The sequence below is a fragment of the Paraburkholderia sediminicola genome (genome assembly GCF_046026855.1).
Classification (GTDB): Bacteria; Pseudomonadota; Gammaproteobacteria; order Burkholderiales; family Burkholderiaceae; genus Paraburkholderia; species Paraburkholderia sediminicola_A.
This window is the reverse complement of record NZ_JAQQET010000018.1, coordinates 1-115,343: the sequence shown is the minus strand read 5'-3', so window position 1 is coordinate 115,343 and position 115,343 is coordinate 1. Positions and strand designations below refer to the sequence as shown.

The 115,343-nt window shown below is 60.3% G+C and carries 93 protein-coding genes and 2 pseudogenes; 26 read left to right on the top strand and 69 right to left on the bottom strand.

Features of this window, described 5'->3' with window-relative positions:
• Positions 1–33: 33 nt before the first annotated feature.
• From PQR40_RS20880 to PQR40_RS20860, 5 genes are all read right to left on the bottom strand, one after another.
• On the bottom strand, positions 34–819 hold the full coding sequence (locus tag PQR40_RS20880) for an ABC transporter ATP-binding protein (protein WP_408394277.1): 786 nt from the start codon (positions 817–819) through the stop codon (positions 34–36).
• A gap of 65 nt (positions 820–884) precedes the next feature.
• Positions 885–1,628 carry an ABC transporter permease gene (locus tag PQR40_RS20875; protein ID WP_408394279.1) on the bottom strand — a complete coding sequence of 248 codons (744 nt, stop codon included), beginning with the start codon at positions 1,626–1,628 and terminating at the stop codon, positions 885–887.
• A gap of 12 nt (positions 1,629–1,640) precedes the next feature.
• Entirely contained in the window at positions 1,641–2,261 is a 621-nt protein-coding gene (locus PQR40_RS20870; protein WP_408394281.1) for a VOC family protein, read from the bottom strand.
• 25 nt (positions 2,262–2,286) lie between these two features.
• Positions 2,287–3,318 carry an ABC transporter substrate-binding protein gene (locus PQR40_RS20865; protein WP_408339278.1) on the bottom strand — a complete coding sequence of 344 codons (1,032 nt, stop codon included), beginning with the start codon at positions 3,316–3,318 and terminating at the stop codon, positions 2,287–2,289.
• A gap of 57 nt (positions 3,319–3,375) precedes the next feature.
• Entirely contained in the window at positions 3,376–4,296 is a 921-nt protein-coding gene (locus PQR40_RS20860) for a fumarylacetoacetate hydrolase family protein (RefSeq protein WP_408232531.1), read from the bottom strand.
• Positions 4,297–4,504: 208 nt separating this feature from the next.
• On the opposite strand from PQR40_RS20860, the gene PQR40_RS20855 reads away from it, so the two are divergent.
• Positions 4,505–5,209, top strand: coding sequence for a GntR family transcriptional regulator (locus PQR40_RS20855; RefSeq protein ID WP_408339277.1), 705 nt, complete (start codon positions 4,505–4,507; stop codon positions 5,207–5,209).
• A gap of 107 nt (positions 5,210–5,316) precedes the next feature.
• Here PQR40_RS20855 and PQR40_RS20850 read toward each other — a convergent pair whose 3' ends face one another.
• Positions 5,317–6,264, bottom strand: coding sequence for a dihydrodipicolinate synthase family protein (locus tag PQR40_RS20850; RefSeq protein ID WP_408339275.1), 948 nt, complete (start codon positions 6,262–6,264; stop codon positions 5,317–5,319).
• A gap of 39 nt (positions 6,265–6,303) precedes the next feature.
• On the bottom strand, positions 6,304–7,260 hold the full coding sequence (locus PQR40_RS20845; protein ID WP_408509785.1) for an alpha/beta hydrolase: 957 nt from the start codon (positions 7,258–7,260) through the stop codon (positions 6,304–6,306).
• Positions 7,261–7,466: 206 nt separating this feature from the next.
• Here PQR40_RS20845 and PQR40_RS20840 point away from each other — a divergent pair, with 206 nt between their 5' ends.
• The 6 genes from PQR40_RS20840 (at position 7,467) to PQR40_RS20815 (ending at position 13,531) form a co-directional block, all read left to right on the top strand.
• On the top strand, positions 7,467–7,895 hold the full coding sequence (locus PQR40_RS20840; RefSeq protein WP_408232543.1) for a VOC family protein: 429 nt from the start codon (positions 7,467–7,469) through the stop codon (positions 7,893–7,895).
• Between the two features lie 20 nt (positions 7,896–7,915).
• The gene (locus tag PQR40_RS20835) at positions 7,916–8,860 is read left to right on the top strand and encodes a 2-hydroxyacid dehydrogenase (RefSeq protein WP_408509784.1); all 945 of its coding nucleotides are present in this window, start codon (positions 7,916–7,918) and stop codon (positions 8,858–8,860) included.
• A 135-nt stretch (positions 8,861–8,995) separates the two neighbouring features.
• A complete protein-coding gene (locus PQR40_RS20830) occupies positions 8,996–10,021 on the top strand; it encodes a porin (RefSeq protein WP_408232549.1) in 1,026 nt (341 codons plus the stop codon).
• Between the two features lie 204 nt (positions 10,022–10,225).
• The gene (locus tag PQR40_RS20825; protein ID WP_325045283.1) at positions 10,226–11,266 is read left to right on the top strand and encodes a porin; all 1,041 of its coding nucleotides are present in this window, start codon (positions 10,226–10,228) and stop codon (positions 11,264–11,266) included.
• Between the two features lie 19 nt (positions 11,267–11,285).
• Complete coding sequence (locus PQR40_RS20820) at positions 11,286–13,094, top strand: LVIVD repeat-containing protein (protein WP_408394287.1); 1,809 nt, start codon at positions 11,286–11,288, stop codon at positions 13,092–13,094.
• A 116-nt stretch (positions 13,095–13,210) separates the two neighbouring features.
• Positions 13,211–13,531, top strand: coding sequence for a c-type cytochrome (locus PQR40_RS20815; protein WP_408232710.1), 321 nt, complete (start codon positions 13,211–13,213; stop codon positions 13,529–13,531).
• On the opposite strand, the gene PQR40_RS20810 is transcribed toward PQR40_RS20815, so the two are convergent.
• The 12 genes from PQR40_RS20810 to PQR40_RS20755 all read right to left on the bottom strand — a co-directional run bounded on the left by PQR40_RS20810 (position 13,524) and on the right by PQR40_RS20755 (position 26,621).
• The gene (locus tag PQR40_RS20810) at positions 13,524–13,760 is read right to left on the bottom strand and encodes a hypothetical protein (protein WP_408509783.1); all 237 of its coding nucleotides are present in this window, start codon (positions 13,758–13,760) and stop codon (positions 13,524–13,526) included. The two genes, PQR40_RS20815 and PQR40_RS20810, sit on opposite strands and share 8 nt — an antisense overlap.
• An 861-nt stretch (positions 13,761–14,621) precedes the next feature.
• The gene (locus PQR40_RS20805) at positions 14,622–16,022 is read right to left on the bottom strand and encodes an amino acid permease (RefSeq protein ID WP_408394663.1); all 1,401 of its coding nucleotides are present in this window, start codon (positions 16,020–16,022) and stop codon (positions 14,622–14,624) included.
• 126 nt (positions 16,023–16,148) lie between these two features.
• Entirely contained in the window at positions 16,149–17,378 is a 1,230-nt protein-coding gene (kynU, locus tag PQR40_RS20800; protein WP_408394664.1) for a kynureninase, read from the bottom strand.
• Between the two features lie 66 nt (positions 17,379–17,444).
• Positions 17,445–18,467, bottom strand: a complete 1,023-nt coding sequence (locus PQR40_RS20795; RefSeq protein ID WP_408509782.1) for an amidohydrolase family protein — start codon at positions 18,465–18,467, stop codon at positions 17,445–17,447.
• Between the two features lie 15 nt (positions 18,468–18,482).
• Entirely contained in the window at positions 18,483–19,007 is a 525-nt protein-coding gene (locus PQR40_RS20790; RefSeq protein WP_408232564.1) for a 3-hydroxyanthranilate 3,4-dioxygenase, read from the bottom strand.
• A 32-nt stretch (positions 19,008–19,039) separates the two neighbouring features.
• Positions 19,040–19,471: a RidA family protein gene (locus tag PQR40_RS20785; RefSeq protein WP_408232567.1), complete on the bottom strand. Its 432-nt coding sequence runs from the start codon at positions 19,469–19,471 to the stop codon at positions 19,040–19,042.
• Positions 19,468–20,241 carry a 2-keto-4-pentenoate hydratase gene (locus PQR40_RS20780; RefSeq protein WP_408232570.1) on the bottom strand — a complete coding sequence of 258 codons (774 nt, stop codon included), beginning with the start codon at positions 20,239–20,241 and terminating at the stop codon, positions 19,468–19,470. Before PQR40_RS20780 ends, PQR40_RS20785 begins: the two co-directional genes overlap by 4 nt.
• On the bottom strand, positions 20,238–21,281 hold the full coding sequence (dmpG, locus tag PQR40_RS20775) for a 4-hydroxy-2-oxovalerate aldolase (RefSeq protein ID WP_408232573.1): 1,044 nt from the start codon (positions 21,279–21,281) through the stop codon (positions 20,238–20,240). The genes PQR40_RS20780 and dmpG overlap by 4 nt, the downstream gene beginning before the upstream one ends.
• Positions 21,282–21,294: 13 nt before the next feature.
• Complete coding sequence (locus tag PQR40_RS20770; RefSeq protein ID WP_408509781.1) at positions 21,295–22,239, bottom strand: acetaldehyde dehydrogenase (acetylating); 945 nt, start codon at positions 22,237–22,239, stop codon at positions 21,295–21,297.
• A gap of 11 nt (positions 22,240–22,250) precedes the next feature.
• On the bottom strand, positions 22,251–23,072 hold the full coding sequence (locus PQR40_RS20765; protein ID WP_408509780.1) for a 2-keto-4-pentenoate hydratase: 822 nt from the start codon (positions 23,070–23,072) through the stop codon (positions 22,251–22,253).
• Positions 23,069–24,559: a 2-hydroxymuconic semialdehyde dehydrogenase gene (locus PQR40_RS20760; protein ID WP_408232582.1), complete on the bottom strand. Its 1,491-nt coding sequence runs from the start codon at positions 24,557–24,559 to the stop codon at positions 23,069–23,071. The genes PQR40_RS20765 and PQR40_RS20760 overlap by 4 nt, the downstream gene beginning before the upstream one ends.
• Positions 24,560–25,643: 1,084 nt before the next feature.
• Positions 25,644–26,621: a LysR family transcriptional regulator gene (locus PQR40_RS20755; RefSeq protein ID WP_408509779.1), complete on the bottom strand. Its 978-nt coding sequence runs from the start codon at positions 26,619–26,621 to the stop codon at positions 25,644–25,646.
• A gap of 202 nt (positions 26,622–26,823) precedes the next feature.
• Here PQR40_RS20755 and PQR40_RS20750 point away from each other — a divergent pair, with 202 nt between their 5' ends.
• Entirely contained in the window at positions 26,824–26,985 is a 162-nt protein-coding gene (locus PQR40_RS20750) for a DUF1328 domain-containing protein (RefSeq protein ID WP_035551387.1), read from the top strand.
• Positions 26,986–27,195: 210 nt separating this feature from the next.
• Here the strand turns inward: PQR40_RS20750 and PQR40_RS20745 are convergent, their stop codons facing one another.
• On the bottom strand, positions 27,196–27,825 hold the full coding sequence (locus PQR40_RS20745) for a GNAT family N-acetyltransferase (protein WP_408509778.1): 630 nt from the start codon (positions 27,823–27,825) through the stop codon (positions 27,196–27,198).
• 151 nt (positions 27,826–27,976) lie between these two features.
• On the bottom strand, positions 27,977–28,900 hold the full coding sequence (locus PQR40_RS20740) for a LysR substrate-binding domain-containing protein (RefSeq protein WP_408509777.1): 924 nt from the start codon (positions 28,898–28,900) through the stop codon (positions 27,977–27,979).
• Positions 28,901–28,982: 82 nt separating this feature from the next.
• Between PQR40_RS20740 and PQR40_RS20735 the strand changes: the two genes are divergently transcribed.
• Positions 28,983–29,873, top strand: a complete 891-nt coding sequence (locus tag PQR40_RS20735; protein ID WP_408509776.1) for an EamA family transporter — start codon at positions 28,983–28,985, stop codon at positions 29,871–29,873.
• A gap of 29 nt (positions 29,874–29,902) precedes the next feature.
• On the opposite strand, the gene rfbC is transcribed toward PQR40_RS20735, so the two are convergent.
• Together rfbC and PQR40_RS20725 are read right to left on the bottom strand one after the other, a co-directional pair.
• Positions 29,903–30,454 carry a dTDP-4-dehydrorhamnose 3,5-epimerase gene (gene rfbC, locus PQR40_RS20730; protein ID WP_408509775.1) on the bottom strand — a complete coding sequence of 184 codons (552 nt, stop codon included), beginning with the start codon at positions 30,452–30,454 and terminating at the stop codon, positions 29,903–29,905.
• Positions 30,455–30,581: 127 nt separating this feature from the next.
• The gene (locus PQR40_RS20725; RefSeq protein ID WP_408232600.1) at positions 30,582–31,577 is read right to left on the bottom strand and encodes a GlxA family transcriptional regulator; all 996 of its coding nucleotides are present in this window, start codon (positions 31,575–31,577) and stop codon (positions 30,582–30,584) included.
• Between the two features lie 767 nt (positions 31,578–32,344).
• On the opposite strand from PQR40_RS20725, the gene PQR40_RS20720 reads away from it, so the two are divergent.
• The 6 genes from PQR40_RS20720 (at position 32,345) to PQR40_RS20695 (ending at position 40,896) form a co-directional block, all read left to right on the top strand.
• Complete coding sequence (locus PQR40_RS20720; protein WP_408232607.1) at positions 32,345–32,719, top strand: hypothetical protein; 375 nt, start codon at positions 32,345–32,347, stop codon at positions 32,717–32,719.
• A gap of 337 nt (positions 32,720–33,056) precedes the next feature.
• On the top strand, positions 33,057–33,980 hold the full coding sequence (locus PQR40_RS20715) for a LysR family transcriptional regulator (RefSeq protein WP_408392158.1): 924 nt from the start codon (positions 33,057–33,059) through the stop codon (positions 33,978–33,980).
• A 16-nt stretch (positions 33,981–33,996) separates the two neighbouring features.
• Entirely contained in the window at positions 33,997–34,671 is a 675-nt protein-coding gene (locus PQR40_RS20710; protein WP_408232613.1) for a response regulator transcription factor, read from the top strand.
• A gap of 250 nt (positions 34,672–34,921) precedes the next feature.
• Positions 34,922–38,215: an efflux RND transporter permease subunit gene (locus tag PQR40_RS20705; protein WP_408509774.1), complete on the top strand. Its 3,294-nt coding sequence runs from the start codon at positions 34,922–34,924 to the stop codon at positions 38,213–38,215.
• The gene (locus tag PQR40_RS20700) at positions 38,205–39,419 is read left to right on the top strand and encodes an efflux RND transporter periplasmic adaptor subunit (RefSeq protein WP_408509773.1); all 1,215 of its coding nucleotides are present in this window, start codon (positions 38,205–38,207) and stop codon (positions 39,417–39,419) included. The genes PQR40_RS20705 and PQR40_RS20700 overlap by 11 nt, the downstream gene beginning before the upstream one ends.
• Positions 39,412–40,896: an efflux transporter outer membrane subunit gene (locus PQR40_RS20695; RefSeq protein ID WP_408509772.1), complete on the top strand. Its 1,485-nt coding sequence runs from the start codon at positions 39,412–39,414 to the stop codon at positions 40,894–40,896. The genes PQR40_RS20700 and PQR40_RS20695 overlap by 8 nt, the downstream gene beginning before the upstream one ends.
• 199 nt (positions 40,897–41,095) lie before the next feature.
• On the opposite strand, the gene PQR40_RS20690 is transcribed toward PQR40_RS20695, so the two are convergent.
• Entirely contained in the window at positions 41,096–42,274 is a 1,179-nt protein-coding gene (locus PQR40_RS20690; protein ID WP_408509771.1) for a porin, read from the bottom strand.
• A gap of 326 nt (positions 42,275–42,600) precedes the next feature.
• Between PQR40_RS20690 and PQR40_RS20685 the strand changes: the two genes are divergently transcribed.
• Positions 42,601–42,876, top strand: a complete 276-nt coding sequence (locus tag PQR40_RS20685; protein WP_408232628.1) for a DUF4148 domain-containing protein — start codon at positions 42,601–42,603, stop codon at positions 42,874–42,876.
• Between the two features lies 1 nt (position 42,877).
• Positions 42,878–43,141 (top strand): DUF4148 domain-containing protein, encoded by a 264-nt coding sequence (locus PQR40_RS20680; protein WP_408232631.1) that lies wholly within the window; start codon positions 42,878–42,880, stop codon positions 43,139–43,141.
• Between the two features lie 250 nt (positions 43,142–43,391).
• Here PQR40_RS20680 and PQR40_RS20675 read toward each other — a convergent pair whose 3' ends face one another.
• From PQR40_RS20675 to PQR40_RS20660, 4 genes are all read right to left on the bottom strand, one after another.
• On the bottom strand, positions 43,392–44,495 hold the full coding sequence (locus PQR40_RS20675) for a porin (protein ID WP_408232634.1): 1,104 nt from the start codon (positions 44,493–44,495) through the stop codon (positions 43,392–43,394).
• Between the two features lie 995 nt (positions 44,496–45,490).
• Positions 45,491–46,201, bottom strand: a complete 711-nt coding sequence (locus tag PQR40_RS20670; protein ID WP_408232637.1) for a winged helix-turn-helix transcriptional regulator — start codon at positions 46,199–46,201, stop codon at positions 45,491–45,493.
• A gap of 35 nt (positions 46,202–46,236) precedes the next feature.
• Entirely contained in the window at positions 46,237–47,634 is a 1,398-nt protein-coding gene (locus PQR40_RS20665; RefSeq protein WP_408509770.1) for a HAMP domain-containing sensor histidine kinase, read from the bottom strand.
• Between the two features lie 13 nt (positions 47,635–47,647).
• Positions 47,648–48,325: a response regulator transcription factor gene (locus PQR40_RS20660; RefSeq protein WP_074286056.1), complete on the bottom strand. Its 678-nt coding sequence runs from the start codon at positions 48,323–48,325 to the stop codon at positions 47,648–47,650.
• 360 nt (positions 48,326–48,685) lie between these two features.
• Between PQR40_RS20660 and PQR40_RS20655 the strand changes: the two genes are divergently transcribed.
• A complete protein-coding gene (locus PQR40_RS20655; RefSeq protein ID WP_408232643.1) occupies positions 48,686–49,033 on the top strand; it encodes a DUF4148 domain-containing protein in 348 nt (115 codons plus the stop codon).
• A 57-nt stretch (positions 49,034–49,090) separates the two neighbouring features.
• Here the strand turns inward: PQR40_RS20655 and PQR40_RS20650 are convergent, their stop codons facing one another.
• From PQR40_RS20650 to PQR40_RS20550, 21 genes are all read right to left on the bottom strand, one after another.
• Positions 49,091–52,291, bottom strand: a complete 3,201-nt coding sequence (locus PQR40_RS20650) for a multidrug efflux RND transporter permease subunit (RefSeq protein ID WP_408509769.1) — start codon at positions 52,289–52,291, stop codon at positions 49,091–49,093.
• 12 nt (positions 52,292–52,303) lie between these two features.
• Positions 52,304–52,852 carry a GNAT family N-acetyltransferase gene (locus tag PQR40_RS20645; protein ID WP_408232649.1) on the bottom strand — a complete coding sequence of 183 codons (549 nt, stop codon included), beginning with the start codon at positions 52,850–52,852 and terminating at the stop codon, positions 52,304–52,306.
• 4 nt (positions 52,853–52,856) lie between these two features.
• Positions 52,857–53,438 (bottom strand): GNAT family N-acetyltransferase, encoded by a 582-nt coding sequence (locus tag PQR40_RS20640; RefSeq protein ID WP_408232652.1) that lies wholly within the window; start codon positions 53,436–53,438, stop codon positions 52,857–52,859.
• 4 nt (positions 53,439–53,442) lie between these two features.
• The gene (locus PQR40_RS20635) at positions 53,443–54,804 is read right to left on the bottom strand and encodes a TldD/PmbA family protein (RefSeq protein WP_408509802.1); all 1,362 of its coding nucleotides are present in this window, start codon (positions 54,802–54,804) and stop codon (positions 53,443–53,445) included.
• Positions 54,804–56,240 carry a TldD/PmbA family protein gene (locus PQR40_RS20630; RefSeq protein ID WP_408232655.1) on the bottom strand — a complete coding sequence of 479 codons (1,437 nt, stop codon included), beginning with the start codon at positions 56,238–56,240 and terminating at the stop codon, positions 54,804–54,806. The genes PQR40_RS20635 and PQR40_RS20630 overlap by 1 nt, the downstream gene beginning before the upstream one ends.
• Positions 56,233–57,894, bottom strand: coding sequence for an ABC transporter ATP-binding protein (locus tag PQR40_RS20625; protein ID WP_408232658.1), 1,662 nt, complete (start codon positions 57,892–57,894; stop codon positions 56,233–56,235). Before PQR40_RS20625 ends, PQR40_RS20630 begins: the two co-directional genes overlap by 8 nt.
• A complete protein-coding gene (locus PQR40_RS20620) occupies positions 57,891–59,006 on the bottom strand; it encodes an ABC transporter permease (protein WP_408232661.1) in 1,116 nt (371 codons plus the stop codon). Before PQR40_RS20620 ends, PQR40_RS20625 begins: the two co-directional genes overlap by 4 nt.
• Positions 58,960–60,012, bottom strand: coding sequence for a microcin C ABC transporter permease YejB (locus tag PQR40_RS20615; RefSeq protein WP_408232664.1), 1,053 nt, complete (start codon positions 60,010–60,012; stop codon positions 58,960–58,962). Before PQR40_RS20615 ends, PQR40_RS20620 begins: the two co-directional genes overlap by 47 nt.
• 8 nt (positions 60,013–60,020) lie before the next feature.
• The gene (locus PQR40_RS20610) at positions 60,021–61,976 is read right to left on the bottom strand and encodes an extracellular solute-binding protein (protein ID WP_408509801.1); all 1,956 of its coding nucleotides are present in this window, start codon (positions 61,974–61,976) and stop codon (positions 60,021–60,023) included.
• Positions 61,977–62,199: 223 nt separating this feature from the next.
• Positions 62,200–64,938, bottom strand: coding sequence for a TonB-dependent receptor (locus tag PQR40_RS20605; protein ID WP_408232667.1), 2,739 nt, complete (start codon positions 64,936–64,938; stop codon positions 62,200–62,202).
• A gap of 377 nt (positions 64,939–65,315) precedes the next feature.
• On the bottom strand, positions 65,316–65,891 hold the full coding sequence (gene relB, locus PQR40_RS20600) for a type II toxin-antitoxin system RelB family anti-toxin (protein WP_408232670.1): 576 nt from the start codon (positions 65,889–65,891) through the stop codon (positions 65,316–65,318).
• A 303-nt stretch (positions 65,892–66,194) separates the two neighbouring features.
• Positions 66,195–67,400, bottom strand: coding sequence for a tetratricopeptide repeat protein (locus PQR40_RS20595; protein ID WP_408509768.1), 1,206 nt, complete (start codon positions 67,398–67,400; stop codon positions 66,195–66,197).
• 9 nt (positions 67,401–67,409) lie between these two features.
• Positions 67,410–67,841: an ExbD/TolR family protein gene (locus PQR40_RS20590; RefSeq protein ID WP_408232675.1), complete on the bottom strand. Its 432-nt coding sequence runs from the start codon at positions 67,839–67,841 to the stop codon at positions 67,410–67,412.
• Positions 67,842–67,850: 9 nt separating this feature from the next.
• A complete protein-coding gene (locus PQR40_RS20585) occupies positions 67,851–68,273 on the bottom strand; it encodes an ExbD/TolR family protein (protein WP_074284788.1) in 423 nt (140 codons plus the stop codon).
• A gap of 12 nt (positions 68,274–68,285) precedes the next feature.
• Positions 68,286–69,191, bottom strand: a complete 906-nt coding sequence (locus tag PQR40_RS20580) for a MotA/TolQ/ExbB proton channel family protein (protein WP_408232678.1) — start codon at positions 69,189–69,191, stop codon at positions 68,286–68,288.
• Between the two features lie 76 nt (positions 69,192–69,267).
• Positions 69,268–69,930, bottom strand: a complete 663-nt coding sequence (locus PQR40_RS20575; RefSeq protein WP_408232719.1) for an energy transducer TonB — start codon at positions 69,928–69,930, stop codon at positions 69,268–69,270.
• Positions 69,931–70,944: 1,014 nt separating this feature from the next.
• Entirely contained in the window at positions 70,945–76,830 is a 5,886-nt protein-coding gene (gene uvrA, locus PQR40_RS20570; protein WP_408509767.1) for an excinuclease ABC subunit UvrA, read from the bottom strand.
• 333 nt (positions 76,831–77,163) lie between these two features.
• The gene (cuyB, locus tag PQR40_RS20565; protein ID WP_408509766.1) at positions 77,164–78,672 is read right to left on the bottom strand and encodes a cysteate racemase; all 1,509 of its coding nucleotides are present in this window, start codon (positions 78,670–78,672) and stop codon (positions 77,164–77,166) included.
• A gap of 218 nt (positions 78,673–78,890) precedes the next feature.
• Positions 78,891–80,204: an MFS transporter gene (locus tag PQR40_RS20560; RefSeq protein ID WP_408509765.1), complete on the bottom strand. Its 1,314-nt coding sequence runs from the start codon at positions 80,202–80,204 to the stop codon at positions 78,891–78,893.
• A gap of 76 nt (positions 80,205–80,280) precedes the next feature.
• The gene (locus tag PQR40_RS20555; protein WP_408509764.1) at positions 80,281–81,501 is read right to left on the bottom strand and encodes a CaiB/BaiF CoA transferase family protein; all 1,221 of its coding nucleotides are present in this window, start codon (positions 81,499–81,501) and stop codon (positions 80,281–80,283) included.
• Complete coding sequence (locus PQR40_RS20550; RefSeq protein WP_408509763.1) at positions 81,498–83,264, bottom strand: acyl-CoA dehydrogenase family protein; 1,767 nt, start codon at positions 83,262–83,264, stop codon at positions 81,498–81,500. Before PQR40_RS20550 ends, PQR40_RS20555 begins: the two co-directional genes overlap by 4 nt.
• A gap of 109 nt (positions 83,265–83,373) precedes the next feature.
• On the opposite strand from PQR40_RS20550, the gene PQR40_RS20545 reads away from it, so the two are divergent.
• Entirely contained in the window at positions 83,374–84,252 is an 879-nt protein-coding gene (locus tag PQR40_RS20545; protein ID WP_408232696.1) for a LysR family transcriptional regulator, read from the top strand.
• 802 nt (positions 84,253–85,054) lie between these two features.
• Here PQR40_RS20545 and PQR40_RS20540 read toward each other — a convergent pair.
• Complete coding sequence (locus tag PQR40_RS20540) at positions 85,055–85,360, bottom strand: single-stranded DNA-binding protein (protein ID WP_408234148.1); 306 nt, start codon at positions 85,358–85,360, stop codon at positions 85,055–85,057.
• A 228-nt stretch (positions 85,361–85,588) separates the two neighbouring features.
• Positions 85,589–86,497, bottom strand: a complete 909-nt coding sequence (locus PQR40_RS20535; protein ID WP_408234151.1) for a LysR family transcriptional regulator — start codon at positions 86,495–86,497, stop codon at positions 85,589–85,591.
• Between the two features lie 154 nt (positions 86,498–86,651).
• On the opposite strand from PQR40_RS20535, the gene PQR40_RS20530 reads away from it, so the two are divergent.
• The 3 genes from PQR40_RS20530 to PQR40_RS20520 all read left to right on the top strand — a co-directional run bounded on the left by PQR40_RS20530 (position 86,652) and on the right by PQR40_RS20520 (position 89,018).
• Positions 86,652–87,395: an SDR family oxidoreductase gene (locus tag PQR40_RS20530; protein ID WP_408234153.1), complete on the top strand. Its 744-nt coding sequence runs from the start codon at positions 86,652–86,654 to the stop codon at positions 87,393–87,395.
• A gap of 80 nt (positions 87,396–87,475) precedes the next feature.
• A complete protein-coding gene (locus PQR40_RS20525; RefSeq protein ID WP_408509762.1) occupies positions 87,476–88,372 on the top strand; it encodes an SDR family NAD(P)-dependent oxidoreductase in 897 nt (298 codons plus the stop codon).
• A gap of 202 nt (positions 88,373–88,574) precedes the next feature.
• Entirely contained in the window at positions 88,575–89,018 is a 444-nt protein-coding gene (locus tag PQR40_RS20520) for a cyclic nucleotide-binding domain-containing protein (protein WP_408509761.1), read from the top strand.
• Positions 89,019–89,069: 51 nt separating this feature from the next.
• Here the strand turns inward: PQR40_RS20520 and PQR40_RS20515 are convergent, their stop codons facing one another.
• Both PQR40_RS20515 and PQR40_RS20510 read right to left on the bottom strand, forming a co-directional pair.
• Positions 89,070–90,095, bottom strand: coding sequence for an aldo/keto reductase (locus PQR40_RS20515; protein ID WP_408234162.1), 1,026 nt, complete (start codon positions 90,093–90,095; stop codon positions 89,070–89,072).
• 184 nt (positions 90,096–90,279) lie between these two features.
• The gene (locus PQR40_RS20510) at positions 90,280–92,007 is read right to left on the bottom strand and encodes a tetratricopeptide repeat protein (protein WP_408509760.1); all 1,728 of its coding nucleotides are present in this window, start codon (positions 92,005–92,007) and stop codon (positions 90,280–90,282) included.
• A 14-nt stretch (positions 92,008–92,021) separates the two neighbouring features.
• Between PQR40_RS20510 and PQR40_RS20505 the strand changes: the two genes are divergently transcribed.
• Complete coding sequence (locus PQR40_RS20505) at positions 92,022–92,216, top strand: hypothetical protein (RefSeq protein WP_408509759.1); 195 nt, start codon at positions 92,022–92,024, stop codon at positions 92,214–92,216.
• A 61-nt stretch (positions 92,217–92,277) separates the two neighbouring features.
• Here PQR40_RS20505 and PQR40_RS20500 read toward each other — a convergent pair whose 3' ends face one another.
• Positions 92,278–92,829, bottom strand: a complete 552-nt coding sequence (locus PQR40_RS20500; RefSeq protein WP_408509758.1) for a DUF4142 domain-containing protein — start codon at positions 92,827–92,829, stop codon at positions 92,278–92,280.
• A 401-nt stretch (positions 92,830–93,230) separates the two neighbouring features.
• Here PQR40_RS20500 and PQR40_RS20495 point away from each other — a divergent pair, with 401 nt between their 5' ends.
• Positions 93,231–94,211 carry a chemotaxis protein gene (locus PQR40_RS20495; RefSeq protein WP_408509757.1) on the top strand — a complete coding sequence of 327 codons (981 nt, stop codon included), beginning with the start codon at positions 93,231–93,233 and terminating at the stop codon, positions 94,209–94,211.
• Positions 94,212–95,431: 1,220 nt separating this feature from the next.
• A complete protein-coding gene (locus PQR40_RS20490) occupies positions 95,432–96,211 on the top strand; it encodes a hypothetical protein (RefSeq protein WP_408509756.1) in 780 nt (259 codons plus the stop codon).
• A gap of 21 nt (positions 96,212–96,232) precedes the next feature.
• Here the strand turns inward: PQR40_RS20490 and PQR40_RS20485 are convergent, their stop codons facing one another.
• On the bottom strand, positions 96,233–97,330 hold the full coding sequence (locus tag PQR40_RS20485; RefSeq protein WP_408509755.1) for an asparaginase: 1,098 nt from the start codon (positions 97,328–97,330) through the stop codon (positions 96,233–96,235).
• A gap of 148 nt (positions 97,331–97,478) precedes the next feature.
• Entirely contained in the window at positions 97,479–98,399 is a 921-nt protein-coding gene (locus PQR40_RS20480) for a LysR family transcriptional regulator (protein WP_408509754.1), read from the bottom strand.
• Between the two features lie 124 nt (positions 98,400–98,523).
• On the opposite strand from PQR40_RS20480, the gene PQR40_RS20475 reads away from it, so the two are divergent.
• Positions 98,524–99,435 (top strand): DMT family transporter, encoded by a 912-nt coding sequence (locus PQR40_RS20475; RefSeq protein ID WP_408509753.1) that lies wholly within the window; start codon positions 98,524–98,526, stop codon positions 99,433–99,435.
• 45 nt (positions 99,436–99,480) lie between these two features.
• Here the strand turns inward: PQR40_RS20475 and PQR40_RS20470 are convergent, their stop codons facing one another.
• The 13 genes and pseudogenes from PQR40_RS20470 to tssI form a co-directional block, all read right to left on the bottom strand.
• Positions 99,481–100,728: a metal-dependent hydrolase family protein gene (locus tag PQR40_RS20470; protein ID WP_408509752.1), complete on the bottom strand. Its 1,248-nt coding sequence runs from the start codon at positions 100,726–100,728 to the stop codon at positions 99,481–99,483.
• A 60-nt stretch (positions 100,729–100,788) separates the two neighbouring features.
• Positions 100,789–102,096: an MFS transporter gene (locus PQR40_RS20465; protein ID WP_408234190.1), complete on the bottom strand. Its 1,308-nt coding sequence runs from the start codon at positions 102,094–102,096 to the stop codon at positions 100,789–100,791.
• Positions 102,097–102,298: 202 nt separating this feature from the next.
• Positions 102,299–103,267, bottom strand: a complete 969-nt coding sequence (locus PQR40_RS20460; protein ID WP_408509751.1) for a LysR substrate-binding domain-containing protein — start codon at positions 103,265–103,267, stop codon at positions 102,299–102,301.
• Between the two features lie 208 nt (positions 103,268–103,475).
• A complete protein-coding gene (locus tag PQR40_RS20455) occupies positions 103,476–104,738 on the bottom strand; it encodes an MFS transporter (protein WP_408509750.1) in 1,263 nt (420 codons plus the stop codon).
• Positions 104,739–104,852: 114 nt separating this feature from the next.
• Positions 104,853–105,164: pseudogene (locus PQR40_RS20450) on the bottom strand (P1 family peptidase); the annotation flags it as partial.
• A gap of 45 nt (positions 105,165–105,209) precedes the next feature.
• The gene (locus PQR40_RS20445; protein WP_408509749.1) at positions 105,210–106,520 is read right to left on the bottom strand and encodes an SEL1-like repeat protein; all 1,311 of its coding nucleotides are present in this window, start codon (positions 106,518–106,520) and stop codon (positions 105,210–105,212) included.
• Between the two features lie 2 nt (positions 106,521–106,522).
• Positions 106,523–108,550, bottom strand: coding sequence for a Tle5 family T6SS lipase effector (locus PQR40_RS20440; protein WP_408509748.1), 2,028 nt, complete (start codon positions 108,548–108,550; stop codon positions 106,523–106,525).
• Positions 108,547–109,365, bottom strand: a pseudogene (locus PQR40_RS20435) (DUF2345 domain-containing protein); the annotation flags it as partial. The pseudogene PQR40_RS20435 and the gene PQR40_RS20440, both read right to left, overlap by 4 nt.
• Positions 109,311–109,730 (bottom strand): hypothetical protein, encoded by a 420-nt coding sequence (locus tag PQR40_RS20430; RefSeq protein ID WP_408234211.1) that lies wholly within the window; start codon positions 109,728–109,730, stop codon positions 109,311–109,313. The pseudogene PQR40_RS20435 and the gene PQR40_RS20430, both read right to left, overlap by 55 nt.
• Positions 109,731–110,108: 378 nt before the next feature.
• Complete coding sequence (locus PQR40_RS20425) at positions 110,109–110,396, bottom strand: PAAR domain-containing protein (protein WP_408234214.1); 288 nt, start codon at positions 110,394–110,396, stop codon at positions 110,109–110,111.
• A 129-nt stretch (positions 110,397–110,525) separates the two neighbouring features.
• Positions 110,526–111,029 (bottom strand): hypothetical protein, encoded by a 504-nt coding sequence (locus PQR40_RS20420; RefSeq protein ID WP_408234217.1) that lies wholly within the window; start codon positions 111,027–111,029, stop codon positions 110,526–110,528.
• Positions 111,026–111,697, bottom strand: coding sequence for a hypothetical protein (locus PQR40_RS20415; RefSeq protein ID WP_408234220.1), 672 nt, complete (start codon positions 111,695–111,697; stop codon positions 111,026–111,028). Before PQR40_RS20415 ends, PQR40_RS20420 begins: the two co-directional genes overlap by 4 nt.
• Positions 111,694–114,381, bottom strand: a complete 2,688-nt coding sequence (gene tssI, locus PQR40_RS20410; RefSeq protein ID WP_408337047.1) for a type VI secretion system Vgr family protein — start codon at positions 114,379–114,381, stop codon at positions 111,694–111,696. The genes PQR40_RS20415 and tssI overlap by 4 nt, the downstream gene beginning before the upstream one ends.
• Positions 114,382–115,343: the final 962 nt, after the last annotated feature.

Genomic DNA, 115,343 nt, shown 5'->3' with positions numbered 1-115,343 from the left:
TTGTCTGTTTGCCTACGGCGTTGGTTGTTTAATTTAAAACACCCCCATCAGCCTGGAAAGCGCCGAAACATACTCCCCGTACAGGGGATTGCTCTTGACCTGATCAGGCTCCCGCGGCCGCGGCAAATCGATCTTCATATCGTGAACAACCCGTCCCGGCCGCTCGGACATCACCAATACCCGATCCGACAGGAACACTGCTTCATGAATGCTATGAGTAACCAGCAAAACCGTCAGCGTGCTCTGCTGCCAGATGCGTAAAAGCTCAACATTCAACCGATCCCGCGTCAGCGCATCCAGCGCCCCAAAGGGCTCATCCATCAACATCACGCGCGGCTCGAGCAACAGAATCTGCCCAATTGCGGCACGCTGCCTCATCCCACCCGACAATTCATGCGGGTACCGGTCGGCGAATGCCGTCAACCCCAAGGTCTCGAGCAACGCAGGAAGCCGCTGCTCAACCTGCGCCCTCGGCACACTCCTCAATTTCGCGCCTAATCGGATATTCGCCCCAACGGTCAGCCAGGGCAGCATATTGCTCGTCTGAAACACCACCCCGATATCCGGCACCGGCGCGGAAATGGGCTCGGCACCCAGCAAAATCCGGCCGCCATCGCATGACACAAGACCCGCCACCATCCGCAGCAAGGTGCTCTTGCCGCAACCGCTCGGCCCGAGAATCGAGACGAACTCGCCCTGGCGAATCTGCATCGAGACATCGTCGAGCGCGCTGAACGCCCCCGCCCCACCCCGCGCGGCGAAACGCTTGCCGACCTGCTCGACGGAAATCAGCGCGGGCGCCGCTTCGTCGCGATGCAAGGGGTGAACCTGTGCGCCGGTTGCCGCGGCGCGCTGCACGATACGCAACTTGTCGACCAGTGCCATCAGACCGTCACTCCTCTCCACCACACACCGCGCGAAACCAGTTCGACGGCCCAGTAAAACAGCATCGCCAGTACGGTCACCATCAGGATCGCCGCGAACGACAACGCGGTCTGCGCGTTCGATGTCGCGAACACGATCAGATGCCCCAGCCCCGACTCGGACCCGATGAATTCACCCACAATCGCGCCGATTACCGCCAATGGCATCGCGATCTTCAAACCGTCGATCAAAGCGGGCAACGCGGCGGGCAAACGCAAATGCCAGAAGGTCTTCGCCTGCGACGCACCGAGCGCCCGAAAATGCTCATCCAGATTACGCGGCACGCCGGCCAGGCCGCCCATCGTCGCAATCACAATCGGGAAGAAGGCGAACAGTACGGCCGCTGCCAGCTTCGAGGCAAAACCATAACCGAACCACACGATCAGCAACGGCGCGAGCGCGATCTTCGGCATGCTCTGCAACGCGGTGACGAGCGGAAACAGCGTGCGCCGCGCGATGCTCGACATGCTCGCCAGCAAACCGATCGCCAGACCGCCGATCAGTGCCAGCGTGAAACCGGCGAACACTTCCCAGGCGGTCGCCAAGGTATCGGACAGCAACTGCCCGCGCATTTCCCAACCGGCGGCGAACACCTGCGATAAGGGCGGCAGCACATATTCGCGCGTGCCCGTCCAACGCACGCCGAACTCCCAGATCAAGCCAATCACGATCCAGAACGAGACGGTTTCGATCAATCGCTTCATGAGGTTTCCGAATTATTCGTGATCGGACGGATTGGCTTTCGCTGAATCTTCGGCTGCAGGCTGCGCAGTTGCTTGCGCCGCTGCCTGAGCCGCTGCCTGAGCCGATTTCTGTGCTACCAGATGCGGCGGCGGTGGCACAACAAAGCGCTCGAAGCGGTACTGGTCGAACGATTCGATGGTGCGCTCCCACACCTGTGGTTCATGCGCGTCGCGTTCACCGATCTGCGTCATCTCGCAGTACACCTCGACGTTGTTGCCGTCCGGGTCCTTGAAGACCAGAAACAGGTTATTGCCCGGACCATGCCGGCCGATGCCACGGACGATCTCGACACCATGCTCCTGTAGCACCTTCACCGAACGCTCCATCTCTTCATAGCTGTCGATCAGATACGAAAAGTGCTCGAGGCCCGGTCGCGAGTAGCGCGGCAGGTCGTTGAAGTCGACGGAATCTTTCGGCAACTGCGCGAGCGCGAGATCGTGGTGATCGCTGCCGGCGCGCAGAAACACCATCTGGTCGCCGATCCAGTCCGACACCTTGAGGCCCAGCACGTCGGTATAAAACTGTGCGGACTTCTTGATGTCGCGCACCATCAGCACCATGTGTCCAAGCCGCTTCGGACGCAAACTGTTCATTACCTGTCTCCTGTGTCGAACGGGTTTATTCGACGAACTGATTCGTGTAGAGATCGGCCGGCTTCACTTTCGTGCCGGTGCCGAACGCACGCGACACGAACGCGGCGGTGGCATCCATGCGCGCGGGACGCAGCCAGCCGGTTTTGTGCTGCGCGGGATCGTCGGTGATCAGGCCGTTGGTTTCGACAATCTGTTGCAGCAGGATTGCCTTGTCGAGCACGGGATAAAGCGCCCCGATCGCGTCGGCGGCTTCTTGTGGATGCTCGCGCATCAGCGCATAACCACGATAGGTCGCCGCGACAAAACGTTTGACCACGTCGGGATGCTGAGCAACGAAGGTATCGGTAGTCACGATGCCGTTACCCATCATATCCAGACCAAAATCCCGGTAGTAAACCTTGCCGAGCTGCTGCCCCGCGCGCTTCGCCAACGCTGCCTGCACCGGCAGGCTCGCGCCTTCCCAGCACTCGGACAGGTCGATCCGCTTCTGCAACAGTGCGGTATTGATCACAGCCGGGTCGAGACGCACAGTCTTGATCGCATCGGGCGCCATGCCGTTCTGTTTGAGCCACGCGGGCATGATGTTCTGCACCGGCGAGGCACCGCCGCCGCCGAGCGTCATCCCCGACAAATCCTTCAGCGTACTCACCTTGAAGCCGGGCCGCTCGAGATAGCACATCGCCCCCGGCCAGCGCGTGTTGATCGCACCGACCATCACAGCATGCCCGCCATGCGCGCGGTTCAGCATCACGCTGACGGGGTCGCCGTAGCCGAATTCGAACAGACCCTCATCCACTTCATTGACGGTACGCTGACCGCCGTAACCGCGCATCACGCTGACGTCAAGTCCGGCCTCGCGGTAGTAGCCCTTCGCTTGCGCAAGCAGAATGCCGCCGGTGCTGCCCTGTGGCAGCCACGCCAGATTGACGCGCACCGCGTCGGCCGCGTGGGCGCTCGTAAAGAGCGCCGTGGCTGCCAACGCAACTGCACTCAACGCAGCCTGCTGCTTCAATGGCTGAACCAGCCGTCGTATCGCGCGCCGTACCCGCTGCAACATGTCGTGTTCCCCGTCTTTGAGTGGAGTGAGTGGATAGCGCCGCGAGCCTGATTGCGCTCAGCCGGCGACCAGCGGATTCTCGATCGAGCCGATCCCCTCGATCGAAGCGACCATCACATCACCCGCCTTCAGATAAATACCGCGCCCCATGCCGACGCCGGTCGGCGTGCCCGTCGCGATCAGATCGCCTGGCTGCAGCGTGAGAATCGTCGATAAATATTCGATCTGCTCGGCGATATTGAAAATCATCCCGGACGTATTGCCGTCCTGCATCATTTCGCCGTTCACCGCGAGGCGCATGCGCAGATTCTGCGGCTCGGCGATGCACGCACGCGGCACGAACCAGGGGCCGAGCGGACCAAAGGTATCGAAACTCTTGCCGCGAAACCAGTCGTGTTTGAACGGATAGTCGGTACGGCGGTTCAGGTCGCGCGCGCTGACGTCGTTGAGAATCGTGTAGCCGGCGATGTAGTCGTAAGCGTCTCCTTTAGCGATGTGGCGGCCGCTCCTGCCGATCACCACGGCCAGTTCAACCTCCCAATCGACCCGCTCCGCGTGCGGTGGAATGACTACGCTGGCGAGCGTCGGCACCACGCTTGTTTCCGCTTTCATGAACATGTACGGCGTGCTTTCCTCACGCGGCGCCAGTTCGGTGCCCATCTCCGCTGCGTGCTCGTAATAGTTCGATGCCGCCGCGAAAATGCGCCGCGGCTGGTACGGCACACACAGCGTGTGACCGGCGAGCGGCGCGACATCGAGCGTGCCCGCCTCGATCGCACGCGCCGCGGCTTCGAGCCGTTCGACGGTCGCCGCGCCGCCGGCCTCCCAACCGGAGATCAGCGAGCCGACATCGGCGAGCGGCGCCTGCGAAGCGGTTTGCTTCAGCGCTGCCTGTGCGTCGTACAGCTTGCCGCCGACCGCCAGGCCGGTAGCGGTGCGGCCATTCAATTCATAAGTTGCGATACCAAACCAGATCACGTGTTGCCTCGCTTTTTGTGTTTGTAGGGTGTGAGTTAGCGGCTGTCGAGGGTTCAATAATTCGTATACATTTAGACATATGTGTATTTCTACTAAAATTCTCGTATACACCAATCTGGCTATGAACACGTTCACGCGTACACTGCATGGGCCTGCAGAGGCCGGATATGCGCGGTGGCGATTGAGGCAGTTGGGCCGCTGGCGCATAATGGGGCCACTTGCTCACGGTTTCGCTCAACCCACCACCATGACGATGACGACGCTCTCCTCCAAGATCTACCGACTGCTGTGCGACGAGATCATCGACGGCACGCTCGAACCGGGCCAGAAGCTCGAAGAAGCCGCACTCGCCGAACGCTTCAACGCCTCGCGCACGCCGATCCGCGAAGCACTGCGCGAACTCGCCGCGCGCGGCATGGTCGAGCTGACCCCGCGCAAAGGCGTGGTGGTCGCGCAGTTCAGCATCGACGAACTGGCCGACATGCTCGAAGCGATGTGCGAACTCGAAGCGTTGTGCTGCCGTTTGAGCGCGCAACGTATGAGCCTCGTCGAGAAGAAGCAACTCGAAGAGCTCCAGACCGAAATGAACGCCGCGATCGCGCGCGGCGATGAAACGGAGTACTTCCAGCTCAATCGCGAATTCCACGAACTGATCTGCAAGGGTGCGCAAAGCAAATCGCTGGCGTCGATCATGTCCATACAACGGCAGCGCCTGGCGGGCTTTCGCGCCGCGCAGCCGGCTTCGCCTTCGCGCTTCGAATCGGCAACCGACGAGCATCGCGAGATCGTCTCCGCGATCCTCAACTCCGAACCGGAACGCGCGTACAACGCGATGCGCGACCACACGGCGCGGCTGTCGATCGTCGTGCTCGGCCGGCTCAAGCGGCAGCGCATTGAGCGCGAGAACGCCTGAGTCGTTGCGCGCGCTGCTTCGCAGCAGGCACGGAGATACCTGCTGCGGACGCGCTAGCTGGAACTGGAGCTGGTGCGATAGCCGCAGTCGCTGCGGTCGCTGCAGGCTCACGCGGCCACCGCCGCAAGCGATGCCGTCGAAGGCATCGAAAAATCCAATGCCTGAAGCTGCTGCAACAGCGCGCCGGACTGCGCCGGATTCATCGGCGTGAGTGGCGGCCGCATGCGGGTCCATTCGGGATCGTTCGCGAAGTGCGCGACGATGCTTTTCAAAGCGGGGATCATCGGTTGCGCTTGCACTGCCAGGCGAACGGTCGTGACCTTGCCTTCCCACGCTCTCCGTTCTTCCAGCGACGCCGCGTTCAGCAGGCTCGCAATCGCATGCGGCTGAATATTCGCCGTCGCCGAAATGCAGCCGGCCGCGCCGAGCGGCAGCGCTTTGCCGAGCAACGCCTCGGACGCCGGAAACACCGCGAAGCCGGGAAACTTTTCCAACATCGCCTGGGTATTGGCCCAATCCCCCGAACTGTCCTTGATGCCCACCACCGTTTGCGGATACGCCGCGATCAGCCGCTCGATCAGCGTGTGGGTAATCGGCACGCCGGTGAACTGCGGGATGTGATACAGCAGCACGCGTAGCTGATCCGAGCCGACTGCCTGAATCACATCGGAGTAGTACGCGAACAGGCCGTCGTCACTGACGCCCTGGTAGAAGAAAGGCGGCAGCATCAAGGCGCCCGCGCAACCGGCTCCGGCGGCGTGACGCGTCAGTGCGATCGCGTCAGGCAGCGCGCATGCGCCGGTGCCCGGTAGCATCTGCAAGGGGTCGATGCCGGCTTCGATGACCTGGTCCAGCAACCCGTGACGTTCTGCGAGACTGAGCGAGTTGGCTTCGCTATTCGTGCCGAACAGCGCGAGCCCGGCGCCCTGCCCGACCAGCCACTGACAGAACGCGACGAAGCGCGCTGCGTCCACGCCCAACCCGGCGCGGAACGGCGTAATGACCGGCGCGAATACGCGTGGCTTTTCAAAAGCAGACGGACGGCTAACAGACATACGGATCTCCTGATTGGCTAGACGGATAAACGCGGACGATCACGCGTTGAAAAAATCGAGCATCGCGTCGCCTAACAGCGTCTCGCCCGAATCGAAATGCGCGACTACCGATGTATGGTTGTGCCGCAGCATCTGCATGAAGCGCGGCGCGCGTTTAGCCACCGGTTCACCGGCGCGTTGACGCGCGTGCAGTACACGCTCAAAAAAAGCCGCACCGTAGGCGTCCAGATAAGGGTTTTCGTATTCGGCGACGACCACCATCAGAGGTGTGTCGAAGTGCGCCGCATGGGTCAATGGCGAACGCGCGGCGTAGCATGTTTCGTGCGCGCCGAAATAGGCGCGCACGCCTGCTGCGTTCGGGTTGTCGGGAAGCACGTCGGCGGCGAGCCGCGCGCTAATGAGTACGGCACCGGCGACTGTCGAAGCGCTCTCGCGCAACTCGGCAAAGAGTGGATCGCACAGGTACGTGGCGACATGTGCGCCACCCGCCGAATGTCCGACCAGAAAGATCCTCTGCGGATTACCACCGAATTCGGCGACATGTTTCAGCGCCCACGAAAAAGCGGCGGCGACATCGTCCGCACCTGCGGGATATGGCGCTTCAGGCGCGAGCCGGTACTCGACATTCAGCGCAACGCAGCCCTGCCGCGCAAACCAGCGCGACACGTTGTCGTAAATGAGTCCGTTGAAGCTCTTGCTGCCGCGCAGAAACGCGCCACCGTGGACAAACAGCACCACATCGGCATTGCCCTTCTTCCGTGTCGTTGAAGCGGCAAACACATCCAGACGCTGCCGCTCATGCTCGCCGTACGCAACATCGCGCGCCACCTCGAACGACTCCCCCGCATCCCGCGATGCAGCCACCAACGGCGAATACGCGTCGATCACCAGATCGCGGTGCGTATTGATATCGCGCCCCCACACTGGCCCGATCTGCGCAAAGCGCTGCCTGAGCGCGGCGGAAAGACTACCCAACGGTTCCTGCGAGGTGTGCATCGGTGGTCCTCAGACAGTGCGGCGAGTCGGCGCCAGGGGCGGCGACTGGTGTATGAGAACCATTCTGGTATATCAATTTGTTTTTGTGTATACATTTGTTATACGTAGTATACCTGGTGAAGTTGCGGACACACTTGATTCACAGTCACGACAACCCTCATTTCGCCGACAGGCGATTCATCGCCAGGACAACTCAAGGACATCTCATGGACAAGCTCCGCCACATCGCGCTTTCGGTCGACGATCCGGAAGCCGCCGCGCAATTCTTCGAGCAGGCATTCGGCATGCGCCGCGCGGGCAACGCGATGCGCGGCATCTATATGACGGACGGCACGATGAACGTGGCGCTCCTCAACTTCAAGGATGAAACCGTCCCCGGCTATGCGGGGCTGAAGGATGTGCGCGGCGTGATTCACTTCGGCATGTGGGTCGATAACGTCGAAGACACCGCGGCGCGCGTCGTCGCGGCGGGCGGCACGTATCTGACGGGACGCCACGAAAAAGATCCGAATGTGTTCTACGAGGTGAAGTACCGGATGCCCGACGGCACCGTATTCGACATCACCGAGAACGGCTGGAAAGGCGCGGTGAAAGAGGTCGCGCCTGCTGCGCAAGCCGCTGATCCGCAGCCATGAGTCCGGTCCTGAACACAAGCATGGGCCGCAGGCATGTGCTGGCGCTGATCGCTTTGCCCGACGCAACGCTCGACGCACTGCGGCGCGACTACACGCTTCACTATCATCCCGACGGTTGGGGCGATGCGTTGCCAGCCGGCGTTGATCCAGGGAACCTGTGCGCGGTGGTGACGAACGGCTCGACCGGGTTGTCCGACGCGCAGATGGCCGTGCTGCCCGCGCTCGAGATCGTCAGCGCATTCGGTGCGGGCTACGAGAACGTCGACGTGGACGCCGCAGTGCGACGCGGCATCGTCGTCACCCATGCGCCCGGTGCCAATGCGGCGACTGTCGCCGATCACGCCATCGGCTTGCTGCTCGCGCTCGCACGTGGCTACGCGCCGCTTACGGGGGCGGTACGCGCCGGTCGTTGGCGCGCCTCGCGTGCCGAGCGTCCGACGCTAACGGGCGCGCGCCTGGGGCTAATCGGAATGGGACGTATCGGCAGGCTGATTGCAGCGCGGGCGCAGGGCTTTGACATGACGCTCGGCTATCACGGGCGGCAACCGCGTGCCGATGCGCCAGGCCGTTACTACGCGGATCTGGTCGAGCTTGCCGCCGACAGCGACTTCCTCGTCATTGCCTGCAACGGTGGCCCGTCGACGAAACACCTGGTCGACCGCCAGGTGCTGCAAGCCTTGGGGCCATCCGGCTACGTGGTGAATGTCTCGCGCGGTTCGGTACTCGACACGCAGGCGCTGATCGACGCCCTGGCTCACGCCGCGATCGCCGGCGCAGGACTGGACGTAATCGAAGACGAACCCGAGGTGCCGCCAGCGCTGCTCGCTCGTCCCGAGGTGCTCATCACGCCGCACATCGCGGGCCGCTCCCCCGCTTCGTTGATTGCCCAGCGCGACGCCTTGCTCGCCAGTCTGTCCCAGCACTTCGCACAAGCGTCCGTCGAATTCGCGGTGCGCGCCGCCTGAAACGTGGCGGCGCAGCTTCGCGCCGCCACCTGCCGCTTCATTGCTGTCTCGTTGTCGCCTCGCTGATGTCCCGCTGATGTCCCGCCGTTGTCTCGCTGTTGTCTCGCTGTTCCCAACCGCACAAGAGGATCCGCCATGAACGTTCGATCGTTGGGCGCGCTCGCGCTCAGTTGCGCCGCCGCATGGGGACTCGCGTCCCATGCCGTCAAAGCGCAAACGTCTGTCACGCTGTATGGGCTCGTCGGGCTCGATGTCGCCAGCAGCAAACGCAGCAATGGGCCGCCCGCCGCGATAGCGGAACAGAGCCCGGGATTGACGGCGCCTTACTGGGGCATCCGTGTCAACGAGGATCTCGGCGCCGGCTATCGCGCAATCGCCGTGCTCGAGAGCTTCTTTCAGCCGACTAACGGCGGCGTCGGCCGCACCGCCGCCGATCCGTTCTGGGGACGCAATTCGTATGTCGGCATCGCCGGACCGTTCGGGCGTGTGACGCTTGGACGGCACACGAATCTGCTCTACCTCGCCGAGCAGGCGGTCAACCCGTTCCAGGCGTCGATCCTGTTTTCGCCGCTTGTGATGCAGACCTTCACTGCGCCGTACGGCGGTGCAATTGTGGGCGACACCGTCTGGAATAACGGCATCCAGTACACCAGCCCCAATCTGAACGGGCTGACTACCACTGCGGTGTATGCGCCGGGCGGCTTCGCAGGCTCGGACGGCACGTACAACGCCGCGTTATCGACACTCTATGCAGGTGGTTCACTCACCGCTGTCGCGACCGTACAACGCACACGCGTGGTCGCCGGTGTGGCGTCACCGACACAGAACGCGTACATCGTCGGCGCTGCCTATGATTTTTCGCTCTTCAAGCTCTATGCCGCAGTGCAAGGCCTGCGTACCGATTCGACCAACATCGGTGCGCATACCTACGAAGCCGGTCTCTCGGTGCCGTTGACCTCCCAGCTCACCGCGCTGGCGGAGTGGGCGTACACGCGCCGCAGCGCGCCGAAAAACACCGTCACCGCCCGCAATACGGGCTCCGTGGGGCTCGACTACTTCCTGTCGAAACGCACCGATCTGTACCTGGTGACCGTCTACGACAAGCTTTCTGGCTATGGCACCGCGATGACGTATGCCGCCGGAATCCGGCATCTGTTTTGAAGCGCGATGCCATCCGGGTCAACCCGCTATAACCAAACCGTTGTTTTGTATAAAAAAATAAAGCTCGGAATCCAAATTTTGCCGTGGGTATAATTTTTTACAGTTTGTGTATACACAAAAGGAAAAGGACGTAACCGCGGCTGTCGCGCGCGACGACAGCACTCTCTACCACACGAAAACAACAACGACCTGTTTGGAGATTGAATGAAAAAGAAGGCACTCGTGTCAGGCGCCGTCATGCTCGCATGCGCCGGGGCACACGCTCAGTCGAGCGTCTGGCTGTCGGGTTATGTCGACCTGAACATCGAACATCTGATTTCTTCCGGCTCCGGCGGAAACATGACCCGCATGTCGAGCGGCGGTCTGAACAACTCGCGCTTCAACTTGAGCGGTGTCGAAGATCTGGGCGGCGGCAACAAGGCGGTGTTCACCATCGAGCCGATGTTTTCCGCGAATACCGGCGTGCAGTCGACGCAGTTCCGGCAGTCGTTCGTGGGCCTGAAAGGCAACTGGGGCGAGGTGACGATGGGCCGCCAATTCACGCCGTCGTACTGGATTGCGGGCTACGCCGATCCGAGTTGGGCCGCCGACTTCAGTATGGTCAACAACATGGAATTCTTCTACGCGTCGTATCGCGTGGATAACGCGATCCAGTACAAGACGCCGACTTTCTACGGCTTCACCGGCCGGATCATGGCGACGACCGGCGTGGGCGACAGCACCCGTGCGGGGCGCTTTCTGAGCACCAGTATCGACTATCGGCACGGGCCGATTTTCCTCGGCGCCGTGAGCGAGTTGCAGTACACGCGGGATATCTTCAAGTCGTCGCAGATCCATTCGTCGCGCGATAACTATTTCGCTGCCGTCTATAAGTTCGGTGGCTTCGAGCCAACGCTGATCTATCACACGTACAACGGCTACTACGCGTATCCGCCGTACGTCGCGTTCAACTCGCAGGGTTGGGACGCACAGATCGGCGCGCGCTGGAACATCGACGGGCGCAACCGTCTGTATCTGAGCATCGTGCACCGCCACGACGACAACAACACCAGCATTTCCAGCGCCACCGGCGGTGTGATCGGCTACATCTACGGTTTGTCGAAACGGACCGACCTGTATGCGACTTTCGCTCACGTGAAGAGCCAGCACGATGTGCCGGTCGCCTACCCTGTGACGTTCCAGGAGTATCCGAACGGCGGACAGAATCCGAGCGGCTTCCAGTTCGGGATTCGTCACGCGTTCTAGTATAAAAAGGAGGAAGCCAATGCTTCGCAAACGTAATCTGAAATCGACTCTCGCAACAGGCGTCCTGTTGACCTTCGTGTCCGCGGCGGCTTGCGCGGCCGCGGAAGACGCTTCGGCTACAGCCGCATCGAATGCCGCGGCATCGGCCGACGCGGCGTCCGCGGCACAAGTGACGCCTGGCACACCGAATGTCAAGGATCCCTATCTCGCCCAGTGGCTGCGCCTCACTCCGGATCGCCGGCCTGTCCCGCTCAAACCGGGTGTCGACTACGGCATGGACCCGGCAACCGGCCAGTTCGTATGGCCGAAGGCCACCCCTGAAGTGCATCAGGGCAAGCACTTCCCCGGCGAAATGACCACCTGGGATAAGAAGAGCTATACCAGGGACGTCAAGGTTCTGGCCTTCTATCCCCTCGTCGATTCACCCTTCCACGCCTGGAACAATATTGCCGACTTCGACGGGCGTCGCTATCTCTACATCCACGACCGCGACTATTTGCGGATCATGGACGTTACCGACCCCGCCAACGGCAAGGTCGTGTTTTCGCAGGGCGGTACGTGGGGACCGAAGGGGCCGACCGAGAAGTTCGACCCGAACAATGTGCATGACTATCTCGGCGGCGCCACCATCGTGTGGAGCAAGAAGCTCGGCAAGCCGGTGCTCGTTGCCTCGTTCGAAATCGGCCGCTACGGCCTGATGACCGACAAGAGCGAGCAGCCTGACAAGGTCGAAGCACAGCGCCACTACAACTCGCTCAAGGGCTTCAAGGTCTTCGAAATGGACGGCCCGTTGCCGAGCCAATGGAAGCTGATCGCGACACGCACGACCGACTACAGGCACCCCGATGCGCCGATCGGTCAGCAGCAGGGTTCGGGCTCGCTCGATGCGCCTGAATATTACGGCGGCAAGTACATGATCCTGTCGGCTGCACCGGACGACAGCTACGGTTTGACCGAATACCCGAACTACCTGTATTCGCCGGGCTATCAGGTCTGGGACATGTCGGACCCTGCAGATCCGAAGTTCGTATCGCAGATCTCGGTGCCGGGGCAGAAACTCGGCAATGACGCCGACGAACAAGCTTATCTGACGAATCCGCGCGCGGGCAATCGCACCTCGTGGATGGGCTCGCGTATTCCAATCTTCCTGCCGAAGCCTTTGGAAGAAGGCGGCAAGATCGGCTTCGGCGCGATGGGTGGCTTGGGTCTTTATTCGTTCGACCTGTCCAACCCGGCCAGGCCGAAGGTGCTCGGCAATGTGAATACGGCACCGAGTTTCGCAGGCACCGAGTACGACAACGCCGACGTCAGCCAGTACGAACGCACGGGCTTCGTGCTGACGAGCGGTTATCCGATGAACCGCGATTGCTACGAGCCGTACAAGGACATTTTCGTCGTTGATGCCCGCGATCCATCGCATCTGAAGGTGGCGGGCAAGCTACCGCAGCCGACACCGCCTGAAGGCGCGCCGTTCATGAGTTTCTGCCAGCGTGGCGGCAACTTCGGTCCGAAGCGTTCGAATGCGATCGGTCAACCGGGCGGCTCGCGTCAGGGCGTGATTCCCTACTCGTTCTATAACGCGGGTGTGCAGATTTTCGACGTACGCAATCCGGAGAAGCCGACCATCGCCGGGTATTTCGTGCCCGCGCTGGCGGACGAGAGCGAGCTGCCGAGCTATACCCTCGGCAAGGGCGTGCTGGCGATTTATACCGAGTACGACCGCAATATCATTTGGGCTTTTACGGAGAATGGTGCTTATGCGTTGTCGACACCGTTGCTTGGGAAGCCTGTGATTGGCGCTCCGTCCAAGCCGTGGCCGCCGCGGTAACGCGCCTGGGTTTGTTCATTCTTCATGTTTGTCTCTGATTGTTGAGCGCTTTGCCCTGCCGGCGGTTTTCGCCGGTGGGGTTTTTTGTTTTTTACTGGGGTGAAATTGTGAGAGGGATGATTTTTGTTACTGTGCTGGCTGGGGGTTTGTGCGGGAGCTCTTTTGCCGCTGCGCCGGGTGGTGTTACTACAGGTGGCATTTCTGCTAGCGAGCAGACTTGTCGCGCTTGTCATTCGATCGATACGACGAAGGTAGGGCCTTCTTTCAGGGCTATCGCCGAGCGGTATCGGGGGGATTCGGATGCGGTCGCGAAGCTTGAGAAGAGTATGTTGGAAGGGAGTTCCGGGAAGTGGAATACCGGGGCGCAGATGCCGGCTAATGCGATTTCGGCCGCAGATGCGGAGCGGTTTTCGCATTGGATTTTGGGGCTTAAATGAGGGTTCTTTTTTTGCCTTTGGCGATGGTATTTTTTGGTGTGCCTGGGGTGAATGTATTTTTTTTGCTTTGGTTGCCTGCGCGGCGCTTGTTTGTCTGTTTGCCTGTGGCGTTGGCCTTTCCTTGATCTGGGTTGCCTGCTCGGCGCTTTCTTGTCTGCTCGCCTATGGCGTTGGCCTTTCCTTGAATTTTTAGTGGTTTATTAGCGTCGCCCCTGTGCGGGGCAGGCACCTACTTTTCTTTGCCCGCTGCAAAGAAAAGTAGGCAAAAGAAAGCAGCTCACACCGCTAGCTTATAAGCGGGTCCCCTGGCCTGGAGAGGGCAGTGGTGCATCTGGAATCCGTGCCCTCGTGCATTCAGCGTGAGTGACAAGGGGCTCATCAGCTCCCACTCCGCACTGCGTGCGTCGCGGATGGGTATGCATGGGAAACCAGAGGCTTCGTTTGGGCGCGGTGGGGACCATCGACGTCACTTCGCCTCGCCTTGGCAAGACGCCAAATACGCAAATACCGCAGTGCTCTCCAGGTATCGATGCTTCACTCCGACCGACCAGAAAGCCGTTCCGGCCGGAATTTTCATAGTTTGTACTTCGAATAAAGCATCAATGTTTTATTCGGAATACCGAAATACTGAAGTACCGAAGCACCGAAGCACCGAAGCACCGAAGCACCGAAGCGATAAGGCGAAGCGATAAGGCGAAGCGATAAGGCGAAGCGATAAGGCGAAGCGATAAGCACGATACCGGCTGAATCACTGCGGCGAATGAGGTGTGAATGCGAAAACACAGCGCGCGGGTTTATGAAGTGCGCGTCGGCGCGCGCAGCGCCGCCGGAAGTATGACGGCCTTGTCACTGACGCGGAGTGTGCGAGAACACAGATTCCAGATTCACCACTACCCCCTCCGAGCCAGGGGACCCGCTTAAGAGTTAGCGGTTTGAGCTGCTTTCTTTTGCCTACTTTTCTTTGCAGCAGGCAAAGAAAAGTAGGTGCCTGCCCCGCACAGGGGCGACGCTAATAATCCAATATCAATTCAAGGAAAGGCCAACGCCATAGGTGAGCAGACAAGAAAGCGCCGCGCAGGCAAAAAAAACATCACGCCAACCCAGTACGAACCGCCTCGACAACCTTCCCCCGATACCAAACAAAATAAACAACAAGCAACACAACAACAAACGGCACCCCAATCACCAGAGTCATCCGAAACTCTCTGGTAAACCACGTAGTGACCAAAGCACTCACCATCAACCCTGCGCCAAGCAGAGAAGTAACCGGAAACCCCCACATCCTGAACGCCAACGGCATCCCCTTATGCTTGTGGCGAAAAAAGAAGTGAGTAACAAAAATCATCAACCAGGTAAACATGGCACCAAACATGGAGACCGACATCATCAACACAAACGAAGCATCCGGATAAATCACGTTCAAAACAGTAGCCAACGCAATTCCAATCGTCGAAAGCCACAACGCAGCAACCGGGACCCCTTTCCGGTTCAAATCCCCCAGCCGCCGCGGCGCATACCCCGCACGGGAAAGACTAAACATCATCCGCGTAGTGATATACAACTGGCTATTCATCGCCGACAACGCCGCCACGAGAATCACAAAATTAATCACACCCGCGGCCCCCGGCACATGCGTCGCCGCCATCACCCGCACGAATGGACTCTCATCAGTACCCGCCGCATTCCACGGCACGATCGCCAGCATCAATGCCAACGTCAGCAAATAGAAGAACACCAACCGGAACATCGTCGCGCGAAACGCCTGCGTGATCGCCTTCTGCGGATCACGCGCCTCGCCCGCGGCCACCGCGATCATCTCAATGCTCAGATAGCTGAAGATCGACACGATCACCGCCACCCACATGCCCCAAACACCCTTCGGAAAGAAGCCGCCGTGCGACGTGTAATTGGCAAAACCAATCCCCGAGCTGGCGGGCGCGCCGAACACCACATAAGCGCCCAGTAAAATGAAACCGACAATCGCCACGATCTTCAGCATCGAAAAGACATACTCGACTGCGCCGAACACCTTCACGCTCACTGAGTTAATTCCGATCAACGCCGCAGAGAACCCGACAATCCAGTACCAGCCAGGCACGCCGGTAAACCAGTACTTCATATACACGGCAATCGCCGTCACCTCGGTGCCAACCGCAAACACAATCGACGACCAGTACGCATAGCGCACCAGAAATCCCGCCCACGGCGCAATATAGTGCTCGGCATAGGCACCGAACGATCCCGATGTTGGATGCGCGACGGTCATTTCGGCGAGGCATCCCATCAACAGCAGCGCAATCAGCGCGCCAATCGCATAACTCACCAGCACGCTCGGGCCGGCAAAACCAATGGCGAATCCGCTGCCGAGAAAAAGGCCCGTGCCGATCGCACCACCAATCGCGATCATCGATAGCTGCCCCGTCGATAACCCCCGGTGCAATCCCTTCTCGCGTTCGACAATCGTGTCGAAGCCTCGCTGCTCTTGCGTCATCTTTGTGTCTCCTCCTGGGATGCGGTCGCGTACATGGACGCGACCGCCGGTGCCGCGCTGTCGTATTACCTGTATTGCTCGAATCGCGGCGCTTAAATGCTTAAATGTTCAAGTATGTTGCGCGGGTCAGGTCACCGACTTGCGTGCTTTATATTCTTCGGTATTCCACGCATCGGTTGCGATGATGTCCTTGAGTTGAGCGATGGTGTCCCAGATATCCACGTATCGCACGTACAGCGGCGCAAAGCCAAAACGCAGAATGTCCGGTGCGCGGAAGTCGCCGATCACATTGCGCGCGATCAGCGCCTGCATGATCGCGTAGCCTTCCGCATGACCCAGCGATACCTGGCTGCCGCGTCGCTCAGCATCACGCGGCGAAGCGAGCGTGCAACCAAGGCCCTTCAGTTCCTGATCGGTCAGCTCGATAAACAGATTGCCGAGCGCCACGCTTTTATCACGAAGCACGTCGAGGTCGACGCCATCGAACGCTTCGAGCGCGCTCTCCAGTGCGATCACACCGAGTTGCGACGCGGTGCCAGTCAACATGCGATCAATGCCCGGATGCGGCGCATAGTCGTGCGTGAACTCGAACGGCTTCGAGTGGCCGTGCCACCCCGTCAACGGTTGACGCACGGCTTCGATGTGGCGCGACGCAACGAACACAAAAGCCGGCGCACCCGGACCACCGTTCAGATACTTGTAGCCGCAGCCCACCGCGAAGTCGGCGTCGCAGCGGTTCAGATTCACCGGCATCGCGCCCGCCGAGTGACACAGGTCCCACATGATCAGCGCGCCGGCTTCATGTGCCTGGCGCGTCACCGCTTCCATGTCGTAGCGCTTGCCGGTTTTGTAGTTGACGTGCGTGAGCGACACGATCGCCACGGTATCGTCGATCGCCGCGACGATGTCGTCCGGATCGACGCAACGCAGTTCACAACCCGTCATCTCAGCGACGCTCGAAGCGATATATACGTCAGTCGGAAAATTGGTTCGCTCAGCGAGGATCACCTTGCGGCCCGGACGCATGCGCGTGGCCGAAACCAGCACTTTGAACAGATTCACCGAGGTCGAATCGGCGACGATCACCTCGTCCTGCCCTGCGCCGATCAGTTTGGCAATCTTGTTGCCAGTACGCTGCGGCGCCGGATACCAGTCGGCGTCGTTCCATGAACGGATCAAACCGTGCGCCCATTCCTGTTTGAGCGCCCGTTCGATACGCGCGGGTACATTCGCGGGCATCGCGCCCAGCGAGTTTCCGTCGAGGTAAATCGTGTCGGCAGGCAAATCGAAGCGCGCGCGGCAGTGGGCCAACGTGTCGGCAGCGTCGAGCGCGGCGCAGTGTTCCCGGGTGATCATCTGGCTAATTTCCTGTGTGTTCTTATTGCAATTGCAAGCTCAATGGCGTGCGTTGCTTGAATCCGTTCAAACCGCGCGTGCGATCGTCGTAGGCAAATCGAAAAACCGTTGGGCGTTGGTGCCGAGAATCTTCGCCTTGGCCGTGTCGCTCAATTGCGGATGATCCGCGACCAGGTCGCCGATTTTCTGCTCGCCGAGCGGGAACGGATAGTCGGAGCCGAGCAACACATGGTCCTCGCCCATCGTCTCAACCAGCAGGCGCAAAGCACCCTGATCGAACACCGCGCTATCCACGTGAAAGCGTTCGAGATACGACACCGGCGGATTCGGACAATCCTCACGCACAATATCGCGCTGCTCCCACGCGTTCTGCACGCGGCCGAGCAAAAACGCAAAGCTGCCGCCGCCGTGCGCGAAGCACAGTTTCAGCGACTTCGGAATCCGCTCGAACGCCCCCGACAAAATCAGCGACACCATGCTCAACTGCGTTTCCGCCGGCATCGCGACGAGCCACGGCAGCATCCACTTCTTCATGCGGCCGTCGGTCATCATGTCCCACGGGTGCACGAGCACTGGAATGCCTTCGTTCGCGCAGTGCGTGAGAAACGTCACCAGGTGTTCGTCGTCGAGATCACGCGGGCCGAGGTGATTGCCGATCTGCACGCCGCGATGACCGGCCCGGTGCGCGCGTGTCGCCTCGCGGCAAGCGAGGTCGACGTCCTGCAGCGGCACTTGCGCGAGCGCCATCAACCGTTGCGGGGCGTGCGCGCAGAGTTCGAGTGCGCGGTCGTTCATCCGCGCGGCCCAGTCGTGCGCGGCGGTGGCGGCGTAACGATAGCCGAACATCACGGGTGTCGCGCACATCAACTGGATATCGACGCCGAGCGCATCCATTTCAGCAATACGCACCGCCGGATCCCACAGCGCGCGGTACACCGGACGAAAACTCTTCTCGCCGGTCATGATCATGCCGCGTTCGCCGTCCGCGTCGATCTTCAGCCACGGCGCGTGTTCCGCGTCCAGCCTTGCGGCTTCTTCCCGCACGATCGGCGGGAAGAAGTGGGAATGCATGTCGATTCGAAGTGTCATCGTGATTCTGTTTGTTTAGACGGTCTTGCCGGGGTGGACATGACCACAATGCGCGCAGCGGCGTTTTTCTTCTGAGGCATAGAAGGCGTTGAAAAGCGGTGGCAGATCGCTGACGATGCTTTTCAATTGCACCTCGACGCGATAGACGAGATGTCCGCAGTCATCGCAGTACCATTCGAAGCCGTCCACCACGCCTTGCGGGCGTTGCCGTTCGATCACGAGGCAGACGCTGCCCGCTTCCGGCCGTTGCGGCGAATGACGCACATGCGGCGGCAGCAGAAACACGTCCCCTTCTTTCAGGTCGACGCGTTCACGTTCGCCGTCGATCCATAGATGCAAATACGCATTGCCACGCAGCTGATAGAAGAATTCCTCGAGCGGGTCGTCGTGGTAATCGGTGCGATGGTTTGGGCCACCCACCACCGTGACGATGAAATCGCTGTCCTGCCACACCTGCTGATTGCCGACCGGCGGCTTGAGCAGATGCGCGTGGTCGTCGATCCAGCGCTGAAAATTGAACGGTTTGCCGTACGTGAGCATGGCTGTCTCTTTCTTTAGTTTTTTGCGCGTGTTTATTTTTTCGGTGCGTACGCAATCGCCTTCATCTCGATCAGCAGATGCGGATGAGGCAATTGATGCACGGCGACCGTCGTGCGCGTCGGACCCGTTTCGTCGAAGTACTCGCCGTACACGGCGTTATAGCCGCCGAAGTCGTTCATGTTGACGAGGAACGACGAGATCTCGACGAGGTTCGACAGGTCCGCGCCTTCACTCTGCAGGATATCGCGAATGTTCTCGATCACCACGCGCGTTTGCTCGCGAATGTCGAGTTGAACGGTGCCGAGGTCGTCGACGGAGGCGCCCGCAATCGTATTGTCCGGACGGCGCGAACTGGTGCCGGAGACGAACAGGAAGTCACCCGCTCGCGTTACGTGCGGAAAACGGCCGCGCGGTTTGGCTTTACCGGGCACGACGCGCCCTTGAATGGTCGGTTCGTTGGTCATGAGAGTCGATAGGTAGTAAATTCGGTGCTGCCAAGGCCGTTGACGACGCAATGCACGTGCGCGTCGACGGGCAATGGATAAGCGGCGGTGGCGGCGCCCGCCATGATCAGCGAACCAGCCGGCAATACGAGGCCGTTTTGCGAAATCAGGCGCGACGCTTGCACGATCGAGCGTAGCGGATCGCCGAGAATCGCCGCGGTCGAGCCGGCCTGCACGATACGGCCGTCAATACGCATCGTCACGCCCGCGTTGCGCAGACCGTCGAAGCGTGTGGTCCACGGGCCGATCACCAGCCCTGCCGATGAACAGTTATCGGCGACCACATCTTCGAGCGTGAACTTGAAATCGCGGTAGCGTGAGTCGATGATCTCCATCGCCGGGGCTACCGCTTCCAGATAGCGTGACGCTTCGAGCAGGGTTAGCGGCCGGTCGATCTCGCGGCTCGTCAGGAAGCAAACCTCCGGCTCGACGCGCGGGTGAATGAAGCGATTCAGCGCGACGCGGCCGCCGTCTTCATCGAGCATCGCGTCGGTCAACCAGCCCCAGATCAGGCTGTCGACACCCATCTGAATCATCTTCGCGCGGCTCGTAAAGCCCAGCTTCACGCCGACCATGCTCTCGCCGCGATGAATGCGCCGCTCAATCGACGCGCGTTGAATCCCATAAGCGTCATCCAGCGAAAACGGCGTGGACGTGGTGAGTTGCGCGATCGGCTCCGCATGGCGCGCGGCGCCGTCGATACGTTTCGCAATAGCGTCGATATCGATCACGCGGCCTCCTTCTGCGCAAGTTCACGTGCCTTGCGCATATCCAGCGCAACGTCGACGATCATGTCCTCCTGGCCGCCGACCATGCGGCGCTTGCCGAGTTCGACCATGATGTCGAACGCCGACAGGCCGTATTTCGCGGCGGCCGCTTCCGTGTGGCGCAGGAAGCTTGAGTACACGCCGGCATAGCCCAGCGCGAGCGTTTCGCGATCCACCCGCACCGGCCGCTCCTGCAACGGACGCACGATATCTTCGGCGGCATCGATCAGCTTCTTCACGTCGCAGCCGTGATTGAGCTTCATCCGGTCTACCGCGGCGATGAATACTTCGAGCGGCGCGTTGCCTGCGCCCGCTCCCATTCCGGTTAGCGATGCATCGATGCGATCGCAACCGTGTTCGAGCGCGATCACGGAATTCGCCACGCCCAGCGACAGATTGTGATGCGCGTGCATACCGGTTTGCGTCGCCGGATCCAGCACGGCCTTGAATGCATCGAAACGCTCGGCGACGTCACGCATATTCAACGCGCCGCCCGAATCCACCACGTACACACATTGCGCGCCGTAGCTTTCCATCAGTTTCGCCTGCTTCGCCAATGCGTCGGGCGTGGTCATATGCGACATCATCAGAAAGCCGACGGTATCCATGCCGAGTGAGCGCGCGTATTCAATGTGCTGCTTCGAGATGTCCGCTTCGGTGCAATGCGTGGCGATCCGGACGATGCGTGCGCCAGCGTCGTACGCCGCGCGGAGATCGTGGACGGTGCCGATGCCAGGCAGCAGCAGCGTCGCCACTTGCGCGCGTTTCACCGTACCGGCCACCGCTTCGATCCATTCAAGGTCGGTGTGTGCGCCGAAGCCGTAGTTGAAACTCGAACCCGAGAGACCATCGCCATGCGCGACTTCGATACTGTCGACGCCCGCGTCATCGAGTGCCTGTGCGATCGCAACCGCGTTCTCCAACGAGTACTGATGGCGGATTGCATGCATGCCGTCGCGCAGCGTCACATCCGACACATAGATTTTCTTGTTGCTATCGGTCATTACGTCGTTCCTTTCACGCTGCCACGCGGCTGGCCGCGATCTGCTCGGCCGCGGCCAGCGCCGCCGAAGTCATGATGTCGAGATTGCCCGCATACGAAGGCAGATAGTGCGCAGCGCCCTCCACTTCGAGGAATACGCTCACCTTCAGGCCCGCGCGGCGCTCGTTCGCGTGCAACGCGAGTGGGTTCGCCGCGGTGTAACGGTCAAACTGTACGGCCTGCTTCAGACGATAGCCGGGCACGTAACTCGCCACCGCCGCGACCATTGCATGAATCGAATTTTCGATTTCGCCGGTGTCGGCGTCTTCTTCGGTCAGGCAGTAGACGGTATCGCGCATCATCAGCGGCGGCTCGGCCGGATTGAGCACGATGATCGCCTTGCCGCGCGCCGCCCCGCCCACGGTTTCAATCGCCTTCGAGGTGGTCTCGGTGAACTCGTCGATATTGGCGCGCGTACCCGGCCCCGCCGAGCGGCTTGCAATCGATGCGACGATTTCGGCGTAACGCACCGGCGCCACGCGCGATACCGCATGAACGACTGGAATCGTCGCCTGGCCGCCGCATGTAACCATGTTCAGGTTCGGCGCGTCGAGATGCGCGAACAGATTCACCACCGGCACCACGAACGGCCCGATAGCGGCTGGCGTCAGATCGATCACGGTGATGCCGTGTTCGCGCAGCACGGCAGCATGGCGATGATGTGCGCCTGCCGAGGTCGCGTCGAATGCAATGCGAATGTCGCTGAAGTTCGGCATGGCCACGAGACCGTCGATCCCCTGCGCGGTGGTCGGCACGCCGAGCCGTTCGGCACGCGCCAGACCGTCCGAAGCCGGATCGATGCCGACCATCGCCCCCATCTCGAGGTGCTTTGCGTTACGCAGCACCTTGATCATCAGATCGGTGCCGATATTGCCGGAGCCGATGATGGCGACGGCCTGCTTTTTCTGTTTATCGTGCATGGCTTTCTCTGTCACGCTGCGGATTCCGTGTGGTGGGAAAAACTCGCGCTCACGGAGCCGAGACCTTCGATGTGGGCGGTGAAGACATCGCCGGCATTGACGCCGACCATTGGGCCGAGCGCGCCGGTCAGCACGATATCGCCCGCCTTCAGGGGCGCGCCGACACGTGTCATGATGTTGGCGAGCCATACCGCTGCGTAGAGCGGATTACCGAGGCAAGCGGCGCCAACGCCGACGCTCACCTGATCGCCACGCCGCTCCATCACCATGCCGCAGTTGATCGCGTCGAAGGCATCGAGTTTGACCGGGCGATTGCCGAGTACGAATAGACCGCTCGACGCGTTGTCGGCCACTGTATCCATCAAGCGGATATCCCAGTTGGCAATGCGGCTGCCGACGATCTCGATCGCGGGCAATGCGTAGGCGGTTGCGCCGATCAGGTCGGCAATCGTGTGCCGTTCGTGCGGCAGATCGCGTGCGAGCACCAGCGCGATCTCCGCTTCCACTTTGGGCTGCTGCGTGCGCGACATGGCGATCTCTTCGCCGTCCGCAATCGACATATCGTCGAACAGCATGCCGAAATCTGGCTGATCGACGCCGAGCTGGATCTGCACGGCTGCCGACGTCAGGCCGATTTTGCGGCCCACGAGGCGGCGACCGGTTGCCAGCTTCCGTTCAGTGTTCAGGCGCTGCACGGCATAAGCGGCTTCCAGCGCGTCGCCACCCAGGTCCGCGATCGCCGCACGCACTGGCGCGATGGGTGTGTTGCTCTGCTGCGCCTGCCAGATTGAGTCAGCAATCTGTTGCGCCGCCTTCAGGTCGATCTCGCTCATGCGATCCTCACGCAGACGTTGGTCAGTTCCGAATAGAAATCGAGCGAGTGACGCCCGCCTTCACGGCCGATGCCCGAAAGCTTGGCTCCGCCGAACGGTGTGCGCAGGTCGCGCACGAACCATGCATTGACCCAGACGATACCGGTTTCGATCTGCCGCGCCACGCGGTGGCCGCGCGAGAGTTGCGTCGTCCAGATGCTCGCCGCGAGTCCGTAGGCGCTGTCGTTGACGCGGACGATCACTTCGTCTTCGCTATCGAACGGCGCAATATGGCAGACAGGTCCGAAGATTTCCTCTTTGACGCAGCGCGCATCGTCGTTCAGTCCGGTCCAGATTGTCGGCATCACGAACGCGCCCTGATCGCGTTCGTCGCCGAATTGCGGGACATTGCCGCCAGTCACGACGGTTGCGCCCTCTTCGACTGCGAGCCGGAAATACGACAGCACCTTCTCGCGATGGCCACGCGAGATAAGCGGGCCCATCGTGGTTGCTGGATCGTGAGGCGCGCCGACTTGCAGCGCCTCGGTTTTTTCCTTCAATGCGGCGACGAAGCGCTCGAAGATCGGCCGCTCGACGTACACGCGCTCGCTGCACAGACAAACCTGCCCGGCATTCGTGAAGCTCGATTTCAACACGCCGGCGACGGCCGCGTCGAAATCCGCGTCGGCGAACACGACGGCTGCATTCTTGCCGCCGAGTTCGAACGATATCTCTTTCACGCCATCGGCGACGGTCTTCATAATCGTGCTGCCGGTACGCGATTCGCCGGTAAAAGTGATCGCGCTGATGTCCGGATGACGCGTGAGGAATTCACCGGCAGCGTTCGGCCCGTGACCGTGAATCAGATTGAACACGCCGGGCGGCAAGCCGATGTCGTGCATCACTTCGGCGAGCAGCGTGGCGGAACTGGGCGTTTCTTCCGAGGGTTTGGCGACGACGCAGTTGCCCATTGCCAGGGCTGGGGCAACTTTCCACGTGAACAGCAGCAACGGCAGGTTCCACGGCGAGATGATGCCGACCACGCCGAGCGGTTTGCGCGTGACGTAGTTGATCAGTTCGCTGCCATCGGCTGCATGCGTTTCGAAGAATTCGCTATTCGCGGTGCGGATGAGATCCGCAAAGGTGCGGAAGTTCGCGATGCCGCGAGCAATGTCGAGCTTGCGGGCTTGCTCGAGTGGGCGGCCGGTATCGGCCACTTCTGCCGCGACGAAATCTTCGAAGCGGGCTTCTATGCCGTCGGCGATTTTATGGAGCCAGTCCGCACGTTCAGCCGGTTTGGTATTGCGCCAGCCGGCGCGTTGGGCGGCGGCTGCTGCGCGGACGGCGGCGTCGACGGTTGCGGCGTCGGCTTCGCAGACTTGCGCGAGTTGTTTGCCGTCGACCGGGCTGATGTTTGGAAAGGTGGTTGCGGTCGCAATGAATTCGCCGTTGATGTAATGGCGAAGCAATGGTTGAGCGCGCTGCGCGGCGGCCGGGGTGAAGGTCACAACGTCTCCTGCTCGATTGAGGTGTTTGCAGGAGTCTAAAGGGGGGCCTCGCGAGGCGATAATCAAAGATTGGGTGGTGGGTATGCTAAAGGGGAATACCAAAGGGTTAGGGGTTTGCCTTGGGCGGCGGCAAGGGGGTGAGGGTTTTGCGTTAGTTGGTTGCCTGCGCGGCGCTTTCTTGTCTGGTTGCCTGTGGCATTGGCCTTTCCTTGATGCGTTTGCCTGCCCGGCGCTTGTTTTTCTGTGTTTTTATGGCGTTGGCCTTTCCTTGTTTTGTTATTGGATTATTAGCGTTGCCCCTGTGCGGGGCAGCACTTACTTTCTTTGCCGCCGCAAAGAAAGATAAGCAAAGAAAGCGGCTCACCCCGCTAATTTTTAAGCGAGTCCCCCGCACAGCCACGGTAGTGGTGCATCTGGAATCCGTGCCCTCGCGCTTTCGGCGTTAGTGACAAAGGGCTCGTCAACTCCCACTCCGCACTGCGTGCGTCGCGGATGGGTTTGCATGGGAAACCAAGGGCTTCGCTTCGGGCAGTGAGGGCCATCGGCTTCGCCTCGGCGGCGAGGAAGTTGTATGGAAAACCAAGGGCTTCGTTAAGACACGGTGGGAGCCGTCGGCTTCGCCTCGGCGACGACGGCGTTGCGTCAAAAACCAAGGGCTTCGTTATAGCGCAGCGGGGGCCGTTGGCTTCGCCTCGGCGACGACGAAGTTGCTTAAGAAGCCAAAATGGCTTCGTTTGCGGGGAACCATCGGTTTTGCCTCGGCGGCGTGAGCACGAAAACGTAGTGGTTGGTTGTATGAAGTGCGCGTCGGCGCGCGCAGCGCCGCCGGAAGTATGACTGCCTTGTCACTGACGCCGAATGTGCGGGAACACAGATTCCAGATGCACCACTACCGCGACTGCGCGGGGGACCCGCTTAAGAATTAGCGGGGTGAGCCGCTTTCTCTTGCTTACTTCTCTTTGCGGCGGCAAAGAGAAGTAAGTGCCCGCCCCGCACAGGGGCGACGCTAATACACCACTAAGAAAACAAGGAAAGGCCAACACCGTAGGCAATCAGACATAAAGCGCCGCGCGGGCAAAAAAAATCAAACCCCAACACCATCAGGCGCAGCAGCCACCCCCACAGCCTCCCGCAAACACTCCACAAAAGCCTGACAAGCAGCACTCTGCTCCTTATGCGACCGCACCGAAAACCCAACAGTGCCAAACGCGCCGCTTTCGGGCAAATCCAATATCCGCAACAACCCCGCATCTTCAAACTGCTGCGCGGCAACCCTCGGCATCAGCGCAATCCGTGGCGTATCGAGCAGCAAGCCGATATTCGTCAACAACGACAGCGACTCCACAATATCCGTAGGCAGTGGCAACCCCGCCGCGCGAAACAGATGCTCCGCGGAAAGCCGTGCCGGCGAATCAGGCGTCGGGAGGATCCAAGGCGAGCCGACCAGCTCCGACAAATGCGTCACACCAGCCGGAGCCGGCCCATAGCCTTTTCCGACCACCACGCACAGGGACTCGTCAAAAAGCGCCTCATGCGTCAACGGAAAAGCACTCGCAATTGGCAACTCGCGCTCCGGCAACCGCCCGACGACGATATCGAGATCCCCCGTCGCCAACGCCGGGAACAGATGCGCCGTCGTGCCCTCACGCACAGTCACGAGAACGTTCGGCGTGCGCGCTTTCAGCATGGCGATCGCGGTGGGCAGCAGCCGTGCCGATGCCGAGATGAGCGTGCCGACAATCACATGGCCACTGGTGCCAAGCCGAAAGTCGTTGAGCTCGTCAGTCATGTAGCGCAACTCCGCCATCAGCGATTTGACCCGTCGCCCGAGGAGCAATCCCAGATCCGTCGGCACGACACCCCGATTCGAGCGCGCGAACAGCGCGCCGTCGAAACACGACTCAAGTTCGTGGATGACCTTGGTGACGGCCGGCTGCGTCAAGCGCATCTCGTTGGCGGCGCGCACGACGGAACGCGTTTCCAGCACGCGTTCGAAGATCATCAGCTGATTGAGCTTCAGCTTGCGGATCAGGGAAATCTCGCTGAGTGGATTGTGTTGCATGGCGGGCGTGGGCGGAATCAATGATCCGCGATGGTAACAGCACAAAATCGGTAGACCGATTAGGGGCACCACCTGCTCTTCCAACCCTGGGCACACCTATTGCTGTATATCGCTCGCCGGCAACAACCCGTCGAAGCACGCAGTATCCGCAACGGGTAGCCGTTTTTAACTTCAATTCAGCAATCCATCGGTGGGAGGCCCCATGCTTCGATACGCTGTAATCTTCTTCATCATCGCGATCATTGCCGCGGTATTCGGCTTCGGCGGCATTGCCGCAGGCGCAACGGAAATCGCCAAAGTTCTGTTCTTCATCTTCGTGGTGATCTTCCTCGTCACCTTGCTGATGGGCGTGATGCGACGCTGACCACCGCATTGACCAAATAAGCGAAGAAACACCCGCCCCGGTGCGAGCACCGGCAACTATTGCAATACTTGCCACACCGTATTGCAACCGTTGCTGCCCGCGCCGGCGGTTTTAATGCAAGAGCCTACGCATCACACGCCCGCGCATCCCGAACGCCTTGCACCGCAGCACACAGGCAATGCCCTCAAGTACGCCAACCACGCAAACGCGTCATGCCGCGCGCGCAATTCTCGCCGGCACAGTCAACCTATGTGACCAGTTCGCGAGCGTACGCGTCGCCACCGGCGGCTTGCTCAAGATCGCGCTGTCGTAATGCTTGTCGTCGAACCGCACGAAATCGACGATGCGAAATCCCTGCCCTCGATAAAACGCAATCAGGTGAGCCGCCGGTTGCGGCGTATCGAGCGCGAGCTCCGCATAACCGCGCGTCGCGGCCCAATGGTCGGCAAAGGCAATCAATAACGTACCAATGCCACGCGCCTGCCACACCGGTTCGACGCCGAACTGGCGCAAGCTGGCGATATCGTCGCGCCGGTACAAGTCGCAAGGCGACTCGTGATCCGGTGCATACAGCGTCATCGTACCGACGATGCGCCCCTCGCAGACCGCCACGTAGCAATCGCCGCGCGTCGCGCGTGAACGCGTCGTCTCCACCGTTTGATCCACACATGTGCAATTCAGCCCCATCGCACCGAGCCGTGTGAAAGCCCGATGCAGCAGCGCGGTCAACGCAACGTATGAATCGCGCGATGGATCGAAGCGGCGCAATTCGATACGGCCCACGCCGTGACATACGTAGTCGATACGGACAGCTTGCTGCGTCGTTGCACGTCGCTTCACGTTGAACACCTCGCGCTATCAAGATGCACGAAGTGTAGATTTCGCGAGCAGGCGTCTCAAGAAAAAATGTCGTAAAAACTCACATGGGACGTGCATGCGCGCGTGCGCGCTGATGTACATGCCCGCAAGTTATCGGCAGATTGCCTGGGCACTAGCCAGCGGGTGCCATAAGCGGCTCGTTTTCCCGCAGGCCGAGATGCAATTCCTCGCACAGGAACGTCTGCAATGTCTGCACGGCGGCCGCCTGAGCGCCGGAGACCGCACGCATGAAAAGCCCGAAATCGGCTGTAGGCGCATCGGGCAATCCGTCGGCCTGACCGAGCACGCGCATCGACTCCGAACGGATATTGCCGTCGAGCAGCACCGAGACACCCAGCCCCGCTTCCACGGCCGACTGCACCGCCGGCAAACTGGTGCTGGTACATACAATGCGCCACGCAATCCCCGCGCGCCGCAGCGCCGTCAACACCTGCTGCTGCCACAGACACGCACCGCCGAACGCAACCACCGGCAACGCCGCGTCAACGTCGCGACTAAACCCGCGCGCGCCGACCCAGAAGAGCGGCTGCGTCCAGGTCAGCAGCGGCACCGAGTCGACCAGCGCGGGGTCCCCCACGACCACATCGAGGCCGCCATCCGAAAGCCGGTTCGACAGCGCCGCACTGGTATCGACGACGATCTCCAGCGCCACCTGCGGATAAGCGATCGAAAAGCGCCGCAACGCGCGCGGCAGCCGACCGACCGCGATGTCTTCCAGCATGCCGAGCCGCACCGTGCCGGACACCTGCCCCGCGCTCAACGCCCGCCGCGCATCGGCACCCGCGCCGAGGATCGTATGCGCGAAGGGCAGCAGCAGATGCCCCGCTTCGGTCAGTTGCACGCCACGCGGCGAGCGGTCGAGCAAACGCTGCCCCAGTTCTTCTTCGAGCCGGCGCAATTGCATACTCACCGCCGCCTGGGTGCGCGCGAGGCGCACCGCCGCCACGCCCACGGCGCCGGTCTCCGCAACGGTAACGAACGCACGCAGGAGACTGCTGTCGAGATCTCGGGTCATCACGTTTATTGAAGTGATCATAAGAAATATCAACTTATCTTAATACCGCTTGCACCGATAAGATAGCGTCCAACGAATCCCAAAGAGCGGCAACGAGGCCACCATGCAGGACACCACGATCAAACCGACGCTGAATTCCGCGCCAATCCCGGTAAAGCCCGCCAGCGCGGCGGCGGGTGCGGCGCTTCTGTGCGTGCTGTCGATGTCGAGCGTGCAGTTCGGCGCCGCGCTCTCCGCGCCGACGATGACAGCGTACGGTTCACTCAGCACCACCTGGTTGCGTCTCTGCTGGGCCGCCGCGGTGCTTGCGTTGCTGGTGCGCCCGCGGCTCTTCACCTACTCGCGCTCGCATTGGCTCGCGGCCGGTGCGTTGGGGGCGGCAATGGCCGGTATGACGCTGTGCTTTTTCGCGGCGGTTCAGCGGATTCCATTGGGGCTGGCCGTCGCAATCGATTTTCTCGGGCCGCTCGCGGTAGCGACTTTCGCGGTACGGCGCGCGCGAGCACTCCTGTGGCCCGCATTGGCGATTGCCGGTGTGCTACTGCTTTCGCATGATCGCGCGGGCTGGATCGGCGAACCACTTGGCGTGCTGCTCGCGTTCGGCGCCGCGCTCGGCTGGGGCAGCTATATCGTGCTGATGAAGAAAATCGGCACCGTGTTCGCCGGACTCGAAGGATTGTCGGTGTCACTGATTGCAGCCGCGCTGGTTGCCACGCCATTCGGTTTCGCGCAAAGCGGCATACACATCGCAGCAGGCCAGATCGCGGCATCCGCGGGCCTCGCATTGCTGGTTCCGTTGTTACCGTACGCGCTGGAGATGGTGGCGTTGCGGCACATGCCGGCTGCGTCGTTTGGGATCCTGATGAGTGTCGAACCCGCGATCGGCGCGTTGGCCGGTTTCACGGTGCTGCATCAACCGATGGGAGTCTTGCAGATAGCAGGCACCCTGCTGGTGGTCGCCGCGAGCGTGGGCGCCGTGGCGGCAACGCGCTGAACGGTGCTGAATCGCTGCGTGTGCCGCGCTCAGGCGAAGTTTTCCGCTTCGTAAAGACGCCGGCCCGCTGCGTCCTTGGCGCCGAGGATCGGCTCGATTTCGATCGGCCACGCGATGCCGATATCAGGATCGCACCACAAGATGCAGCGCTCGAGTTCGGGGAACCAGTATTCGGTGGTCTTCCAAAGGCACTCGGCGACATCGGAGAGCACGACGAAACCATGCGCGAAGCCCGGCGGCACCCATACCTGCCGATGATTGGCCGCGCTCAGATAGACGCCGCTCCACTTGCCGAAGTTCGGCGAATTGAGCCGCACGTCTACGGCGACGTCGAACACTTCCCCTACCACCACGCGCACGAGCCGGCCCTGCGGTCGCTGCACCTGATAGTGCAGCCCGCGCAACACGCCACGCACCGCCCGCAAATGACGGTCTTGCACGAAATTGAAACCATGCGAGACGTCGTCGGTAAACTCATCCGCACTGAAGCTCTCGAAGCAGAAGCCGAATTCGTCGCAAAACACCTCGGGCTCGATGAGTTTGACCTCCGGCAATACCGTCGCCATTACCTTGTTGCCCATGGCCACTGTGCTCGTAAGAAGCCTGTCCGGAGAAACCACGTTCGCCACTGCACGCACCGCTGCGTATGCCGCTGCGCATGCATCCATCCACGATGAGGTACGCCGTCTGCACGGCGCCCGCCCAAACTTACATTTCGGTCGCCACCCGGCTGCGTGCGCGGTATTCGGTCGGCGACAGCGCCATACGCTTACGGAATATCTTCGCGAGGCGATCGCCGTTGCCGGTACCGCTGCGGCGCGCGATCTTGTCCACCGGCAATTCGGTTTCAGTCAGGAAGTTGCAGGCGATGCGCAGCCTTACCTGCAGCAGATAGTCAGAAGGCGTGACGTGCATTTCATGCTTGAAGCGTCGCAAGAAATTTCGCTCGCTCATCGCCGCCACCTGGGCGGCGTCGGCAACCGATACAGAACGATCGCAATTCGCTTCCATCCAGCGCGCGGCTGCGCGGATTTTCTCGGCGACACTGAGTGTGCCGCCTTCAGCCGGCAGCGGCACCCAGGTGGCGGCCATGCCCGGCATGACCCGATCGGCAACGCTGCGCGCGAGCTCCGCGCCGAGATCGCGCTTGATGAACATCAGCGCACTGCGCGCACAGTCGTTACGATCATTGGCGGCGCTGCGCGCGGCATCGGTCGTGGCACTGTTCAGATAACGGTTCACCTGAAGGCCGTCATGCTCCGCGGGGCCCGCCGCCTCCAGCACGAGACGGCCCTCGCCGATCGTCTCGATCGCGCGAGTACGCGTTTGCACCAATCGCAGCCAGCCAAGCAGCCGTTCGTCGAGCGCGGCCTCATGTGCGCCGTAGCCGCCCGCAATGAACAGCACGTCGAAACCGCTGCCGTAACGTGTGTCGATACGATCGGTCCAGATTCGGGCCGACGAAGAACTCGCGACGCTGCCGCCGTCCATCGATAAAAACTGCACTTCATAAGGCGGCTCTTCACCGGCCCGCGAGCCGGAGAGTTCGTTGGCGGTCTGGAACATCTCGACCACCGTGCCAGGCCCGAGCAGCCAGAAGCCGTCGAACAGCAAGACGCCAATTCGCCGCGCTGCACTACGCACGTTTAGCGTCGGCGTATGTAACCAGGTGATCCTCGCAGTATCCAGGTGCATGTGCGGCATGATGTTCCCTCAGAACTGTCGTACGTTGCGGACCCCGCTATCCCTTCGGCCGGCCGATATGGTCGAATTTAATTACGGCGAATGAAAACTGCCGGCAATTTTTCTTAACGGATTATGCGTGATGTTAGCGTAATGCCTTGCTATAGTAAATTTTAAAAACAAATTGGTATTGCGAAAGCCCATGTATGAAGAACACCATTATCGTGCGTTTCATATGACTGTCCGCATATGCCCCCGCCTCGCGGTAGATCGTACCGGTCCGCCGTCCGCCAGAATGCCGAAGAACCTTATATCTGCTCGATTTCAGGCCTGCAACGACGGGGCATGAAACTGGCGCAGCCCAGCGGATTTGCGGTAGCGACCCACCGCGATCGCATCCAGAAGTGTTTCAAACCTGAACTCTAAACATCGCAAATAATGAACATCCAATCAGACCTTTATTCGCAAATCAGGAATTTATCGGCGGTGTGAATGTGGCAAACCGCACATTCAATGAAACATTCCGGATTAAGCATTTTGGCACGTGATTCCCAATCGACTAAAAACGTTTCTATATTGAAACATCTGGCCTCTTTTACATATGAATAAATGCGCCAGTCATCTGCCCCCAACAGCGCGAAAACATCGGACAAATCTGCGATATGGCGGAAATCGTGCCAGGCGGCTTCCTTAAACAAAGTTTCATCCCTGGATCGTGCTCTTTAAGACTTGCTTAAGAGAGGTCGCGCCATAATTTGCGCACCGTGAGAGCTGGAAGGAGCAGAGATATGTCGCGCCCCATGAGCATCGAAAGAGTCAACGAATATGGACAGAACGCCGTTCGCATCGCCATCGAGGACAGTGCGGTACTGCTCGAAGTGGCCGATCTGGACGCCGTGATCGAACACCTCAGCGCGCTGCGCGCCATGATGCGCCCGGAAGTGCCTAAAGAACCGTTGCGCACCCATCAGTACGTGATTGAAATCGATCCGTGCTGGCACACCGAGAAGCATCCACTGCATGACGGCGCCGTACTGTTCCTGCGGCATTCCGGCCTGGGCTGGGCCGGCTTCGCACTCCCCACCGAAAGCCTCGCCAGGTTGCATCACGCACTGACACAGCAACTGGAAGCATCGCTCGAAGTCCACGGCATGCTCAACTGAATCGACTGGATGACGAGCTCACGCAGCTTGTTGCGTTTCGCGTAGCACTGTATTTCAGATTGCGCCTGCATCTCGCTGTGCCTCGCATCTATACTTCTCCCGCCGCGTGATAGCGGTTACTTTCATTCAAGTCTCTTTCCGAAGCGCGGCGCAGTCCGCGCTCTTTTTTTGCGCATCGTTTAGGTTTGCTGATGGTCCACGAGCGAATCGAGATACAGGGTCGCCCATCCAGTTCATGAACATTGCACAAAATTAAAAAAGACTTAATCCACCTAGCCGTGCCGTTTTACCTGCGATCGCCGATGATGCATCCATCGTCCTTCTCTACTGTCCCAACATGAACCAGCTACAAGCGATGCGTGTCTTCACACGAGTGGTCGATCTCGCCAGCTTCAATCTTGCGGCGAGACAGTTAGGGATGTCGGCAGCGGCGGTCACGCGCAGCGTCGGCACACTGGAAGCACATCTGAATATGCGCTTACTGAACCGCACCACGCGCAGTCTTTCGCTGACCGATGTAGGCCGCGAGTATCTCGACGGTTGCCGCACAATCATCGAGAAGCTCGACGAGATGGAATCGAATCTGCTAGAGACAACGCGCGATCCGCAGGGCACGTTACGGATCGCTACGCCGATGACGTTCGCTACCGCCGGGTTGGGCGCATTGCTGGCCTCGTATCGCACGCTGCATCCACGCGTGGATTTCGACGTGACAACATTCGACACGCATATCGATCTCGTGGAAGGCGGTTTCGACGTGTGTTTCTCCGACGACAGGCGACTCGCCAATTCCACGCTGGTGAGCCGCACGCTGACCAGTGTCGATGAATTGACCGTCGCTTCCCCGACCTATCTGGCGCGTCACGGCATCCCTCGCGATCCGGCCGCGTTGAACCGCCATGGCCTGCTGACGGTCTCCGACGGTTCGTCGCGCACCTGGGAATTCGCGGACGACGACGGCATCTACCGCGTCAACACCGGCAGCGCGCTCACCGCAACGAGCAGCGCGATGGTGCGCGTGGCCGCACTCAATCATATGGGCATCGCCCTGCTGCCAATGCCGATCATTGCCGACGATCTCGCGCAAGGCGCGCTCGTACCGGTGCTCGAACAGTTCGAAATCAACGGCGGCCCTCGCCAGGTGTCGATTCTCTACTCCGGCCGCAATTACCTGTCGATGCGCGTGCGCAGTTTCATCGACTTCGCGGTCAGCCAGTATCGCGCGCCGGACCGCCCGGTCGCGCTGCGGGCGGTGGCCTGATCGGGGCGCGCGCATCATGCCCAAAATACTAACGATTGAAGATGACGAGTTGATCGCGCACGACATCGTTCGCACACTCAGCGCAAGCGGTTTCTCTGTCGACGTGGCCCGCACGGGCCGCGAAGGCATGGCGAAAGTGATGGCGGGCGACTATGACGTCGTCACACTCGACCGCATGCTGCCCGATCTCGACGGCCTGACCATCGTGGCGACAATGCGTGGTGTCGGCATGGAAACGCCGGTGCTCGTGATGAGCGCGATGTCCGATGTCGATCAGCGCATTCAGGGCTTGCGTGCCGGCGGCGACGACTATCTGACCAAGCCGTTCTCGTCCGAGGAAATGTTCGCACGCGTCGAGGTGTTGTTGCGCCGCCGGCCACGTCACGCCAAAGCTGAGACGATGTTGCGCAGCGGCGCGCTGGAGATCGATCTGGTGCGCCGCAGAGTCACCCACCGGCAGCGCGAACTCGATCTGCAACCCACCGAATTCCGCGTGCTCGAATTCATGATGCGGCACACCGGCCAGGTGCTCACGCGAACGATGATTTTCGAAGCCGTGTGGGGCTGCCGTTTCGATCCAGGTACCAACCTGATCGACGTACACGTAGGCCGTTTGCGCAAGAAGGTCGAGACGCCCGGCGAGCGTCCGTTGATTCGCACCATTCGAGGCTCAGGCTATCTGTTCGGCTGACGCCGTTCAACTCGCAGGTTTTCCAACGAAGCTTTAGCGCTGCATGCAGCGCTAAAGCCGTTGCAACGCGACTATCGGCGCAATCGCACGCACCCCCGCGGCTTCCTAAAACTAGTTTCATTTGTTTAGTCCGCGACTGTTAGGACCCGCTCTCCAGAATGCCGTTACCGGGCAACGCCATTGGTGCGAGCCCCAAAACCGCCACACGCCCGCGCAGATTCAATCGCGCCTCTGAACGGAGCAGCCTTCGATGTTAAAAATAGTCCGGTTAGCTTTGACCCGGCCCTACACGTTCATCGTGCTTGCGATGCTGATCCTGTTGATCGGCCCGCTTGCCGCGTTGCGCACGCCAACGGATATCTTTCCCGACATCCGCATTCCCGTGATCAGCGTGGTCTGGAATTACGCCGGCCTGCAACCGGACGATATGTCCGGACGCATCGTCACCTATTACGAGCGTACGCTCGGCACGACCGTCAACGACGTCGCGCATATCGAGTCGCAATCGTTTCGCGGCTACGGCATCGTGAAGATCTTTTTTCAGCCGACCGTCGACATCCGCACCGCGACCGCCCAGGTGACCTCGGTTTCGCAGACGGTGCTCAAGCAGATGCCGCCCGGCACCACGCCGCCGCAGATTCTTAACTACAACGCGTCCACAGTGCCGGTGCTGCAACTGGCATTGACCAGCAATACGCTCGACGAACAGAAACTCGCCGACTACGCGACCAACTTCATTCGCCCGCAGTTGCTGAGCGTGCCTGGCGTGGCGATTCCGACGCCGTATGGCGGCAAGACCCGTGAAGTGCAGATCGATCTCGATCCGCAAGCCTTGCAGGCAAAAAAACTCTCGGCCAACGATGTCGCCACCGCCCTCGCGCAGCAGAATCAGATCATTCCAGCGGGCACCGAAAAGATCGGCCGCTTCGAATACAACATCAAGCTGAACAACAGCCCGCTCGCACTCGACGAACTGAACGCGCTGCCGATCAAGACGGTGGATGGCGCCACGATCTATATCCGCGATGTGGCCCACGTACGCGATGGCTATCCGCCGCAAGGCAACGTGGTCCGCGTGGACGGTCATCGTGCAGTGCTGATGAGTATTCTGAAGAACGGCTCCGCCTCGACGCTCGACATCATCTCCGGTGTCAAGGCGCAATTGCCGCGCATTGAAGCGACGCTGCCGCCCGGATTGAAGCTCGTGACAATGGGCGATCAGTCGACCTTTGTGAAAGGCGCCGTCAGCGGCGTGGCGCGGGAAGGCGTGATCGCCGCCGCGCTCACCTCGCTGATGATTCTGCTGTTCCTCGGTAGCTGGCGCTCGACGCTGATCATCGCGGCATCGATTCCGCTTGCAGTGCTGGCGGCGATTGCGGGTCTCGCCGCCATGGGCGAAACGCTCAACGTGATGACGCTCGGCGGCCTTGCACTCGCGGTCGGGATTCTGGTCGACGACGCCACCGTCACGATCGAGAACATCAACTGGCATCTCGAACAAGGCAAGGACGTACGCAGTGCAATTCTGGACGGCGCGGCGCAGATCGTCGCGCCCGCGTTTGTGTCGTTGCTGTGCATCTGTATCGTCTTCGTGCCGATGCTGCTGCTCAACGGCATTGCGCGCTTCCTGTTCGTGCCGATGGCCGAAGCGGTGATCTTCGCGATGATCGCGTCGTTCATTCTGTCTCGCACATTCGTGCCGATGATGGCGCAATACCTATTGCGCCCGCATGCATCGGGCGGTCACGCCTCCGGCGAACTGGCTGCGGTGATGGACCCGCATGGCGGCCATTCGCACGCGGCACCGTCGCGCAATCCGCTGGTGCGCTTTCAGCGCGGCTTCGAGCATCGTTTCGAGCGCGTGCGCAGCGTGTACCGGATCGTGCTCGGCCTCGCCCTCACGCATCGCAAGCGTTTCGTGACGGGGTTTCTGATCGTAGTCGGCGCGTCCTTTCTGCTCGCCCCGTGGCTCGGGCGCAATTTCTTCCCGAATATCGACTCCGGAGAAATCGCGATCCACGTGCGAGCCCCGATCGGCACACGGGTCGAAGATACCGCCGAGCAATTCGATCTGATCGAAAACGCAGTGCGCCGGGCGATTCCGCCGGACCAGTTGCGCGGTATCATCGACAACATCGGCCTGCCCAATAGCGGTATCAACCTGACCTATAACAACAGCGGCACGATCGGACCGCAAGACGGCGACATCCTGATCTCGCTGAACGAGGACCACCAACCCACCGCCGGCTTTGTCCGCACACTGCGTGAAACGCTGCCGCGCCAGTTTCCCGGAACAACGTTCGCTTTCCTGCCGGCCGATATCGTCAGCCAGATTCTGAATTTCGGCGCACCCGCGCCAATCGACTTGCAGGTGGCTGGACCGAACCAGGCGGCCAATCATCGCTACGCCAATGAAGTGATGCGGCGCATGCGCATGATCCCCGGCATTGCCGACACGCGCATCCAGCAGGCGTCGACGTACCCGCAATTCACCGTATCGGTGGACCGCTCACGTGCCGATCAACTCGGCATCACCGAACAGGATGTAACCAATTCCGTGGTGGCGAGCCTCTCGGGCACGAGTCAGGTGTCGCCGACGTACTGGTTGAATCCGAACAACGGCGTGTCATATCCGATCGTCGCGCAGACCCCGCAATACCGCATGACGTCCCTGTCCAATCTGAGCAACTTGCCGGTGACCAGCAAGAGCGGTCAGGCGCAGATTCTCGGCGGTATCGCGACGATCTCGCGCGGCGTCGGCAATGCGGTGGTTTCGCACTACAACATCGAACCGCTCTACGACGTGTTCGCGACCACCCAGGGTCAGGATCTCGGCGCTGTCTCCGCGAAGATTCAGAACATCATCCATGCGACGGCGAAAGATGTGCCGAAGGGTTCGATCGTCACACTGCGTGGTCAGGTGCAGACGATGAATAGCGCGTTCCTCGGTTTGTCGCTGGGTCTGGTCGGCGCAATTCTGTTGATCTATCTGCTGATCGTCGTGAACTTCCATTCGTGGAGCGACGCGTTCGTGATCGTTACTGCCTTGCCCGCAGCGTTGGCCGGCATAGTGTGGATGCTGTTCACCACCCATACGCCGCTCTCGGTACCCGCACTGACTGGCGCGATTCTCTGCATGGGCGTCGCGACTGCCAACAGCATTCTGGTGGTGAGCTTCGCCCGCGAACGGCTGGCGGTGACCGGCAATGCGCTGGTCGCGGCGATGGAAGCCGGCTTCACGCGCTTTCGCCCGGTGTTGATGACGGCGCTCGCGATGATCATCGGCATGGCGCCGATGGCGCTCGGCCTCGGCGACGGTGGCGAGCAGAATGCGCCGCTCGGCCGCGCCGTGATTGGCGGTCTGATCTGCGCGACTTTCGCCACGCTGCTGTTCGTACCGGTCGTGTTCAGTCTCGTGCATCGACGCGATGCGGCGAGTCATGGCCCCTCACACGGTCCGTCAAACGGCCCATCGCATAGCTCGTCGAACGCCCCCTCGCACGATCACTCATCATCCGAACCCGGAGTCCATCATGTCCACTGAGATCGAAATCAATTCGCCGAAGCGGCTGCGTCATCTGAAGCTGGTCGGTATCGTCGCGCTACTGGCGGCAGCGGGCATCGTGACTAGCGGCATTGCCAGCCGCGTGCATGCGAAGCAGGAACTCACCACCTGGTCGGCCCAGCAAGCCGTGCCGACGGTGGCGGCGTACACACCCAAACACGACCTCGACGCGCAGACGCTGGTGTTGCCCGGACGACTGTCCGCTTTCGTCAACGCGCCGATCTACGCACGCGTGTCGGGTTATCTGCATGCGTGGTACGCGGATATCGGCACCCACGTCAAAGCCGGCCAGTTGCTCGGCGTAATCGACACGCCCGACCTCGATCAGCAATTGCTGCAGGCTCGTGCCGATTTGCAGAATTCAGTGGCGAACGAAAAACTCGCCGCATCCACGGCGAACCGCTGGACGAAGATGCTGCAGCAGGACTCCGTCTCACAGCAGGATGCCGACGAAAAGACCAGCGATCTCGTTGCCAAGCAGGCAACGGTAGCAGCAGCCGAAGCCAACGTTCGGCGTCTCGAAGCGCTTGAGTCGTTCAAGCGCATCACCGCTCCGTTCGACGGCATCGTCACCGCGCGCACCACCGACATCGGCGCACTCATCAACGCGGGCGGCGGCAATGGGCCTGAACTGTTCTCGGTGTCCGACGCACGTCAGCTGCGCGTCTATGTGAGCGTGCCGCAGGACGAAGCGGCCGCCATCAAACCCGGCATGACCGCTACCCTCACCGTGCCCGAACGCCCGGGCGTGAAGTTCAACGCGAAACTCGTCGACACCGACGATGCGATTACGCCCTCCTCGGGCACGCTGCTGGTGCAGCTCGCGGTGGACAACCAGAACGGCTTGCTGATCCCCGGTGAGTACACCGAGGTGCATTTCGCGCTCCCGACCGACTCGCACGCCTTGTCGATCCCGGCCAGCTCGCTCATTTTCCGGCAGCACGGTTTGCAGGTCGCGGTGGTCGGCAACGACAACCATGCGGTGCTCAAATCCGTTTCGATCGGCACCGATCTCGGCACGCACGTCGAGATCGCGTCGGGGTTGAATCCAACGGATCGTGTGATCGACAACCCGCCCGACTCGCTCACTTCGGGCGATGAAGTGCGGCTTGAAGGCAATCCGGCCGGTACGACGGACACGTCGCTAGCCGAACGCCGGCCGGCGGAGAGCACTCATGGATAAACGCCGCATCTGCATCGCGTTGGCGGCCGCGGCGCTGCTGAGCGGCTGCTCGTTCGCGCCGACCTACCAGGCGCCGGCCACCAGCATCCCGACGACATTCAAGGAAGGCGGCGCCTGGCAGCTCGCCAGACCGGCCGACCGCGTGCCGCGCGACGCGTGGTGGAGCGTCTATCGCGATCCGGTGCTCGATCACCTTGAAGTTCAGGTGGCGGCCGCCAACCCGGACGTGGCCGCGGCGATGGCGCGCCACGACGAAGCCACCGCCTATCTGTCGCAAGCCCGCTCGGGGTTGTTTCCGACCATCGGCGCTGAAGCGTCGGTCGAACGCCAAAGGCAATCGGACAATCGCCCACTGCGTGGCGCGGGTCAGCCCGCGGTGTACGGCACCAATGACGTCGACGTCGGCATCGGTTATGACCTCGACCTGTGGGGCAAGATCCGCAACGAGGTTTCGGCGGGCCGCTCGGCGATGCAGGCAAGCGAGGCCGATCTCGAGTCGGTACGTTTGAGTTTGCAGGCGAATCTGGCAAGCGCGTACTTCAATCTGCGCGGACTCGACGAACAGCAGCAATTGCTCAATGACACAATCGACACTTACCAGCATGCGCTCAAACTCACGCTAAGCCGCCACGCCGGTGGCATCGCATCCGACCTCGACGTCTCGCGCGCGCAGACGCAACTCGACACCGCGCGCGCTTCCGCCGACGATATCGCCGCACGCCGCGCGCTGTATGAGCACGCGATCGCCAGCCTGACCGGTGCGCCGGCGTCGACGTTCACCCTTGCGCCGGTGATCGAAACGGCTTATCTGCCGTCCATTCCAACCGGCGTGCCTGCGGCGCTGCTGCAACGGCGCCCCGACATCGCGGCAGCCGAGCGGCGTGTCGCCGAGGCCAATGCACAAATCGGCGTGGCCAGGGCAGCATTCTTCCCGGACATTTCGCTTGGTCTTGACGGCGGCTATCAAAGCGACACGCTTTCGCCATGGCTGATGGCGCCGAACGAAATCTGGTCGGTCGGGCCGAGCCTGGTGCTCACGCTATTCGACGGCGGCCGCCGTGAAGCGATCACACAACAGGCCCGCGCGAAGCTCGCCGAAAACGGCGCCAGGTACAAGGCCGCCGTGCTGCTCGCCTTCCAGCAGGTCGAAGACAACCTCGCGCAATTGCATCATCTCGGCGACGAAGCCACCCAGCAGAACGAGGCGCTCGTCGCCGCGCAACGCACGTTGACGCTTTCGATGTCGCGCTATCGTGACGGCGTGGTCAGCTACCTGGACGTGGTGACCGCGCAGACCACCGAACTCACCACGCAGACCGATGCATTGAACCTCAATACGCGACGCCTGCTGGCCTCAGTGGGACTGATCGAGGCCTTGGGTGGCGGCTGGTCAGCGGACGGCGCTACGGGCACGCCTGCCGTTCAGGCGGCAAGCGCGCAAGTGGAGCATCCGAGGGTGCTCGCTTCCGCTGATTGAATCCTCGGGTTGAATTTGCCGGTTGAAACTGCTCATTGAAATTGCCTGGCGAACTCTGCCGGTTAAATCTGCCGCTTGAATCTGCCAACTGAGTCCGCCAACTGAGTCCGCCAATGCCATAAAAAACGTCGCCGGTTCATCACCGGTGACGTTTGCGCTTCAGGCAAGCTTACGGCACCTTGCGGTTCGCTGGTGACGCTCAGAACCGATGCCGCATTCCCAAGGCCACAACCGCCTGCCGATCGCTCGACGAAGCCGCCAGCGAATAGATCGACGCATTGCCAAGCACCGCAATACCGTCTGCACCCGACACGTGTTGATACACGCCTTCCAGATACAGGTCGGTTCGCCGTGACAATGCGTAGTCCGCCTGAAGCATGAACTGATTCCACTTCGGCGCAAAGCTCTTGCCGGCGTCGCTGAAATGTCCGTCGGTGAACGTGTACGAACCGCCCAGCGAGAATGCCGGTGTAATCGCGTAGCGCGCATTCAGCTCGTAGTTATTGAAAGTCAGCATATCGCCGTTGAGCGTGGAATACGCGCCGCCCTGCGTAATCTGATGCGGATCGTTGAGCATCGTCCGGGTAAAGACGAGGCCAACGGTCGCCGCACCGAACGTGTAGCGACCTGCCGCGCCGAGGATACGCTGGCGTGCGCCGGTGAAGGTCGCATCGCCGTCGCTACTGCTCACCGCGCCGCCGGTATTGTTGGGTTGATTGACGCCGCCCGGCTGGTTCACCTGCAGATAAGCCACCGCCAGATTGAACGGGCCGCCCGCCCATTGCGCGCCGAGACTATAGGCGTTGTTGTTGCTGAAGCCGCCTGCGGCATTGCTGAAGGCGTAGGCGCCGCCGACCGTGAAGCCGTCATAAGTCGCGCTGCGGAATTTCAGCGCGTTGTTCATGCGCAGGTCGTTGTTGAGGTTGTCGTTATCGAACGGATGGTCGGCAATATTGCCGCCGAATCCCGAGCCGGTTGCCGAAAGCGGCGCGACGAAATCGACGAGGAAATCGTATTGCCGGCCCATCGTCACGGTACCCCACTCTTTGCTGGCGATGCCAACCCATGCCTGTCGGCCGAACTCATCGCCGCCATTGGAGAACTTGCCGCTATCGATATTGAAACCGTTCTCAAGATCGAAGACCGCGCTCAGTCCGCTGCCCAGGTCTTCGTTACCACGCAGGCCCCAGCGGTCGGTACTGACATTGCCGCTTTCCATCATCCAGTTGCTTTTTCCGCCTGAGGTCGATTTCTGATTGCTGACGTAGTCGATGCCGGTATCGAGCGTCCCGTAGAGCGTAACGCTGCTTTGTGCGTGCGCCGCCGCGCCGAAGGTGCCAGCCAGCGCGACGAGTGTGGTTGCCAATGCTTTATTCATGTCTGATTCCGGGTAAGAGAAGGCGCCGATCCGCGCATTGACGGACCGATCCCGCACACCGTGCGGGTAGTCGCAATGTAGGTTTGCGGAGTGACATACCCGTGATCAAAACCGGCTGATTCATGAAACGTTTTTTATGTTCATGAAATGCGCCCGACAACTCCCCTCACTATTGGCCCGGCGACGCTCCAGCGGATAAATATCTTTTCATGCGTACACCACCGATCCGCTAAAGCCAGGTGACTATCCTTCTCATCAACCGATCCACGAATGCATAGCGGTTCGCGAATCGGTCCCATCCAATTTGATTTGTGAGGATTACGAACATGAAATCTCTGACGCTCGCCATCGCTTTCATCGGTGCAACCGCAACGGCTTCCGCTTTCGCTCAATCGACGACGGCTCCGACTCAGCAGAGCGCCGCGCCGGCAATGCAAGTGGCGCAGAACAGCACCTCCGCGGTTAACGCAGCAGGATCGTGGGTGGCGCCTTACGGTCAGGCGACCGGCGGGAAGACGCGTGCGCAGGTCTATCAGGAACTGGTGCACGCGGAGAAAGACGGCCAGCTCGCCTATCTGAACTCGACCCTTTACGCACACTGAGATGCGCGTGAAGAAAAGCAGGCGAGCAAGCACCGCATTGGCGCTGCTTCTCGCCTCCGGCCTTGCAGTGGCGGCCACGTCGGCCGCCGCCGCGCCGCCGGTAGGCGGAACACTGAGCCGGTCGACCGCGCTGGCATCCGCCGGCGGGTGGACTTCGCCAAACGCAGTGAATGGCCGTGGCAAAACACGGGCCCAGGTTTACCGGGAACTGATCAAAGCCGAGAACGATGGCCAGATGAATTATCTGAACCGGCTCTATCGTTAAACGCAACACGCGGCATCTCTCTCCCTGACATCCATGACTCTTCGCACCGCGATCAGACGATCTGCTTCGTTCGCCGTTGTCGCCGTTGCAGCCGGACTGTTGCTATCCGGCTGCGCAACGACATCGACATCCACCAGCGCCGACAACTGTGTCGGTCCACCGAGTTTCTGCAATATCTATTTTGGTTCATGAACAAAAAAGAGTGCGCTCCCCCTTCGGGCAGCGCGCTCTTTTACTTGATGCCGATGCTTTAGAACGAGTGTCGAATGCCCACCCGGCCGACGACCTGCTTGCCGTCAGACGAAGGATCGAAGCCGGCGATCTGCGCTACGGCGCCGCCGCTGGCCTTCTGTAGTGCCGCGAGCGCGTAGATGGCGGTGCGTTTCGACAATTCGTACTCCGCGCTCAGGTTGAGCTGCTGGTACTTGGGCTCCTGATTGGTCGCATGATCGCGGCCATCCGTGTAGGTGTAGCCGGCAGCGAGATTCAGCTGACTGGTTGCCGCAAACGTACCGGCAATTTCATAGTTCTGGAATTTGACGTCCTGTCCCGCATCGCCCTGCTGGAAATTGACGTTGGTGAAGTTGCCCATCACCTTGAACTTGCCGATCTGATAAGAAGCGCCGGCAGCAAAGATACCCTGACTACGCGCATTGGCCAGATAGTTACCATACACCGCATTGGTAAAGCCCGAGCCATTCTGATAGCTCTGGATCGACTGTTCCGGATCGTTGACCCGCAGATAGCCTGCCCCCATCGAGAACGGTCCGTTCGTATACGACGCTGCCGCGCTATAGGCGGAGTTATTCGAGAACTGTCCCGCCTGCCCACCGAACGAATAGAGGGCTTCGCCCGTAAAGCCACCGATAGTGGGACTCGTGTACTTCACCGCGTTGCTGATAGCGAAGCCGTTATCGAGGTTATCCATGTCATTGGGGTGGGAGAAATACCAGCCACCGTAGGTACCGTTAAGCGAGAACGGTTCGATGAGATCGACGACCGGATCCCACTGCCGCCCGAGGGTGACCGTACCGGCTGTCTGACTCGCGAGCCCGACGTAGGCGTTACGGGAGAAGGCCAGACCGCTGCCGAGACCGCCGTTAGTCGAATTGAAGCCGCTTTCCAGATCGAACACCGCTGAGAGACCGCTGCCGAGATCTTCCTTGCCTCGGAGGCCCCAGCGGCTGCCTGCACTGACGCCGCTGGCCATTTGATAGAGATGGTTACCGTTGACGTTGCTGGCGAAGTCGATACCCGTATCGAGCAGCCCGTAGAGCGTGACGCTGCTTTGCGCGTGCGCGGTGGAAACGGCGCCAATACATAGGAGTGCCCCGACCAAGTGTGTCAGTTTCATCTTCTGATTCATGAATCACCTTTCATTTAATTAAGGATGCCTGATAGCAGTGGATATTTTGCGGTGCTGTGTGACCACGGAGTGAATATATCGAGGTCAGAAACCGTTGCATCTGCAATACAGACTTTCAGTTTTTTTGTTGGGTTTTCATGAAGGGGGCGTTGACCCAAGGTGCATGAGAGGGGGGTTTTTGGTCGGGTGTGTGCCTACGGCGATGGGGTTTTCTTGGTTTGTTTTCCTGCCCAGCGCTTGTTTGTCTGTGTTCTTATGGCGTTGGCCTTTCCTTGTTTTCTTATTGGTCTATTAGCGTCGCCCCTGTGCGGGGCGGGCACTTACTTCTCTTTGCCGCCGCAAAGAGAAGTAAGCAAGAGAAAGCGGCTCACACCGCTAATTCTTAAGCGGGTCCGCCGCGCAGCCACGGTAGTGGTGCATCTGGAATCCGTGCCCTCGCACCTTCGGCGCTGGTGGCAAAGGACTCGTCAGCTCCCACTCCGCACTGCGTGCGTCGTGGATGGGTATGCATGGGAAATCAGGGGCTTCGCTTCGCGCAGTGGGGCCGTCGGCTTCGCCTCGGCGGCGACGAAGTTGCTGAAGAAACCAAAGTGGCTTCGTTTGCAGGAAACCACCGGTTTCGCCTCAGCGGAGCGCGAGCACGAAAACGTAGTGGTTGGTTCTATGAAGTGCGCGTCGGCGCGCGCAGCGCCGCCGGAAGTATGACTGCCTTGTCACTGACGCCGAATGTGCGGGAACACAGATTCCAGATGCACCACTAGCGTAACTGCGCGGGGGACCCGCTTAAGAATTAGCGGTTTGAGCTGCTTTCTCTTGCCTACTTCTCTTTGCAGCCGGCAAAGAGAAGTAGGTGCCGCCCCGCACAGGGGCAACGCTAATAGACCACTAACAAAACAAGGAAAGGCCAAAGCCATAGGCACACAGACCAAGGAAAAACCAACACCACAAGCAAACAAACAAGCGCCGCACAGGCAAAAAAAAGACTAAACCGAAACCTGATACCCAAACCGACTAACAGTCTCAATCCGAACCTCAGGCACATCCCCCAACAGCTTCCGCCTCAACCGCGAAACAACAAGATTAACGCTAGAAGGATCGACATCCTCCTTCTCCGGCCACGCGTACCGGATCAGCTGATCTCTGGCCACAGGCGCATTAACCTGTCTCATCAGGCATTCAAGCAAAAGAAACTCCCGCCGTGTAACGGCAACCCGCCGAGTACCACAAACAAGTTCCCGAGTAGCAGCATCCAAAGCCGGTCCACCCATCGAAGGCAAAACCGAAGCCGCGACAGAAGCGGACGCAGAACCACCCAACGCCCCCCGCCCGCCCCCAACCCGCTGCAAAGCGGCCATCCTCTCGTGCATTTCAATAAACGAATAAGGCTGGCAAAAACACGCATCCGCGCCAGCACGCAAAACCTTGGTGCGATCCTGCGCAGTAGCAGCACCAAGCACGGCAACAATCGCCGCCCCACTCCCGGCAACAGCAAACTCCCCAATAAACCCCTGCAGGGAAGAATAAAACCCAACCTCAAGCACCATCAAAACAATCGCATCGAACGGTTCCTGCGAAGCAAGAAAGACTCCGTCCCGCAGATCATCGGCCCGTTGCAGGCTATGGGCGCTCTCCTGCAGCGCCTTGAACAGCCATGCGGCTTCCGGATGAGAAGGACCCACGAACAGGACACGCATTCACCCCCCTGCCTGGACAAGAAAAGAATACGACCTCATGCAAGCGTCCTCGACCAGCATTCGATGGAAATCCTGGCGCCAGGCTGCGCATTACCGATCTTCATCGTGAAGTCATGCACCCTCATCACCGCTGAAACGATGCTCAAGCCGAGCCCCGATCCAGCCAGGTGCCGCGTACTCTCGCCCCGATAAAACCGTTGCAGGACAGCATCGCGTTCATCCGCGGCAATACCGGGCCCGTTATCGACAATATCCACCTGAGGCCCCGCCGAAGTCTGCCGAAGTTCCATGCGCACTTCCCCGCCCTCAGGCGTGAACTTGATCGCGTTATCCACCAGATTGCTCAACGCTTCAAACAGCAACGCACGGTCGCCATGAATCGCATCGACCGGTTGTACATGCACGAATAGCTGAATCGAGCGACTCTCGGCGAGCGGTTCGTAGAGTTCACCGACTTCCTGCACCAGCGTCTCCAGCTGCATTTCGCCGAACCCGCCGCGGCGCTGCAATGTGCCGATCTCGGAGATCCGCAACATGGCGCGAAAGCGGTCGAGCAATGCATCGGTCTCGATACGCGCACGCTCCACTAGCTGCGACAGCGCGGCGTCGTCGAGCGTATCGGTGCGCTCCGCCGCATGCGCCAGCAAGGTTCGCACATGCGCGAGCGGGGTGCGCAGATCGTGCGCGATACCGTCGCACGCACCCTTCACTTCGTTCATGAGGCGTTCGACTTCCGCGAGCATATGGTTCACCAGATGCGCGAGCATATCCACTTCGTCGCGTCCGCCGATCGGCAAGCGCTGTGCGAGATCGCCCTGTGCGATACGCTGCGTGACTCGCCGGATCGCTTTCAGCCGGCGCATCTGCCGCACGCTCAGGGCCAGTCCACCCGCCACACCCGCAAGCAGGCATACGATTCCGCCGCCCACCAGCGCGTTGATGATGGTCTCGCGAATCCGCAGGATGTGCGTCAGATCACGCGCGATGACGAGCGTCGAGCCGTCCTTGCGCCGCTCGGCCATGGCGCGGACTACCGGCGCCTGTTCGTTGCGCCCCATCGAAAGCGCGAGATCGAGCGTCTTGCCGGTGCGATTGGTGGGTAGTTTCGAGGGATACACCAGTACGTCGCCGGCCAGCAGTTGGCCGTCGGCAGCGAACAGGCCATAGTAATTGGTGTGCATGCGCTCGCGTTCGATACGCCGATGAATCGCGTCGGCAAGTCCGGCGTCAGGCACCGAATCGAAGTAGACCAGTTGCCAGTCCATCACCACATCGGTCTCGCGCTCCATATCGCCGGTCACAGCCCAGCCGATGTAGCCCAGCAACAGCATCACCGAAAGCGAAAAGATAACCGCGTAGACCGAGAGCAGGCGAAAGGTGGTGGAATGCCAGCGTCGCCCGAGCGCAGATTGAGCCGGGAAGGTTGTGTCCATCAGGATGATCTGCTCATGCGAGGATATAACCCGAGCCCCGCACGGTCTGAATCATCGGCGTGACGCCGGGGGGGTCGATTTTCTTGCGCAACCGGCCCATGTGCACATCGATCAGATTGGTGCCTGGGTCGAAGTGGTAACCCCACACTGCTTCGAACAGCATGGTACGCGTGATGGTTTGCCCTGCGTGCCGCATCATGAATTCGAGCACGCGATATTCAGTGGGCAGTAAAACGATCTCTTCGCCGTCACGCTGAACCTTGCGGGAAATCAGATCGAGTTCGAGCGGGCCGACCCGCAGATGGGTTTCGAGCGGTGTAGCCGGTGTTTGACTGCGGCGCAACAGGACTTCGAGGCGCGCGGTCATTTCTTCGGGGTCGAACGGCTTGGTCAGATAATCGTCGCCGCCAGCACGCAGGCCGCGTACTCTTTCATCCACGTCGCCCAGCGCGCTTAGCATCAGCACCGGTGTTTGAATGCCGATGCTGCGCATGGTGGTGAGGATCGTAAGGCCGTCCACGCCCGGCAGCATGCGGTCGAGCGTGATTACGTCGTAATCTTCGCTGATCGCGCGCGCCATGCCGTCACGGCCGTTCGCCACCCAGTCCACGGTGAAGCCGCGGCTTTTCAGCTCCCCGACAATTTCATTCGCGGTAATTTCATCATCTTCGATCGTCAGTACTCGCGACATGATCATTGCATGCGCTGCCACCTGCTCTACTGACGCAAGCGGCGGGCGCGACCGGTTATCAGTAGGAAGACATAATGCCATATTCGGCTTGCGCGTTCAGGGTACGGACGTGCGATTCGACGGGTGTCGCCGCTTTGCCTCAGTGCCTGCCTGCAGGCTACGCGCAGTCGTATAGCGGATGAATATCCGCTTCATGAAGAAAAATTTAAGTTCGCCGCGGGCTCAATGAAAACGAGCGAAGCAACGATAAAACAAATTTCATTTTCCCGACGCCGCTCCGGTAGGCGGCCTCAACTAGCCTACTGCCATCCCGCTGCTTTCCTTGCGGTCCGACTCGAACCCTATCGTGGATGGTATGAAATGAAGCTCGCAACCAGAACCCTCGTCACCACCCTTCTGCTGATCGGCAGCGCTTCGGCGATGGCCTCGCCGGGTCTCACGCCGCAACAATGCAACGACTATCCGTTCAAGCAGCTCAAGAGCGAAGTGACACACAAGCAGTTGATGCAGGAACTCGGTGAACTCGAGGCGGTGGGTTACGATCCCGACGACGCCAACACCTACCCGGACGACCTGTCACAGGCGGAACAGAACCTGCAAGCCGAATATCGCGCGGACTGCATGCCGGCCGCGCATGCGTCCGCCACCACTACGCAAACGCCGGCTGGAGCGGCGTCCACGCAAGCCGCGAATCAGCCGGCCGGCTAACCACCGCGCCCGGCTCTGACGGCGGCGGCGCCCACGCGCGGTGTGAGCGCCGTCACGTCATCGGCCATTCGTCAGCCGGCCGCGCTCTGCCGTCTCCCGGCGCCCGCGTCGTTCGTCACGCTTGCGGCGCAGCTCTGCGAGCCGGCGCCTGCTATACGTTAGCGAGGCAACCGCGTGAAACGCAACCGGCGCGAACACGAGACCGAACAGCGTGGCCGCCAATACTCCGCCGAACACACCGGTGCCGATCGAACGACGACTCTCGGCGCCCGCTCCGCTCGACACCACCAAGGGTACGACGCCCAGCAGGAACGCCGCCGAGGTCATCACGATCGGCCGGAAACGCGCGGCCGCGGCGTCGGTCACGGCACGCGTCAAGGGCAGGCCCTGTCGATACAGATCGCGTGCGAACTGCACGATCAGAATTGCGTTTTTCGCCGCGAGGCCGATCACCGTAATCATGCCGACCTTGAAGTACACGTCGTTGGGCATGCCGCGCAGCAGCACCGCGGCGACCGCGCCGATCACGCCGAGCGGCACGACCATCAGCACGGCAAGCGGGATCGTCCAGCTTTCGTACAAGGCCGCCAACGCCATGAACACGGCCAGCAGCGACAACGCGATCAGCAACGGTGTGAGCTGAGCCGCCGCGGTTTCTTCGCGCGCCGCGTCGACCCAGTCATACGAAACACCGATCGGCAATGAGGCAGCGAGCCGTTCCATCTCCGCCATCGCCGCGCCCGAACTGTAGCCGGGGGCTGCGTGGCCGCTCACGTCGAGCGACGGATAACCGTTGTAGCGGGTCAGCATCACCGGGCCGATGGACCAATGCCGTGACGCGATCGCGGATAGCGGCACCATGCCGCCCGTCGAGTTCGGCACGGCGAGCGCCATCAGATCGTCTTCGGTCATGCGCGTGGCGGCGTCGGCGGAGATCATCACGCGGCGCATCCGGCCGCCGGCTGGAAAATCGTCGATATACGTCGAGCCGAAGGTGCTGCCCAGCACATCCGAGATGCGGTCGAACGACACGCCGAGCGCGTACGCTTTCGCGCGGTCGATGATGAGTTCGACGCGCGGCGCATCCGGCAGATCTTCCGAATGCACCGAAGCCAGTACCGGGCTTGCCTTGGCCTGCGTGAACAGTTGCTCGCGCGCGGCCTTCAGCGCGTCCAGCCCAACGCCGCCGCGATCTTCGAGCCGGAACACGAAACCGTCCGAATGCCCGAGTCCGGGCACGGAAGGCGGCAATTGCGCCTCGACATTACCGTCGAGAATCTTGTCGAACTTCTCGTTGAGCCGGTCGCGCAACGCCATCGCATCGGTGTCGCGCTTACCCCAGTCTTTCAGTTCGACAAAGCCCATCGCCACGTTCTGACCGCTGCCGGTAAAACTCCAGCCAACCACACTGGTGACGTGCGCAATCGCGAACTCAGTGTGCAGGATTTTTTCCACCCGTTGGACCACCGCGAGCGTACGTGCCTGCGTCGCACCGGCCGGCAATTGCACCATCACCTGCAACTGACCTTCGTCTTCGCTTGGCAAAAAACCGCCGGGCAACTGCCAGTACAGTGCCGCGCACACGCCAACCAGCACGGCATAGATCGCCAGCATCGGTGCGATACGGTGCAACGTACGCGCGGTCAGCCCGCGATAGCCGCGCGCGGCACGATCGAAACCGGCCGTGAAACTGCTCGCCGCACGCGCCGCAAAGCCGGGCAAGCCGCGGCGGGCGTCGCGTTGACTAACCGGGTGCTTATGCGCTTTCAGCAAATTCGCGCACAGCGCGGGCGTCAACGACAAAGCCATGAACGATGAAATCAACATCGACGCGATCATCGCCACCGCGAACTGACGGTAGATGCCGCCGACGCCGCCCGGAAAGAACGCCATCGGCACGAACACGGCCGTCAGCACCGCGGTCACGCCAACGATCGCGCCGCCGATTTGCGACATCGCTTTACGGGTGGCCTCACGCGGCGGCAGGCCCTCTTCTTCCATTACGCGATGCACGCTTTCCACCACCACGATCGCATCGTCGACGAGAATGCCGATGGCAAGCACAAGGCCGAACATCGTGAACACGTTGATCGACAGGCCGCACGCGTACATCGCGAGAAACGCGCCCATTAGCGTGACCGGAATCACGACAGTCGGCACCAGCGTATAGCGCAGATCGCGCAGGAACAGCCACATCACGAAGAACACCAGCACCACCGCTTCCGCCAGCGTGACGAGCACTTCACGAATCGCAATCTTTACGAAATGCGCGTTGTCGAACGGAATTTCGACGGCGACGCCCGGCGGCAAGCCTTTCGACAACTCGGCGAGCCGCGCGCGGATGGCGTTGGAGGTCTCGAGCGCATTACCGCGCGGTCCGAGTTGAATCCCGACGGTCGCCGCAGCCTTGCCGTTCAGGCGCGAGTAGTACGAGTAATTGTCGCGGCCCAGTTCGACCCGCGCGACATCGCGCAAGCGCACCGCCGAACCGTCGGGCAGCGCCTTCAGCACGATCTGTCCGAATTCGGCGGGTGAAATCAGTTGCCCCTTCACGCTGACCGAGGCCGTCAACTGCTGACCCGGAACGAAAGGCGCGTCGCCCAGCGTACCGGCCGTCACCGTGGCGTTCTGCGCAGCGATCGCGGCATTCACCTCCGCTGCGCCGAGCCCGTACTCGCGCAGCTTCATTGGATCGAGCCAGATACGCAGCGCTTCGTCGGCGTCCCACAACTCGGCCGCACCCACGCCAGGCGCGCGCTTCAGTTCGCGCAGCACGTAGCGGCTCAGATAGTCGCTCAATTGCACGGAATCGCGCGAGCCATCCGTGGATGTCAGCGCGACCAGCATCAGAAACGTGTTGGCCGCCTTGAATACGCTAATGCCCTGCTGCACGACCTGTTGCGGCAAACGCGGCTCGACCTGCTTGAGCCGGTTCTGGATATCCACCAGTGCCAGGTCAGGATTGGTACCTGGCGCAAAGGTCGCGTCGATCTCGAGATTGCCAAGGTTGTCGCTGGTCGTTTCGTAGTACAGCATATTGTCGGCGCCATCGAGACTCTCCTCGATGATGCTGCCGACGTTGGCGTCGACTACCTCAGTGGCCGCCCCCGGATAGGTCGCGCTGATCACGATACGCGGCGGCGCAAGACGCGGATACTGCGCCACCGGCAGTTGCGGAATGGCGAGCGCACCCGCCACGACAATGGCGAGCGCGACGATCCACGCGAAGACCGGGCGGTCTATAAAGAAGAATGGCACGCAAAATTCCGTTCAGATTGCCTGGAGGCGCGGCGCCTCGACGAGACGGGCCATATGCAGCACGTCGGCCAGAATGCCCTCACGCATTGCAAAACCGCGTGAACGGCCTTCTTCGACAAAGCCGAACTTGCGGTACAGCGCGATCGCCGGCGCGTTGTCGGTGAACACCGTGAGTTCGATGCGACGCAAACCGAGAGACGCATCCGCGCAGTCGGTCAACGCCTGCAGGAGAGCCGAGCCAACACCGCGCCCATGATACCCGTCATGGACGGCCAATCCTAAATGCGCGCCATGCGCGCGGCTCGAACGGTAAATCTCCAACCCGGCGTGCCCCACCATGCGACCGTCGAGACACGCGCACACACTCACACCGCCCTTCAGTTGCTTCTCGTGCCACGCGCGGAGTTGTTCAATGTTGCGATAGCCAACCGAGAGCGTGCCACGCCGCACGGCCGGCAGGCTCATGATCTCGGCAAGCGCCTCCATGTCGGACGATTCGAGCGCTCGCACCGTGATGCGGTTCTCGAGCGCCGCGTCGCTCTGCAACGTTTCTTCTTTCATGGCTTTATTCCGCTGCGAGGTTGGGTACTGAAGGCGCCGACATCAACGGTGCGGGTTCACGCAGCCGCGCCATGAAATAGCAGTCGATCAACACGCCACGGCGCAACACCGCGCCGCGCTGGTGCACTTCGATCTCGAAGCCGAACTTGCGGTACAACGCGAGCGCCGCATGGTTGTCAGCAAACACATGCAACTCAACCCGGCGCAGACCGAGCCAGTTGTCAGCGAGATCGAGTAATTCGGTCATCAGCACATTGCCGATGCCACGCCTGTGCCATGCGTCGTGCACGCAAATGCCAATCGACCCGGCATGCGCGCGGCGCCCCTTATAAGGTGTCAGTTCCGCTTCGCCAACCAGCGTGTCGCCGACAGTTGCCGCAATCACGATCTCGCCGGGGACCAGCTTCTCGATGTACTCCCGCGTGATGGCGACCGACTCAAACGGCACGTGCGGATTGCCGTTCACCACGACCGGCAGTTGCTGCATTGCGTGGAATTGTTCCGCGTCGGCCAGGCGCAACGCGCGCAGCGTCAGGCCCTCCGGCAAGCGCTCAGGTACAGATTCTGTTTCTTTGTTTTGATCCATAGGCTCATAACGTCAATTCGAATGATCTCGCCAGGATGCCGGGCAATTGCATGCCGCCCGTGGCGCGCTCGCCCCATGTCGAGTCGCTCAATAGCAATTCCGCTTGCGAGCCGAGTTGCTCGAGTTCGCTGCCGAGCAGACGGTACAAACTGTCGTCGAAACGCATGGCTTCGAGCGGCGCGACGATCTGCCCGTTCTCGACCCAGAAGGTCGCGAAGCGCGTCATGCCGGTCAGGCGGCAATTCATCCGGTCGGAGAAATTCACGTACCAGAGATTGCCGATGTAGAGACCGGTATCGAGCTTCGCCAGCACGTCCTCTTCCAGCAGTTCGCCCGCTTGCATCGAGAGCGCCGCCGGCGACTCGTTCGCCAGCGCGCCGTTGGGCGTCAACCCGTACTCGCGCGCGCTGCGTGCATTGGTCAGACGTTCAGCACTGCGGCCGGCCTGGATCAACGGGACGCTTTCACGCAGGTAGCCGTCGTCGTTAAAACCGGGGGTAATGCCGAGATTCAGATCTTCGCTGATCGTGACGCGCGGGTCGACTACGATTTCTCCCACATGCAGCTTGTACAACTCGCTGCGCGAACTCGCCTGCGCGCGTGCCGAAAAACCGTTCCATGCCGTCACACCGAGCAATTCGGCGAGTGCTTCAGGCGCCAGATATGAACGATAACGCCCCGGCGCCAACGTGCGCGGTGTGCGCGCAAGCACGGAGACGCGCGTTGCCGCCTGCCCGACCTTGCGCACGAACACGGCATCGCTCCAGTCGTCGCCGGCATACGTTGTTTTGATCGCGCGGCCGCTCGGGTCGTATAGCGACCAGCTGAAATTAAAGTTATCGACTTCGTACCAGCCGCGGCTGCCACTCGTGGACGCGAAACCGCGCACGATCGTACCGCCCGCGTAAAAGCCGACGAAATCCAGCCCTTGCGTACATTCGGCAACGGTGCGCAACAAGCCGCCCGGCTCCGGCAACTTGCCCGAGCGTTGCGTGGCGCGCTGCCATTGCGACGTGTCGAACAACAGATGCGGATCGTCTGCCGCACCGCGCAGGCTTTCACGCAAGGTGGCGAGCGTCGCGCTCACATCGTCGAGATCCTGTTGCAGGTCGCCGCAAACGGTCAGCGTCGAATAGGCCTGGCGTGCACCGTCGATCAAACGCAACGTCAGCTTGCCTTGCGACACGCTGCCGATCTGCCGCACCTTGCCCGAGTTGAAACGGATAAAGTCCGACTGCTCGCCCGCAAAAGAACTCAGCGTGGTTTCCGCGCCTTGCTGCAAGCGTTCGATGGCGTCGGCCAGCGATGTGAAATGCTGCTGCCAGTCAATCGACCGCGCGGAACGCGAGGACATGAATTGGCTCATCATGCGCCTCCGAACACGTCGATATTGCTGAACACGCAAGCCGGCGAAGCATGGCCGACGCGAATGATCTGCGCCGGTTCGCCCTTGCCGCACATGGACGTGCCGTACACCTCGCGCGTCTCCGCGCTCCCGACCGCGCTCAGGCTGCGCCAGAAATTCGCCGAAATGCCGCGGTAATTCGGCTGTTTGACGACCTCGGTGAGCTTGCCGTTTTCGATCAGTTGGCCGAACTCGCAGCCAAACTGGAATTTGTTGCGATGGTCATCGATCGACCACGACGTATTGGTGCGCATCAGAATGCCGTGTTCGATGTTGCCGATCATCTGCGCCAGTGAACTTTCACCGGGCTCAATATTCAGATTCGCCATCCGGTCGATCGGTGGCCGGTTCCAGTTCGATGCGCGCGAATTCGCCACACCCGCCATATGCGCGCGTTGCTGCGAAAGCGCACCGCCGAGCGGACGTTCGAGCACCCCGTCGCGTATCAGGTATTGCTTGTGCGCTTCGGTGCCGTCGTCGTCGAACGCGTAGGCGGCGGCCTCCTCGCGCAATTCGGGGTCGAAGGTCACGTTCAGCAGTTCCGACCCATAGCGGTACGAGCCGAACATTTCCTTCTTGACGAAGCTCCAGCCGGCGAAATTGCGCTCGTCGCCGAGAATACGATCGAGTTCGAGCGGATGGCCGATCGATTCGTGAATCTGCAGCATCATCTGATCGGGCATCAGCAGCAAATCGCGCTTGCCCGAAGGACAATTCGGCGCGGCCAGCAATTGCAGCGCTTCATTGGCGACACGTACGCCTGAGCCGTCGAAGCCGAAGCGCGTCAACACCTCCATGCCGCCCTGCCCCAAGGTGCCGTAATTACCGCCAAGGGTACGCACTTGCGTATCGCCGTCCGCGTGCGCGGCCACGCTCAATTGCGGCATCACGAACTGGAATCGCTGATCGATCCGCACACCGTCGCCGGTCATGTAGAGCTGGTCGGTATGCGTAATCTGCACGGCGGCGACGCGTTCGACGATGCGTGCATCGAGATTCGCGCTCGCGCACTCCACGCCCAGGCGGTCTAACCATTCGGCGCGGCCCGGCAATGCCTGCTGCGCGTTCGGCGACACATAGTGGCCGCTCACGGCGGGACGCGCCACCTCGCGATGATCGATCAACGAGAAGGCCGCGCTCGCTTCCGCGCGGGCCGTAGCGAGATCCAGCGCTTCCTGCAGGCCGGCGGCACTCAGATTCGCGGTGGCCGCATAGCCTGCTCCCGCGCCCACCCACGCGATCAGCATCGCGCCACGATCGCGCACCGTGCGCATTGGTTGTGCGATGTCGTTGCGGATCTCGTGATCGTCGATCTGTTCGTCGACAATGCGCAGCGACCAGAATGCCGCGCGGCTCATAAGCGATCGGGCGGCTTGCGCCCAACGTTCGTCAATCATTCGTGGTTCCCGTATGAGTCCCTGTTGCACCCACCGGCGACACAATCAGTGACGACGCGAGCAACGACTGAGTATAAGGATGCGACGGCGCGCGCAACACATCGAGTGTGTCGCCGGCTTCAACGATGCGTCCTGACTTCATCACGATCACGCGATGCGCCATGGCTCGCATCACCGCCAGATCGTGCGTAATGAACAAATAGCTTAGTTTGTACTTTTTCTGCAGATTCGTCAGCAGATTCAGCACCTGCTTCTGAATGGATACGTCGAGCGCACTGGTCGGCTCGTCGAGCACCAGCAATTCCGGCTCGACCGCGAGCGCTCGCGCAATCGCAATACGTTGGCGCTGGCCGCCGGAAAACTCGTGCGGATAGCGCAGCATGGAGTCCGCAGACATGCCCACTTCTTCCAGCAGGCCACCCACGCGTGCGCGCCGCGCTTTGGCATCCATGTCAGGCTGATGCATCGTCAGGCCTTCGCCGATGATCTGCTCCACCGTCATACGGGGCGACAATGAGCCAAACGGATCCTGAAACACGACTTGCATGCGCGAATACAGCGCCCGGCGGGAACGCTGGGTTTTCAGCGTGGAAAGCGGCAAGCCGTCGATATGAATATGGCCGGCCGCTGGTCGCTGCAGGCCTAGCACGGTCGCCGCCAGCGTCGATTTACCCGACCCCGATTCGCCGACGATGCCGAGCGTTTCGCCGCGCCGCACGCTCAGGTCGACGTCGTGCACCGCGCGGAAAGTGGAGCGCCCGAACATGGAACGCCAGCCTTTCGCGGACGTGCTGTAGTCGACGGCGAGCCCCTGCACCTCGAGCAACCGCCGTGCACCCGGCTCGACCGGCTCTACGGCACGTTGCGGCTCGCTGTCCAGCAGGCGCTGGGTGTAGGGATGCTGTGGGTTGGAGAATAGCGCTTCGGTCGTATTGGTTTCGACCAGCACACCCTTCTCCATCACCGCGACGCGCTGTGCAAAACGCTTCACCAGATTCAGGTCATGCGTGATCAGCAGTACAGCCATGCCACGTTCGGCCGCTTCCTGCTCCTGTAGCGTGATCAACAGATCGACGATCTGCTGGCGCACGGTAACGTCGAGCGCGGTGGTCGGCTCGTCGGCAAGCAGCAGACGTGGCCGGCACGCGAGCGCCATCGCGATCATCGCGCGCTGCCGCTGGCCGCCCGACAGTTGATGCGGAAAGCTGTCGATGCGGCGTTCGGGCTCGGGAATGCCCGTGCGCCTGAGTGCCTCAATGCCGCGCTGGCGCGCCGCGTTCGGCCGTAAGCCTTCGTGCAAACGCAAACTTTCGGCAATCTGCTTGCCGATCGTGAAGAGCGGATTGAGCGCCGTCATCGGCTCCTGAAACACCATCGCCACGTCGGCGCCGCGCAGGCCGCGCATCTGCTGCTCGGTTTTCTGCAGCAGATCTTCGCCGTCGAGCAGCATGCGGCCGCTCAGGTCGGCATGCTCGACAAGGCGAAGAATCGACAACGCGGTGACGCTTTTGCCGGAGCCCGATTCACCGACGAGTGCGACACGTTCGCCTCGCGCGATCGAGAGGCTCAGTTCGTGCACCGCGATCTTGTCGCCGAAACGCACGGAGAAGCGATCGATCTCGAGCAGCGGCCGGCTCGGCTTCGGGTCGCTCATCGCGGACCTCCACCGAATGCCGAGCCGCGCGAGCGTGTATCGAGCGCATTGCGCAACGCGTCGCCCATGAAGGTCAACAGCAGCAGCGTGATCACCAGGGCAGCGAACGCCGAGATCGAAATCCACCAGGCGTCGAGGTTGTTCTTGCCTTCCTGAAGCAGCTCGCCGAGGCTCGGCGTCGGCGGCGGCACGCCCAACCCAAGAAAGTCGAGACTGGTCAGCGACAGAATCGCGGCACTCATACGGAACGGAAGAAAGGTGATCACGGGTGTCAGGCTATTCGGCAGCACGTGGCGCCACATAATCTGCCAGTTCGAGAGGCCCATGGTGCGCGCCGCCCTCACGTAATCCAGCGAGCGGTTACGCAGGAATTCAGCGCGGACATAGTCGGAGAGCACGAGCCAGCCGAACATCGATAGAAGAATAAAGAGCAACCACAGTGTCGGCTCGAAGATCGACGCGAAGATGATCAGCAGGTACAGGTCAGGCATCGAACTCCAGATCTCGATCAGACGCTGGCCGATCAGATCGGTGCGCCCGCCATAAAAACCCTGCACCGCGCCGGTCAATACGCCGATCAGGACGCCGGATACCGTGAGCGCCAGCGCCATCAGCACCGAGAGCCGGAAACCGTACAGCAGCCGCGCGAGCACATCGCGGCCGTACTGGTCCGTGCCGAGCCAGTTGCTCCTGGTGGGCGGCGCCGGGTAAGGATGCGCGGCGAAGTAGTCGATCGTATCGTAGTGGAAATGATTCGGCGGATAGATCGCAAAGTTGCCGTTCGATTCGAGCCGCGAGCGGATATACGGATCGAGATAGTTCGCGCGTGCCGGAAAATCGCCGCCGAAAATTTTCTCCGAATAGTCCTTTATGATCGGAAAATAATAGTGCCCCTCATAACGGACAATCAAGGGACGATCGTTGGACAGCACCTCGCCGAGCAGGCTGATGACGAACAACGATACGAAGATCACGAGGCTCCAGTAACCGAGCCGCTGCCGTTTGAAGCGCAGCCATGTGCGTCGCCACGGAGATGGCGACGCCGCGTGCGCCGCACCGGACGCGTCAGCGGTCCAGGCGGTTGAATTGGATGCGGGGGTCGACGAGGACATAGCAGACGTCAGCAATGAGTTTGGTTACGAGGGCGATCAGCGTGAACAGAAACAGGGAACCGAGCACGACCGGATAATCACGGCGAATCACCGAGTCATACGAAAGTTGGCCCATGCCGTCGAGTGAGAACAGGGTTTCAATCAGCAGGTTGCCGTTCAGAAACGCGCCGACGAAGGCCGCCGGCAAACCGGTCAGCAACGGAATCGCGGCATTGCGCAGCACGTGTTTCCACAGCACATCGCGCTCCGGCGCGCCCTTGGCGCGCGCGGTCAATACGTATTGACGTCCGATCTCTTCGAGAAAGGTATTCTTGGTCAGGATGGTGACGATCGCGAAGTTGCCTACCACCGAAGCGGTGACCGGCAGCACGATGTGCCACAGGTAATCGAGCATCTTGCCGAAGGCGCTGAGGTCGCTGAAATTATCCGAGGTCAGGCCGCGCATCGGAAACACCTGCCAGAACGTGCCGCCGCCGAACAGCATCAGCAGCAGCACGCCCAGCACGAAACCGGGAATCGCGTAACCGGCGAGCACCAGTACGCTGGTCACGGTGTCAAAGCGCGAACCGTTGCGCACCGCTTTCGCAATGCCCAACGGCACCGATATCAGATACGTGAGCATCACCGTCCACAAGCCGAGCGTGATCGACACCGGCAGCTTTGATTTGATGACGTCCCACACGCTGTCATGCTGATAGTAGGACTGACCGAGATCGAAGGTCGCATAGCGCTTGAGCATCAGAACGTAGCGCTCGAGCGGTGGCTTGTCGAAGCCGAACTGCTTCTTGATCTGCTCGAGTTGTTGCGGATCGACACCCTGGCTGCCGTGATAGCCGCCGCCACCCGACCCCGCCTCTCCGCCACGGCCAACGCCGTGGCGGAGTTGCGTCATCACCTGTTCAACCGGCCCACCCGGCACGAACTGCGTGACGACAAAAGTCAGCGTGACCACGCCGAGCAGCGTTGGCACCATCAACAGCAACCGTCTGAGAATGTAGGCAAGCATGCTGTTCCTTAATGGGCTGCAGCCGTTGTGGCAGATGCGGATTGAGCCACTGGCGTTAGCTGCGTAGCTTGTGCGCCCGGCGCTTTCGCATACCAGTAGTCAATGACCCAGTCTTCGTACAGATAGGAATTCGGCACAGTTTTCGGAAAGCCGAGCGTGGTCTTGTAGCCGATGCGCGCACCCGGCGCGTAGTACTCCGGCACCAGGTAGAACGAGTAGATCAATACACGATCCAGCGCACGGGTCGCGGCCTCCAGATCGTCGAGATTGGTGGCGGAAAGCGCGGAGTGAATCAGCGAATCGATCGCCTTCGAACGGATGCCCATATAGTTTTCGGAGCCGACTTCGGACGCGGCCGCACTCCCGAAGCGGCGCGTCAGTTCGGCGCCCGGAATCGTGACCGGCGGATAGATGAAGGTGGTCATGTCGTACTCGAAATTGTCCAGCCGCTTCTCGTACAAGGCACTGTCGATTTCGCGCATATGAGCCTGAATGCCGAGCATGCCGAGCGCCTGCATATATGGCAGGATCAGACGATCCATGCCGGGCTGGTCGTCCATGATCTCGATCGTCATCGGTGTCCCGTTGGCGTCGCGCAACGCACCGTCGCGATAGTGCCATCCGGCTTGCGCCAGCAGATCGCGGGCGACGCGCAAATTGCCGCGCAAGGAATTCGGCGGGATCGTGTCGGGTTGCTTGAGCATCGGACCGAACACTTCAGGCGGCACGCCGCCGCGCAGCGGTTCGAGCAGCGCCAGTTCTTTCTGGCCCGGCATGCCGGTCGCGCCGAATGGACTGGCTTCGAAATAGCTGCTGGTACGCCGGTATTGACCATAGAACATCATCCGGTTCATCCAGTCGTAGTCGAGTGCCATCGTCAGGGCATGACGCACGCGCGCATCCTGGAACATCGGCTTGCGCATATTCATCAGCATGCCCTGCATCTGCGCGGGACCGTCGGCGAACTCGCCCTTCTTCAACAGCCCGTTGTCGAAGTTCTTGCCGACATATTTACGCGCCCACTGCGTCGCGCCGTATTCCACAATGACGTCCGCGTCGCCCGCCTTGAAGGCTTCGAGTTGCGTGTAATGATCGCGGTACAGATTGAAGATGACGCGCTCAAAACGGAACATGCCGCGTCGCGATGGCAGATTCGCCGCCCAGTAGTCAGGGTTGCGGCGATACGAAATCTGCTTGTCGTTTTTGCGTCCCTCGATCAGATAGGGACCGCTGCTGATCGGTGGAGTGGAAGAAATCTGGTCGAACGGGAGGCGTTTTCCATTGGCCTCGATGCCCCACTTCGGCGAGAAGATCGGCAGGTCACCGGCGATCAGCGGCGCATCGCGCTCCGGATGCTTGAAATCGAAACGGATCGTGCTCTTATCGATTACGGTCGCGCTTTTGATAACCGAGAATTGCGCGTTGAAAAGCGGTGATGCCTGCGGACTCGTCAGCGTGTCGTACGAATATTTGATGTCGGCGGCGGTGATCGGGTCGCCGTTCGAAAAGCGTGCGGCGGGATTGACATGGAACGTAGCTGACGTCAGATCCGGTGCGACCTCGACATCGTCGGCGATCAGCGGATATTCGGAGGCCAGTTCGTCCCAGCTACGCTGCATCAGCGTATCGAACATCAGATTGAGGATGTCGGGCGCGGGTGCGCCACGCACCAGAAATGGATTCAGCGAATCGTACGTTTGCAGTTCGCTGTAGTTTTCGAAACTGAGCGAACCGTTAGTGGGCGCGTCGGGATTCGCGTAGTCGAAATGCGTGAAATCAGCGGGATATTTCGGCTGGTCGTACTGTGAAATCGACGGATTCGCCTGCGCCGTCATCGGGATCGCTCCGCATACCGCCAATATGCCAGGCACAGCGACAACAGCGACCAGGATGCTCGCGGCGCGGCGCACTGCGCCGAGCAAACATCCAATCGCGTCGTGCAGGCGCAGCAGTCCGGAATTCATCATTCTTGTCATCAGCCCATACAGTGCGCACCGGCTCGTGACCTGCGCGCGATTCGTCCTGCGGCACGAGTGCAGCCTGTTGGCTTTACCGGCGCACGCGGGCCCATTGCAACGACAGGCAGCCTGCGCCGCCATATCATGAGTCGCTGCTTAAAGCACACCGCTCCGGTTCCTTGCACAAACGGAACCGGAGCGGCTCTTCCATCAGATCAACTGCCGGACATCAGAACTTGTACGTTGCGCCGATCTGCGCGAAACGGCCGATGTACGTGTATATCGACTGATCATACCCATTCTGATCCAGCGTGCCATTCGCAAAGATCGGATCGTACGGCGGTGTACGGTTGAAGATGTTGTCGATGCCGCCGTAAATCGTCCAGTGCTTGAAGCCCGTGTACGTCATCATCAGGTTGAACTGGCTATACGATCCCACCTTGTTCGGCTGGGCCGCCAGATTCTGCGCGTACGGACCCGTGAACTGCCATGTCAGCGCTGCGTCGAACTTGTGGTACGTCCAGTCCAGAGTGGTGTTGCCTCTCCAGCGCGGGAAGCTGCCGCCGAACGGTTGCGTGAGGGTGTAGTTGTTACCCGCACCGTTTATCGGCGAGGAGCCCAGGAAGCCGAGCTTGAAGCTGTCCACGTAAGCCCAGTCACCCGACAAGGTGAACGTACCAGCGGTCGACGTCGGCAGCGACTGGCGGAACGTGCCTTCGAAGCCGTTTGTGTCGAGGTAGCCGAGGTTCTGATACGGAATGACCTTGTACAGCACGTCGCCCGTGGTCGGGTCAGTGGCGATCTGCGAAGGCGTGCCCTGGCCGATCACGTTATCGACGCGAATCTTGTACCAGTCAAAGCCGACATCGGTTGTGCGGGTCGGTGACAACTGGAAGCCGATGTTGAAGTTACGCGTGTGCTCCGGCGCCAGGTTCTGGTTACCCTCTGTGATCGAGGTGTAGTTCAGGCCGGTTTTTGGGTCCACCTGGATCCCCAGCGTCTGCGACTTGCTGTCCTCGACGAACGTCGGCGCGCGGAAACCCCGGTCGTAAGAGGTGTACATCGTGAGCGCCTGAACCGGCTGATAGCGCAGCGCGAAGCGCGGCGAGAACGCACCGCCCACATCACTGTAGTGGTCGTAACGACCCGACTGGCTGAAGGTCAGGTTACGCAAAATCGGAATGTCCACCTGGTAATACACGGCCGCCACGTTGCGCTGGCCGTTCACCGTCTGGAGATTCGGATTGATGACCAGGCCGTCTTCGAATGCCCCACCCGGGTTGAGCACTTCGCTCTGGTGCGTGAACTGCGCACCGAACCCGAGGCCCACGTCGCCCGTCGGCAAGTGGAACAGTTCCGGCGTCGACAACGTCGCGTCAACAGTATCGAGCTTCGAGATACCCAGATTGTCCGCATCCATGTACAGCCCGTTGAACGCATTGGGCGTAGCCGACGGATTCGCGAAATTCAGTGTCCCGTTCTGATAAATGTTGTTCAGTACATCGGAATTAATCTGGTTCGTGTAGGTGTTCGCGACCGTGCTTTGCGAGTGGCTGACCGACGTCGCCCAATCCCATTCACCGTTCGGCAGATTGAACGAACCCTTGACGCCCGTGGATGCGCGCCAGTACGTGGCAGTGGTCTTTTCCGAGATCGAGTTCGGGAAAGCATAGGTGAGCGGCGTGGCAACCCCGAACGGGTTGTACGGATTACTCGCCGGCACCACCGTGCTAAACGGGGTAAGCAGCTTCGTCTGCGGATTCAGCACGAGTGTCGGGTTCTGCGGATTACCGACCACGTTGCCCCACAGACCATCATTGGTGGTGGTCGAGTTGCTGCTGATCAGGAAGTCGCCGAACGCCGTCGTCGTATCGTTGATCTTGAAGTCTGCGTGAATCTTCGCGTTGAGACGCTCGGTCATCGGCGCGATCGACGTGCCTTCTGCGGTATTGAAGCCGCACACCGTGCCCGGCAAGCCGGCAGTCAGCGAGTTGCTGGCTGCAGGGCGCACCGAACCGCCGGACGGACAACCGCTAAGCGCCTGCACGCTGCCGTCGGGCATATTCCAGTACGACGGCGCGAGCAACGAAAGGCCGCCCGCCTGATTGGTGAAGTCCTGATTACGCGTCGAGTCGCGGTCTGCGAGCGTGAAGCCGTTCGACTTGTAGTAGCTCGCGGCGGCCGTCACGTTGAAGCGATCGGAGTTGAGATCGCCAAAGCCGCCGAGCACGCCGAATTTGGTCGTGCCGGCACCGCCGCCGCCGTTGATGGCGCTGCCGTAGCTGCCGTCGAGTTGCAGGCCCTGGAAGTCGTGCTTCGTGATGATGTTGACTACGCCCGCGATGGCGTCCGAGCCGTATTGCGACACGGCGCCAGTCTTCACGATTTCGATGCGGTCGATGGAGTTCAACGGCAGCGTGTTCAGGTCGAAGAAGGAGTCGACGCTGTTCGAGAAGAACGCGAACGGCGCAACGCGCTGTCCATCCACCAGCACCAGCGTGTATTTTTCGCTGAGGCCGCGCAGGGCGATACCCGCAGCGCCTGCCGCAAAGTTGCCAGACTGGCCTTCGCTCCAGCTATTCGCCGAGTTGGCCGAGGTGTCGCGCAGAAAATCGGAGACGGTCGTTGCACCGCTATTCTGAATGTCTTTCTGCGTAACCGTCTGAACCTGGTTAAAACCGACCTTGTCCGAGCTGCGGATCAGCGACCCGGTCACTTCGAATTTCTTCAGTTGCTGGACGCCTTTGCCAGTCGGCGTCGCGGTGTTGTTGTCCGCGGACGGTGTTGCAGCGGTGCCCGATGCCGGAGTCGCAGCCGCTGCCGGCGTGCTTTCCGTCGTCGCGCCTGCCGCGGTCCCGGTGGTGGCCGGCTGGCTTTGTGCAAACGCCGGTACGGCGATTACGGCCGACAATGCCAGTTCAGCCCAGACTATTCTTTTGATGGCCAGCGCCAATGCCCTTTGTTTCATTTTCCCCTTCCCGCTCGTCAATAAGGCCACAGCTGTGTGTGAAGAGAGGTCTTGTGAACCTCTCCACTCGATATACGGCGATCTTGCGCCGCGCTCCGTTAAAGCTGCCCCCTCCTCCTGATGCCCGGAGAACCGGTCAACAGCGCACCGGAATCACCTGATACAGGCAGGAAGACGGGACACTTCATAAACATTAATATCGGACTACTTATTTATTACAAACGAAATGCGCAGCGCTTTCTAATTGTTTTCATCTCTACTACTTCGAACGAAGGATCAGGTCGTGCCTCTCCACCTGATCAATCCCGAATCAAGCCTTAAGTAATGCTTAAAAATCATGAGCGAATGCTTTCCACGAAAACATGGAACAAAGGCATCTAGAACAATCTTGGCGTGCCCACCCACACAACCAACGCTTCTTCGCGGGCGGTATTGCACCAGGCGTGCGGCACGGTGGACTCGTAATGCGCGGTGTCACCCGCTTGCAATACGAACGTTGTACCTTCCAACGTGAGCGATATCTGGCCGCTCATCACATACAAAAACTCTTCCCCAGCATGCGTCGTGACTTCCGATGGGTTTTGTCCCACCGGCATTCTGACGAGAATGACTTCCAGCTTGCTGCCGACTGAGAGATTCGTCAGCCGCCCAAAAAGATTCGCGGTTCCGTCGAACCCGAAGTACTTCAGTTCACTCCCTCTACGCACCGACCTGTCTTCGGTTGGCGTATCGACGAAGTACTGCACCGTCACACCTAAAGCTCGAGCAATGCCAACTAGCGATGTAATCGAAGGCGTTGCACGGCCTCGTTCCACCTGCGACAAAAAAGGCTTGGAAATGCCTGCCGTGGTTGCCACTTCATCCAGCGTGCGCTTGAGTCGTTGGCGAAGCGCGCGGATTTTGCTTCCTATAGAAACTGCGACCTGTGCCTTGTTATCGAGTGGCAAAACCATAGCAAGACAGAATCCCGTAGTCAAAATTAGTTTGATGAAACCAAACTATGTTTCATTGGGTGCAACACCCTCCCTAAGACATGCGCCATATGTCTGGTTAGTTGCCGCGATGAGTGGCTCAATCACTGTGATCGTCGGGACACTTTCGTACTTACTGCAAACCGGGCGATGGTTGCGCGAGCAACCACGCTCTTCTATTTGCGAGGGCCCGCATTCCGCACCTCGAGAACGTACCGCCCGGCTCGATGTATGGATACCTCCGCGACACTTCACAAAATGGAACATATCGGGAACAGGAGGCCGTTACTTCGACGCCACCAGCACCCACAAACGGGCGAGGTCGGCCGAACCGTCGGTACCCTTCACCGCGCGGAAGGTTTGCACTGCACGCGCTTTATCGCCCGCAATGTAGTACGCCTCGCCGAGATGCAGTTGCGCCTGGTCCGGGTGATCGATTCCGCCCTTCGCGATTGCAGCGTCCATGGCCGTCAGACCCTGTTTGGCCTGCCCCGCGAAGACCTGGTTGAAGCCGATGTCGACCGGCGCGACGGGGTTCGCGGGATCGGCCGGCGCTTGCGCCCGTTTCGCGGCGAGCGCCTGCAACCGCTTTTCGCGATCCGCTTGTGCATCGTGGCCCAGAACGCCCGACGAAAAGCCCTGGTCGATGACCTGTTTGCCTTCGGCCGTGGTGCCTGCCACGATCGCGAGCTGCGTCATCTCCATGTAGTCGTCTGCGGTGGTGAGCGAGCCAGTCGCGCGGCGCAGGCGGTAGGTATCAATATCGAGCGCCGAAGAATAGCCGGGCTTGCTGCGAATCGCGTTGAACAGATCGTCCCAGTAAGACTGCTTCGGATGATAGGCAACCAGCTTTTCGAGCGTGCTGCGATACGTCGCGTCATCTTTCACACGTTGCGCGCACGTGCCGAGCAATTGCAGTTGTGACTCGTCGGGTGCGTGACCGGCACGCACTTCTGCATCGACGCCAGGCTTGAGCAGGCTCACCACGCTGCCGCAATCGTTTGACAGGTAGTAAGACTGCACAAGCAATGTGCGCATATCGGGATCGCTGCCGCCCGACTTCAGATAGCGCTGCGCGACCTTCGCGGCCTGTGCGTAGTTTTTCTGCTGGAAGTAGATGCCCGCGAGTGCCGCAGTCGTGCGTTGCTCGTCAGAACCAGTCAGGTGTCCTGAGCTAAACAAAGTTTCGTAGGCCTGGGCGGCCACTCCGGATTCGCCGGCCGCCGCAGCCGCGGCGCCGCGCATCTCCTGAACCATGTAGCTTTCATAAGCCGTTTTGCCGGGAACCGCGTCGGCCTGATCAATCTTCGTCAACGCATCTTTGTACTTGTGCGCGCGATACAGATCCTGCGCGGCGTTCAGCGGCTTCGCCACATCCGGTCGCAAGGTATCCGCGGCATGAGACGCGACCGGCAGCATGGCGAGTGCGGACAGCCCTCCGATAGCAGCCGCAACGACAGCGCGCTTGAATCGTAGATGGATCGTTAGCATTCCACTTCCCTATTGCATGTACTGCTCGTTGCCGATCAGGCCGATTTTCGTCGCGCCCAGTCGTTGCGCGGACGCCATTACCGCTGCGACATCCTTGTACGGCACCAGCTTGTTCGGGCGCAGATGGATTTCCGCCTGAACCGGTTCGGCCGCCACCTGTGCAAGCCTGGACTCGAGCGCCGCGCGGTCCGGCACCGGCTGACCATTCCAGGTCGTGGTGCCGTCGAAATCGATATCGATCTGCACCACTTCCGGTTGCGTGATCGGCGGCGGCGGATTGCCCACCGGCAAGTTCATCTTGATGGCATGCGTCTGGATCGGAATCGTGATGATCAGCATGATCAGCAACACCAGCATCACGTCGATCAGCGGCGTGGTATTGATATCGACCATCACATCCGGTTCGGAATTGCCACCGCCCGACGATACGTTCATTCCCATGATCGTGTCCTAGCCGCCGCGCGCGGGCGGCTCAGTAATAAACGAGACCTTGGCGATACCGGCGCGCTCGCACTCGGTAATGACCCGGCCGATGAATTCATAACGCGCGCTCTGGTCACCGCGAACGTGCACTTCCGGCTGCGGCGTCATGACCGACACGGTTTTCAGGCGTGCCAGCAGCGTCGGCCCATCCACCTGCTTCTCGTTCCAGAAGAAATCGCCGTCGCGGTTGACTGCAATGACGATACTTTTGGGTGTAGTCTGCAGTGGCTGGATCGTCTCCTTCGGCAGTTGCACCGGCACCGTATGCGTCACGACCGGAATCGTGATCAGAAAGATGATCAGCAGGACCAGCATCACATCGACGAGCGGCGTGGTGTTGATACTGGAGATGACCTCGTCGCTATCATCCTGCCCAACGCTCATAGCCATGACAGACTCCGTTTATTGGGCCAGCGATGCTTCACGAGCCGAAGCGCGTGCCGAGCGCCGGCTGCCCGCGAGCAGGACAGTGTGCAGTTGTGCGCCGAATGTACGAACACGCTCCATCACCGACTTGTTGCGGCGAACCAGGAAGTTGTAGCCGAGCACCGCCGGCACGGCCACGGCAAGGCCGATCGCGGTCATGATCAGCGCCTCGCCCACCGGGCCCGCGACCTTGTCGATCGAAGCCTGGCCAGCGATACCGATTGCCGTCAGCGCGTGATAAATGCCCCACACCGTACCGAACAGACCGACGAACGGCGCTGTCGAGCCGACGGTACCGAGGAACGCCAGACCGTCCTGCAGACGATTCGACACGTTGGTGATGGCACGCTCAACTGAGGTATCGATCCACGTATTGCGGTCGACGGCTTCGAGCAGTGCTTCGTCATGATGTTCGCCTGCCTCGATCGCCGTTTCAGCGATGAAGCGGAACGGCGAGGCTTCGTCGAGCAGCTTCGCGCCTTCGACCAGCGAGGGTGCGGTCCACAGTTGTTCGTCGGCGCTCTTTGCACGACGGTTCGCACGGAACTGCTCGAAGAACTTGGTGATCATGATGTACCAGCTACCCATCGACATGAGCACCAGCAGAATCAGCACGAAGCGTGCAACGAAGTCGCCGTTCTTCCAGAGCGCGCCGAGACCGTACGGGTTATTGACGGTTTCTGACGTGGCCGGCGCCGGCGGCGGTACCGCTTCGTCAGCCGCCGGGGCGGCCGTTTGCGGTGCGGCGGTGGCCGGCGCAACTGCCGACGCGGTGGCGTCGCTAGCTTGCGCGTGAGCCATATTCGGTGCCACAAAGGTATCCACCGTGGTTACGGCGAACAACATGGTTGCCGCCAATGCGGCGAGAGTACGCTTCTTCATGCCTGCTCCAAGTTCATTAGTACAACTTCTAAACTAAGACTGATAAATCGCTACCGGTACCGAACAGCCTGTGAATTCAGTTCAAGTTGAACGAGAACGGAACTTGCACACGGACAGCCTGGCCTTGGGAAACGCACGTGAACTGCTTGACCGCGTTGAACGCAGCGCGATCGAGTGAAGAATCGTCCGCCGACTTGGCAACGCGTTCATTCGTAATATGGCCCTGCGGATCGACTACGAATTCAATCAGTACATCACCCGTCACGTTGTTCTCCTGGGCTTCTTTCGGGTAGCGAATCGACGAACGGATCTGATCCGAGTTCGGACACACAACGCCTACTTCAGCGCTTACAGGCTTGCTCGGCGCAGGCGGTGCCGGCGGTGCGGGTGCCACTGCAGGTGCCGATACGACCGGTGTGGCCTGATGCGTGATGGTCGGCTGCGGCGGCGTTTGAACCTGCACTTCCGGCGGCGGCACGAACGGCGGCGGCGGCGGTGCGAACTTCGGCGGCGGCAATTGCACGGTGGGCAACGGCGGCGGCGGCGGAGGCTTTACCGGCTCGATGATTTTCGTTTCGATAGGATGCTGGATGACCTGTACGACCTTGGTCGCAAGCCCATTGATGAGTGCGTAGATCAGCACGACGTGCAGGACCAGAACAACTGCGATACCGCCGAAGCGGCGTACTGGGTTTTGCTGCTTGCGCCCAAACTCACGCGGGCGTCCTGGCCTCTCCATACGGGCCGTTGCTGCCGGGAATTGCCCTTCGACTTTCGTACCCACCTTTACTCCTCCGGCGTGAACCGTCCATTTCTGTAACTGCAGCGCGCTTGCATACGGCAACAACGTTCACTTCAGACAACCATATCCATCGACCGGGCCTTTGATTTGTAGTCCAAAATTTACGCGACTGGGCCCAACTCTGGTGCAATGGTATGGGTACGGCGGTGAGACGCCATGGCGGCACTTCACAGTAGTCGAACGGCCATCTAAGTAGAACTACTAATAGATTAAATTCGACTCGCTCATTTCCGTCTGGCAAGAACAACTGGAGACAATTTGATCGAAGCGCGCTGCGGCTTCTGAACTTTTTGCGCGATTGTCACCCGCGTTTCATGGGAGGCAACAATAGCAGGACAAAAAATGCGCGGTCAAACTTTTTTTGATGGGAGCATACTAAGTTTAGAGAGAAGACTCTAACTAATGCCGTATTCGCGTCGCTTTAAAAGAATAAGCGTGTGTCGAACAGATACGAGCGCGCCTTGCGCGGCTCGCTAATTGGGACGCCGCCGCTATGGCGGCATTCCGTGCCACGTCATGATCTGTGGACAGATCACCCGCGGTGCGTGGCGCAAAAGCCCGGTGGGCGGGCCTTTGGCGATAGTCGCATAGGAACCGGGGCGAATCGCGAACAGGTCGTCTAACGTGATGATCGAGCGCCGACCAAAAGCCGACGTCGACGGCGAGAAGATAGCAGAAGGAAAACCGCGTTTGAAACTCTTTTTAGCGGTATTTACGACACTCTAAATACGCATTTCAATTACGTCATTTGTATATTTACAAAATCATTCTAAATAATTACATATAGCCGACAGAATCGATAATGCCCGGCTTTGACGTGCCGGGGCGTCTCGACAACACGTGCATAGCATTCAAGCGGATGTTGGCTGCGAGTCATCTGGTCGCGTACGACTCATCAGACTGAGCGAGCAGCGTGGAGCAACGCAAAGTCCATTGCGCCGCTCCACTGCCTCAACCGTTGGTTCCTTCGCCCGCGACCACGGCCGTGTCGTTCTGTGTTCGCGCGAGCACGGAGCGCAACGCCGCGCCTGTATGGCTGGCAGCGACCCGAGATAGTCCTTCGGGATCGGTAGCAGCGACGATTGTGCCGCCACCCACACCGCCTTCCGGACCGAGATCGATGATCCAGTCCGCCTCGGCAATCACGTCGAGGTCGTGCTCGATGACGACCACGCTATGACCACCGTCCGCGAGACGGTGAAGCACGCGAATCAGCTTCGCGACGTCTGCCATATGCAAGCCGACAGTCGGTTCGTCCAGCACATACAAGGTGTGAGGGGGCTTCTGACCACGCCGTGTGATGTCGTCACGCACCTTGCTCAGTTCGGTGACAAGCTTGATACGCTGCGCTTCCCCGCCCGACAACGTAGGCGACGGTTGCCCAAGCGTCAGATAACCGAGCCCGACATCTTTCATCAGTTGCAATGGATGCGCGATGTTCGAGATCGGTGCGAAGAACTCAACGGCCTCGTCGATTTCCATGGTCAGTACATCGCCGATATTCTTGCCGCGCCACGTGACTGCCAGCGTCTCGGGGTTGAAGCGTTGCCCGTGGCAAACGTCGCACGGCACCTTCACGTCGGGCAGGAAGCTCATGCCGATGGTCCGCACACCCTGCCCTTCACAAGCCGGGCAACGGCCCTCGCCGGTGTTGAACGAGAAACGCGACGCCGTGTATCCACGCGCACGCGCTTCGAGCGTGCCAGCGAACAGCTTGCGGATCGCGTCCCACACGCCGATGTAAGTCGCTGGACAGGAACGCGGTGTTTTGCCGATCGGTGTCTGATCGACTTCGAGCACACGGTCGATGGTTTCCCAGCCTGTGATCGCATTGCACCCTTGCCATGCATGCGTAACGTTCAGCGGCGCGCGCGGCGCCGTACGCGCCAATACGCTCGAACGCCGGTTCGCCGCCGGCTGGGTCTCAGCCGCTGCACGCGCACGCCGCGTGGCTGGCGACGACAGCACCGAGCGCCCCACCGCATCCAGCAAATTGGCCATCAGCACGTCGCGAGCGAGCGTCGATTTGCCCGACCCGCTCACGCCCGTCACCGCCACCAGCCGGGAAAGCGGAATGCCGACGGTGACGTTCTGCAGGTTGTGGAGCTTACCGCCATGCACCGTCAACCAGTTCTCCGGCACCGCAGCGGCACGTTTGGTCGGCGCAACGACTTCACGGCGCGGCTGCAGCGGATGCACGATCGGATTGGCGAGAAACTGCCCGGTCAGCGAATCGGGCTGCGCCGACAGATCGGCCACGCTGCCCTGCGCGACAAGCGTGCCGCCGCGCTTGCCCGCGCCCGGCCCGATATCGATGATGTGATCGGCGCGCCGAATCGTGTCCTCGTCATGCTCGACCACCACCAGCGTATTGCCCTTTTCGCCCAGCTTGCGCAAGGCATTGAGCAGAATCTGGTTGTCGCGCGGATGCAAGCCGATGGTCGGCTCGTCGAGCACGTAGCACACGCCTTGCAGGTTGCTGCCCAGTTGCGCGGCAAGCCGGATGCGCTGCGCTTCGCCGCCCGACAGGCTCGGTGCCGCGCGATCGAGACTCAGATAACCGAGCCCGACTTCTTCCAGAAATTGCAGGCGGCTGCCGATTTCGCTGACCACGTCGCGTGCGATTTCCGCGTCCCGGCCAGTCATTTCCAACGTGTCAATCCACGCGCGCGTGTCGGACACTGTCCATTGCGCGACGTCGACAATGGCCTGCTCGCCAAACGTGACCGCGCGTGCGGTTGGGTTCAGACGCGTGCCGGCACAATCCGCGCACGGTTCGTCGACGAGACCTTCCGGTTCCTGCTCCTCGGAAGGCAAGCTTTGCTCACGACCACGGTTGTCGTCGACAATCACGGTGTCGTCGTACGCCGCGCGTTGTTCGCGTGTCAACGCGAGACCCGTGCCGACGCACGTGGTACACCAGCCATGCTTGCTGTTGTACGAGAACATGCGCGGATCGAGTTCGGGATAGCTCGTGCCGCACACCGGACAGGCGCGCTTGGTGGACAGTACTTTCACCGTGCCGAGTTTTGCCGTGGGGCGGCCGCTGCTGATCGCGTCGTGCAAACCGTCGAGCGGTGCCAGCAAATGCATGACACCTTTGCCGATTTCCAGCGTCTGGTCGAGCGCCTGGCGCAGTTCCGCTTCGTTGTCCGGCGACACGACGAGGTCGGTCACCGGCAACTCGATGGTGTGCTCGCGAAAGCGATCGAGCTTCGGCCACGGGTCCACTGGCACGAACTCGCCGTCCACACGCAGATGTGTATTGCCACGCGCCTTCGCCCACTTCGCAAGATCGGTATAGACGCCCTTGCGGTTGACGACCAGCGGCGCAAGGAAGCCAACGTGCTGCCCTTTATGATCGCGCAGCAATTGCGCTGCAATCGATTCGATACTTTGCGACGTGACCGGCGTGCCGTCGTGGATGCAATGTTGCAGACCAAGCTTCACATACAGCAGACGCAGGAAGTGCCACACTTCGGACGTGGTTGCCACGGTACTCTTGCGGCCGCCACGCGACAAACGCTGTTCGATTGCAACGGTGGGCGGAATGCCATACACGGCGTCGACCTCGGGCCGCCCGGCCGGCTGCACGATGGAACGTGCGTAAGCGTTGAGCGATTCGAGGTAACGGCGCTGCCCTTCATGGAACAGAATGTCGAAAGCCAGCGTGGATTTTCCCGAACCGGACACACCGGTAATCACGTTGAATTTGCCGTGCGGAATATCCACATCCAGCGCTTTCAGATTGTGCTCGCGCGCATTGACGATGCGCACCACGTCCTCGCCTTCGATTGCCCGCCGCGCACGCGCCGCACTCAGCGCCTTTTGCAGCGGAATACCCTGCGACGCTGGTCCGGCCGCTGCGTTCATGGCGCGGTCGTATTGCAGCAGCGCCTCGCCGGTATGCGATTCCGGACAAAGCTTGACGTCTTCCGGCGTACCCGCGCACAGCACCCTGCCGCCGCCATCGCCACCTTCGGGACCGAGGTCGATCAGCCAGTCGGCCGCACGGATCACGTCGAGATTGTGTTCGATCACGATCAACGAATGTCCGCCCGCCAGCAGCTTGCCGAACGCCTGCATCAGCTTGGCGATATCGTCGAAATGCAGGCCGGTGGTCGGTTCGTCGAACATGAACAGACGTTTGGCGACCGCCTGCTTCGCGCTGCGCGCGGTGCGCACCTGCGCCGATTCCGCGAGGAAGCCGGCAAGCTTGAGCCGCTGCGCTTCGCCGCCGGATAACGTGGGCACCGGCTGGCCGAGCTTCACGTATTCGAGGCCCACGTCGACGATCGGCTGCAGCACACGTAATACTTCGGCATCCCTCGAGAAGTAGGCAATGGCTTCGCTCACCGTCAGTTCCAGCACGTCGGCAATGCTCAAAGCACGCGCGGGTTCGCCGCGCTCGATTTTCACCTCGAGCAGTTCTGCGCGATAGCGGCGCCCATCGCAATCCGGGCAGCGCAGGTAGACGTCGCTCAGGAACTGCATTTCGATGTGCTCGAATCCCGAACCGCCGCAGGTCGGGCAGCGCCCGTCGCCGGAATTGAAGCTGAACATGCCGGGTCCGTAGCCGCGTTGCTGCGCAAGCGGCGCCTTGGCGAAGAGCTTGCGGATTTCGTCGAATGCGCCGACATAGCTGGCCGGATTCGAGCGCGCGGTCTTGCCGATCGGCGATTGGTCGACGAATACGACATCCGTGACCTGATCGGCGCCCATCAGGCTCCTGAATGCGCCGGGCGACTCGGTGGCTAGACCGAAGTGCCGTGCCATGGCCGGATGCAAAACGTCCTGCAACAAGGTGGACTTGCCCGAGCCCGATACGCCTGTCACGCAGACGAGCCGCTGCAACGGAATCTCGACAGTGACGTCGCGCAGATTATGTTCGGTTGCGCCCTCGAGCACGATGCGCGGCGTGCTGTCATTCACCGGACGTTGTGACCAGTGCGCCGCGTCCGCCACATGCCGGCGACCACCCAGGTACTCGCCGGTCAGCGTGCCGGACGAGCGGATCGCCTCCGGCGCGCCGTCGTAAATGATCGAGCCGCCGCGCTCGCCAGGCCCTGGGCCCATATCGATCAGACGATCCGCCGCGAGCATCACGGAGGGATCGTGTTCGACCACCACCAGCGTATTGCCCGCGTCGCGCAGCCGATGCATCGCCTCGACGATCCGGTTCAGATCGCGCGGATGCAGACCGATGCTGGGCTCGTCGAGTACGAACAGCGTTTTGGTTAGCGACGTGCCGAGCGCCGTGGTCAGGTTGATCCGCTGCACTTCGCCGCCCGACAGCGTGCGGCTTTGCCGATCGAGCGTCAGATACCCGAGGCCGACGTCGCACAGATATTTGAGGCGCGTGCGCACTTCGGCGAGCAACAGCTTGAGTGCGTCGTCGAGCAGGGCGCTCGGCAGACTGATCTCGTCGAAGAAGCGCCGGATGCGCTCGATCGGCATCAGCATCAGATCGTGCACGGTCAGGCCCGGCAGGGCCTCAAGTTGCGCACGCGTCCATTCGACGCCGCGCGGCATGAAGCGTTTCTCGACCGCCAGCACCTCGTCCGCATTCTGCTTGCTGCCAAGGCGCCACAACAGCGATTCCGTTTTCAGACGCGCGCCGCCACAGGTCTCGCACGGTGTATAGCTGCGGTACTTCGACAGCAACACGCGGATGTGCATCTTGTACGCCTTCGATTCGAGATACTCGAAGAAGCGCTTGACGCCATACCAATGGCTTTGCCACTTGCCGTTCCAGTCTGGCGAGCCGTTGATGACCCAGTCGCGTTCGGCGTCCGTCAGCTCGCCCCAAGGCGTGCCGCGGCGGATATCGGCTTTCGCCGCGTAGCGCATCAGGTCGTCCTGGCATTCTTTCCAGGCCGGCGTTTGCATCGGCTTGATCGCGCCGTCGCGCAGCGTCTTGCGCGCGTCGGGAATCACCAGACCGAGGTCGACGCCGATCACGCGGCCGAAACCGCGGCAGACTTCGCACGCGCCGTAAGCCGAGTTGAACGAGAACAGCGCCGGCTGCGGATCCGCATAGCGCAGGTCGCTCTCCGGGCTGTGCAGGCCGGTGGAGAAGCGCCAGATTTGCGGCTCGGCTTCTTTGGCCTCCGGTGCCTCTGGCGCGGCAGACAGCACGTAGATGTTGACCCGGCCACCGCCGCGCTTGAGCGATGCCTCGATGGCTTCGACCACGCGTTGCTTGTCGACCGAGGTCAAGCGGAAACGGTCGGCCACCACGTCGAGCAGCTTGCGCTTGCCGGTGGGTGAATCCACTTCGCGCTGCGCCTGCACACGCGTGTAGCCGCTCGCGGAGAGCCATTGCTCGACTTCCTGCTCCGACGCCGTCTCCGGCAACTCGACCGGAAACGTGACGACGAGGCGCGGATCATGTTCGGCAGTGCGCTGGAGCAGCTCGGCGTAGATCGTTTCAGGCGTGTCGTGGCGCACCTGCTGCGCGGTCTTGCGATCGAACAGTTCGGCCGCACGCGCGTAGAGCAGCTTCAGGTGATCGTTGAGTTCCGTCATGGTGCCGACGGTGGAGCGCGAACTACGCACCGGGTTGGTCTGGTCGATCGCGATGGCAGGCGGCACGCCGTCGACCCGGTCGACTTGCGGCCGGTCCATGCGGTCGAGAAACTGCCGGGCGTAGGCGCTGAAGGTTTCGACGTAGCGCCGCTGCCCTTCCGCGTACAACGTGTCGAACACGAGGCTCGACTTGCCAGAACCGGATGGGCCCGTAACGACCGTCATTTCGCCGGTTCGTACGTCGAGATCGATGTTCTTCAGGTTGTGCTGGCGCGCGCCGCGAATGCGGATAATTCCGTTAGATGCCAATTTTTCCGACCGTCTGAATGAGTGGAGCACCTCTCACGGACGCCTCGCGACCGCGCAAGTTCGGGACACCCGGCTAGCGGAATGACACGCCAAAGGCCGGGTTGTAAGGGGATACTATACTGTATATTTATACAGTTTTCCATGACACGACACGGTTGCGCTTTCGCCGTGCTTTGGGCCGTGAATGGCGGCGCTGAGTGCGCCCGATCGGCCGATCAGCAAGCGTTGTGTCGTTTCAGGAGGGACCGTGCAGCGTTCAGGAAGTGGCGGCGCAGGGTGGGAATTGCAAGGCTTTCCAGCGCGGCGCCGCGCGCAAGCTGGATCCAGCCGGGTCTAGCCGTAGACGCTTTCCACGCTAAGCCGGCCCGCCCTCGGCACCGATTCCGAAGCGGCCTGCGTCGCCCCGCTCTCGCCCAGCGCATAAGCCACGCAGCGTTTTGCCAACACCTCGGCCGGGTCGACAAACCGCACCACCCGCTCGCCTGGCCGCGCCGGCGTCAAACCGTGCAGCAGCAGCGGCAACTCGGTGCAGCCCAGCACGATGACCTGCACACCTTGCGCGACCAGGTCATCCACCGCGGCGGCAACGTCGTCGCAGCACTCGCCTGACCTGTAGCCCGCCTTGGCGCCGCCTGGTCCGTAAATCGCGTTCATGAGCCGGACCTGGGCGGCCGCGGCCGGTGCGACCTGGACGAAGCCGCATGCTTCGAGCGCTTTCTCGTAGACCCGGCTCGCAAGCGTGCCCGAAGTGGCCAGCACGCCGACTTCACGCAGGCTCGGAAAGGCCTCGCGAAGATAGTCGGCGGTACAGGTCAGCATATTGACGATCGGAATCGTCAACGAAGGCTGAATCCGTCCGACGAAGGCATGCGCCGTATTGCACGGAATCGCAATGAGATCGGCGCCGCCTTCTTCGAGCGCCTTACAGCCCGCATAGAGCGCGAGTGTCGGATCGTCACCGTTGCCGAGTAGCGCTTCAGTGCGATCCGGAATCTGCGGATTCTGCTCGACCATCACCTTGATATGGTCCTGATCGCGCGCGGCCGGTGTATTGCGCACCAGTTTCGCCATGAAATCGACCGTCGCCGCCGGGCCGACACCACCCAGCACGCCTACCTTGAAACGCCGCTCCGGCTGCGGATATTGCGCTGCCGCTACGTAACGCGCGTAGACCAGATTGGTATCGACGAACGGCACCTCCAGCGCGCCGAGCGCGCGCGACACCATGGAGATTTCGGCAAGCCCGGGCAGGATGATCTCCGCACCTTGCACAATGAGGTCCGCACAAGCCGCACGCAACAACTCGACCGGCCGGCCGTACAGATGGCCGCTTTTGATGCCCTCGTCGCCATACACGGCGCTCGTGACGCAATCGACGCCCTGTTCGTTACGCGGATGCAGCACGTCAAACTGCGCGCTGTCGAAATAGCGTTCGAAGAGACCGTTACCGCGGATTGTGTCGGAAGTCAGCACGCCGATGCGGCGGACCGACGGGAAAGCCTGGCGCACGTGCGCCAGAAGTGCAGTCATGAGGTTGGCGATCGGCAGAGCCACGTTCGCCGAGAGTTCGTCGATGAAGGTGTGACTGAGAAAGCACGGCAAGACGATCGCGTCGACACCGCGTTTCTCGAAGGCGCGAATCGTGTCGAACACGTGGATCTTGAATGGCGCGCTCGCTACGCTTAGCGAAGCCGGTCCCGCCCACGATTGCTGCTCGAGGACGAAATCGAATGGCTTGGCCGCGCCAGGCCGGCGCCAGGCCGCGGTCATCCGGCTCAACACGTCGACGCTGGCGAGTGGCGACGCGCCTGTCACTACACCCAGCGAACGATGACGATACATGATGGTTTCCCCTGTCGTTTTTATTTCGCCTTGATATTAGGACGCTTTTGGGGCTTCTGGATGTCGTTAATCACGAAATAGCGGGTTTATGCCTGGCTGGGTCCTTACTAAATGTTTGCTTACGGGGATGCCTATCCCCGTTTTGCAATAGGTTGAGTGGCGTTGGCCTTCTTCGGGACATGGAGACAAGCAATCGCCGGGCGGCAAAACACCCGAACCTAGGCCACTTCGACAATACCTCGCGCAGCGCCGTGCTTGCGTCGCTCCAACGTGCCGATACAAACCAGTGAGACCCCGGCCAGGAAACTATAAAACACCGCCAACGGCCACCATGCGCCTGGATACCGATGCGCGAGCACCGTCCCGATCAAAGGCGTCAGCCCGCCAGCCAGTGCGGCACACACCTGGTAAGACAAAGAGATCGCCGAATATCGGACGCGCACCGGGAATGCAGTCGACATAAACCCAGCCATCACAGCATAAGAACTCGACATGCACATCACCGCCAGCGCGATGCCGACCACAATGGCTACCGGCCGCCCGGTCGATACCAGCGCGAACATCGGATATGGCGAAAGCATCGCCAACGCCGCCGCGCCCTTCAAAAACCTTCCAGTGCCGATTCGCTGCGCAAACCACCCGGAACCCAGTTGCGTGAATAGCTGAATGAACGCCACTACGAACAGACAATCGAGAATCAGCGAACGATCGAGCCCAAGCGTCTGCGTCGTGTAATTGAGCATGAACGTATTGACGAACCAGGCACCGGCCACGCCAATTACGTTCGCACCCAGACACAGCAACACCGTGCGCCACGCGTCGCGCACAACCTCGGCGACCGGCAGCGCCGCGACTCGCCGTTGCGCTTTGAGCGCCTTGAATTCAGGCGATTCGTCGACCCCCGCGCGGATCAGTAAACCGACCACCAGCAAGACCGCGCTGGCGAGAAACGGCAAGCGCCAGCCCCAGCTAAAAAACGCCTCCTTATCCATCGACGCCACTGCGCGAAACGCGAGCAGCGACAGGATCAAGCCCGCCGGACTGCCGAGTTGCGCAAACGATGCGAAGAAAGTACGCCGTCCCTGCGGGGCATGTTCGCTTGCCATCAGCACCGCGCCGCCCCACTCGCCACCGATCGCGATGCCCTGTGCGACGCGCAGCAGCACCAGCAACACAGGCGCCCATACGCCGGCGTTCGCATACGTCGGCAGGAAACCGATGCCGACCGTGCCCACGCCCATGATCGCCAGCGTCGCCACGAGCGCCTTCTTGCGGCCGATGCGATCGCCGAGGTGGCCGAACACGAGGCCGCCGAACGGCCGTGCAAAAAAGCCCACGGCGAAGGTGCCGAACGAAGCCAGCGTCGCGAAGAACGGGTCGCTACCGGGAAAGAACAGCTTGCCGAAAATCAGCGCGGATGCGGTGGCGTAGATGTAAAAGTCGTACCACTCAATCGTAGTACCGACAAAAGCCGCTGCTGCGGCGCGGGTGGGTTGCCGGCCTGCGGCGAGGTCGTCTGGCTCGCGATTCATGTGTTTCGTCTCCAAGGTTGTTCTTCTGGATGGCGCGGCTTCTTCGTGCCGTCGCCGGAAAACTGCCTGCTTACAGTTAGGCTTTGAGTACGCCCGCTTCGAGCAAACGTTGCTGGGTTGCAGCGTCGATGCCCAGTGCGTCGAGTACCTCACGCGTGTCGCCGCCAAGCGTCGGCGGCGCACTGCGATACGTGGCCGGCGTGCGCGACAATTTGATTGGTGAAGCGGTACCGCGATACTCACCCATCTCGATCGCCATGCCGCGATGTAGCGTGTGCGGATGTCGCGCGACGACGTCGACGGTTTGCACCGGCCCGCACGGCACGCCTGCATTGATCAAGGCGTGCGCAAGCGGTTCGCAATCGTGTGACGCGAGCAGGCTCTCGAGCGCGGCCTTCAGCGGCTCGCGATGCGCGCAGCGGCTGCGGTTATCCACGTAGCGCGGATCGTCGGCCAGTTCCGGCGCGCCGAGATGCGCGCACAGTCGCGCGAACTGCCGGTCATTGCCGACAGCAAGAAAGATCGGTGCGGTCGCAGTGCGGTAGCTGTCGTAAGGCGTGATGTTCGGATGCGCATTACCACTGCGCTGCGGCGTGCGTCCCGAGCCGAAATAGTTCGGCAGATGCGGATGCAGAAGCGACACACCGCAGTCGTACAGCGCGATATCGATCGATTGGCCTCGTCCGCTTTTCGTACGCTCGGCGAGCGCCAGCAGAATGCCGGCCAGTGCATTCAAGCCGGTCACCATATCGACGACCGGCAAACCGACGCGCGTCGCCGGCCCGTCGCGTTCGCCGTTCACACTCATCAAGCCTGTCATCGCCTGAATCGCGGCGTCGTAACCGGGCAAGCCGCCAAGTGGGCCATCCGGACCGAAGCCCGATACCGCGCAATGAATCAGCTTCGGAAAACGCTCGCGCAAATCGCGCTCGTAATCCATGCCCCAGCGCGCGAGCGTGCCGGGCTTGAAGTTTTCGACCAGCACGTCGGCGTCTTCGAGCAGCTTCCACAGAATGTCGCGGCCTTCGTCGCACGACAAATCCACGGCGATACCCTGCTTGTTGCGGTTCACGCCGGCGAAGTACCACGCAGTGTCACCGTAAAACGGCGGCCCCCAGCCACGCGTTTCGTCCCCGCCGGGAGGCTCCAGCTTGATAACCTGGGCGCCGTGGTCAGCCAGCGCCTGAGTACAGTAAGGGCCGCCGAGCACGCGGCTGAGGTCGATGACCTTGATGCCTTGCAACGCACCTTGCGTGTTTTGCGTGCCCTGCGTGCCGGTGTTTGCGTGTCCGGTCATTGCTTGCTCCCTGACGGCAGCAGTTGCAGCGCCTGATCGAGCGTCACGCTGCGGGCGTTGACCAGGGCATCGACAACGTCGCTGTCATTCGAAGACGTCTGCATGTCGAGCGGATCGAACGGCAACAACTTGTGCCGCAATACCAGATGACTCAGCGCGAGACGCCGGAAATCCGGCGCGAGACGCACACCTTCACACGCCATAAGTACCGCCGTGCTCGCGTGAAACAGGGCCGTGCCCGCCTGCCGGACCGATTCATCCCGGCCGCACTCGGCGACGCTCGCAAGGGCATCGCAAGCATGATTCAAGGTGGAACGCAGCACCTTGAGACTCTCAGCCGGCAATCCTGCGGCGCCGAGCAGATCCTGCAGATACGTGCGCAGCGGTTCAAGTGCGCCGTCCCGTTTCGCCGCGCGCGCGATGTCGAGCGCGACGATGTTGCTGGTGCCTTCCCAGATCGACCCGAGATGCGCGTCGCGCACGAGACGCGCATCGCTCCACTCTTCGATGTAACCGGTGCCGCCGCGCACTTCCATCGCGTCGCCGGTCACGCGGCGGGCATCGCGGCAAGCACGGAATTTGATCAGCGGCGTGAGGATGCGCACGCATTTCGCCGCCTGCCGATCACCGGCGTCGGCCTTTTCGAGCAGCAACGCGATCTGCATGAACATCGAGCGGGCCTGCTCCGCGGGCAGCATCATCTTGAGCAATTGCCGCTGCATCAGCGGCATATCGATCAGCTTGCGACCGAACGCTTCACGATTACGCGCGATGTGCAGCGCCTCGGTCAGCGCGCGGCGCATCAAGCCGGCCGCACGCACGCCGTTCGACAGACGCGACATGTTGATCATGTCAGCCATCTGGTGGAAGCCGCGTCCCACTTCGCCGATCAGATACGCCACGGCGCCTTCCAGCACGATCTCGCCGCTCGCCATTGAACGGCTGCCGAGTTTGTCCTTCAGGCGCACGATCCGATAGCTGTTGCGCGAGCCGTCCGGCAGGGTCTTCGGCAACAGGAACAGCCCTAGGCCGTTGATGCCGGAGGGCGCATTGTCCACACGCGCGAGCACCATCGCGAGATCGGCGTCGGCGTTCGAGCAGAACCATTTGTCGCCGTACAGACGCCACGCTTCTTCACCGTTCACGCCGGTTTCGAGCGCTGCACGCGTCGCGATACGGGCAACATCCGAACCCGCCGCCTGCTCGGTCATGAACATCGCGCCTTGAAAAAGCGTGTCGAAATCGCGCGACGCCAGCATTGGCAGAAATCGCATGACCAGTTCGGGCGCACCGAATTTGCGCAGCGTGCGCGTGAGCGAGTCGGTCATGCTGACGGGGCAGCACAGACCGAACTCCGCCTGCACGAACAGGAACGTCAACGCGTATTTGACCAGCGGCGGCGGCGCTTTTTTGCCTTCACGGGTGTCATGACTCATCGACGCCAAACCCAATTCCGCGTAGGCCACGCGCTCGAGGGCGACGTAATCGGGATGCTTGTCGATGCTTTGCAGCGCTTCGCCACGCCGCGTGCGATGGCGCAATTGCGGCGGATTTTTGTCGGCGGACAGCGCCCAGACGTCGAGTTCGTCGGATGCCCGCTGGCCTAGCGAAACGAGTTGGCTTTCAAGTTCCCGATACAGCGCGTCGCCGAGATGCAGTTTGAGCAAACCGGCGAAATCGGGGTCGCTGTTGAAGAAGTTGATGCCCCGGCTATCGGGAATATTGGACGAGCCGTGTGCCGGCTGCGCGGTGATTTCGCTCATGCGTGTCTCCTTTGTGGAAGGAGCATAGAAGCGACTTCGATAATCGTCTAATACAACTTATATCCGGTACGATAGATGTAGCTTATCGATAAAAGAACCGGAGACTGCCGTGGACCTGAAGCAATTACGCTATTTCGTGGCGGTCGCCGAGGAATTGCATTTCGGCCGCGCGGCCAAGCGGCTGTTCATTTCGCAGCCGGCGCTCAGTTTCGACATCCGCAAGTTCGAGGACCAGTTGGGGGTGCAACTGCTCGCGCGCACCAATAAGACAGTCGCACTGACGAACGCGGGGCAGGTGCTGCTTGGCGAAGCGCGCCGCTTGCTGCTGCAGGCCGGCGAGGCCGAACGCATCACGGTTCGATCGGCGCACGGGCTGGCTGGCCGCTTGCGGATCGGCTTTGTGAATTCGATGTTGTATCGCGGCATGCCGCAGGCGGTGAACCGTTTTGAGGCCGACTATCCGGGGGTGGAAATCGTCTTGAAGGAAATGAACACCAGCGAGCAGGTACATGCGATCCAGCGGATGCAGATTGACATGGGCTGCGCGCATTGGGGCAATTTTCCGTCGGATGTGATTTCTACGCCGATTTTTTCGGAGCCGTTTTTGTGTTGTCTGCCTCTCGATCACCCGCTGGCGAAAAAGCGTCGCGTCGATTTGCGCGCGTTAGCGCAGGAACCGTTCATTCTGTTTCCGCGCACGGTGTCGCCGCATTACCACGATCTGATCATTGCGCAGTGTGTGGGGGCCGGTTTTAGTCCTTTGATCCGGCATGAGGCGAGGTTGTGGCAGACCGTCGTCACGATGGTCGGATTTGGGATGGGGGTGGCGTTGGTGCCGTTTACCTTGCGGCAGGTGCAGGATCCACGGGTTTGCTTTTTGCCCTTGCAGGGCGAGACGCTTTTATCGCAAGTTCTGCTTCTGCGGCGGGCTGGCGATGCGGAGCCTGTCGCGGATCGGTTTGTTGAATATCTTGAGCGTGGGAAGTGAGGGGTTTTTTGCCTGCGCGGCGCTTTGTTTGTTGGTTTGCCTATGGCGTTGGGCTTTTCTTGATCTGGGTTTTTGGCTTTTGGCCTTTCCTTGAATTGTTATTGGTTTATTAGCGTCGCCCCTGTGCGGGGCAGGCACTTACTTCTCTTTGCCGCCGCAAAGAGAAGTAAGCAAGAGAAAGCGGCTCACACCGCTAATTCTTAAGCGGGTCCCCCGCGCAGCCACGGTAGTGGTGCATCTGGAATCTGTGTTTCCGCACACTCGGCGTCAGTGACAAGGCAGTCATGCTTCCCGCCTCGCACTTCGTGCTCGCCGGAGGGGGCCATCAGAAACCTGGGGCTTCGTTTGGACGCGGTGGAGGCCATTGGCTTTGCCTCGGCGACGACGGAGTTGCATAAGAAACCAAGGGTGTTCGTTTGCGGGGCGGAAGCCACCGATTCCGCCTCGGCGGTACGCACGCACGAAAACGTAGTGGTCGGTTTAGTGAAGTGCCCTTCGGCGCGCGCAGCGCCGCCGGAGGTATGACGGCCTTGTCACCGACGCTGAATGTGCGAGAACACAGATTCCAGATGCACCACTACCTCCTCCAAGCTGGGGGACCCGCTTAAGAATTAGCGGTGTGAGCCGCTTTCTCTTGCTTACTTCTCTTTGCGGCGGCAAAGAGAAGTAAGTGCCTGCCCCGCACAGGGGCGACGCTAATAAACCAATAACAATTCAAGGAAAGGCCAAAAAGCCAGTTCAAGGAAAGGCCAACCCCGCAGGCACACAACCAAAAAGCGCCGCACAGGCAAAACAAAACCGCTTACCCTTCCCCCCGATACCCCACCAGCACCTTATGCGCAACCATATCCACAGCAGGCTTAATCAACCCATTCTTGTCAGTCCAAACCTTGGGCGTCAACGCCCCACTAAGCGCAACGCTATCCGCATCACTCAGCGCAAGCAACGCAGTCTGCACGTCATCATCAAATGCAATTACGTTGACGAAAATCGTATCGCCATCATTGGTGGCCGCCCGGACCTTGCAGGTCACAAAGCGCTTACCATTCTGCCCCGTGCGGATCTGCGCCTCGCCGTACAAGCGCCCGCCCACCAGTCCATCGATCATCGTCCTGCTCCTGTTATTCCGTACCGTGCAAAAGGCAATATCGCTCAGCACGGCACATATGATCCCACGATACGCAGCGCGGCTTGCACGAAAGCACGAACCGCTCGCGTGCTATGTGTCAATCGCCCTATCCCTACCGCACACCGGACGCTTCGTTAACCGCAGTTGCCGCACTGGTTCAAGCCACCCTTGCAACACACGTCACATGCCTGCGCTGAACTCTCACGTTCACCGCGAACCGGTCTGAGCCCCAGCCACCTCGAAAATATCGCGCAGCCATTGCGCAAACACTCGCACACGCGAGGACAACTGCCGATTCTGCGGATAGAGCACCGAAACCGGCATGGGTGGCGGCGGAAAATCCGCGAGGATGATCTTCAGCCGCCCCGACGCCAGTTCTGCCGCCACGCGGTATTGCGGCACTTGCACGATGCCGAGCCCGGCCACCGCTGAGCCCGTGTAGAGATCGGCACCGGTCACCGATACCGCCGACGGCAGGTACGTGGCCGTATCGCGGCCGTCGACTCTGAACTCGAGCGGCACCGCCTTGCCGGTCGCACTGGACAGATAATTCACCGCCCGATGCGTGGACAAAGCCGTCGGATCGGCCGGCTCGCCATACGTCTCCAGATAGGCCGGACTCGCCACCGTCACTTGCGGCAACTGCGCAACGCGCCGCCCAACCATCGACGAATCCTGCAGATTGCCCGCCCGCAACACGCAATCGATCCCCTCCCGCACCAGATCGACCAGCCGGTCGTCCTCGCCGATCGTCAGTTCGATGTCGGGAAACCGCGCGAGAAAAGCAGGTAGCGCCGGCACGACGAAGTGCCGGGCCAGGGTGCCCTGCAGATTCACACGCAACAGGCCCTTTGGCGCGATATTGGAAAACGAACCCTCCGCCTCCTCCATATCGGCGATCAGCCGCACGCAGCGGCGGTAATACGCCTCGCCGTCGTGCGTGAGGCGTACCGAGCGCGTGGTGCGCTCGAGAAGCCGCGCGCCGAGCCGCTGCTCCATACGCTTCATCAGGTTGGTGACGGTGGCGCGCGGAATCTGCAGGTCGTCCGAAGCGCGCGTGAAGCTTTGCCGCTCGGCGATCCGCACAAACACCCGCATTTCCTCGAAACGATCCATGGTTGATGCCTGTGTGCCGGGCCGGCGAGCCGGCGGCCTGTCAGTCAATTGTTAAAGTAAATGAAATTATGATGGCAATTTTAACCTGATTATCTCAGAGACGAAAGCGGCCAAGATTCATCTCACCAACCCACCACACAGAAGGAAACGAATCATGAACACAATCAAAACCGCCCAAGTCGCCATCGTCACCGGCGCATCCCGCGGCATCGGCGCGGCGGTTGCCCAACGCCTCGCCAAGGACGGCTTCGCGGTCGCCGTCAACTACGCGTCGAGCTCGACGGAGGCCGATGCGCTCGTCGCGGAACTCACGGCGGCGGGCGCCAGGGCCATCGCAGTGAAGGCCGACGTGTCGAAGGCCGGCGACGTACGTCGCATGTTCGAGACCACCGAACAGCAACTCGGCAAAGTGGACGTACTGGTCAACAACGCCGGCGTGCTCAAGACCGTGCCGCTCGCCGACACCAGCGACGCGCTATACGACCAGACCTTCGATATCAACGTGCGCGGCACCTTCAACACCCTGCGCGAAGCGGCCACACGAATGAACGACGGCGGACGCATCGTCAACTTCTCGAGCACCACGCTCGCGCTGAACATGCCGGGCTACGCAATCTACAACGGCACCAAGGCCGCCGTTGAAGCCTTCACGCATGTGTTCGCCAAGGAATTGCGCGGCCGCAACATCACCGTCAACGCCGTGGCGCCAGGCCCGATCGCGACGTCGCTGTTCCTCGACGGCAAGACCGAAGAACAGATCCAGACCTTCGCGAAGATGCCACCGCTGCAACGCCTCGGCCAGCCGGACGACATCGCCTCGGTGGTGTCCTTCCTCGCCGGCCCGGATGCAGGCTGGGTCAATGGCCAGATCCTGCGCGCCAACGGCGGTGTCGCTTAACCCCGCTTGAAAACGCTCAAAGAGTCTTTCTCATAGCACTTTCAAACGTCGTATCACTTTCATCGAATCGGAGAAGAAAAATGCAGAAGAACGTCATTTTGGTGACGGGCGCGGGTACAGGCATCGGCAAGCTCACCGCGCAATCGCTGGCCGAAGCCGGCCATATCGTCTACGCGACGATGCGCGATGTCGAAGGACGCAACAAGCCGCGTGCCGACGAAATGCGAGCGCTCGCCAAGGCGAAGGACATCCAGTTGCATCCGCTCGAACTCGACGTGTTGTCGCAAGCATCCGCCGATGCCGCCGCCGCGACGATCATCCGCGAGCAAGGACGGCTCGACGTGGTGATGCAGAACGCGGGACATCTGGTAGTCGGTCCGAGCGAAGCGTTCACGCCTGAAGAAATGGTGAAAGTGTTCGACACCAACCTGTTCGGCGCGCAGCGTGTGAACCGTGCGGTGCTGCCGTATCTGCGCCAGCAGGAAGCGGGCTTGATGCTGTGGATCAGCAGCACGACGACCAAGGGCGGCTTTCCTCCCTTCCTCGGTCCGTATGGTGCTGCAAAGGCCGCGATGGATTCCCTGGCCGTCACCCTCGCCTACGAAATCGCGCTCTTCGGTATCGAAACTTCGATCGTGGTGCCGGGCGCGGTCACTCGCGGCACCGCACACTTTCCGAGCGCCGGCAAACCAGCCGATGCCGAACGCGCCGCTGCGTATGCACGCTATGACGGCCTGATGAATCAGATCGGCGAGCGCCTGTCCGAACTCACACCGGACGACGCCGATCCGCAAGCCGTGGCCGATGAAATCGTGCGGATCGTCGCACTGCCTTCGGGCGAGCGGCCGATGCGCTCGGTGATCGATTTCGTCGGTGACGGCGCGCGTGAAGTGCTCGAAGTCTCGGAACGCGTGCGCATCGAGTTCGCCAGGCGGATCGGCATGGGCGATCTACTCGAGGCAAAAATCAAGCGTTAATCAGGCATGACAGTGAGGGACGTCAGGTGTGACTGATGAACCTTGGCGTCCCGTAGTTTCTTTATCGCTTTGAACACACACGTTGATGAAATTCTCAATCCTGATCGCCTGCGCGTTGCTGCTGTCCTTTCTGATCACTTCGTGCGATGGACGACAACAAGCGCGGTCGCCGGACGCATCCGTCGCCGCGTGGAGTACAGCCATGAAACCCTCAGTGACTTACCTTCATTTGTTGAAACACACGCCGTTCTTCACGAGCCTGACAACCGAACAATTGCGTTGGGTGATCGGCCATTCGCATGAGTGGGAAGCGCAACCCGGCACCGTCATCGCGCAATGCGACGGCAGCGCGCACAGCGCCGCGAGCGATCAAGGCATGTGGATTCTTTTAGACGGAGGCTGGCAAATCGAATACGCCCAACAGTCGTACCCGGCGGGCCATGCGAGTGCGGGGAAATGGTTTAGCGCGGCTGTGACCGATCGGCCATGCAGCCTTGTCACGACCGAACACAGCTATGTGATGAAGATCGAACGCGCCGACTTTGACGCGATGCTCGAACACGGTTTCGCATTCGACTCCCATCTTGATGCGGGACGCCGCTATTACAGCGAACTGTTCGCCGCTCCGGTCGAACTCGTCAAATAGCAGTGAAGCCGGAGCGGGTTGTTACTCTGTGCAAACACCCAGGAAGCGCACTTAAACGGCCTTCGGATTACGCTCCGCAAATCCTTCCTGATGCCAGTACGGATACGCGGGACGTACGGCGCTGGCAGCGTCGAGTTTCGCTACCTGTTCGGGCGTCAGATTCCAACCTACCGCGCCAAGGTTCTGCCGCAGTTGCTCCTCGTTGCGCGCGCCGATCAACACGGTCGACACCGTAGGCCGCTGTAGCAGCCAGTTCAGTGCGATTTGCGGCACGGTCTTGCCGGTTTCGGCAGCCACCTCGTCGATTGCGTCGAGCACGCGGAACAGATATTCGTCCGGCACCGGCGGCCCCATGTCGGAGGTTTTATGCAGACGGCTCGTTTCCGGCAACGGCTGACCGCGCTTGATCTTGCCGGTGAGACGCCCCCAGCCGAGCGGACTCCACACCACCGCGCCCACGCCTTGATCGACGCCGAGCGGCATCAACTCCCACTCGTAATCGCGGCCGATCAGCGAATAGTAAGTCTGATTCGCGACATAGCGCGGATAGCCGTAACGGTCAGCGGTGTCCTGAGATTTCATCAAATGCCAGCCGGAGAAATTCGACACGCCCGTGTAGCGGATCTTGCCCGCGCGCACGAGATCGTCGAGCGTCGACATGACTTCGGCGACCGGCGTCTTCGCGTCGAAACCGTGCAACTGGAACAGATCGATGTAATCGGTTTGCAGACGTTTGAGCGCCGCGTCCACCGCCTGAATCAGATGAAAGCGCGACGAGCCGACATTGTTCGGACCGTCGTCGAAACGGAAAGTCGCCTTGGTCGAGATGATCGCTTTGTCGCGCTTGCCCTTGAGCGCTTCACCGAGCACCGACTCGGAAGCGCCGCTCGAATAGATGTCCGCGCTGTCGAACATCGTGACGCCCGCATCGAAGCAGATGTCGATCAGGCGACGCGCTTCGGCCACGTCGGTGGCGCCCCACGCCTGAAAAAATTCGCCCTTGCCGCCGAATGTGCCCGTGCCGAAACTCAGTACCGGCACCTTGAAACCAGATGCACCCAGATGTCTGTATTCCATTGATAATTCTCCATGGCCTAGCCGTCGATAAACGGACATTCAGTCTACGCGCGTCCGGGCAAACGTGCCGGCGGGCGCGCATTGTGGTGACGATTGTCGCGCTGATCAAAGCACGCCCCCATGGCAACGAAGTGAAGCATGCAGTCCAGCGCTATCCGGCTAATGCACAGTCAAGGCTTTATCTTCAGCGCACCGCCGATTTTCCCTCGGCGCTCAAGGCGGCCAGCGCGTCATGCGCACTTCGAATCACGCTGTCCCAATCGCCCAGTGCCGGCTGCCGGAACAACCTCGCTTGTGCATACCAGGGCGTATCGGTACGTTCCAGCATCCAGCGCCAGCACGTGTCGAAGCGGTTGAGAATCCATACCGGTTTGTTCAGCGCGCCGGCCAGATGCGCGGTGGACGTATCCACCGATATCACCAGATCGAGGTTGGCTACCAGTGCGGCCGTATCGGCGAAGTCGTCGAGTTCTTCCGTGTAGTCAATGACGTTGGGGTGCGAATCGTTGCACGGTGACTGAAGCGCAGCCGGTCCCTTCTGCAGACTGAAGAACTGCACGTTCGGCACATCGAGAATCGGTGCGAGCCGCTCGAATGTAATCGAACGGCGCGCGTCGTTCTTGCGGAGCTCGGCGACATGCGGCCGATTTCCACCCGCCCAGACGAGTCCGACTTTCAGACGCCCTTCCGCTTGCGCAGCGATGCGCTCGTGCCACTCATGCGTGGCTTGCGGGTCCGCGAACAGATAAGGCGTCTTTGAGGGAATATTCGCGAGATCGGTGTTGAACGCGAGCGGCAGACTCAGCAATGGGCAGTGACAATCGAACGGCGGCAGGGCCTGACCCGCTTCGATCAATTGATCCACACCGTCGAGCGTGGACATGAGCCGCATCAACTCGTGCGGTACTTCAAGCACCACTTTTGCGCCGAGCGCCGAGACCATGGCCGCATAGCGGCAAAACTGCAGCGTGTCGCCGAGGCCTTGCTCTGCGTGCAGCAGAATCGTTTTGCCGTCGACTGAAGAATCGCCCAGCCAAAGCGGTTGCGCAAAGATGCGCCTGCCTGCTTTGATCCGGCTGCGTTCCCAGCGCCATTCGTATTCCTTCCACCCCGCTCCCAGCTGCCCCAGTTGAAGCAGACACAAAGACTGGTTCCAATGTGTCTCAGCGGCGGCGGGGTTCACGGCCAGCGCGCGCGCATAGCTCTGCAAGGCTTGCGCGTGCTCATCGAGATCGATCTGGGTCAGGCCAAGGTTGTTCCAGGCATCGGCAAACGCGGGCGCGAGTTCTAGCGCGCGCTGATAGCTTTGCCGCGCTTCGTTCGGTTGGTTCAGATCGCTGAGCGCATTGCCGCGATTGCTCCATGCGTCGGGATAGTTCGGCTGCAATGCGAGTGTGTGATCGCAGCTTGCGAGAGCATCGGCGGGACGGCCCAGATCGCGCAGCACGCAAGCGCGATTGTTCCAGGCTTGCGCGAAATCCGGCATCAATGCTATCGCACGATCAAAGCTGGCGAGCGCTTCGCGCGGCAAATTCAGACCGGCTTGCGCATTGCCGCGATTGTTGAGTGCATCCGGGAATCTGGATTGCAAGGCGAGTGCCCGATCGGCGCTCCCGAGTGCTTCGTCGAAACGTTGCAAGGCATTGAGCGCATAGGCGAGATTCGAATGAAGCGGCGCCTGTTTCGCATTGATGGCGAGCGCCTTTCTGAGGAACTCAATACCCTCTTGCACACGACCCGCCTGCAGCGCGAGCGCACCCAACAATTGCAGCGCCTCGAAATGGCGCGGCTTGAGTTCGAGAATCTCACGGTAGAGTTCTTCGGCCTCGGTCAATGCGCCGTTCTGCTGAAGCGCGACGGCTTGCCGAAGCATATGGTCCAACTGTTGCGGAAGATTGGCAGGCTTGCTCATGCGGTGAGCTTTGATTGAATGCGCGTGAAATCGGAAAACCACTTTCGAGCCGCCTGAATCGCGTTGAAGCCGCGCAGGCCAGGCCCGGAAGAACGAAGCCGATTATCGCCGAAAAGAACGCATTTGACCTGCTGTATGCGGGCTGCCCTGATTGTCCGCGAGCGAAAGGGTTGCCGCTGGTTCTGGAGGCGCTTTTTGAAGCAGCCTGATGGCGCGCGTCACGCCGCAACGTGACGCGCGTCGGGTGCCGGGCAGTGCCCGGCGGACGGCTTACTGGGCAGTCAGATGCTTGCGCTTGGCGAGATCCTGAGCCATCGCGTAATGCTCCTGGATGGTCGGCAGTGACTTCTTCGCGACGTCCTTCAACTGTTCGTCACGACCCGAGGCGATTTCCGCCTGGAATGCCGACAGCGTTCTCTGCTCGCCGGCGAGCGCGACCTGCTCGATGTAGGTCTTGTCGAAATCGACACCACGCAGGTTATTGATGCTCGCGAGCACCGCTGGGTCCGGATCGTTCTTCGGCACGTCGACGCCGCGCGGGCTCGCGGCGCGCAGTGCGTCCGAGATTTTTGCGTTGTCGTTCGACACGCGTTCTGCAAAGGCCTTCACGTCCCGGTCGGTGGAGCGCGAGGTGGCAATGCGTGCTGCATCGCGTTGTGTGGCGACGTCCTTGGTGGCGTCGGCGATGAAAGCCTGGTCGGCGGCATGAATACGAGCGGCATCCGGTGCGGCCGGTGCGGTCTGAGCGCTGGCTGCGGTAGCGACAACCATAAGGCTGGCCATGCAGGCACTGGTGATGGCGGCGAGAGGCAAGCGGATCATATGTTCTCCTTGAGGTGGAAGCGAAACGACAGCGATGCGTGTGCGCCGCGGCCACTGCGTGCGATTGCATTGACACCTTGCAAGTCGCTTGCGACTGGCTAACGGCGCCGCGCTCTTATCGCTGTGCATTCTAGGAGGCGCATTACCCAGCATGTGAAACCATGCTGTCGCTTCTGTAACGTTAGGTAACCTTCATACGAATTACCTCGTTTTGCTGTAAGCCCACTTCTCTCTTCCTGCCCCGAATAGCGGCTGGGTGCTCACCACAAAGCATCAGTAAAACCCCTGAATTCACTGAACTTTTCTGTTGTTGCGCCGATAACAAAAAGTAGGGCGCGCGCCAGGGCCGAGTGAAAGGTATGCATGGCGCACCACCGCGCCGCAATCCCTGGAGAATGTCGATGGCAGTAGATCACCGCGCGAACAACGAACGCAGCAACCTGACGAGTTCCAACAAATTCGAATTGTTGCTATATCGGCTGGGTTCCGTTCCCGGCAGCGACGCGCATGAGCTTTACGGCATCAACGTCTTCAAAGTGCGCGAAATCTCGACGATGCCGCCGGTGACACCGATTGCGGGTTCTTCGCCGTACGTAATGGGCGCTGTGGACATTCGCGGGCAGATCATTCCCGTGATCGATTTGCCGCGCCTGATGGGCTGCGAGCCCACGCGCGGCCTGAACATATTGCTGGTGACGGAATTCGCGCGTTCGACGCAGGCTTTTGCGGTTGAGGAAGTGGACGACATCGTTCGGCTCGAATGGAACCAGGTGCTATCCGCCGAGGGTGCGGCCGGAGGCAATCTGGTGACGAGCATTGCGCGTATCGACGGCAACACGGGTGACTCGCGGCTCGCCCAGGTGATCGACGTGGAGCAGGTGTTGCGCGACGTGTTTCCGTCGCAGCATCCGAGCGTCGACCCGACGTCTGTCGGCGAAGCGCTTGGCATTCGCCGCGGCGCGAAAATTCTTGCCGCTGACGATTCCGGTTTTGCACGCAAGCTGATCGAACAGGCGTTGAGCGCGATCGGTGCGGAATACGTGATGACCAAGACTGGCGAGGAGGCGTGGAATACGTTGCAGCAGGCCGCGCGTGAAGCGCAGGCTACCGGCACGCGGGTGAGGGACAGTATTGCACTGGTATTGACCGATCTCGAGATGCCCGAGATGGATGGGTTCATGTTGACCCGGCAGATCAAGGCTGACGAACGGACCCGGGATATTCCGGTGATTATTCATTCTTCTTTGACTGGCGCTGCGAATGAGGCGCATGTGAAGAATGCTGGGGCGAATGGGTATGTGGCGAAGTTTGCAGCCGCGGAGCTGGCTGATGCTATTCGGAATGTTTTGGCGGAGGGGTCTGTAGTAGAGGGGGTTGTTTGAGGTTAGGTTTTTTTTGCCTGCGGCGCTTTGTTTTGTCTGTTGGCCTATGGTGAGGATTTTGTTTGGGGGTTTTGCCTGTGCGGGGTTTTATGTCTGATTGCCTACGGCGTTGGTCTTTTCATGTTTTGTTTGCCTGCGCGGCGCTTTTTGGCTGTATGCCTACGGTGTTGGCCTTTCCTTGGATTCTTATTGGTCTATTAGCGTCGCCCCTGTGCGGGGCGGGCACTTACTTCTCTTTGCCGCCGCAAAGAGAAGTAAGCAAGAGAAAGCGGCTCACACCGCTAATTTTTAAGCGGGTCCCTCGCACAGCCACGGTAGTGGTGCATCTGGAATCTGTGCTCTCGCACATTCAGCGTGAGTGACAAGGCAGTCATACTTCCGGCGGCGCTGCGCGCGCCGACGCGCACTTCATAAAACCGCCCGGTTATGGTTGGCGTTCGAGTTTCGCTCAACGTCGCGGCTCACCGTTGTATCGCCACTGTGACCATTCCTGCTACTGCTACTGCTACTGCTACTGCTACTGCTACTGCTACTGCTACTGCTACTGCTACTGCTACTGCTACTGCTACTGCTACTGCTACTGCTACTGGGGCTGGGGCTGGCGCTGGCGACTATGGCATGGCTGAGGCTGAGGCTGAGGCTGAGGCTGCGGCTGCGGCTGCGGCTGCGGCTGCGGCTGCGGCTGCGGCTGCCACACACTGACATTTCATTCTCGGTGGAAGTTCGCGCATAAATGTAGAGGCGTCTCGCCGAGGCGAAGCCAACGGCCCCCACCACGCGCAAACGGAGCCTCTGGTTTCCCATGCATACCCGTCCGCGATGCACGCAGTGCGGAGTGGGAGCTGATGAGTGCCTTGTCACTCACGCTGAATGTGCGAGGGCACGGATTCCAGATGCACCACTACCGCAACTGCGCGGGGGACCCGCTTAATAATTAGCGGTGTGAGCTGCTTTCTCTTGCCTACTTCTCTTTGCAGCAGGCAAAGAGAAGTAGGTGCCGCCCCGCACAGGGGCAACGCTAATAATCCAATAACAATTCAAGGACAGGCCAACGCCACAGGCAGACAAGAAAGCGCCGCGCAGGCAACCAAATCAAGAAAATCCACCCCCGCAGACAAACAGACAAAACAAAAGCGCCGCAGGCAAAAAACCCCAATAAAACCTCAATTCTATGTGACCATACCCAAACCAACCCAACCCGCACGGAGTGCAACAAAGAAATGCAACAACCAGACCCACTCCACCCCCTGCGTCCCGTCCTGAAAAACTACGTGTGGGAACACGGCCACATCGGCACTCGCTATCTCAACTGCACCACCGGCGAAATCAGCTTTGATGACGGCAAAAAATCCCGCTTCGCGGCAGAAAAATACCTCTACGTCCCACTCGACAAAGACGCCGCCGACGACCCGCTAGCCATCGGCCCTTCAACCCAGGATGCCGCCCTCGCGCGCTTCCTCCGCGCCGCGCAACTCGGCAAACCCGAAGAAGCCGGTTCCGCCGCAGAAGTCCAACGCGCCGTTCATGATTGCCTCGATCTGGCGATCTTCAGCGCCTATCAGCACGACGCGCTGCAAGCTGTCGACCACTACACACAGGAAGCGATGTTCGACGATGAAATCCGTGCCGCGCTCGTCAACGATATTCGCCAGGTCTACGGGCCAATGCGCGAACAACTCGCGCTCTACGACTTCACCGTGCTGCACGGTCTGCCCACGCCGCTTCTCTTCAGCGATTCGCCATTCATCGACTGGCGCGTGCGCATCAAGCCGGCCATGCCGTTCGTCTCGTTGCCCCTCGGACCCTACGCACTGCTGGTCGGCACACCGTCAGGAAGAACCAGCCGCGCCGCACCCGTCGCGTGGAAAACCGCCGTGTCGATGGGCGCGCTCAAGGATCACAATCGCCTGATGGTCGAACGTGCCCGTCTGTGGATCGTGGCCACCAGCGACGATCAACTGGTAGCCATACAGGATCGCTTCAAGAAAGACGACGCATAACAGGCACCGCGCTGCGTACCTTCACGCCTCGCGGTGTGGATGCGCTTCGAGCGCAAGCGAAAATGCCAGATGGCCGATTTCGATGCCCATGGTGTTGAACATCGGTGACGCACTGAACGCGCCCAGTTGCGCACGTTGCTCAGGGCTGCCGATATCGAGCTGCGCGAGCAGTTCAGCAACGACGGCGTACAGCACGCCGATGTTGCCGTCCTCGACCTTCACCGCAATGCCGAGTGCACCGTCGGCGCCGAGTTGCGCCGTCTGCCGCGAAGCCCTCACGCCGATTGCGTAGCTACCGTCGGCCCCTACCTTGCCGATCAGCGCACCATCGAACGCCCGCATTAACGCGGTGCAGAAACGCCCCTCGCCTGCCACCCATTCCGGATGCGCCGCCATCGCACGATAGATGCGTGCGAGCGCAATGGTTCGTGGTGCAATGGAAGAAGAAGCGGCAGAGGAAGCCGAAATCTCATCCTCTGCCGCAGCGAGCTTTGCGAACAGGCGTGCAAGCCGGTCAAGGGCGAACGCCGGCGTGGGCAGATTGCAACCGTCAATCGACCATTGCACCGCATCGTCCGGCAAGTCGCATACGTCGGCGACGGTATGTTTCACGCGTACCTGCAGTGGATGCCCCGGCAGTTCATAACCCTTAATCGCTGCGCCGATCGAGCGTGCCCCGGCCAGCATGCCGGCGTGCTTGCCCGAGCAATTGCTGCATACCGCGTCTGGCTTGAAATCGCGCTTCAGCCAGTCGACATGCACGGCATCGGACAGCGGTGGATGGCCGCCGCAACGCAGATCGGCCTCGCTAACCTGCGCCTTGGCCAGCATCTGCCGCGCGCGTTCGATGTGGCGCGTCTCGCTGCTGTGCGAGGCGCACATGAGTGCGAGATCAATTTCGTCGAACCCGAAACGCTCAAGCGCGCCGGTCTCGACTACCGCCAAGGCCTGTGCGGGCTTTGCCGCGGAACGTGCCAGCGTGATACGCGAAGGATCGCCGAATGAATACAGCAGGCGGCCATCGGCCTGAACCACCGCGACATGAGCAACATGTGTGTTCTCGATTGCTTCGCCGCGATAGATAGTCGCCGCAATCGGCCCGGTTTCACGCAAGGTCATGTTTGCTCTCCTCCTGATCGCTTCTGTCGTTGCGATCGCTATAAGTCATGGTAACGCGAGCGATTCTACGTTCGTCTTTCGTGCAAACCAAATCGATACTCTGCGGCCACGGCATACGAACGCGTTGCGCAGCGAGTTGGACCCGCGCTTAAGTCGCCTCGCGAATATGCTCGACGAGATAATCGATCAGCGCCCTCACCTTCGGCGGCAAGAAACGGTTCGGCGGATATAGCAGCCACACCGAGCCCACATAAGCGCGCGCCTCGAGCTTCCAGTCCGGCAGTACCTGCATGAGTTCTCCATTTAGCAATGCGTCGGTGGCGGCAAACTCAGGCAAGTTCGCAATGCCGAAATTTTGCTGCGCGGCTTCAAGCCGCGCGCCAGCGTGATTCGCAATGTAACGCCCCTTCACGTCGACGGTTTGCGTCTCCGTGCCGCGGCGAAAGCGCCAGCGGTTGTCGTCGGCGGTTTCGCCAAGGTAGATGCAATCGTGCTGGAGGAGATCGCGCGGTTGTGCCGGCGTGCCGCGCTCACGCAAATAGGCGGGTGATGCAACCAGCAGCCAGCGCACTGTGCCCAACCTGCGCCCCGCGAGCCCTTGCGGTGGATGCTCGGTCAGACGGATGACCAGATCGACATCGTCGGCGAGCGGGTCGACGTCGTGATCGGTGAAAAGCAGTTGCAAGTCGACTTCATCGTAGGCACGCAGAAAACCGGGAATCAGCGGATGAATCACCGTCTTCGCGAACGCGGTGGGCGCGCTCACGCTCACCTTGCCTTGCGGTCTGCCGGCCAGTTGCCCGGCGGCATCCACCGCGCCCGATGCGGCGCTCACCATGTCGCGGCAGAAACGCGCCACCTGGAGACCCGATTCCGTGACCCGCACCGTCCGCGTGGACCGTTCGAGCAGGCGCGTCGCCAAGGCGTCCTCGAGGCGTTTGATCTGGCGGCTGACGGTAGACGGCGTACTGCCGAGCTGACGCGCGGCCACCGAAAAATTGCCGGCATCGACAACGCGCGCGAAAACCGCCATGTCCGGCAGCAACGCGAAAAGGTCGGTTGGGTTCATCGTCGAGCGCTCGCGGAGGTTGAACCGATTAGTGCATTCTGGACATAAATGCTGTGCGCAACGACCCGATTATCGCCTCACGAGCAAAGTTCGACAATATGCGTTCATCTGCTTGAGGTCCGCCATGTCGAAACAAGAACGCCTGCTTCTGCTCTCCGATCTGATGCTGCTCGCGGTCGCCGTGGTCTGGGGCACCAGTTATGGCGTCGTCAAAAGCGCCCTGGTGTTCTATCCGGTACTGGGTTTGCTGGCGATGCGCTTCGGCATCACCTTTGTGATCCTGTCGCCCACCTTGCGCCATCTACGCGCCGCCGATGCCCGCACGCTGCGTGGCGTGCTGATCGCGGGCGCCCTGCTGCTGGGCATCTTTCTCTGCGAGACCTTCGGCATTCTGCTGACGCGCGCGGCCAATGCGGCGTTTCTGATCAGCCTCTGCGTGGTGCTGACGCCGCTTGTCGAATGGTGGCTGCTCAAGCGCAGGCCGAGCCGCATCGAATGGGCGGCGGTCGCGCTTTCGCTGTTCGGCGCGTGGCTGCTGGCAGGGGATGGCGCGCTGAGTTTCAATCCCGGCGACGCGCTGATTCTGCTCGCCGCGCTGCTGCGCGCGCTGAATGTGTGTGTAACTAAACGCGTGATGCGCGACTCCACGTTGCCGCCTTTGTCGGTGACAGCGGTTCAGTCGGGTGTGGTGGCATTCGGCAGCGCGGCGGTTGCGGTGCTGTTTGCGCCGCAACAGTGGCAGCCGGTGCCGTCGCTCGCCGGGCACGCCATGTTCTGGGGTTACATCGGCTATCTGGTGATCGCGTGCACGCTATTCGCATTCTTCGCGCAAAACTTCGCGATCAAACGCAGCAGCCCAACGCGTGTGTCGCTGTTGATGGGCAGCGAGCCCGCTTTCGGCGCGTTATTCGCCTGCATCTGGTTAGGTGAACGGATTTCAACGACGGCCTGGATCGGTGGTGCGTTGATCGTCGCGGCATCGATTCTCGCGACTGTGCGATGGACAGCATTGCGTGTGAGCGCCGCGGGAGCCTAGAGAATTTCCGAGGCCCTTGCCGATCGCTGCACACGCATCTGCCGATTAACGCGACGCGACCATGCCCCGCTCGCTCACCACCTCGCCACGTTGCAAGACATACTCGAGGCGCTCGCCCTGCCCGGTCAACACCCCGATATCCTTGAGCGGATTGCCGTCGACCACCAGCACGTCGGCAATCGCCCCGGCTTTGATAGCACCGAGCTTGCCCCTCCGATCGACGATATCGGCCGCGATTGTAGTCGCTGAGCGCAACGCTTCCAGATTGCCGAGCACCTCGGCGCGTATACGCAATTCATCGCTCTGGAATGTGTGCATTTCGCCGAGCAAGTCCGAACCGAATCCCATTGGCACCCCAGCGTTCGCATAGATCTGCAGCGAGTCGCGCCCGGCTTGCCGCACGGTTTCGACCTTGGCGATCGAATCGGCCGGCAAACCATAATCGGCACCGTGCCTGGCCAGCGCATCGTAGGTGACCAGCGTGGGCACGACGAACGCACCGTGCTCGCGCATCAGTTTCGCGGCGGCTTCGTCGACCAGATTGCCGTGCTCGATCGTGCGTACGCCACAGCGAATCGCACGCGAAATCGCGCGGCCGGTGTAGGCATGCGCCATCACGTAGGTATTGGCCGCCTCCGCTTCGGCGACGATTGCCCGGATCTCTTCCTCAGAGTATTGCGTGTTGCTGATCGGATCGGTCGGCGATGCAACGCCGCCGGATGCCATGATCTTGATCTGCGTGGCGCCCTTCTGAATCTCTTCGCGCACGGCGAGCCGCACCGCATCGACACCGTCGACCACTCGCGCAATCGCCCCGGCACGAAAGGCGCATGAACAGGGTTCCAGCACGTCGCCGCGTGGACGGAAATCGCCGTGGCCGCCGGTTTGCGACAACGCCTTTCCCGACGGGAAAATGCGTGGCCCCGGAATCAGGCCACTCTCCAGCGCCTGCGTCAAACCCCAGTCCGCGCCGCCCGCGTCACGCACCGTCGTAAAGCCGCGGCCGAGCATCGCCTTGAGAATCGGCAGCGCACGAATCGCAGTGAGGATATTCGGCTGCGTCGCATTCACACCGAGATTCGCGCGCGAAGCGAGCACGTGCACGTGACAATCGATCAGGCCGGGCATCACCGTCTTGCCGCGCGCGTCGATTACGCGCGCATTCGGCAGGTCGACAGGACGATCGGTGACTTCGACGATATAGCCGTTTTCGATTACGACGTGATGATGGTCGAGCAACGCACCCTGGGCCAGATCGAGTACGTTGCCGCCGCTGATTACCGTAATGCTCATTGATATTTTCCTGACTGGATGAAGGAACCCATCCGGCTTTCGTTCGCCGGACGCGCGGCCTCAGGCTTGGCTACGGCGCGTATCGCGCACATAGAACGTGCCGACGAGACTGATGGCCGCGGCGATCATCACGTAGATTGCGGGCGCCATATTGCTGCCCGTCGACGCGATTAGCCACGTGATGAAGAACGGCGCGAAGCCGCCGAAAATCGTCACCGCAAAGTTGTACGCAACAGAGAGGCCCGTAGACAACACTTTGGTCGGGAACAGCTCCGAGAATGCCGCGAGAATCGGACCGGTGTAGACGGCGATCAGCAAGCCGAACACGCCCTGAAACACCATCAGCGAAGCGAGCCCAGGCGCGTGATTGATGTAAGTGAACATCGGCCATGCGAGCAGAAGGATCAATGCAGCCGCGCCGGACAGAAAGCGGCGGCGGCCGAAGCGGTCAGCGAGTGCGCCGACCACGGGTGAGAAACACATAATCATCACCCCACCGAACATGCCGGCACGAAAGCCCGTGGATTGCGGCAGATGCAGTGTGCGCACCGAATAGGTCGGCATATAGAACAGCAGTACGTAGGTGCACACCGTCCACAGAATCACCATCGAAAAGCTCGCGAACGTCTCGCGTGGAAAGCGGCGAAACACTTCCGCGAGCGGCGAATCGCTTTTCGCCTCCTCGGCAACCGCGCTGAACGCCGGCGTTTCGTCCATGCGACTACGAATGAAATAGCCGACCGGTCCGATCAGAATGCCGATCAGGAACGGCATTCTCCAACCCCACGAATGCAGCGCATCGGCGCTCAGGCTTGATGTCACGAACGTGCCGACCGCAGCGCCCAGCAGCACGGCAAAGCCGATGCTCGATTGAATCCAGCTCGAATAGAATGCGCGCTTGCCAGCCGGCGCATATTCGGTAAGAAACGCAGTGGCGGTGCCCATTTCGCCGCCGGCCGAGAAACCCTGCAGCAACCGGGCAACCACGATCAGCACCGGCGCCCACAGACCGATCTGGTCGTAAGTCGGAGCGAGGCCGATGAGTGCAGTACCGCCCGCCATCAACAGAATAGTCAGCGAGAGCGCCGCCTTTCTTCCCACTTTATCCGCGTACACGCCGAGCACGATGCCACCCACCGGCCGCATGAAAAAACCCACGCCGAACGTCGCGACGGTGAGCAGCAGCGAGGTCAGCTCATTGCCGGTCGGAAAGAACAGCTTGGCGATGATCACCGCGAAAAAACTATAGACGGTGAAGTCGAACCACTCGAGCCCATTGCCGAGCACAGTGGCGATAATGGCACGGCGCCGCTGTCGCGCGAGCGTATCCACGGACATCGCGACGTTGGATGAAAGCGTTCCTTGCATGGTCTCTTTCCTCATCAGGCTGCTTGTGCGACCGCTCGTGCGGCCGCTGCATGGCTACGGGTCCGGCTGATCTGCCAGCAATGCGACGCATCGAAATCGAGCGGCGCTTCCGCGTGCATAAAGCCGATCGTAGAGAGACCTGATTTGTTTTCGAAACGAAAGATTCACATGCATGCATGCGCGTAGCGCATGCGAAACGCAGTCAGGCGACGGACGCGTTGCTCGTCTCCGCGAGCGTTTGCCCGCCCGTCGGCCCGCTTGTCTGCCCGCTCGTCTGCGCCTCTGCCTGCTCGAACAGCCAGCGCGTGAAGAGGCGCGCCGCCTGATTCTCCGCGCGATCGTTCGGCGATACGACGTAGTAACCGCCACCGTGGCTCGCCGAGGCTCGCGTAGCACGCACTAGCAGTCCCTCGTTCAGACACGCATCGATCATGTGACGCCAGCCGAGCACGACGCCTTGGCCAAGAATCGCCATCTGCACGAGTTGTGGGTAATGATTGACGACGACCGACTGCGGGGAACCGGGCATCTGCACATTGTTGAGACGGAACCATTCGGGCCACGACATCCATTGCCGCTGACCGTCTTCCTGCATCAGCAATGTTTCATGGGCGAGATCGGCAGGCTCCAGCACCCGGCCGGCGAGATATCCGGGTGAACATACCGGGTACACGTCTTCGTCGAAAATACGGCGTGCGGTGAAATGCGGCTCGGCGCGCTGGCGGATGTAGTAAAGACCCACGTCGAATTCCGCCGGCGACAACGAAGCGAGTCCGTCACGCACGATCATCCGGATCTTCACGTTTGGATGGGCGGCGCGAAATGCACCCAGGCGCGGCGTGAGCCACAACACCGCGACACCCGACGAACACGCAATCGTCAACTCCAGATCGCCGTATCGCTTCATCACCTCGAGCGTGGCTTCCGAGCAATTGGCGAGCAGCCACTGCACGTGCTTCGCGTAGCGTTCGCCGGCGATCGTCAGACGTAGGGCGCGATGCTCGCGCACGAAGAGCGAGCGGCCGAGGAAGTCTTCGAGTTGCGCGATCTGGCGGCTGACCGCGCTTTGCGTCAGATGCAGCTCAACAGCCGCCTTGGTGAAACTGGTATGCCGCACGGCCGATTCGAATGCGATCAGACATTGAAGCGGGGGTAAAGGGGCGATCCGCATGATGAAGGTGGCCGAGTGAGGTTGCCACCATCATAGCGGGTCGAGGCGCACGCCGAATCACGTCTACGCGGACGACTCCGCAGGTGGCACGCTCAACGTTACCGGCTTCCGTATTTAAGGAGAACCCGGCGAAAACGGCAACCGGGTTTTCAAAAACCGGGAGGATGAACATGGCATCTCGTTCCAGGCAACGCGTCATGCGTCTCCATCAACGGCTTGGCACCAGTTCCTCTTCCCGCTCCAGCGAGCGCGTACGCCTGAGTTCCGGAAAGAATCGCATCCACAGCAAGGCGACGGCGATCGTCGCGACACCGCCCACCAGCACGGCGGGTTGTGCGCCCCACCACCCTGCCGTCACGCCGGATTCGAATTCACCCAGTTGATTCGATGTCCCGATGAAAAGCGAATTGACCGCGCTGACGCGACCCAGCATTTCATCCGGTGTCCGCAGTTGCACGAGCGATAGGCGCACCACTACGCTGATGGTGTCCGACGCGCCCAGCACCATCAGCGCGAAGAGCGATACGAAAAACTGATGCGACAGACCGAACACGACAGTGGCCGCGCCAAACGCGATCACGCCACCGAACATCGCAGCGCCAGGCCGGTTGCGCAGCGGAAAATGCGCGAGCCAGACGGTGCCCGCGAGCGCGCCGATGGCGGTACCCGAACGCAGCAGGCCGAGACCGAGCGGCCCTGTGTGCAGGATGTCGCGTGCGAAGACCGGCAGCAACGCGGTCGCGCCGCCGAACAGCACCGCGAACAGATCGAGCGATAGTGCGCCGAGTATCACGGGCTCCTTGCGGATAAAAGCGATGCCGGAGAACACCGACTCGAGCGTGACCGGCGCGCGGCTCGCCAGCTTCGCCTGCAACGGGATGGCACACACAGAGGCAGCAGCGGCCGCAAACGACAGCGTGCATGCGAGGTAGGCGGCGCCAGGGCCGATGCCGTATAGCAGGCCGCCCAATGCCGGACCCGCGATCTGCGCGGTTTGATTCGCGGAGGTGGCCCATGCCGTGGCTTTGGGCAATTGCCCGCGCGGCACGACGCCCGGCAACAGCGACGCAACCGCAGGCGATTCGAAGGCGCGCGCCGCACCTACGCATGCGGCCAGCACGTAGATGACCGGCGCGCTGATCCAGCCACCGAAGGTGCCAAAGGCGAATAGCAATGCAGCGACGCTTTCGAGGCTTTGACAGATGGCCGCGATCCGGCGACGGTCGTAGCGGTCGGCGACGTGGCCAACCACGAGCGTCAGCACGAACATCGGCAGAAATTGGGCGAGACCCACGAGGCCGAGTGCGAAGGCGCTATGCGTTAGTGCGTAGATGTGCCAGCCCATGGCCACGGCGAGCATCTGGAACGACAGCGACGAGAGGATGCGGGTGCACCAGAAACGTTGGAAAGCGGGATGTTTGGGCAAACTGAAGCTAGGATCGCCGACGGGATCGGCTGGAGGTCGGGGCATTAGTTTCTTGCTCTTTACTAGGCTGGTTCGGGCGGCAGCTAGTTTAGAGCAAGTTTATTTATTTTGTTTTTACGCTTGGGAGCGCTTTCTTTATGTAAGGCTGCGGCATCGGCCTTAGCTATCCGGCTTCCATCCCACCTCACGAAGCGCCGACAGCAGGCGCTCAGAACCGATCGCCACCGCGCGAGCGCCACGCGCGTTCATATCCGTAGCGGCCAGCAGTGCATTGACGATGGCTTCCTCAACGGCCTCTGCGGCAGCCGAAAACAAAGCAGACATGTGATCGTTATTCACCATCTCCACGGCAGTGGTGGGCTTTCCAACGCGCCCATAATTAGCGGCCGGCAGCCCCGAATTCCCCACTGAAAAGGCCACAAATATATCGCCGCTCGAATCTTCAGTGCCTCCGCCCATGCGTGCATCGCCGTCGAGGATCAGATATCGTTTCACAATCTGCCTGTTATCGGAACATCAAGCCTGATCGATATACGCGACCAGTTCCCATGCGACCTGTGCAGTCTGCTGGCGCGTGCCCATCAGTCGGTCGAGAAATGCGAGCGCGCGCGGTTCATGTACGACCAGCGAGGGCAATGTATCGCCTTTCAAAAAACGCCTCTGCATGTCTCCAGTCTGGCCCGCTTCGAGCTTCGCGTGCCACACGCCATCTTCAGGGCAGATATCGCCCGTACTTGCCCGCGTGCCGAGCGGCACATGGGCCGCTGCGACGTTCGAAGGTTCATGCGCCTGTGATGCCTTGTCCAGCGAACCCGATAGCGGCAGGCCCGTCGTCGGATCGAGTTGCTTTGCTTTCGCCAGTTGATCAATGAGTTCATTGGACGGTTTCTGCGGCGGTGCTGCTGCATCCTGCTCTTTTTGCCACTGGAACGTACCATCCCACGGCGGAAGCTTCGCAGGCGGTAGCGGAACGATCTTGTCGATGTCGGGTACCTTGGGGTTGCGACCGTCGTTGCTGTCGAAGAACTTGCCAATCAAGCCATAGCGGCGAGTACGTTCTGCATCAGGCTTAACGTCGATTGCATAGAGTTCATTCTTTCCAGACTTCTCATCAAAGGCATACTGGAGTAGAAACGCCGACTGACTACTTCCCGCCTTCGCGCTACTTTGAAAAGCCTCAGCCGCTTCGACAAACTTTCGACTGAGTTGAAAAGCCACGCCGAGATCGTTACCTGCGGCAGCGTATCCTTGAACAGACGCACATTGAAACATTTGTAGCGCAATGTCCGGCGCTGCATCAGCGGGGTTGAGTAAATTCGCAACATAGTATTGCGCATCTGGATTTCCTGAATCTGCTGCTTTGCGCATATAACGCCTAGCCGCGTCGTCGTCGCGTTTGACGCCATAGCCATTCAGCAGGTAGTGCCCGATATCGTAGTAGCCGCTCGGCACACCTGCTTTGATGAGTTGTTCAGCCAGATCAACGCTTTCCTTTTCTGGATCGGGTGACGACGCCGATCCAGATGAAATCAGGATTTGCAGATTGTGGTTCGCCTTGTAATGTCCATACGCCGCAGCAATCCGATAGTAACGCGCGATATCGTTGAAATCCTTCGGCCCCTCTTTCTTCTCAAGATATCGTCCGTACTGAAAGAGTTTTTCCGGTTCGGGATCGAGCGGCGGCAGATGATCAGCTTCGTGCGTACACGTGAAGGCAAGTTTCAGGCGTACTGCGCTAACGTCAGGCAACGGGTTCATGGCATTCTCGCTTTTCGAACAGGCAGATAGCAGGCATACAACAGACAATGCAACGAGCGATCTATGCATGATCAATCTAACTTGCTCCGTTTTGTCGTATCGGTTCGAAATGCAATCAAAGATGCCAAAGGCGACTGTTTCTTGCTATCCATTCGTTTTTTGTTGCTTGTGATGATCCCGCTCCAAGCCTTGAATGCTTCCTCAATATTGTCGCCGACGGCCTGTGCGTTATTTGCGTCCGAGTCCGACTGTCCTCCTTGATAACTGACTGAACCGTTCCTTGTATGAATAGTCCACAACCGCTTCCGGAGCGCCTTCGTCACGTCGCCGTGCTCATGGCAGATGTTCAATTCGCTATCGACTTCCATACTCCGTGTGTTGATGTTAGCTGAGCCGTGCGTGAGGAACACATCATCGATGACCATGATCTTGCTATGTACATAGGTATTCATCCAGTTTCCTGCCGGAGAGTCAGGCGCAACCAACGTGCAGATTAGCGTTTTCAGCCCGGTGATATCACTCGGAACAACTGCCCCGCTCTTATTGGCATTGATCTTCCCGTTTACAGCATCCAGTTGCTGTTGCAAATCCTTCTTGCGCGCTTCGCTCTTGGCAAAAAATGGCGCATTCTGTGCGGCCGTGCCAGTACCATATACTCTCACGGTCTGCTCACTGCCATCGATGTCGTCTATCTGCGACTGGAGACTGCTTTTCTGCTGTTGCAGTGCGTCGTCGCGTTCCGCTTTCGTTACGTCTGGCATCGTATCCGCATGTCCAAGCGACTCCATCACGCGGTACGTCGAAACCTGTCCGTTTTCCAGCGCATCGTCGCTGGAATTGGTCACGACAAACAGATAGAGCGTCCCATCCCTGCCGGTGTCCCGTCCCCATGCAAGTTGTTTATTGACGGCGGCCTTGATCTGTTCGACCAGCGGCGGCCAGCGGAAATACTGGTTCTCGATGTACATAAAGCTGGACGTGTTGTTCGTCACCTGCTTGTACATCGACCGGATATCCCGACGATTCTCGGCTTTCTGCGACTGCGTGCGCAGGATTTGCGCCATCACAGGAGTGCCCTTATCCTGACGGACGGTGAGCCGCGACGCCAGCGCCTTGCGCGGCGTAGTCAGGTCGACTTTCGTGGTGTGCTGCCACGCACGGCAGAAGTTCACGTTCAGATGCTCGAGTATCGGACCAGTGACGCACGCGGACATGTCCTGCCTCGGCGTCGCACCATTGCGTCCGAAGCGCGGATGCATTCGTGCAAACGAATGTTTATCGTCGTCCCAATAGGCGTCGAGCGTGTTGTGCCCCATGACGAAGCCCACTGTGTGTTCCGGCGCGTCGTAGTCCACCATCACCATTTTCTGGTGATGTGACGGTTCGCCACCAAAGCCAACCGTGACCGCTTCCTCGTTGAGGCTTTTGTCATCGCGGAAACGGGATTCCCGCCACATGATTTCCCAACGGTCCTTCAACGAGAAATCCCGCGTCGCCATTTCCACACACGGAAACCCCTGCAAGGCGACAACCTTGGCTGGATCAGGCGGCGGCAATCCCGCCGTGTGTCGCGCCCGCAATTCCGCTGCCCACTTGTTCCTCGCGTCCTCCCATTGCGGTCCGATACCGGGGGCTGTCGCATGCCGATACCACTCACGGTCATATTCCCGCTCCGTGTTGTTCTCGTTTTGTGTGAAAAAGTGTCTCCACCACGTCAGGCCCGGAGTCGAATTCTCGGACATCTGCGCAATACCGAGGGAGTCCGCCCAACACAGAACCCGGACCCGCACGCCTTGCAAGCCCTTTGTGATGAGCAGATCACCGATATTCATCGACGCACCGCGATCGCCGCGCTTGAAATACATCGACGGCTGAAAGCCCCAACAGATGATATCGACGCTGAATCTTGCTGCGTTAATGGCGTCGTAGACCGCACCGAATGCTTCCTCACCGTTGACGAGCGGCTTGTAGGAGCATGGTAGCGGGTGAAATTCGACAGGCCTGTTCTCGTCGGTAAAGTCCACGAACCAAGGCGAGCATACTGCCGCAGTGGATGTCTGGTTCTGTGCAAGCGGTGTCGTGATTGGCGCGCCGGTCATGCGTCGTCTCCTGATGGCGGATTGAGCAGGTCGCTGTAGCGTTGCCGATGCTGAGCGCGGTCACCAGGTGGGGTGACATCCGTTGCATTGCCATTCTCGTGAAAATGGAATCCCTGATTCGCCAGCGCCCCATTGCCCGCGTCCCGGTAATCGGCCGGTACAGGGATTTCGTGCTTAACGCCACTTGCCATCTCAAGCGTATATTTCTGCGTCGTTACCTGATGATCGATGGGCAACTGCCCGGTGCTGTCGAACACGCCCTGCTTCACCAATGCACCGTCCGCGTAGAGCTTGTACGGCATGCCGACAGGTACGACGTTCGTTGCAGAAGGTGAAGCCATCGTGTTCAGCGTCAGTCGTCGCGTCGGCATATCCTTGAACGCCGGGTTCGTGACGTCCATCCGCGTCGGCCCGCTAAATGCGTGGTCCGCGCCCTTGAAGTCGACCTTCCCCGGTGCGTGAATCTCGATGTTGCCGTCCTTGATGCGGATATATGCGCCACCAGATGTCAGCAGGATTTCCTGCTGCGCAGCGGCCTGAATCTTTTCCATCGCGGATACAACCCGCAGTGATTTCTGCGCCGTTAATTCAATATTGTCAGCATGCGCCTGTACCTCAATCTTTCCTTTCGCGGCAAACAGCTTCATCCCCGCGTTCTGCACGAACAGGCTCAGCTTCTGCGTGACGCTTGCCACCAATGATTTACCCGTTGCGATGTGCGTGCTCTGACCACTTACCAGATTGATGTGCTGGTCCGTTGCTACGTGCGTCGACTTTTGTGTCGACAGCGCGATGCCCGCAGGCGCGGCAAGCAGTCATAGCCAAACCCGTAGCTTCCGCCGCCCGATACTTTTTCGGTTTCGCTGAGAATGCGCTTTGAACTCGTGATGCCCTGCGAGTTGTATTCGTAGCGATAGCTGCCCGAGGTGATCTCACTGACATTGATCGCTTCGTAGCCTTCGTTGTTGAGCTCGGCAATTGCTTTGGAAACATCGTCGGCTAGTCGCCTTCCATCGATCTCGCAGTCCGACCATCCCGTTTGTTGCCGTTGGGTTTCCGTGCGTGTGACATCTTTTTGCCCACCAAAGAATCCCGCTTTGGTTTCACCGGTCGCAACCTTTACGGCCACATCCTTGTAGATCGGCTTGAAGTAGGCTTTCACAAACACAGTCTTGTTCATTTATTCTCACGCTTCATCAGTATAGAAATTGAGTAGTTTTTCCCAGCAGGCATCCAGTCCAATCAGTTGCCGGACTTGCCTCCCTGGACATCAGGTCGGACATCCCGAAGCCTTGCTGCATAAGGTCGTGTCCAGGGTGTCCAACCCGTCCAATCAAAATCAATAAAATAATACCAATCTTATAACTTCGCAGTCCAAATCAGTTGGCAAATCTTATTAAACAATCTTTTCAATTTTCCCCGGACACGTTGGACACCGTGGACGCAGGCTCATACGACAAGGGACTCCCATGTCCAATGTGGTGACCAGGGAAGGAAGCCGAATGAGTCCTCGTGGACAAGCAATACTTTTCGCTTTGAAAAAGTCCTTGGACCGGCACTACGCTTCGGTAGACATCATGTTCTGCGATGCAATCAACTTCGGCGGCGGATGACAACCGCAGATACACAGATCATCGCTGAGAGCGGCATGCCTTCCGTCAGGTGCGGTCATCATCTGGCGGGGGCCGTCGCACTGGATTTTGCCTGTCGCGTTGCAGGCTGGGCAGGACACGCTATCACCTTCGTGTGCGACATCCTGTCCGCTCAGTTGAATCGTGGTTGCCGTAGCCTCGACGGTACCATTGGCTGTCGTCTTGTCGCCATTCAAGATCAGATATCGCCTCATGCTTTCGCCTACCGTTTCTTTACGGAACCGAATAATTCGTCCCAGAGTGCCATCAGCGGGGCTCGCGCAGCTTCCGGCACTGCCGAACGAGTATCCATGGAAATTTTCAGTGTGGGCTCCGTGGCGTAATTATTGGCCGACATCACGCACGGCAAAATATAAATCTTTATTTTTCAAATTCAAGAGATAGCCGCCATGCACGTTTTGAAACGAGCCGCTCTGTCCGAGTCCGTCGAAATTGAAGCCAACACATAAATACTGGTATTTTCCTTCTTTGGCGAGACTCCATTGTGCCAACGTTGGATTAAATGCCGCTGGCTTTATCTCGTTGTTATTCCCGATGGGTGTAGATTTTGACAGCCGGTAGAGCTTCCCAGAGTATATCAACGCCTGATCCGACTTTCCTTCAGCGTAACCTATATCGGATCCTCTGTATTTAACGATATAGCTTGCATTGAATCCGTCTGCGTAGTCATCCTCTTGCAAGACCTCGTCCGCGTTGATGTTTCGGAGGGTGATAGAGGACGCAACCGACCGCGCCAGAAGGCAGCTTTTAACCAAGTCTTCACTCGGAGAGGCGGCCCACCCTATGCTGGACGCAACCATGATCAGTGCTGCGAATCCGCTTTTCATCGATACTCACTCCCGCCCGTAACGTCCAAGTATTGCTGATTGTATTTCCAAAAAATTGTGCCGCCAATTCCTGCCGTTGAATCATAAACGTGATCATAACGCCCCGTTTCCACTTTTTCGGTTTTCACCTTTTTGGTTTTTTTATCCTTTGTCTTTACGATTTTGTATAAAATTACCAGCTTAGTGGAATCCTTGATGTCATAAATATTGTGACTCGGATCGGTAATTTTTATCCCGTGCCGAACTTTAAAATGGTTTTCGTAATTTGTCTTAATGTCGGCACCATCCCAAAAGTAAGCACCGTTCGATTTATCTGGACCGTTTGCCAACGCGTTGCGTGCGGCGGCGATTGCGGCCTGCATGGCAGGATCCTTCCCGATCTGGACTTCTGTCGCCTTCATCATTTTGTTGTAGCGAGCATTGCCATCACCAACCACGAACGAAAACGTTGGATCATTTTTTGTAAACGTGGACATGTCGGAATAGCCGCGAGCATCACGTTGCCGCACGAGCACGCTAGCGATAGCCATCATTTCATCGGAATTGTCCTGTAAAGATGCTTCTCCGTATGCCATCGCCGCAAGTTGCCTCGTCTGCGCATCGATAGGCTGTGCCGCCGCTGGAGCACTCGCGGGTATCTGTGCGTCCGAGGGATTGGAACTGCTCATACACTTTTCCTTGCTGAGTCGCCTGCGATCCATGTGACTAGCTTCAGGGAAGGTTGCCCTGAAACGCTCACCGTTTCGCCGGAAGAATATTGGCCTTTTTTCGTATAGAGTCCACCATCGCTATAAAGGTCATAGTGATAACCTTCGACCGGCGTGGTTCCGTTCTCCAGCAATACGTAGCTCTGTTCAATGATCTCCTCGTCCGAAGAAAGAGGAAGAGACGGCAAGGCATAATTCATATTCGCAGGCCCATTGAAACTATGCTGTGCACCCTTGATATCAATCTTGCCAGGTGCGTGAATCTCGATGTTGCCGTCCTTGATGCGAATGTATGCACCACCGGACGTCAGCAGGATTTCCTGCTTCGCCGCCGCCTCGATCTTTTCTGTTGCTGACAGCAGTTTCACCGTCTTCTGTGCAGTCAGTTCGATGTCGTCCGAGTGGGCCTGGATTTCCACCTTCCCCTTGGCTGCAAACAGCTTCATGCCCGCGTTCTGCACAAACAGGCTGAGCTTTTCGGCAACGCTTGCAATCAACGACTTGCCGGTCGCGATATGCGTGCTCTGTCCGCTTACGAGGTTGGTCTGTGCATCGCTGGCGATGTGAATGGATTTCTGTGTGGACAGGGCAATGCCTGACGGACTACCGAATAGCATCACCGGTTCCTTGAACGCATTGGCGTTTCCGGTCCCGCCGCCAGCCGTATTTCCGCCCGACGACGAACCCGACACGCTGCTCTGTGTCGCGTCCGTGTATGACTTCAGCGAGTCGTAGCCTTCCTTGAGGCTTTCGGCCTGGTGCGCGGTGCTTGCGTCGGACATCGATTCCAGCACGCTTTCCGAATTCACCAGTTGCGAGTTTGCCTGCCGTGCATCCAGCGGCTGGCTGGTCGCCGGATAGGTGGTGACATACAAGCCTTGGCCCGCACGCACCGCGCCGTAGGCATCCGATTTCAGGTCAAAGCCGCTACCGAGGTATGATCCCCTGCTGTTCCCGGTCTGGTCGATCAGGTAACCTAAATGCAATTGCGAATTGCTGCTCGTTGAATATAGGTGAACGCGGTTCTGACCCGTGGAGTCATCCATCACCATCTGGTTGTAGCCGCTGCCCTGAAATTCCTTGGACTTGTAGCCCGATAGCAGGCCGTTGGAATGCCAGTGCGGTTGTGTCGCACCGTTGTAAACCCGTCCCGTCACGAGCGGCCTGTCGCAATCGCCGTCGACCCAGTTAATCAGCACCTCTTCGCCGACTCTCGGCACGTGCACGCCGCCGTATCCGCCGCCCGTATCAGACATCGCGACACGCACCCAGCACGACGCTTTTTCGTCACCGTTATTGAGCCGGTCCCAGTGGAAGCGCACCTTGATACGATTCAGCGGATCGGTATAGACCTCTGCATTCGCAGGGCCAACGACCATCGCTGACTGAAAATGCATTTCTGGCTTGTTGTGTTCAAACGGACTGCGATAGGGAAACGCCTTGCGTTGAGCTTCGATCTCAACGAGAAAGAAACCTTCGCTTCCATCCGCGTGCGTGACTTTCAGGCCTGCATGGTCAACTTTCGCAGCGGCGAGTTCGCTTTTCAGGCTGTGAGGGAAATTGGACGTCTGACTGGACACCGGCAGATTGTTTTCGATGAACCAGTTGGTTTCAATAATTGCAAACTGGCGGTTTTGCTGGCTGTCTGTTGCATGGCCGGGATGATCGTCAAGCTCAAACCAGCGACCCGCATCCGCACCACGCACACCGCCCGAGCCGAAGAAACGCTTGGCGCGCGATTCCCATTCTTCCATACGGATTTTGGACAGAGCATCACCGCGATCCTGTTTGCCATAGGTGTAGGCCCCGGTGTATTCATATACTTCAATCTGCTGGGGCAAGTTTCCCTGTGTGGGAAGCGTTGGAACGTTTGTGCCCTTGGTAAAAGTGGGGGAAGCAGGTGCCTTGTAATCGAAGGTGCGGGTCGTGAGTGTCGTGCTTTGTAGTGTTCTTGTGCCCGACCATTGAACAAGTGCATCGGGTTCGCTGTTCGTGCCCGCGCGGTAAAACTGAACTGTCTGCGGCGAAAGCGGCTGGAACGTGTCGAGGCTGTCTGTAACGATGAGCGTATGCGACTTGCCATCGCTTGCCTGCTCGAAGTAGCCGAATAGCCCTTCGCTTTCCATCAAACGGTGGACGAAATTCCAGTCATCCTCGTATTGCATGCAGAACGAACGCGACGGTAGCGGCTTGCTCAAGACAAAGCGAAACGCACCCTGGGCCTGCGGATGCATGTTGAATACATCGGTGAGGATTTCGTCGACGGGCTTGTCCTGCCAGATTCGTGCATCCTTGCGGAAACGAAGAAAATGCATCCACGACGCATAGCCGATCTGATAACTCGTGAGCCCGCTATCGGATCCAAGACGCCGTGCTGTATGCACGTAACCGTGATGAGGAAGATAGGACTTGTCCGTTTGCTGAACCCATAGCGTCACCGGCTGGGCGATCAGCTTCTTGAGTTCAATCGTGTCGGAGGTGGACACGACATCAGCCGTGAATTCATAATGACGGCCAATTCGTGAATGACCAACGACCCGCTGGGGCAGCAGGACGTTACTGCCCAAAGGACTATCCAGCTTGAGCAGGCGGTCGCTTTGAACGAGCCCGCCAGTGAGTGCCCCGATTATGTCTTGCGCTCCCATACCGCCTCTATTCCGTTCCGATTGACTGGGCAATCGCTTCACGCGCGATTTTACGAAACTTCAAATGAATCGGCCAGCTATTCAATGTCAGTAAATGTGAGACGCATGGTTTTTTTGACTAACCAATGCAAGCGGTATAACTGTAAATTCTGTCAAATAACGTTCCGAACTTTTCTTTCAGTTAGCCAAATGGATTACGATGCCCGGCTTTGGCTGGAACAACCAGTATTGGTTGTGCTCAGAGAGAAGGGGCGAATCCCTGAAGAGGACATGCCCGATAGCAAGAGCGACGACGGAGAAGATGCAGCCTGATGAGATGCGCGCGCCTGCGTTTAAGGTATCGCGCGTGTTACCGGATGCACGTCCAAGAGGCTGCGCGCAACGGTACCCGCGCGTGGAAACGGGAGGGCGACGGGGGGAATTCCGCTCCGGGACTTTATCAGATACCCGCTCGGAAATTTCCCGGTAACATTTAGGCCCTCAACGCCGCGCTACAAATCGGAATCGCGACATGCACCGCACAGTTACGGAGACTTTGAACGCCTCACAGGGGAGCGAGCTTGAGCTGCTGTGCCCCACTTGTTCGCGCGAAACCGCTCACGAAGTCTGCGTGTCCGTCGATGTTGCAACTGACTGGGAAGACCGTGATTACACCGTTAGCAGCCACCTGCAGTACCAGATAGTTAAGTGCAAGGGGTGCAAACAGATAACCTTCAGACAGGCGGCCACAGACTCTGAGAATATCGTTCACGACGATGAGGAAAATCGTTCTATCCAGAAACGGTCTTCCTCTTTCCTCCAAGAATAGGCGGATGGAAAGGAATTGGCGAGGACGCATGGCACTTACCCCAGACCGTTAAGCGCGTGTATGACGAGACAAGTACGGCTCTCGCCAATGACCTACCCGTGCTTACGGGTATTGGGCTGCGTGCTTTAATTGAAACCGTCTGCAAAACCGAGAC

Coding starts and splice junctions, on each gene's coding strand:
- PQR40_RS20875 (WP_408394279.1), bottom strand. CDS start 1,628: ATGAAGCGATTGATCGAAACCGTCTCGTTCTGGATCGTGATTGGCTTG.
- PQR40_RS20870 (WP_408394281.1), bottom strand. CDS start 2,261: ATGAACAGTTTGCGTCCGAAGCGGCTTGGACACATGGTGCTGATGGTG.
- PQR40_RS20865 (WP_408339278.1), bottom strand. CDS start 3,318: ATGTTGCAGCGGGTACGGCGCGCGATACGACGGCTGGTTCAGCCATTG.
- PQR40_RS20855 (WP_408339277.1), top strand. CDS start 4,505: ATGGGGCCACTTGCTCACGGTTTCGCTCAACCCACCACCATGACGATG.
- PQR40_RS20850 (WP_408339275.1), bottom strand. CDS start 6,264: ATGTCTGTTAGCCGTCCGTCTGCTTTTGAAAAGCCACGCGTATTCGCG.
- PQR40_RS20845 (WP_408509785.1), bottom strand. CDS start 7,260: ATGCACACCTCGCAGGAACCGTTGGGTAGTCTTTCCGCCGCGCTCAGG.
- PQR40_RS20840 (WP_408232543.1), top strand. CDS start 7,467: ATGGACAAGCTCCGCCACATCGCGCTTTCGGTCGACGATCCGGAAGCC.
- PQR40_RS20835 (WP_408509784.1), top strand. CDS start 7,916: ATGGGCCGCAGGCATGTGCTGGCGCTGATCGCTTTGCCCGACGCAACG.
- PQR40_RS20830 (WP_408232549.1), top strand. CDS start 8,996: ATGAACGTTCGATCGTTGGGCGCGCTCGCGCTCAGTTGCGCCGCCGCA.
- PQR40_RS20825 (WP_325045283.1), top strand. CDS start 10,226: ATGAAAAAGAAGGCACTCGTGTCAGGCGCCGTCATGCTCGCATGCGCC.
- PQR40_RS20820 (WP_408394287.1), top strand. CDS start 11,286: ATGCTTCGCAAACGTAATCTGAAATCGACTCTCGCAACAGGCGTCCTG.
- PQR40_RS20815 (WP_408232710.1), top strand. CDS start 13,211: ATGATTTTTGTTACTGTGCTGGCTGGGGGTTTGTGCGGGAGCTCTTTT.
- PQR40_RS20805 (WP_408394663.1), bottom strand. CDS start 16,022: ATGACGCAAGAGCAGCGAGGCTTCGACACGATTGTCGAACGCGAGAAG.
- kynU (WP_408394664.1), bottom strand. CDS start 17,378: ATGATCACCCGGGAACACTGCGCCGCGCTCGACGCTGCCGACACGTTG.
- PQR40_RS20795 (WP_408509782.1), bottom strand. CDS start 18,467: ATGACACTTCGAATCGACATGCATTCCCACTTCTTCCCGCCGATCGTG.
- PQR40_RS20790 (WP_408232564.1), bottom strand. CDS start 19,007: ATGCTCACGTACGGCAAACCGTTCAATTTTCAGCGCTGGATCGACGAC.
- PQR40_RS20785 (WP_408232567.1), bottom strand. CDS start 19,471: ATGACCAACGAACCGACCATTCAAGGGCGCGTCGTGCCCGGTAAAGCC.
- dmpG (WP_408232573.1), bottom strand. CDS start 21,281: ATGACCGATAGCAACAAGAAAATCTATGTGTCGGATGTGACGCTGCGC.
- PQR40_RS20770 (WP_408509781.1), bottom strand. CDS start 22,239: ATGCACGATAAACAGAAAAAGCAGGCCGTCGCCATCATCGGCTCCGGC.
- PQR40_RS20765 (WP_408509780.1), bottom strand. CDS start 23,072: ATGAGCGAGATCGACCTGAAGGCGGCGCAACAGATTGCTGACTCAATC.
- PQR40_RS20755 (WP_408509779.1), bottom strand. CDS start 26,621: ATGCAACACAATCCACTCAGCGAGATTTCCCTGATCCGCAAGCTGAAG.
- PQR40_RS20750 (WP_035551387.1), top strand. CDS start 26,824: ATGCTTCGATACGCTGTAATCTTCTTCATCATCGCGATCATTGCCGCG.
- PQR40_RS20740 (WP_408509777.1), bottom strand. CDS start 28,900: ATGATCACTTCAATAAACGTGATGACCCGAGATCTCGACAGCAGTCTC.
- PQR40_RS20735 (WP_408509776.1), top strand. CDS start 28,983: ATGCAGGACACCACGATCAAACCGACGCTGAATTCCGCGCCAATCCCG.
- rfbC (WP_408509775.1), bottom strand. CDS start 30,454: ATGGGCAACAAGGTAATGGCGACGGTATTGCCGGAGGTCAAACTCATC.
- PQR40_RS20725 (WP_408232600.1), bottom strand. CDS start 31,577: ATGCCGCACATGCACCTGGATACTGCGAGGATCACCTGGTTACATACG.
- PQR40_RS20720 (WP_408232607.1), top strand. CDS start 32,345: ATGTCGCGCCCCATGAGCATCGAAAGAGTCAACGAATATGGACAGAAC.
- PQR40_RS20715 (WP_408392158.1), top strand. CDS start 33,057: ATGAACCAGCTACAAGCGATGCGTGTCTTCACACGAGTGGTCGATCTC.
- PQR40_RS20710 (WP_408232613.1), top strand. CDS start 33,997: ATGCCCAAAATACTAACGATTGAAGATGACGAGTTGATCGCGCACGAC.
- PQR40_RS20705 (WP_408509774.1), top strand. CDS start 34,922: ATGTTAAAAATAGTCCGGTTAGCTTTGACCCGGCCCTACACGTTCATC.
- PQR40_RS20700 (WP_408509773.1), top strand. CDS start 38,205: ATGTCCACTGAGATCGAAATCAATTCGCCGAAGCGGCTGCGTCATCTG.
- PQR40_RS20695 (WP_408509772.1), top strand. CDS start 39,412: ATGGATAAACGCCGCATCTGCATCGCGTTGGCGGCCGCGGCGCTGCTG.
- PQR40_RS20690 (WP_408509771.1), bottom strand. CDS start 42,274: ATGAATAAAGCATTGGCAACCACACTCGTCGCGCTGGCTGGCACCTTC.
- PQR40_RS20685 (WP_408232628.1), top strand. CDS start 42,601: ATGAAATCTCTGACGCTCGCCATCGCTTTCATCGGTGCAACCGCAACG.
- PQR40_RS20680 (WP_408232631.1), top strand. CDS start 42,878: ATGCGCGTGAAGAAAAGCAGGCGAGCAAGCACCGCATTGGCGCTGCTT.
- PQR40_RS20675 (WP_408232634.1), bottom strand. CDS start 44,495: ATGAAACTGACACACTTGGTCGGGGCACTCCTATGTATTGGCGCCGTT.
- PQR40_RS20670 (WP_408232637.1), bottom strand. CDS start 46,201: ATGCGTGTCCTGTTCGTGGGTCCTTCTCATCCGGAAGCCGCATGGCTG.
- PQR40_RS20665 (WP_408509770.1), bottom strand. CDS start 47,634: ATGGACACAACCTTCCCGGCTCAATCTGCGCTCGGGCGACGCTGGCAT.
- PQR40_RS20660 (WP_074286056.1), bottom strand. CDS start 48,325: ATGTCGCGAGTACTGACGATCGAAGATGATGAAATTACCGCGAATGAA.
- PQR40_RS20655 (WP_408232643.1), top strand. CDS start 48,686: ATGAAGCTCGCAACCAGAACCCTCGTCACCACCCTTCTGCTGATCGGC.
- PQR40_RS20645 (WP_408232649.1), bottom strand. CDS start 52,852: ATGAAAGAAGAAACGTTGCAGAGCGACGCGGCGCTCGAGAACCGCATC.
- PQR40_RS20640 (WP_408232652.1), bottom strand. CDS start 53,438: ATGGATCAAAACAAAGAAACAGAATCTGTACCTGAGCGCTTGCCGGAG.
- PQR40_RS20635 (WP_408509802.1), bottom strand. CDS start 54,804: ATGAGCCAATTCATGTCCTCGCGTTCCGCGCGGTCGATTGACTGGCAG.
- PQR40_RS20630 (WP_408232655.1), bottom strand. CDS start 56,240: ATGATTGACGAACGTTGGGCGCAAGCCGCCCGATCGCTTATGAGCCGC.
- PQR40_RS20625 (WP_408232658.1), bottom strand. CDS start 57,894: ATGAGCGACCCGAAGCCGAGCCGGCCGCTGCTCGAGATCGATCGCTTC.
- PQR40_RS20620 (WP_408232661.1), bottom strand. CDS start 59,006: ATGTCCTCGTCGACCCCCGCATCCAATTCAACCGCCTGGACCGCTGAC.
- PQR40_RS20615 (WP_408232664.1), bottom strand. CDS start 60,012: ATGCTTGCCTACATTCTCAGACGGTTGCTGTTGATGGTGCCAACGCTG.
- PQR40_RS20610 (WP_408509801.1), bottom strand. CDS start 61,976: ATGAATTCCGGACTGCTGCGCCTGCACGACGCGATTGGATGTTTGCTC.
- PQR40_RS20605 (WP_408232667.1), bottom strand. CDS start 64,938: ATGAAACAAAGGGCATTGGCGCTGGCCATCAAAAGAATAGTCTGGGCT.
- relB (WP_408232670.1), bottom strand. CDS start 65,891: ATGGTTTTGCCACTCGATAACAAGGCACAGGTCGCAGTTTCTATAGGA.
- PQR40_RS20595 (WP_408509768.1), bottom strand. CDS start 67,400: ATGCTAACGATCCATCTACGATTCAAGCGCGCTGTCGTTGCGGCTGCT.
- PQR40_RS20590 (WP_408232675.1), bottom strand. CDS start 67,841: ATGGGAATGAACGTATCGTCGGGCGGTGGCAATTCCGAACCGGATGTG.
- PQR40_RS20585 (WP_074284788.1), bottom strand. CDS start 68,273: ATGGCTATGAGCGTTGGGCAGGATGATAGCGACGAGGTCATCTCCAGT.
- PQR40_RS20580 (WP_408232678.1), bottom strand. CDS start 69,191: ATGAAGAAGCGTACTCTCGCCGCATTGGCGGCAACCATGTTGTTCGCC.
- PQR40_RS20575 (WP_408232719.1), bottom strand. CDS start 69,930: ATGGAGAGGCCAGGACGCCCGCGTGAGTTTGGGCGCAAGCAGCAAAAC.
- cuyB (WP_408509766.1), bottom strand. CDS start 78,672: ATGTATCGTCATCGTTCGCTGGGTGTAGTGACAGGCGCGTCGCCACTC.
- PQR40_RS20560 (WP_408509765.1), bottom strand. CDS start 80,204: ATGAATCGCGAGCCAGACGACCTCGCCGCAGGCCGGCAACCCACCCGC.
- PQR40_RS20555 (WP_408509764.1), bottom strand. CDS start 81,501: ATGACCGGACACGCAAACACCGGCACGCAGGGCACGCAAAACACGCAA.
- PQR40_RS20550 (WP_408509763.1), bottom strand. CDS start 83,264: ATGAGCGAAATCACCGCGCAGCCGGCACACGGCTCGTCCAATATTCCC.
- PQR40_RS20540 (WP_408234148.1), bottom strand. CDS start 85,360: ATGATCGATGGACTGGTGGGCGGGCGCTTGTACGGCGAGGCGCAGATC.
- PQR40_RS20535 (WP_408234151.1), bottom strand. CDS start 86,497: ATGGATCGTTTCGAGGAAATGCGGGTGTTTGTGCGGATCGCCGAGCGG.
- PQR40_RS20530 (WP_408234153.1), top strand. CDS start 86,652: ATGAACACAATCAAAACCGCCCAAGTCGCCATCGTCACCGGCGCATCC.
- PQR40_RS20525 (WP_408509762.1), top strand. CDS start 87,476: ATGCAGAAGAACGTCATTTTGGTGACGGGCGCGGGTACAGGCATCGGC.
- PQR40_RS20520 (WP_408509761.1), top strand. CDS start 88,575: ATGAAACCCTCAGTGACTTACCTTCATTTGTTGAAACACACGCCGTTC.
- PQR40_RS20515 (WP_408234162.1), bottom strand. CDS start 90,095: ATGGAATACAGACATCTGGGTGCATCTGGTTTCAAGGTGCCGGTACTG.
- PQR40_RS20510 (WP_408509760.1), bottom strand. CDS start 92,007: ATGAGCAAGCCTGCCAATCTTCCGCAACAGTTGGACCATATGCTTCGG.
- PQR40_RS20500 (WP_408509758.1), bottom strand. CDS start 92,829: ATGATCCGCTTGCCTCTCGCCGCCATCACCAGTGCCTGCATGGCCAGC.
- PQR40_RS20495 (WP_408509757.1), top strand. CDS start 93,231: ATGGCAGTAGATCACCGCGCGAACAACGAACGCAGCAACCTGACGAGT.
- PQR40_RS20490 (WP_408509756.1), top strand. CDS start 95,432: ATGCAACAACCAGACCCACTCCACCCCCTGCGTCCCGTCCTGAAAAAC.
- PQR40_RS20485 (WP_408509755.1), bottom strand. CDS start 97,330: ATGACCTTGCGTGAAACCGGGCCGATTGCGGCGACTATCTATCGCGGC.
- PQR40_RS20480 (WP_408509754.1), bottom strand. CDS start 98,399: ATGAACCCAACCGACCTTTTCGCGTTGCTGCCGGACATGGCGGTTTTC.
- PQR40_RS20475 (WP_408509753.1), top strand. CDS start 98,524: ATGTCGAAACAAGAACGCCTGCTTCTGCTCTCCGATCTGATGCTGCTC.
- PQR40_RS20470 (WP_408509752.1), bottom strand. CDS start 100,728: ATGAGCATTACGGTAATCAGCGGCGGCAACGTACTCGATCTGGCCCAG.
- PQR40_RS20465 (WP_408234190.1), bottom strand. CDS start 102,096: ATGCAAGGAACGCTTTCATCCAACGTCGCGATGTCCGTGGATACGCTC.
- PQR40_RS20460 (WP_408509751.1), bottom strand. CDS start 103,267: ATGCGGATCGCCCCTTTACCCCCGCTTCAATGTCTGATCGCATTCGAA.
- PQR40_RS20455 (WP_408509750.1), bottom strand. CDS start 104,738: ATGCCCCGACCTCCAGCCGATCCCGTCGGCGATCCTAGCTTCAGTTTG.
- PQR40_RS20445 (WP_408509749.1), bottom strand. CDS start 106,520: ATGCATAGATCGCTCGTTGCATTGTCTGTTGTATGCCTGCTATCTGCC.
- PQR40_RS20440 (WP_408509748.1), bottom strand. CDS start 108,550: ATGACCGGCGCGCCAATCACGACACCGCTTGCACAGAACCAGACATCC.
- PQR40_RS20430 (WP_408234211.1), bottom strand. CDS start 109,730: ATGAACAAGACTGTGTTTGTGAAAGCCTACTTCAAGCCGATCTACAAG.
- PQR40_RS20425 (WP_408234214.1), bottom strand. CDS start 110,396: ATGAGGCGATATCTGATCTTGAATGGCGACAAGACGACAGCCAATGGT.
- PQR40_RS20420 (WP_408234217.1), bottom strand. CDS start 111,029: ATGAAAAGCGGATTCGCAGCACTGATCATGGTTGCGTCCAGCATAGGG.
- PQR40_RS20415 (WP_408234220.1), bottom strand. CDS start 111,697: ATGAGCAGTTCCAATCCCTCGGACGCACAGATACCCGCGAGTGCTCCA.
- tssI (WP_408337047.1), bottom strand. CDS start 114,381: ATGGGAGCGCAAGACATAATCGGGGCACTCACTGGCGGGCTCGTTCAA.